Raw genomic sequence first — 115,343 nt, 5'->3', positions numbered from 1 at the left:
CGGAAGCATTGCTACAACATCTTTTCCTTCCAATAAGTCCGTAATAACTCCTTTTTGCCCCGGACGAAATTCAGAATATCCAAACCACTTATATAAATATTCCTCAAGCTTCATTTATACCCTCCATCCGTGCCAATACAAGACGTACTTCAAAATAAGAGATTTCCTCTCCAACCGCTTGCTTCAACACACGCAATTTACGTGTTTGTAATGCTTCAATTACTTTTGTTACTTTTTCCATTTTTTCTTTTTCCATAAACATTTCAATAGAAAATTCTTTTTCTCGTAAAGCAATTTCTACAAAATGGTCTTCTATCGTGGCAACCTTCAAATTCCGAATTGTTGCTATTTCTTCTAAAGAGCGTCCTTGTCTCCAAAGATTATATGTTTTTTTTGTTGATAAACTAAATAAATCAGCTTTCTCATTTGGATAAGATATAATTTCAGCTAATAATGGAAACTCATTTTCTTTATTGCGAACTTCTTGAATAAGGAAATGAATTGTACCCCAAAATAAAAAATACACTCGAAATATATCTTGTTTCGTAATTTCCGCTAATTGTTGTAAAGTACACCCAATACGTTTATACCCAGTTAACCGATATATTACGATTGTCGCCTCTACTGGATTATTTTTTTGTAAAAGAGTATGCATTTCCTTCCATAATCTTTTAGCCAATTCACTTCTCATATACGGTATTCCAGTGAGAAAACGTTTCACCCACATCATTATTTCTGTATCCTGTTGAATTGGAATAAATTTCGTATTCGCCTGTTGTAAATTCGAAATGGTTTGAACGATCAATGATAATCTCTTCCAAAATGTTTCACCTATTTCACCATAGTGTAAACCATTTAAATATGTCGGAAAGGCAAAGTCACCTTCCCATTTGTTTAATTGCACGTTACCAGCAGTCGTTAACACATATGTATTATCATGTATACCTTGAACTAAATCCGTTTGTAACAACTTTGCAACTTCTTGATCATAATCAGCTCTATTTAATGACTTATAAATCCCAAACAAAAAAGAAATTTGAAACATATTCCCATCTTGTAATGTTTGCGACGATCTCTTTCCTTTTAATAAATAATAAATCGAAGAAACGGTTCTTTCACCATTCAATTGTTTTAAACAATATAATAAAGTATATTGTAGCTGCATTACCGCTTCCACCTCTCAGTCTAACTTCATTCCTTTTTCAATACGATTGCACATTAACTGCTATTCATTTAACTTATCATATTCACACTACATGCTTGTATATATTCTATTGTATCAAACGAAATAACATTTAAGTATTTTGAAAATCTTATGAAATAATTCAAAAATAAGTTGACACTCTAATTGATAAGCATTATCATTATAATTTTATGTTGAAAAGTTTTTAAAACCGTTTTACAATAAGATTATAATTTTTTGGCGAACTTTTCACATACATATTATCAGGAGGGAAAAAATATGGCAAAATATACAATCGTTGACAAAGATACTTGTATTGCATGCGGTGCTTGTGGTGCTGCTGCACCAGACATTTATGACTATGATGATGAAGGCATTGCATTTGTAACATTAGACGATAACCAAGGTATCGTTGAAATTCCAGATGTATTAATTGAAGATATGATGGATGCATTCGAAGGTTGTCCAACTGACTCAATTAAAGTTGCTGACGAATCATTTGATGGCGACTCTTTAAAATTCGAATAGTCTTTTATTAACTTCAAAAAATCCCCCTCATACTTATGAGGGGGATTTTTTGCACTCTTTTTCATTCTCACTAACAAAAAAACCATTAGCAGTTACGCTGCCAATGGTTTAATATTTTTAAGCATTTTTCATTTTTGCAAATACCCATACTTTCAAGCGTGAAAATAGTGCTACAAATACAATTGTTACAACAATTCCTTTAATTACATTAAACGGTAATATCGCCGTTACAATAGTTTGTCGCATAATATCACTAGACATAGCTGGTGAATTTAAAAACCAAGTGTACGCTGGTAAAATAATAAAGTAGTTTAACACACTCATAATAACTGTCATAGTAATTGTACCTAGCATTAATCCTGTCGTTAAACTTTTTACTGTGCGATACTTTCGGAATAAGAATGCTGCTGGACCAATAAATAAACATCCCGCTATAAAGTTTGCTACTTCTCCTACTGGTACTCCCGTTAAACTTCCTTGAATTCCGTAATGCAAAATATTTTTTATCGCTTCTACAATTACACCTGCAATTGGACTAAAAATTATCGCCGCAATTAAAGCTGGCACATCACTAAAATCAATTTTTAAAAATGGCGGAAGCCCTGGGAATGGAAAATCCAACATCATTAGTAAATACGCAATACTACTTAGCATCGCTACACTCACCATCTGCACTACACTGTTTTTTTGTTTCATCTTTCTCTCTCCTTTTCCATCGATCTTCTCATGGAAAGTGGAAAGGTTCTGCTATGCCTATTTTTTCATAGAACGAAAAAACCCTTTGTGATTTACACAAAGGGAGAATTTTAAGGCACATCAAACAGACGTTCAAATACTTATCTTTTTTGAACGCTTGAACCTCCATCTTCTCCCATCCAGACTGTACTGTCGGCTTTGGAATCACACCAAATCCTGCCTTAACGGCTCGCGGGCTTAGAACGAAATTATTAAATGTTCATCACCGCCGGTCGGGATTTTCACCCTGCCCCGAAGATAGACCGATATTCTATTTTCCACTTCATTATACAACAACATGATCGTATTGTGAACAAAAAAAGTGTAACTTACTAAAAATAAGTTATTGATTTTATATAATTAAAGAAACAATCACTATATTTTACAATACAACCCATATTTTTTATAATTCGGTATTTCTCTTATGAATCCCCCTAGTCATATGTCGTCAAAAGTGATAAGATGTTGAATTGTTAAGATAAGAACATTTTCTGAGTTATGGAGGAAATGTCATGAAGAAAGATAAAAGACACTCTATTCGAGAAGCAATGAAAAAGAACTTAAGAAAAGAATACTTTTATTTGAAAAAAGAATTACTTTTCTACTGTCCAATTGATCTAGGCACATTCTCAAGAGAGACATACTACGCTACTTTTGACCAAGATGGCATAAGTATTTATCAGTATGATAAAAAAACAGAAAGTAAATTAAAATTGTGTGAGCGTCATCCATGGAAGAGTTGGAATAAGGTAAAAGTTGATCACTATTTAACAACTTCTCAATTTATTTTCCAAGGTGAGCGAAACTGGATTTTATCCCTTTTCCAAAAAGGAAAAGAAGCTCAAAAAATAATTGAAGAACATACATCTTTACAAACGGAAGTTGTTTCCCGTCCGTTTTCCAAGAAACTTCCTGGTTTCCGTTCTGATACTCCATTGAATAAATACATCGGTAGCATTTGTTACACTGCACTTATTGCATTTTTATTAAAATGGATGATTCCATTTCAAGCACCACAAATCGCCCTGTATTCTCTTTCAATTGGCTTTATGCTTCTTGGTTTACTTTGTCTTACAATTGGTCTAATCGAACCAACTATCGTACTATTTCGGACAAAAGAAAAAACAAGAACAAAAGTCTTTTACTTATATAGCTACTTAGCTATTACTGGATTTATATGTGTCTTTATTTTTTGGTAAAAGAAGCCGTCCCAAAAGATCTTTTGGGACGGTTTTTCGTTAGGAATAGGTTGCTCTTACTGTCGCATTTTATTGTTAGTCGACATTTCTTGTCGAAATGTCGATATAATAATAGCTATGTTCGATATAAATTTGCGTCGATATAATTTCATTTACTATCGCAATCTTAAATAAGAAAAAAATAAATTTATTCAAAAGTTATGCTTTTGAGACGTTGCCTTTACTTGACGTATAGTTGTTGGTTCGGATAGATTTGCTCTTGTCGCAATCCATTCCTCACTTTAATTTCCTCAACTGTCATACTAAATTTCCGGGCAATACCAACTAAAGTATCACCTTTTTGTACAATATATAGTGATGACGACACAACTTGATTTTTTTGTTCATTTAAAACAAGCAACGGATTCATCGCATTCCTTTTCTCCATCGTCCATCTCCCTTGATGCACTTCTAAATGTAAATGCGCTCCTCGCGATTCTCCTGTATTCCCTACCTCTCCAATTAGCTCTCCTTTTGAAATGTTATCACCTTGAACTACATATCTCTTATTTAAATGCGCATAAACAGCCTCATATTCTCCATGTTTAATAAACACAACATTTCCATAACTACTTGAAAAATAAGACTTTGTCACCTTACCATTTTGAATAGCTGCAACAGGCGTTCCAATAGGCGCAGCTATATCAATACCATAGTGTTTCCCATGTCTTGTCCCAAAATAATCACTTATCTGCCCATCAACAGGCCATATCCACTGATTCCCTTCAGCGTAAACATGTAATTGAGATAAAAATAATACACTCAATATCACCACGCCACATTTTAACGCTTTCATATACATCCTCCGTTTTCTAATAACCGTCATACCTTCTCTATTGTGGGATATTACAGAAAAAAGTATACAAAAAAAAGAAAGTGGATTACTCCACTTCCTTCTCTTCTTTATTACGAAAAACAAGTGCACTGCGGTTATACTCCACATCTTTCACTTGTAAACGCGCATTTATTACTCTAGCAAGCGCAAATAAATAATCAGATAACCTATTTATATACTTTAGAACAATTTCATTGGTTTCTCCTTCTTTTTGCAATGACACTATACAACGTTCTGCTCTTCTTATAACTGTACGTGCAATGTGTAGTGCAGCCGATATCTCGCTACCGCCTGGTAAAATAAAACGCTCTAAAGGCGGCGCTTCTTCTGTATACGAATCAATTCGTCTCTCTAAATACTCGACCATCTCTATCGTTACTTTATAAGGGATTTTCTTCTCTACTATTGCTAAATCCCCTCCACAATCAAATAGTTCATGTTGAATATTTTCAAGTTCGTTATAAATGTTACGAAAACATTCCTCTTGTAATTTAGACATGGCATATCCGATATGAGAATTCGCCTCATCAATTGTTCCATAAGCTTCTACACGTATATGATCTTTATCCACTCGGCCACCTATGACACTCGTTTCCCCTTTATCACCTGTTTTTGTATAAAGTTTCATTTCATTATGACACCTCTCTTTTTATTTTCATTCTGATTATTAAAGAAAAAAACTCTACCATTCTTTATTTAATTGCACTTACAAAAAAATAAAAAAACAGTAAAGCTTTTATTCATGATCAACTTTTAAAAAACATATATATCTAAATTATACGATTTGGTAAATATACAGAGAATGTAGTTCCTTCTCCAACGACACTTGATACAGAAATTTTCCCGTCATGACCTTGAACAATATTTTTAGCAATCGCAAGCCCGAGTCCTGTTCCAACTTTTTTCCCTCGCGTTCTTGCTTTATCAGCTTTATAGAATCGATCGAACAAGAACGGAATATCTTCTTCTGGAATACCAGCACCTGAATCTTGCACTTCGAAAGTAAGGCCACTATTTTTCGTATTAATTACAAGTGTAACATGTCCACCTGCATTTGTATGACGGATTGCATTATCAATTAAATTCGTCAGTACCTGTTCCATACGGTCTGCATCAAACGGATATTGTTCAATTGGACTTTGGAAATCCACTGTTAATTGGACTTCTTTATCCTTTGCAATCCCCTGGAATTTACGGCCAATTTTTTCGACAAATGGATGAATATCTACTTCACCTATATGTAACTCTACATGTCCACTTTCCATACGGGCTAAATCTAATAACTCATTTACAAGTTTACCTAAACGAACAGATTCATCATAAATAATTTGAACAAACTCATTAATTTCTTCTTTCGTTTGCACAATATCATCTAAAATTGCTTCACTATATCCTTGAAGCATTACCATCGGTGTACGAAGTTCATGTGATACATTCGCAATAAAGTCTTGACGCATTTTCTCAAGACGACGCTCCTCCGTCATATCTCGCAATACTGCTACAGCTCCACGAATTTTTGTTTGATTGTAAAGCGGTGTCATAAGAACTACGTAGTTACCTTTTTGCAAATTAATTTCAACAACTTGTTGTTGCTCACTTTCTACAACGAGATGGAATAGTTCAACAAGTTCAGAAGGCAGTTTTTTAATTAACTCTACTTCTTTTTCTTCTTGCCAAACTTGTAAGAAGTGTTCTGCCGGTGGGTTGATAACAACGACTTCACCTTCTTGATTTAACGTAACAACACCATCTGCCATACTACTCAAAATGCTAGCTAACTGCTCTTTTTCTTGCTGCAGGGCATTCATATTAAACTTCAACTGTTTCCCCATTTGATTTAAAGCAGTTGCAAGCTCACCAATTTCGTCCTGAGATACCATAGGGGCTTTCGTATCAAATTTCCCGCGCGCTACCTCAAATGCAACCTCACGCATTTTACGAAGCGGTGCCGTAATTCGAGTAGATAAGAAAAATGCAAAGAAAGTTGTTAAAATAATCGCAATCCCGGCTGATAAGAAAATAAAATCAGTCGTTCTCTCCATACCTTGTATTGGAACTTGCAATGATTCATATACAAACACTGCACTTTGATTTTTTGACTGTACTGGTTTCCCGACGATCATAATATCATTTTCAGTATTTTTATTCTTCCTACTATTAGAAGCTTTTCTAATATTATTCTTAATATCCTTTTTATCTGTAAAAACAGCTGCTAATTCTTTATCATTTTTCAAATCATCTATTGTAAGAGTAACTAATCCTTCTTGTTTCGGCGAAGAAGAAATTTCCTTACCGTCTTCTACAATGATAATCCTTGAAAGTGGATCAGAAAATTTGTAAGCAATATTCTCAATCGTTTTTACATCGGCACCTTCTTCAATTAATTCCGTGACACTTGTTGCAACTTTCTGAAGCCTAGCTTCACTCATATCAACATAATACGTTCTAAAAAACTGTGAAAGTAAAATAGCAACAAATCCAAGAACAAACGAAACGAGAAGTAATATGGTCATCCATAACTTCCCTACTACACTTCTCCAAAGCATCAGTCGTTCACAACCTCAAACTTGTAACCTACGCCCCAAACGGTAACAATCATTTTCGCTGCATCTGGTGATTGTTTACTTAACTTTTCACGTAAACGCTTTACATGCGTATCAACTGTACGTAAATCTCCGAAGAACTCATATTGCCATACTTCTTTTAACAATTGCTCACGGTCAAAAACTTTATCCGGGGATTTCGCTAAGAATAATAGTAATTCATATTCTTTCGGTGTTAAGTTTACTTCATTACCATCCGCTGTAACGCGGTGCGCATCATTATCAATTGTTAAATGAGGGAAAACAGTAACATCTTTCGTCGTTGTATCTTGTGTAAAGAATGTCGTTGGTACAGCGCGGCGTAATACTGCTTTCACACGAAGTACTACTTCACGCGGGCTAAACGGCTTTACAATATAATCATCAGTTCCAACTTCAAACCCTTGTACCCTATTTACTTCTTCACCTTTTGCTGTCAGCATAATAATTGGCGTCGCTTTCTTCTCACGAATCCCTTTACACACTTCGATACCATCTTTACCAGGCATCATAATATCCAGTAGGATTAAATCATAATCATTTTGTAACGCCATTTCTAAAGCTGTATCACCATTATCCGCTTCTTCAATTGTGTATTGCTCTCTTTCTAAATACATCTTTAATAAACGACGAATACGATCCTCATCGTCTACAATTAAAATTCTTGATTCATTTTCCATTTCTACCCGCTGCGTACTTTTACCACAACGGTTTACACCTACCCTTCTACAATATAATGTTGCACCTATCCTCGTTTAATTAAGCATTTTTTAACGTTCCACTTCCCATATTATGCTTCACAAGAATAATAAAGTTTGTTCATTTTTTTTCCAAAACTATGTATTTTTTTTGAACAGTATATTTGGTCCTCGACATCATTTTACAGAATCAACCGCTACTTTGTCATGTTTTTCTCAAAAAAGAAGAAAATTTGACAAAAATAAAATAGGAAAGTGACATACACTCTCCTATTTTATTTCTCTATGCATATGAATGTAAACCCGCGATAATTAAGTTTACTACAATAAAGTTAAACATAATGATTGCAAAACCAATCACTGCAAGCCAGGCGGATTTTTCTCCATGCCATCCTTTAGATAAACGTAAATGTAATACCGCAGCATAAAAGAGCCAAGTAATAAGCGCCCAAACTTCTTTTGGATCCCAACCCCAAAAGCGCGTCCAAGCGATTTGAGCCCAGATCATTGCAAAGATTAATGCTCCTAATGTAAACACCGGGAATCCTATCGCAATAGAACGATATCCGATTTCATCTAATAAATCACTATTCGTATTCTTTACTAACGGCTGAAGTGCCGCTGACACTCGCTTACGTAAAACAAGTCTTAATACAATATAAAGTAGCGTTCCGACTAACACTGACCAAATAACAGTATTTAATTTTTTCGCATTTACAATCGCTGGAACTTCAACTGTTGGCTCTAATTTATTTTCTGTCATTAACTTCCCTTCATGCGGTCCAACTAAAGCAGGGAGATTATACTTCATTTCAACTTGTTGCTCATTTTTATCAATCCATTGAAACTTCGCTTCGTATTTCATACTAGAAAATACCGTTGTTATTCCAATAAACCCAACTGTACAAACAAGTGTGAAAACTACTGTCTCTAACCAAAATGTACGCTTACTTCTTGTTGATTGATCTACATTTTTCAGTAAATACATTACGCCTGTAATAAAACTAATTGCTAATATTGCTTGTCCCGCTGCCGCTGTTGTTACATGAATATGTAGCCAATTACTCTTTAAAGATGGGATAAGCGGCGAAATTTCTCTCGGGAACATACTTGCATAAGCGATTAATAAAAGAGCTACCGGTAAAGCAAATAAACCAATAATACTTACACGATATACAAAGTACATAATGATAAAAGCTCCCACAAGCATCATGCCAAAAAATGTACCAAATTCAAAAAAGTTACTAACCGGTGCATGTCCTGATGCGATCCATCTTGTAACAAAATATACTATTTGTGCAATAAATCCTAAAATTGTTATAGTTATACCTATATTTGCCCACTTGTTACCTTTTTCTTTAATTGCTCCTCCAAAAAATAAAGTTGCAATTAAATATAAGATAAACGCCGCGAACAGAAAATTACTACTTATTTGTACCATATCGTTTCCCCACCTTAACTAATTTTTTTCATTCATTTTATCGTGTGGTTGTGGAATCGCTGTTCCTTCTAGTACTCTTTCAATATCTTTCTTTAAGCCGAACCAATTTTTATTCGTATGGCCTGCAACCCACCATTCATCATTAACACGTTGTATCCAAATACGGCGATGGTTCCAATACATACCTTGAATCACACCAACCATAAATATAAATCCTCCAATACCGAGAATCCAAAGCGTCAAATCTTTTCTTACCGTAAGAGCTGTTGCATTTTGCATTTCCACACCTGCAAATGACATTTTATATTTATTATTCCCGTCAGGCTCTATGTTTTGCTGAATACCGACGAAACTAACTTCACCATCTGGTGTTTCCGGGGTAAACATTTTAAAGACGAATGCAGGATTATTCGGTAATTTTGTTTTCGTATTCGGCCTTCCATTCTCATCAAAATAAAAATCTGGAAAATAGCTTAATAGTTCTAGAGAATACCCATTTCCTAAATCATATTTTTCTGTAGGATTCGCTAAATCTACTTTAATCGGTCCCAACTTTTGATTATTTTCTTTGTTTTGCAAATGGAAAGACATGCTTTTAAATTCACTTTCTTTGTAATCCACTTGATAAACAGCAAATTGATCAAATTTCAGTGGCTCATTCACTCGAATTTCAGCTTCTTTTACCTTTTCTAATTTTGGTTTTTGACCCGCTATATTTTCTCCTACCGCTTTATATAATACAGCATTTGTTTGGAAGTTTTTCGCAATCATTTTATCACCAACACGATCAATTGCTTCATCAAAAACTTCTTTATCCTTACTCTTATCATAAACTTCCTTGATAAACTTTTCGTTTTTCAAATAGTATTGACCATCTGTTCCTGGTATTTCTTTCGTTTCACCGTCACGTAACCAAAGTGCTTCATCTACATACATACTCGGTAAAAAACGTAGCATTGCACCGAATAGAAAGATAATAAGACCAATATGGTTTACATATGGACCCCAACGTGAAAAACGTCCCTTTTCCGCTAAAACGTTCCCATCTTCCACTTTCACATTATAATTACGTTTCTTTAAATTAATTTGAACTCGTTCTAAGTCACCTTCATGCGGCGTACCAGTCCCGTGCACTCTCTGTCTTTTCAAAAAACTTGGGTGTCTTTTCACTCCTTGTTTTTTTAAAGCTTTATAAAGAGGAATGACACGGTCTAAACTACATATAACAAGTGAAATACCAATGGAAGCAATTAAAATCATGTACCACCATGATCCATATAAATTATTAAATCCTAATTGATAGTATAATTGTCCTAAAAATCCATACTCGGTCTTATAATATTCAGCTGGTTCGATTCCTGGAGTTATGTACATTTCTTGGGGAAAGATAGTTCCTATTGCCGATGCAGCTAAAGTTATTACGATTAACCATACACCTACTTTTACAGAAGAGAAAAAACTCCAAATTTTATCGACTATCGTTTTTGTATGTGTGAGAGATCTCCGGGCACTCCCCTCATATCTCATATCCAATAATTTTATATTTTCATTACTTTCAAATGGTTTCCCACATGCTTCACAAAAAATGGTTCCTATCGGATTAACATGTCCACATTCACACTTAATTTCTTTCAAAGCTCTCACCGCCCTTTTATCTATATGTACTATTGTATATTCCAGCTTAGAGTTACCGCAATACTCAGAATTTTTAAAGCGAAGGCGCTATACGTAAGCACCTCTTATGTAAAGGCTTTATTAATTATGGAGTGATTTTCTTTAAGTACTCTTCCAATTGTTCCTTCGTTTGCTCACCTATAATTTGCTCTACTACTTTGCCTTCTTTATCAATTAAAAAGGTTGTTGGTAATGGTCCCACTCCATATGTACCTATGATCTTTTGCCCTTTATCAATTGCAACTGGGAATTTCAAATCATATTGTTTCACAAAGTTCTTCACTGCGATATCCGTTTCATCTGCATCTAAGGCAATAATTTCAACGCCTTTTTCTTTATATTTCGGATATAACTCATTCATATAAGGCATTTCTTTTTCACAAGGTTTACACCAAGTTCCCCAAAAATTTAAAAATACACCTTTTCCCTTTAAATCTTTTAATTCAATATTCTTTCCTTCTAAATCAGTTACAACAAAGTTAGGTGCTTCTTTTCCAATTTGCATTTTCTCTTTATCAGTAAAAAATCCTTGATATAGCGTAAACCCTACCGCACCGCTTAAAATGAGCAAAATGATAACACGAAATAATAAGCGATTTTTTTTCATGTTGTCTCCCCTCTCTTCGACGAGTGATAAATATATGTATTTTTTAATAAATCACCAGCGGAGCATTCCACTGGTGAAAGTTTCACAATATAGATTAGCGAGGCTTTGTAGAAGCCAATGCACGTAATTGTTTCACCTCATGTGGTGTCAATTCTCTTGCATCGCCAGGACGCAAGCTACCCACTTCTAAAAAGGCATACCGTTCACGTTTTAATTTCATTACTTTACAATCTAACGCTTCAAACATGCGGCGTACTTGACGGTTACGTCCTTCATGAATCGTTAATTGTACAATTGCCATCTCTTTACGCTTGTCCCAAGAAATAATTTTCGCTTGTGCTGGTGCTGTTTTCCCATCTTCTAATGCAACACCTCGTTCTAACATGCGAATTTTCTCACCTGTTAATGGCCCTTTAATTTTCGCAACATACGTTTTTTCAACTTTATATCTCGGATGCATTAATACATTTGCAAATTCACCATCATTTGTCATCAATAATACGCCAGACGTATCATAATCTAAGCGTCCGATTGGGAATAAACGTTGTCTAATTTCAGGGAAAAAGTCTGTTACAACATTTCTTCCTTTATCATCTGATACACTTGAAATTACACCAGTTGGTTTATATAGTAAAAAATAAACAGGTTCTTCTTTTTCAAGAGGGATGTTATTTACTTCCACTTTATCTTGAGGAGTTACTTTTGTTCCTAACTCCTTCACTATTTTCCCATTAACTTTCACTTTCCCTTGCTGAATTAATTCCTCAGCCTTTCTTCTCGATGCAATACCTGCTTGCGCAATCACTTTTTGTAATCGTTCCATTTCTTTTTTTCACCTCAAATTTATCTTACCTTACATTAGAAAGACTTGGCAACCGCCTAAGCTTTATGCCATTTACTTCGCCTATCTTTAACAACATAGCAATGATGATAAACGTCTAAAGGCATATCACGTTTTCACCCTTTATTATTGTTTACACTTTTTCATGTTGTCCACGATAAAAGTTCATCATTTTGTCAAAAACACCGCATAAAAAAACCACTATTAAACTACACGTTAATAGTGGTCGTATACGTATTATAAGCTAAATAGCGCAAAAAATGAATAGCATTACCGAAACAATAGGGAAACAAACACAATTGAACAAATAATTCCGATTAAATCTGCAAAAAGTCCTACCTTTAATGCATCTCCCATTTTTCTAATACCGACAGCTCCAAAGTATACTGTTAATATATAAAAAGTCGTATCTGTGCTACCTTGCATCGTTGAAGCTAACCTACCAATAAACGAGTCTGGCCCATATGTAGCGATTAAGTCGGTCGTAATACTTAAACCAGCAGATCCCGAAATCGGACGTATAAGTGCAAGTGGAACGATTTCGGCTGGTACATGAATAAAGTCTAACATCGGCTTCATTACCGATATCATCGCATCTAAAGCACCTGATGCCCGGAAAATAGAAATAGATACAAGCATTCCAACCATAAACGGCAAAATGGAAACCGCAATTTGAATCCCTTCTTTTCCGCCCTCAACGAACGATTCGTACGTTGGAACTTTCTTTATCGTGCCATACAAAAGGATAAAACCAATTACACAAGGAATTACCCATAATGAAATTGTATTTACAATACTCATTTTTTCCGCCCCTTTCTACTCCTTCTCCGGTAAAAATAGCGGTCAATCCAAATCGCTCCAATCATCGATAACACTTGTGCTATAAATGTTACGCCAACGATTTCAGTAGGGTTTGCTGATTCATAAGTCATTCGAATCGAAATGACAGTAGTCGGAATTAATGTAATCGCTGAAGTATTTAATGCTAGAAACGTCACCATAGAACGACTTGCTGAATCCTTTCCACCATTTAACTCTTTCAATTGTTCCATTGCTTTAATACCTAAAGGTGTTGCTGCATTACCTAACCCAAAAAAGTTCGCCATCATATTTGATAAAATGAATCCCATTGACGGGTGATCCTTCGGTATTTCTGGAAATAATCTTTTTACTATCGGCATAAAAAGTGATACTAACTTCTTTAACAATCCAGCTTCCTCAGCAATTTTCATTAAACCGAGCCAAAATACTAAAACACTAATAAGTCCAATACAAATCGTTACGGCATCTTTTGACCCTTCAAACACTGCTTTGGTCACTTCTTCCATCGTTCCATTTATCATGGCATACACAATCCCTATAACTGCCATCGCTGCCCATACGAGATTAACCATCTATCCCAACACCTATCATGTAAGAGAATATTTCTTTTACGTTATTCCAATACATTCCCGTTGTAGCTACTAACTTTCGTTTACTGTAAAACAAATTTCGTTCTCCAACTTTCTCGTTCCCTACATAAATTTCTGTCTTCCCAATCTTTACTCCATCCGTAAGTTTTGCACTTTTATCGAGCTCAACTTTCAATAACACGCTCTTTCTTTCCTCTTCAGTTAAAGGTACAGAAAAACTATTTTTCGTATAAACATGATTGGCATATTTCTTTTCATTTATTTCAGCGAGTGCGCCTTGTCCTAAAACTTTCGCTTGCTTATAGCGTTCAAAGCCTTTATCAAACAAATTCATATGATCATCCCAGTCACTAGAAGCACTCAAAGTTACGACAATTAAATCTAGTCCATCTTTTGAAGCTGTTGTGACAAGCGTCCGTCCTGCTTTCTTCGTAAAACCTGTCTTTCCCCCTGTTGCAAATTCATAATAAGATGTCACAAGCTTATGTTTATTTTTCCACGGATAATCCCAAGAATCTGATTTATACGTTTTTGTTCCAAAAATTTTCTTAAAGGTCTCGTTCCCCATTGCATATTTCGTTAATAATGCCATGTCATAAGCCGACGAATAATGCGATCCATCCCCATCCAAGCCATGCGGGTTTGAGAAATGCGTATCTTTCATTCCGATTTCTTTCGCCTTTTCATTCATTAAATATACAAATCCTTCTATACTCCCTCCCACATTTTCAGCAATTACTTGTGCTGCATCATTACCAGATCTAAGCATTAATCCGTAAACTAAATCTTCTAACTTAACTTTTTGTCCAGGTTTTAAATAAATTGCCGATCCTTCTACTCGTACCGCTTCATTACTAACCGATACTAATTCTTTCATTTTTCCTGATTCAGCAGCTAACAATGCTGTCATAATTTTTGTTATACTAGCAATTTTTTGTGGCTCATGTTCTAATTTCCCATATAGCACACGACCGGATTGTTGTTCCATTAAGACTGCGTTACGAGCACTGACACCACCGTTCATTTTTGCATATGCAGGAATTGGCATAACGCTTGCGTACATTATAATTAGCGTAATTATTATACAAATTCGTCTCATATTTCCCCCCCACGTCCTTTTGGCACTTTTTGTACAAGTGTATGCTTGGCCTTTTAAAATATGAACGAAATCTTCCTTCCACCTCCACTAAAAAAGACGCATGAGATATGCGTCTAATACGGTGTCCATTCAATTTGCTTCGCACTTTCAAATCTCTTTTCTACATCTGGCCAATTTACAACATTCCACCAATTTTTAATATATTCATCTTTTCGATTTTGATATTGTAAATAATACGCATGTTCCCATACATCCAGTACAAGGAGTGGTATCGTATCCCACTGTGTAAACAATTGATGAAGCGTGCTTTGCAAAATTTCTAACCTTCCTGAACGGGGTACCCATACAAGAATTGCCCATCCTGAACCTTCCACTTTAGAAGCGGCTTCCGTGAAATGCTTTTGAAAACGTAAAAAACTTCCGAAATCTTGCTCAATTTGTTGTGAAAAAGCCCCTCTCGGACTTCCACCACCATCTTTTTTCATGTTATTCCAAAATATCGTGTGTAAGTAATGACCTGATCCATGAAAAGCCGCTTCTCTTTCCCAATGCTTAATTAAATCAAATTGATTTGTTTTTCTCGCTTCTTCCATCATCTTCTCTGCTTTATTTAATCCTTCCACGTAACTACGATGGTGTTTATCATGGTGTAACATCATAATTTCTCGTGAAATGTACGGTTCTAGCGCATTATATGGATAAGGTAATGGCGGAAGGGTATGCCCTCCAATCGGAACAGCTCGTTCGCTATCCCCTCTTTCACATAGTTCATATTCCTCTCCTTCTTGCATAAATACTTCCTGTAAATGGTGTTGAATATGTTCTACATCCTCACTTATTTCATACATAAACTCGGCATCTGTGTCGTATTCATGCTCTTTCATACGCTCTAATAACGTTTGAATTTTATAAGCAAGCATATGGACATCATACACTTCCATTGCACGGCTATCTAATACTTGAAGAACACTTTCACACCAGCTTTCTACTTCATGAAAGTAATCTGTAAATACACCTTGCTGACTCATGTCACACCTCCTTATTGCTATCCACTTAAATATATTCAATGAAAATCCCTTATATAACTGTACAAAAGGAAAAGAAGCTAAGTGTCCTTAGCTTCTTTTCCTTAATTAATATTTGTGCAACATTTTTGTTTGGTAATCTGTCTCATAATATTCTAGTTCTTCACGCATCAATTGAAATTTCCCTTCTAAATCCTTCATCATTCGTTCTATAGACCCAGGGGGGGTTTGCTGAAAAACAATAGAATTTTTCCCTGTATAAGCAGAACGACTATTTTCATACCAATGATCATTCTTTGGCGAAAAAAACTCTGCAATTACTTGATGGTAAATCTTATATAAAACTGTTTCAGCTGCGGTCTTTCGAAATGGTTGGCTATTCAACAAAACAAAACATGCATCAAGTCCTTCTTCACAAAAAACAAGAAGTCTTCTTATTGATGCTAATATACCTTTATAATATTGCTCGTTTCCTGTTGGTGTCTCCTCCAATAAAGAAGGTAACGTATGATAATTTACATAATTAGTTATCAAGGAAATTACATCTTCTAAAAATATAGAAACTTGTTCTGTTTGATTTTCAACCATCAAATTAGACATGGCTTCTCTCTCCTTTGCCGTTTTACGCTATTTCTACTCTTTTATTTTTATGTAATTCAGCTAATATTTCTTGTACTTTCACCACTGTTCCCTCATCAAAGTATCGTTGAAAGTCTGTTACTTCATTGAGATACAAGCGCTTCTGCGCGCGTAGCTCTTTATCTTTCACTAAACAAGCGATCGCTACAATATCTCGTAAATATACGTCTTGTTCTTCTACTTTATAAACTGGATTTCCTTCAAAAGGGGTAATTTCTTGTAAAATTTCTTCAAAATATCTAACATATAAGACAGAAAAGGTTTTTTCTTGATTATTTAATATATATGTCACTTCAGATCTATTAAAAAAATCTTCTGATGTATTCGGTTTTGCTTTTTCTAACTCATATCCTGCATAACCTATTATAATCATCTACTTCCCCTCTCTTCCTTCTTTCACCTTATCTTAACTCAATTTTCTAATAAACGAAATATTCTTTTAAATATAACCTATATAAAAAATAGCTTCCCTATACAGGAATTTAACTTTTTATTTTTCTTGAAGTTTGTCATAATAATATTATTGTCTCAGTTTTCTTACACAAGGAGAGTTGTATTTATGTCGTTTTCATGGAAACGTTTCTTACAAATCGGGAAAATAATCTTCCCATTTGTTGTCTTAACAATTGTTTTCTTTCAAGCTAAAAAAGAATTAGCAGGCATTTCTTTTTTAGAAGCAATTGAAACAATTAAAAACATTCCAACTGGTGGGGTATTTTTAGCGATTACACTCGGTGCATTTGCCGTTTCAACAATGTTCTTTTATGACTTTGTTATGCTTCGTTACTTAAAAGCAGATATACCTGTACAAAAGATCTTCCGCATCTCATGGATTGCCAACACTTTAAATGGATTTATCGGTTTTGGTGGTCTTGTTGGTGCCGGTGTACGTACAATGCTATATCGTCCGCATATAAAAGATAATGGAAAACTTATTAAAAGTATTGCTTGGATGACAACCGCTTTTATTAACGGATTAGCCATTCTGTCATTCCTCGGCCTTATTGGAATATTAGACACTAGTTTTATTCTGCACGAAAAACCGTGGTTATGGCCTGTTCTTATCTTCTTTGCTCTTTTCGTTCCTATATATATTGGGTTTTCTAAAATTAAAAATAGAAAAACAAAACAGCTAGACGGACAAGAGGAAGAAGAAGAGAAAAATCCAACTGTTTTATATTCATTAGTTTCATTAGTCGAGTGGGTATCTGCCGGTATCGTTATGTACGTCATTTTAATATTGTTTGGAATTGATATCGAATTTCAAAAGTTTTTAGGTGTTTACGTAATTGCTGCTTTAGCTGGTGTCGTAAGTCTTGTTCCTGGTGGCCTTGGTTCATTTGACCTTGTTTTCTTAACTGGACTAGGACAATACGGCGTTGATACAGGCGTATTACTACCTGCTATGTTATTATACCGACTTGTCTATTACATCTTACCATTCTGCCTAGGTCTCATTTTTGCAGCCTTTGAAATGACAGGAGCTGCCATAAAAAAAATTGAAGATAAACCATTTATTGCACCTGCGTTAGAAACAACTGGTGTAATTTGGACTTTACAACGTGATTTTTTAGGGAAATTAGGTTCATGGGCATCCGCCGCTTTAACAGTATTCGCTGGCTTAATGGTTATTCTATCAACAATTTTACCGACTAGTATAAATCGAGCTCACGCCTTACATATTTTAGCTCCAAAGCACCTTATTCAATTTTCTTTTAGCTTATCATTAACATTCGGTATTCTCCTCCTGATTCTTTCGCGAGGCATATATTATGGAACAAAGCGTTCTTACTATATGACGATTGTTTCTTTAATTGGAGCAGCAATCTTTAATACCCTAAAAGGAATTGATATTGAAGAAACCTTTATTTTATTAATCGTACTTGCTGTGCTGTATATGCTTCGTAAAAGATTTGCACGCGAAAAAATGGAAGTCTCTCTTTCTGATATCGTAAAAGTATTTATCTTCTTATTACTTACGTTATATTTATATAAAAACTTAGGTATTTTATTTGCGGGTGCAAAAGAAGCGTTCCAACCTGATTTTGTCGTTCGAAATATTACACAAGTTAAACGAAGTGCATTAGCAGCAGCCTTTTTCGTTCCTACTTTTTTACTTATCGGCTCACTAATTGCCAATCGTTACCGTAGTCAATTTCCCGGGCAACCAGCTAATGATAAAAGGTTAGAAAACTTCTTAGATGAACATGGCGGGAATGTACTTAGTCATTTAGGTTTTTTAGGAGATAAACAGTTCTTCTTCAGTAGTGACGGAAAAGCACTTCTTCTCTTTTCAATTACTGGAAAACGTCTTGTTGTACTAGGTGATCCAATTGGTGATCCATCCTCCTACCGCACTGTATTGCAAGAATTTTTGACTGAAGCTGATCGATTTGGCTATATTTGCGTATTCTATCAAATTGAAAGCAAATGGATGAGCTTATACCACGATTTTGGCTACAACTTCTTTAAACTTGGTGAAGAGGCTGTCGTTGATTTAAATACGTTTACAATAACAGGAAAGAAACGTGCTGGTATGCGAGCCACTTTCAACCGTTTTGAACGAGAAGGTTATACATTCTCTATTCATGAGCCACCATTCTCAGACGAATTATACGAGGAATTAAAGAAAGTGTCTGATGCTTGGCTCGGCGGAAAAAAAGAGAAAGGATTTTCACTTGGGTACTTCGATCGTGAGTATATTAGTCGTGCCCCTATCGCTACATTATCTGATGCAGAAGGAAAAATCATTGCATTCACAACCTTTATGCCAGTATATCAAAGTGGCATATTATCTGTTGATTTAATGCGTTATTATCCAGATGCCCCTAGCGGAATTATGGATGCAATTTTTATCCACTTATTCCACTGGGCAAAAGAAAATGAATACCATTCCTTTAATATTGGTATGGCACCACTCTCAAATGTCGGTTTATCAACGCAATCGTTTTGGTCTGAACGAGTTGCTGCTGCAATATTTAATAACGTTCGTTACACATATAGCTTCAGCGGTTTACGACATTTCAAAGAAAAATATAAACCTGCATGGAGTGGAAAATATTTAGCATTTCGAAAGAATCATTCTTTACCAATTACAATGCTCTCTGTAACAAAATTAATAGGAAAACGAAAAAACAGCTAAGTACTTAGCTGTTTTTTCGTTTTTGCACTTGTATACTAAACTCCTTTTCATACTTCTTACCATTTATATAGAAATCCCCCCATATTTTATATGTTCCTTCTTCTGGAAATGTAATACGATATTGTAATTGCTCATCCGTATCAACAGGAATGGCATATAAAAAATGTCCCCTCGTTTCATCAACGATATATAGCGCGTTGACTTCGCCTCTCCCTGAATTTAATTTCAGCTTTTCTCCCTTTTTCGCTTGAAACTGAAATGTTAATGTCGTTGCCTCATTCGGATGTAATGCCCCAAATAAAAGAGACACTTGATGCTCTCCTATATTTTTTGTAAGTACAGTATCGACAGGTAGTTTCTTTTTATTCTTGTCCTTGTTTGTCTCCTTTTTTTCTTCACCAAAATCTTTCTTAGCAAATGATTCCACGGACTTGTTTTCATTTTCATACAAAAATATCGTGTACCCTTCACCTTTTGCTACATCTGAAGATAGCTTATACGATCCATTTCCAGCAAATATAGGCTTCGTTTGTTGTATGTTTTTCAAATTCCCATCCACTATCACTGCTCGAATTTGATCGTTCACACCACGAACTTCATTATTCATTTTATTTAGCAATTGAAACGAAATATCGGCTTTTTCATTTTCCTTTTTATTTTTCACATCCCATTTCACTTCTTGAACATCTCCGGTCGTTTCTACAGTTTCTTGATATTTTTTTATGTAAAATCCTCCTGCCACAATAAGTATTAGTGCAATAAGCCCAATGACAAGATTTTTCAAAATATCACCTACCATTTTTATTTTCTTTATCCATGCAAAACCTCTTAAATATATATTCTAGATTATGATTTATGAAATCCTCCTCTTTTGCACATATTACAAATAAAAAAGATTTTAATTGAAAGGAGTCGTAGTGTATAATGCAAATGATATTGATTTCTATCAATACATTAATAAGGAGGATTTTTCATGAGTGTACATATTGAAGCAAAACAAGGCGAAATTGCTGAATCTATTCTATTACCTGGTGATCCATTACGTGCAAAATATATTGCTGAAACATTTTTAGAGGATGTTACTTGTTATAATAACGTGCGTGGCATGTTAGGTTTCACTGGAACTTACAAAGGAAAGCGTGTATCTGTTCAAGGTACAGGCATGGGTGTTCCTTCTATTTCTATTTATGTAAACGAATTAATTCAAAGCTACGGAGTGAAAAATTTAATTCGTGTTGGGACATGTGGTGCAATTCAAAAAGATGTTAAGGTACGTGACGTTATTATTGCGATGACGGCTTGTACAGATTCTAATATGAATCGCTTAACATTCCCGGGTTTTGATTTTGCTCCTGCTGCAAACTTTGATCTTTTAAAGAAAGCCTACGATGCTGGAACAGAAAAAGGATTACACGTTCGTGTTGGTAACGTATTAACAGCAGATGTATTTTATCGTGAGAGCATGGACATGGTTAAAAAACTTGGAGATTACGGTGTATTAGCAGTAGAGATGGAGACGACTGCTCTTTACACATTAGCAGCTAAATATGGTGTAAATGCATTATCTGTATTAACAGTAAGCGACCATATCTTCACTGGTGAAGAAACAACATCTGAAGAGCGCCAAACTACATTTAACGAAATGATTGAAATCGCTTTAGATGCAGCAATTCAGCAATAGTACACTAAAGAACTCGTCATACGTCTGGCGAGTTCTTTTTTATGCTAAAATACTTCTATAGTCACTGTACCGTCTCTTTATGTGACATTCTATAAAAAACTACTTTAGAGAGAGGCAGATTTATCCCCTCTACTTTTTTGTAACCTTTGTTATAATTAAGAAATCATTTATATTACAGTATTTTTCATACGAGGTGAAACAGTGAAGAACAGAAGCATCGTCTTTAAACTATTTTTATTAACATCAACTTTATTTACAATCATATTTCTCCTTTTTTTCCTTGGACAATCTCTATTTTTAGAGAAGTTTTATATTAATAAAAAAATAAAAACCGTTCAAACGGCTTTTGAAAAATTCGTAGATAATTATGAAAAAAGCGACAAAAGTTTTGAGGAAATCAGAAAGCTAAAACAAGAATTTCACGATAAAACGAATGCTGAAATGCAATTTTTAGATTCTAACGGCATTATTGAAAGTGAAAACAGTTTTTCCATTGATGTGATTAACCCTAACAATAATAAAACCTATTCCATCCCCCTTAACAATCTTTTAACACCAGAAGAATATAATAAATTCGCAAAATTAGGATTAAAAAAAGATGGAATAATTTATGTAGACGGACTACTCCAACCGAATAATATAATAACACCTCAAGAATTAATAACTAATAATACTAGATGGGAAAATGAACAATTCAATTCAGATTTTCAATCCATTAGTGGTAATCCATCTAAAAATAAACTTAAAAATCGATATAATAATACTGGTTCTCCAATCTATTTTACTGGGGTAATATCTAAATTACAGCTTCCTTCCAAAACTGAGGTTCGTCTTGCAAAGGATTTTGAAACATTACAAGCTGTTCAATATTTTGCAAGAACTATTAGACAAGGTACTTCTAATTCAAATCAATTAAACACGTATATTTTAGATAGTGGGGAAAATATAAAAAACAGTGTCTTTGTAAAGCCTATTATGGAAAACGGAGAAATTAAGGAGTACGCTTTTGCGATAGCATCTTTACAACCTGTTAATGAAGCGATGCTCGTTTTAAAAGATTATTATGTCTATGCCTTAATTATCGTGTTTCTCGTTATTATTTTGTTATCCTTCTACTACTCAAAAATCATTGTTAAACCATTAATTAAGATAAATCGTGTTACAAAAAAAATGGCCAACTTTGATTTTAGCGAGAAGTTACCTGTTACAGCAGACGATGAAATTGGCGGGTTATCAAGTGGTATTAATACACTCTCTGTAAATTTAAAAGATCGAATCGACCGATTAAATGTTGCCAATACAAAATTACAACAAGATATTGAACGCGAACGTCAATTGGAAAAAACGAGAAAAGAATTCATTTCTGGTGTATCTCATGAATTAAAAACACCACTTAGTGTTATTCGTAGCTTCGCTGAAGGTATTCAAGATGGCGTAAGTAAAGATACGACATATTATACAAATGTTATTTTGGAAGAGACAGATAATATGAACAGGCTCATTGTTGAAATGTTAGAATTAGCAAAACTAGAATCAGGTACGTACAAACTAGAAATGTCGACATTCTCAATCGGTGAATTAATTCAACAAGTCTATACAAAATTATTATTTAGCATGGAGGAAAAACATTTACAAGTGGACATCCATGCTGACTCTTCTCTATTTGTTAAAGCAAATCGTAGCCGTATTGAGCAAGTCGTTGTAAACTTACTTAGCAATGCAATTCGATATACTCCAGATGGTGAAAAAATACACGTCTCTGTTATAGAAACGGAAGATACAGTGAAAATCAAAATTGAAAACACAGGTAATCCTATTCCAGAAGAAAGCCTTGAAAAAATTTGGGATCGCTTCTACCGTTTAGACGCTTCTCGTAGCCGTCATACTGGAGGTACTGGCCTTGGGTTATCCATTGTGAAAAACATTTTAGATCTCCATCACGCTGAATACGGCGTGTATAATACCACTAATAGCGTTGTATTTTATTTTAATTTACAAAAAGTAAAAGAAGTCAAATAATTTGTCTTAATTTCACTAGGAGTTCACATGAAATTCACACTCTCCCTTTATAGTAAGAAACAAGTTAATCCTTTCCTTTACACATATAAAAGAGGAGAGTGCGTGAAATGAAACAAGCAGGACAACCTATTCAAAATGAAAAACAATTAGAAACTATCAAAAATATACTTTTACAATCTTCGAAACGTGATGGCTTATTATTCGTATTAGCTGTAAATTCTGGCTTAAAAGTAAGTGAAATCTTACAATTAAAAGTTAGTGATGTAATCGATGAAGACGAAAATGTTCGCCATTCCATTTTATTTTACAATGAGAAAGTAAAGAAACATAAATGGTTTGCTGTAAATGAAGACTTACAGCACGCAATCGAAGACTACATGAAAGAACGTAAAACTTGGAAACGTAATGAACCATTATTAAAGTCTCAAAAAGGAACAAAGTCTATTACGAGACAACATGCATGGTACATTTTAAACAAAGCTGCAAAAGAAGTTGGATTAGAAGGGATTAGCTCACATACACTTCGAAAAACTTGGGGCTATTGTGCATACAAATCAGGTGTTGATATTGCATTTTTACAACACTTCTTTGATCACAGTACTCCATCCAAAACTTTAAAGTATATCGGTATTGCTTAATAACTCTTATACATAAAAAGGTTACCATTTGTAAATTTGGTAACCTTTTTTATGTTTCATATTCTCTTTTCTTGTCTCTCCTATACTGTAGTGGTACTCTAATAGTAAGGGGGAGAAATTATGAACACATTAACAATTGAATTACCGAAAGAAACGGCTGAAAAACTTGATTTATTAAAGAAATCTTATGAAAAGAAAACAGGTGCTACAATTTCTGAAAGCACTCTCGTTCAAACACTTATCTCAAAGGAATTTATCCAAGCGATAACTCCTTTTGATTTACAACAAATCATCAATGGAAAAGAACAGCAGTAATTGCTGTTCTTTTTTTATTACTATTTAAAATATAAAGTGAAACTTTAATCAGTGGGGGTTTTGTTCATCCCCCACTGATTATTAGCCTTCACCAATCGGGCGTTTACGGGCAGCAGGGCTCCCACCTAACTTCTTTGCTCCAGCCGAATTTTGAGGTAGGAGTTTTACTGCCGCAAATAGCGGGATAAAAAGTTTTTTACTTATTTTCCGAAAAACCATTGACAATGATAATGATAACCATTATCATTTATTATGAAGCCAACAAGTGATGAATCAACCAAACGCTCAGTAACATTGTTACCCCTCTTTTTCATATAGAAAGGCACTGTACATTCCCCCTGTTTGTACAGTGCCTTTCTTGTTTATCATCATTCAAACAAATTTAATTGCTCAGGCTTCGGCTCACCATATGTAATGTTCATCATTTTCATAAGCTGTTTCGCATTATCCGCTGCATCTCCGCCCGAATTATTATTAAACAATACAAATATATCCTTCGTCTTCTTTTTCAATCGCTCTAATCGTTCTACCCATTCCGCCAATTCTTTACTATTATAACGATACAAACAGCGAACCGCTCTCCAATTTTCTCCTTTATCCAGCCAACCATGAACATTTCGGCCATGAAAACGTATTAACGCCATGTCCGAGTTTGTTGCCTCTAATATAAGCGGTACTGATCCTATTCCAGCCTGAGGCTCATCGCAAATTGTATGAATCCAGTTTTCTTTTTCTAAAAACTGTAACGTCTTATCTCTCATTTCTGGATAAAACCATGTTTGATTTCGAAATTCTATTGCACATGGTAAATCTTCCATTTTTTCTTTCGTGTATCGAAGTAAATCTACATTTTTCACTTTACAATCAAACCATGGTGGATATTGAAATAAAATCATTTTTAATTTATTTGCTTCTATTAAAGGAAGAATGGATTGTTTATACACATCAAACATCTCATCGAACGTAGAAAAAGGGATTTCCCCTTTCATATGTCCTGTCATTCCTTGATAGGCTTTTACTATAAAAGAAAAATCTTTCGGCGTTTCCATCGCCCATTTTGTATAATTCCGCGCAGGTTGTATCGCATAAAATGAACTATCTACTTCCACAATGGGAAAATGTTCACTATAAGTTCGCAATTTATTTCTATTTTCATAGGGATTTATATATAAAGAATCATGATCTCCCCACCCTGTCACTCCAATGAAAAGCAAATATATCCCTCCCTTTTTAACTTCACCTTCTATCCATTCTACTCACTTCCCAGACATTTCAGCTAATCAATTTCATTAAGTAGCCCCTTCTTTAAGAGTATCCGTATAAAAATATGATATACTAAATGGAAGAATTTTTAAATTGAGGGGTTATTTATTTATGCTTCCAAACGATGATATTGTATCTCATGAAAAACGAATAGAAGAACTAGAAAATAAAGTGCGGTTATATGAAGAGCTTGTGAATCAATTACCACATCATTTCACATACAAGAATCCACATATTGGTTTACAAATAAAGAAAACGAGAACGACTCATTCCATTCAAAACATACAAAAAGAGAATAAAAAGGCTGATTTTCAACTTACTTGCGATTCATTATTTTTATTTGAACAACTTGAAACATACTTTGTTCATATTTTTGATGCTTTTTCACATCATGTCACCTTTGTTGATAGTAAAGGAAATATAACTTTATGTAATCAAGCTGCAGCAGATGATTTTGGTGTAGTACGAAATGATATAATTGGAAAGCCAATTCAACAATTACTAAACTTGCCAGAAGAACAAATTAAAGCGATTGAAACATTAAGAACAGGAACAGAAATATATAATGAAGAAGTGTTAGACAAAAACTATGGTATTTTAAACAATCGAATTATTCGGGATTATAACGGAGAGATTTTTAGAGTTATTAGTGTCTTCCATTATTTAAACACAGAACGTGATGCAGAAAAATTTTCATTAGCAGGACGAATCGCAGCTGGGATTGCTCATGAAGTACGAAATCCCCTTACAACGGTACGTGGATACTTGCAATTTCTACAAGATAACGTTTCTCCATCCAATAAAGAATTGTTTAAAAGTCTACTCATTCCTGAACTAGATCGTGCAAATAGTATTATCACAAAATTTTTAGCCATTTCAAAAACGCGTGAATTTACTAGAGAACCTTTTCCCATCAATACGTTTTTACGCGAATATATTCAACAACTACTTGCTAGTGAAGTTTTTTTACACAACATTTCTATTGACTATGAATTTTCTACGGAATTAGATGGTGTACTTGTCAATATCGATCGTCATGAACTTGTGCAAGTTTTTTTAAATTTATTTCAAAATGCTATCGATGCTCGAGGCGAAAGACCTCTTTCCATTCAAATCTCTAGTTATCGCCTAGATAACTTTGTTCGGATTACTTTCACAGATAACGGAACTGGGGTTCCTCCAGCTATTCAAGAATATATCTTTGATCCATTCTTCTCAACAAAAGATTCAGGAACAGGACTGGGCTTGTCAGTAACGAAGAAAATTATTCAAAATCATAACGGTACATTAAAAATGTCTAGTAATCAAAACGGTACAACTTTCACTATTTCTATTCCAATTTTACCTAAAGCGAACTATGAACGAATTAATCATTAGGTCCGGCTGGTGCTGCTGGTGCCCAAGGTGCTCAAGGCGCTCAAGGTCCGGCTGGTGCTACTGGCGCTACTGGACCGTCGGGCACACCACTCCCTGTAACTATAGCAGCAATAGGAAATTCTAATCCACAAACTATATCACCTGGAACGAATATCCAATTCAATCAAGTTTTCGAACTAAATAATCTCATTTTTAATGACACTTCAGATACTTTAACTATTTTAGAAACAGGAGTATACGATATTAGTTTCTCAGCATCTACAACCTTCCCGGGTTCTTCACCATTTGGATTCGGTATTTCATTCAACGGTCAACCACCTACTCGTAATTTTTCAACTAACGTTATCGGTAGTGCGGTTTCTTTCTCCACAATTGTTACTTTAACAGCTGGTACAACAATCTCTGTACAACCTACAGTAAATACTATTTCCATCCCTAACACTGGTGACACAACAGCTACACTATCAGTCTTCCGAATTTACTAATTTTAGTTTTCATTTTATTTTTGAACGACCAAGAATGTTTGATTTATAGTAATTTGTATTATTTTGATTGTATGTTAAAACTTTCTTTTAATAAAAAGGAGCACTTATTTTGGAGGATAAGTGCTCCTTCTTTACGTTTCTTTACTTCAAATTTACTCTAGCTTAATCCTCTTTTTGTATGATGAATAGTGAAGACAAAGACATGAAAGAGGGATGACAATGCGAATTATATCACTGACACGTTTTTGGTTTGTTCTTATGGTATGCATAATTTTATGTATAGGGTTTCTTTTAACTCTAAACTATTCAAATGTTTCAAAAGCAGAAAGAAAAACAATTCCATACGAACTTCTGTATACAAAACAAAACAACATCCCGTATTCCTCTTCCACACAAAATGAAAAAAAAGTTATAAAAGGAATGCTTATTACAGAAGCTTCTAGTTATGAAAACCTACTTCAAATCGCTGAAACGATTAAAGATCAATATAAAAATAAAGACGTTGATGAAATAACACTCTCTATCCATAATGAAAATACTGGAAATTTCGAAGAGGAATTGCCATATGAACCTATTAGTAAAGGAATAATAACCGTCACGTATGATTCTCAATCCTTCGGTAGGACCAATGTTACGCTAAATAAACTGAAGCTTTAATCCGTGGCGCTTTTCCCATCCCCACGGATTATTAAGTTAAACCCATCAAATTTTTATAGGCAGCTCGATTCTCACCTAACTTCTTTTCTGTTGCCACATTTTGAACCGAGATAAAACCGCTCATTTCTCATAAAAAAGAGGCGAACTCGTTATTCGCCTCTTTTTTTACCAAAATGGAATCCACTCTTTCACTTTATCTATCCATTCATTTTGCTGTTCTTTTCTTTGTTGTTCCTCTTCTTTTCGTTTTTTCTCTTCTTCTTTCCTTCGTTTTTCTTCCTCAATCGTTTTTAATTGTTTTGTATAATCCGCCTCAGGTATTAGCGATAACTGAAATGCCTTTTGAGTTGGATTTCCATTCGCTTTCTTCATAATATCCCGGAACATTGTCGTTGTAATTTGGCTGCCTCCTGGCACATAATGCTCACTATCCGTTTTATCATACCCTACCCAAATCGCACCTACTAAATCCGGTGTGTATCCAACAAACCACGAATCCTTCGCACCAGTGCTTGGTCCATTTACAAGCTGGGTAGTCCCTGTCTTGCCTGCGGTATCGATATTATTAACTTTCGCTTTTTCACCTGTTCCCCTTTCAATAACACCTTTTAATAAGTATGTCATCTTTTGGGCAACTTTCTCGTTCGTCACACGAGTTTCTTTCTTATACCATTTTCCAATTGTTTTCCCTTCAGCATTTTGGATTTCTCTAATGGCATGGGCTTCTACTTGGACACCATCATTTGCAAGTGCGCTATACGCTTGAGCCATTACAAATGGTGAAGTCCCTACATGCATACCTCCTAAAGCAATCGGATACGTATGGTCTTCAGGCTCTAATGGAATACCAAACCGCTCTAAAGATTTCAATCCTTTATCTAATCCAATTTTCTCTAATAGCCAAACTGCTGAAACATTATATGACTTTGCCACCGCTTCATACATCGTCACATTACCATGGAACGTATGATCACTATTTTGTGGTGCATATTCTTTAATATTAAACGGTTCATCTTTTAAGACATCGTATACTTCATATCCTTGTTCTAACGCTGGTACATACACTGCAAGAGGCTTTAACGTTGAACCTGGCTGTCTTTTTAATTGTGTTGCATGATTAAACTGTAAAAATTGATAAGGACCTCTGCCTCCAACTAAAGCCGGAACACCGCCAGTTTTTGGATTCATAAGGACCACTCCAGTTTGCATAAGCTGATCTGAGCCACTATCTTTAAAATAACTATCATTATTCACAACATCTTCAACCGCTTGTTGTTTTTTCGAGTCAAGTTCCGTATAAATACGATAGCCACCTGCTAAAATTTCATTTTGTGTTAATTCATACTTGTCCATCGCTTCTCTAACAATATAATCTACGTATTGAGAATATTTTCCCTTATATTTATCGTCAACACCACGTCGTAATACAAGACCTGATTCTTTCTCCTGATTATATTGTTCTTCAGAAATATATCCTTGCTCCTTCATTAAACCTAATACGACATTACGTCTTTCAATTGATTTATTAAAGTTTTTATACGGCGAATACGCAGATGGCGCTTTAATTAATCCTGCAATCGTTGCAGCTTCTGAAATCGTTAAGTCTTTTACTTCTTTATCAAAATAAGATTTAGCTGCTCTTTTTATCCCCCAAGCACCTTCACCAAAATAAATTTGATTCATATACATTTCAACAATTTCATCTTTCGTATAAGTACGTTCTATTTTTTTCGTTAGAAAGTATTCCTTTATTTTACGCGAGAATGTACGGTCTTGCGTTAAAAATACATTTTTCGCAAGTTGTTGTGTAATTGTACTACCACCTGCCACAACTTCACCGGCTGTAATGTTCTTAAATACAGCACTTATAATTCCACTATAGTAAATACCATGATGACTAAAAAATTCCTTATCTTCTACTGCAACAATTGCTTGAACCATAATATCAGGAATATCTTTCCTTTTGACCCCTTCTGTTTTAGAAGAAGCTAATTTAGTCGCAACTTCATTATTTGCATCATAAATTAAAGTCGGTTGTGGAACAGCTTGTTTTAATTCAGATATATCTTGAATGGAAATTATTATATTTACAACAATAAATAGAGTAGCAAGTAAACTTCCCAATACAATTAATGAATTGCGTAGTTTCTTCCTCTTATTGAACCACTCAAGCGTTTTTTTAAAGTGAGTGTTCTTCAATTTCATTGGTTCACTTCCTTCATTTGTTTACACTCTTTTTTTAAAAGGAAGAATATACCTCCTTTTAAATTTATTATAATAACGTAGTCGTTCCTATAGTGTAAAGCTTTTCTTTCACATTCATACTTTTTGCAAGAAAAGGACATTCTACAAGTAAGATATTCATTGTTGAGTATTAATATTATTAATACAACAATGAGAGTTTTGTTAAGTTTTTGTAAACTTTTCGATAAAATGTTTTAAAAAACGACAGTTTTTTGTTAGAATTGATTAGCCAATATATTTTACATATATTACTTTTGTGGGGGTAACAATAATGGTCTTTAAATCAAAAAAAGATAAATTTTCTGAAATGCTTATGAACGTTTCCGAAAATTTAAAAGAAGGCGCGCAGTTTTTCGTGGAGTATAAAATTAAAAATGCTAGCGATTTAAAAGAGTTTTCTATGCGCATGAAAGAGTATGAGTCAAAAGGTGACTCATTCATTCACGAAATCATTATGGAGCTAAACAAAGCGTTTATTACTCCTATTGAACGTGAAGACATCCTACAACTTGCAATGAGTATGGATGATGTATTAGACGGATTAGATCACAGTGCTGGTCTATTCGAAATGTATTCTATTACAGAAGCTGATGAATACATGATTAAATTCGTTGAAGCAATTAATCAATGTGCGATTGAGATTGCAAATTCTGTTGAACTACTTTCTAAAAAGAAATTAGTCGATATTCGTACAAATGCGATCAAGATTAAGGATTACGAGTCACAATGTGATGATATTCGCCGTCATGCGATTAAGCACTTATTCTCTCGTGAGAAAGATCCGATTAAGATTATTCAATTTAAAGAGATTTACGAAGAGCTTGAAGAAGTAGCTGATAGCTGTCAAAGCGTTGCAAACGTATTAGAAACAATCATTATGAAGAACGCGTAAGGAGTTTGATCATGGATACACTCTTGATACTGACCGTTTTAGTAGTCATTTGCGCTTTAGCTTTTGACTTTATCAATGGATTTCACGATACAGCAAACGCTATTGCAACGGCTGTTTCAACGAAAGCTCTAAAGCCTAGACATGCAATTGTTATGGCAGCTATTATGAACTTTTTAGGTGCGATGACATTTACAGGTGTAGCAAAAACGATTACAAAAGATATTGTTGACCCGTTTGCTTTGCAAAATGGTTCTCTTGTAATTTTAGCTGCTTTGCTTGCGGCAATAGTCTGGAATTTGATCACTTGGTACTATGGCATTCCAAGTAGTTCTTCGCATGCAATCATTGGCGCAATCGCTGGTGCAGCAATTGCTGCTGCTGGTATTAGCTCATTAAACTATAAAGGGTTTATAAAAATTCTTGAAGCTTTAATCATTTCACCGATCATCGCTTTTGTTATTGGTTACATCGTATATAGTATTTTTAAAGTGGTATTTAAAAACTTTAACTTAACGAAAACGAACAAGAACTTCCGTATATTCCAGATTTTCACCGCTGCATTGCAAGCTTATACGCACGGTACGAATGATGCACAAAAAGCAATGGGAATCATTACGATGGCTCTTATGGCCAATAACTATCATACTTCTGGCGATATCCCTTTCTGGGTACAATTATCTTGTGCAATCGCAATGGGTCTTGGTACTTCTGTCGGTGGTTGGAAAATTATTAAAACTGTCGGTGGACAAATTATGAAAATTCGTCCTGTAAATGGTGTAGCTGCCGATTTATCATCATCACTTGTTATTTTCGGCGCAACATTTATTCACTTACCGGTTAGTACGACGCACGTTATCTCTTCTTCTATTTTAGGAGTTGGTGCTTCACATCGCGTGAAAGGTGTAAAATGGGGAACTGCAAAACGCATGTTAATTACATGGGTTATTACACTTCCTATTTCAGCTTCTTTAGCTGCATTATTTTACTACTTATTACACTTAATCTTTTAATCAAAAGTCGTCTTCCTTATTTTTCTAGGAAGACGACTTTTTTGTGAACAAGCCTATTTCTTATTAAAAAGCGTGTATAATGATTGATGGATAAGTTATATAGAGGAGTTGGCAATTTTGGAATACATCATGTTACTTTTCATCGGATTAATCGCCGGGACAGTCGGGAGCCTAGTCGGACTTGGAGGCGGAATTATTATCGTTCCGTTATTAATTGGATTACACAGTTTATCACCACAACTCGCAGTAGGAACTTCTATGGTAACAGTCGTTTTTACAGGGCTGGCTTCTACCCTTACTTATATGAAACATAAACGGGTAGATTATAAAAGTGGACTTATTTTATTTATCGGGAGTGGCCCTGGTGGTATTATCGGATCATGGGCAAACAAATTTTTAAACCAAGATACATTTTCTTTATACTTTGGGATTTTTCTTATATTCGTCTCTATTCTTCTTATACTACGAGACAAATTGAAACCTCTTTCCCTATCAAATATGACTGTAATTAAGCGATCTTTTACAGATAACGAAGGAAATACTGTAGACTATCAATTCCCACCATTTCTCGCTATCTTTATTGCCTTTATAGTTGGATTTATATCCGGATTATTTGGAATCGGTGGTGGTGCCTTACTTGTGCCAGCGATGATGCTCCTTTTTGCGTTCCCAGCACACATTGCTGTAGCAACTTCAATGTTTATCGTATTTCTCTCAGCAATTGTAAGTTCTTTAACTCACATCTCTCTAGGAAATGTCAGCTGGGCTTATGCATTAATTCTTATTCCTGGTGCATGGATTGGCGGAAAAATCGGGGCTTATATTAACACAAAATTAAGCGGTAATGCAATAATTAATTTATTACGTATCACATTAATTATTCTTGGAACTAGATTAATCATTACTTCATTTTTATAACGCGTTCTTTCTAGAATGCGTTTTTTCTTATACACATGAATATAAAAAGGCTCCTAGGAGAACAAATAAAACTAAACAAACACTTAATAGCATAAAATTTGAAATATGTAATTTCTTCAAGTTGACCACTCCTATAGCTATGACTGTTATCTTTATGATAGCGAAAAAACAGTTATCTTACAGTTACAAAGCGCTAACAATGCAAAATCATTTATTACAAATTTTATCCTTATATTTCATTTCTTTGTATAATCTATCGATTCAATAAAAAAAGATGTCATATTGACATCTTTTTAGTGAAGAAGTGACCATCCCATAAAGTCTTCATGTACTTGGCACGCCCTCTTATCGTTTCGATCATATAATTCAGCATAACTATCTGTTTCTTCATCATAAGCCATCGTATAAATAATTTGGCCGTCTATTTCAACGGATAAAACGACTCCACCTTTCATCTCTTCTACATGAATGATAGCATTCGCCGGAATTCTCATATCCGTCATCTTCATCGCATCTAACAATATACTAAACCCCCTACAGCGTATTCATTGCTAGTACTATTACACACTAAATAGTATACTACTGTAATAGCATACATTTCGTCAATGAAATTGCTGTTTAAAAAGCATATTGTCTTTATACATATACGCTAAAATATAAGAAATAGAAATGTTTTAATGGGGGGCTAACATTGATTCTACATAAGGGAGATGTATTATTCCGTCAAGGTGAGGACGGTCCATTATATTTTATAAAAACAGGTTTATTAAAAGTGATTCGGTTAGAAGAAGACGGAACACCATTTTTATTTAATATTATCGTTCCTGGTGAAACGATACCTCACCATTCTTTAATTTCACCGAAGGAATATCACGGTACAGCTATCGCTTTAATGAAAACAGAAGTCGAGCCTATAATTAGCAATGAATGGTACGACAAACTTCAGGCAAATCCTGCATCATATGAAAATATCGCTATACAATTACAATCGAAGTTAAGAATGATGCAACAGCGTATCGATCAATTGACAACTGTCTCTCCTAAAGAGCGCCTTCATCGTTTACAAGAGTGGTTCACCTTTTATTTAGGTGACATCCCTATTTATGAAATATTAACACAAACTGAAATTGGTCAGCTCATAGGTGTACGCCGCGAAACAGTAAATCGCTTACTTAGAGAACAAGCAAAAAACGAGGTAAAATAATACCTCGTTTTTCGCTTGGCAACGTTAACCTATTGTAAGCTTGCTGCGGGACCGAAAAATTCATAATGAATGTTCTCTTGTTTAACACCCAAATCAATTAATGCAGCATTTATATGTTTCATAAATGGTACTGGACCGCAGAAATAAAATTCTGCATCAGTCGTTGGAATAATAGTTTGTAACCATTCACGTTCAATGAATCCTTCTTGATCAAAATTCTTCATTTCCACATCTTGCTCTGTCGGTGAAGAATAGCAAGTATATGCTTTAACTTGTTCATACTCTTTTTCTACTGTCTCAACATGCTCTTTCATCGCATGTGTATTACTATTTATCGCCGCATGAACAAAGCATACATTACGCTTTGATTCTTGTTCAATTAACGTATTTAACATACTCATCATCGGTGTAATACCTACTCCACCGCTAATTAGTACAACAGGTAATGTTGACTCCATATTTAATACGAAATCTCCCGCTGGTGCACTTACTGGTAAGACATCCCCTTCCCCTACATGATCATGTAAGTAATTAGATACTTTACCATCTGGTGTATCTACACCTTTTTCTTTCTTTACACTAATACGATAATATTCTTTTCCTGGAGCATCAGACAAGCTATATTGACGATTATGTGTATATGTCTCACCTTTAATATTTATTTGAATCGTTACATATTGTCCTGGGATGAATGAAGAAACTTTCCCGCCATCTTCAGGTTTTAAATAAAATGATGTAATAACGTCGCTTTCCTTCACTTTTTTAACAATCACAAAGTTGCGGAAATCTTTCCATCCACCTTCTTTATGTGCAGCTTCTTCATACATACCCGCTTCAATGCTAATGAATGCATCAGCAATGACGCCATACGCTTCTCCCCATGCATTTAAAACTTCATCAGGTGCGCCTGCGACCTCTTTAATCGCTCGTAGTAAGCATGTACCTACTATTGGATAATGCTCTGCTTTAATACCTAAACTTCTATGCTTATGACCGATTTGTTTTACAACTGGAATAATAGCTTCTAAATTATCAATGTACATTGCAGCTGCATAAACAGCATTTGCTAATGCTTGTTGTTGTCTTCCTTTTTTCTGGTTCGTATGGTTGAAAATATTCAATAACTCCGGATGTTCCGAAAATAAAATTTGATAAAATCTCGTTGTAATCTCAACGCCTTTTTCTTGTAATAACGGTACTGTTGACTTTACGATTTCAATTGTTTTTGCACTTAACATTGTATCCCACTCCTCTATTTCCTTAACTGTTTTTAGTTTAACTGAATTGTATAATTCATATTGTGATTTTAATCACTATTAACATGGTGTTTTTGTGAAAAATATATGAACAATGCACATATTAAGTAAATTTTAATTAGCCCCCATTAATTGTGCTCAAAAAAAAAAGCTAACTAGAATTCTAGCTAGCCTACTACTTTGTTTGTATTGCTTGTTCAATTACTCTTATATTCTGCCCATCTCCAAACTCTGTATACCCCCATATATTCGTTTCACCTTTATGTTTATTCACAAGTATATCCAAGTCATGATATACGCGATGAGCATAGATTACATACTCAATATTCTGAAGCTCCACACCTTTTTTTACAATTTCATAACTTCTATTCACATCGCGTTTTATTTTTTCATTTTTTATTTCTTTATGTATATTTTTTAAAGAGGCTTCTTGCTCTTGAAACCATCGTTTAAAATGTTTCCAATCCCCATCTGTATATTTCTCTGCCTTGCCATAATTCAAGAAATTATTATAACTTTCATGTGTCGTACGAACAAAATCGAGTGTCTTCTTCTTCTCTTGCACCTCTTCTATTTGTGCTACTGTATTTACTCCAGCAGACTTATTCGCATAATATAATAGTACTTTCATAAGACTATAGCTCGCTATTGCCATCACAGTAATAGTTACCAATACACTTAACAATTTCTTCATATACAGAACCCCTTTTCTACTATGAATATTACAATGTACTGTTACACTTGTAACATTCTCTCGTAGAAATGTAATTCCTGTTTAAATCCTCCTTTTCATTTCGACACTATTTTTCTACAAACTTCTCCTTGGTAAATGCTCTTGTAAAACAACATAACCTTCATAAGCTGTATAACCGAGTATAGCCATTAATCCGATATAACAAGCAAATACTGTCCATTTCGTTTTCGTATCGACTTTATAATAATTTTCTTGTTGTTCCTTTTCTGTTTCCCATTCATTTAATTTTCTTTCTGACATTTCAAATGCTTCTCTTATATGAATTGTATGCATTTCTTTTTCATCTTCATATGGGACATAATCAAGTGGCTCAAATTTTGGTAAAAGGTACTCTAGCACTTCAATCTTTTGAAGTTCTCCTGTTTTTAATTCTTTTTCACGTTCTCTTTGTCTTAATACATTCATTTCATGGTGAATCATATAAATCGTTCGATGCACCGCACCAGTTTCTTTTAATTCCTCTTCAAGCCTAGCAACATATCCTGTCATTCCATCGATTTTATATCCTAATTCCTTAATCGGCTCATCTCTCTTTATTACTCTATATAGTTCCATACAGCCGATAATAAAAATAAACCCTCCTAAAATACTCTTGAAGTAAATAGAATAGCCGAGTAGTAAAACTAGCCCTGCTCCCCAAATTTTCGTGCTTACAACTGAAATTATTCGTCCACCATCTAATGGAGAAACTGGAATTAAATTAAAGAAATTAATCATACTTCCAAGTAAAATAATAAGCGCCCAAAACGGCTCTTTCGTGATTATATACAGTGGGATCGCAGGTAAAAATGAAAGCAATCCGAAAAGAGGTCCCATATATGCAATGTAAGCTTCATCTTTTGCATTTTTCGGCATCTCTTTCATCCCAATAAGAGCTCCCATAAATGGTATGAAGATTGCTGGCGATGTTGGTATCCCTTTCTTTCTCGCTGCCCATAAATGCCCCATCTCATGTACAAACAATAAATATACGAGTGCTACCCCAAACTTCCAACCATATATGACTGCGTATGCACCAAGCGATAAAAACATACTAAATACTGTTGAAAATTTTGCTAACTTAAAAATTGCAAATACCCATTTTAACTTAGATAGTAAAAATAACCCTATTGCAACTATAACTCCCCATAATCCTTTTTTATTATTTTTCATATTCCTCTCCTTTATCTCGCTTTATTGAGCCATATACACTCATCAAAACTTATTCTTTTTCTCTATTATGACATATTTTTTTCTATTGTTAGAAATAATGTTTATTCCATCCATTTTTAGCCAAAAATAAAAATAAAAGGAGGTAAATACAAATGAAATTACAATCTCTTATGATAGGCGCTCTATCGTTTTTAGCTTCAACTCTTATTTTTTATACCGTCAGCTACGTATTATTATTAGATTGGTTGCCAAATCACTTATTTATAGCCCTTATTATTCTTTCTGCTCTTATGATTTCCTTTCTAATTACACGAAAATCAATGAATGAGCCATCTGCAAAAGCAAAATAATAGAGGGGATCTTTCCCCTCTATTATCATTTCCTAGGAAAGGCCATATAGACTTTATGATTCTTACTGCCCGCTATTTACGGGCAGTAAGAATCCCACCTCAAAATTCGGCTGGAGCAAAGAATTTAGGTAGGATTCGTGCTAATAATCAGCGGGGGATGCCCCCACTGATTAAAATTTCACTTTATCTTTGTAAATTCATTTTTTCACCATACTCTTTAACAATTTGAATAATGTTTTGAAATGCTCCTACTTTTTCTTTCTTACTATTTAATATTTGTAAATCGTGATTATCATAATAGGTTTCTAGTGATTTTAATTGTGATTCTGAAGCATCTTTTATCGGAACAGTAACATTCAACTCATACTGTTTATACCCTTCCTTTACTTTTTCAGCTGAAATTATTTCACTCTCTTTTGCGCCAATTAATTTTTGGACCTTTTCCGGGAAAATTAATTGCAAATAATATTCTTGTTCCTTTGCTAACTTATTATATAGTGATTGTGAAATCGTATAACGTACTGTATAATTCATTTTTTGATCACCAGCTTTAATATGAAACGCAGTAATCTGCATGTCTTTTTTTGTTACTTCCGTTAAATTACCTACCTGCATCTCATCTTCTTTTTGTTCTGGAATCTTTGGAAAGATAGCCAAAAGCTTTTCCGTATCTTTTTCGTTAAGCATATACATATCTTTCTTATATTGAATCCATCCTCGGCGATCTTCTCCTCTTAACCATGCATAATATGTTTCTTTTTTTCCATCACTACTAATTTGTATTTCATATTCCGGTTCACCAAAACTACCCGTTACTTCTTGTTTTTCCGCTTTGTTTATAATATCCACCACCAACTCCGCATCCATTTTCTTTAAATTTTTTTCTTCTTTACCTTTTTGCATAACAGTTACTTGTAATGGTTCTCTCATTTCATTCACTGTCTCCTCTACTTGTTCCGGTTCTTTCTTTTGCTCGGATTGACCACACGACGCGAGTAAAATAACACATAAAAACATTAAATATTTCCCTTTCAAATCGATTCTCCTTTTCCAATAAGAAATTCTTATAACCCTCATGCATAAAACAAAAACGTTACATTATATAGAATGAGCTATACTATAAACTGAAGGGAGGATTTTACAATGTCCATTAATTTTCATGATGCAAATAATAAGTATACGTATGCAAATCGTAACGCACATATTTCATGGCAGGAAACAATAAACAATATTGTAGATGTGCAAAATAAACAAGTAATTGATATAGGTTGTGGTGGCGGCATTTACACGAAAGAACTTGCTCTTATGGGAGCCAAAAGTGTTGTTGGGCTTGATTTTTCAAAAGAAATATTACAAGCTGCAAAAGAAAATTGTAATGCCTTCCCAAACATTTCATTCATTCACGGTGATGCACATAATATCTCATTCCCTAATGAAACATTCGACCTTGTCATTTCTCGTGCAGTCATTCATCATTTGCATGATATTCCCACATTTATACGAGAGGCTTCTCGTATATTAAAAAAAGACGGTCTACTTATTTTACAAGACCGGACCATTGAAGATTGTATAATCCCAGGAAGTCCTGAACACCTTCGTGGATATTTTTTCTCGGTCTTTCCAAAACTCATTGAAACAGAAGCGCAAAGAAGACCAAAAACCACTACTATACAGCAAATATTACAAACATATCCTCTTCAAGCGCTCCCCATTCAAACACAATGGGAAGTACGAAAAGTACATGATTCTGTAGAGGCTTTGCTACAAGATTTATCTCCTCGAACAGGCCGATCCATTCTATATGAACTAACAGATAATGAACTTTCTCAGCTTCTACATCATATCCAAACGGCATTACAAAACGTCTCTCCTATCATCGAAAGAGATCGTTGGACAATTTGGAGCGCGAAAAAATTGTAAGGAAGGAAGCCTCACAAAATAATGTGAGGCTTCCTTCTTTCATAATCTAATTTTGCAACACTCTTGATATCCTCCACTCCTGGCCTGTGCACTTCCACACTTCGGACATACTAAATATCTAGACTGATTTGTCAACAAACTACCTTTTTGAAAGAGTAAAACTTCTGCTTGTTTAAACGAACGCGAATAATATAACCACATAAAACCAATTATAGCAATAATGCCAAATAATACTCCCATCGCAAGCATTTCAGTCACCTCTTTTGGTTTGTTCTTTCCAGCAAGTGGATTGTTGTATTATTCTCTGCAAATTCAAACAATTCCTTCCTTACTCTTATAAATATCGATTTTCTCCATAAACTTTACAATTCTCTATAATGTTTTACAGCATTTTTACAAATAGTATTAACCCCTATATTCTCAGCTATATTTCTACAGGAAAGTGTATTTCTCAAAAAATATGTTGACTTTCTAAAAAAAACATGTAAAAATGTTGTCAGAATACTTGAATAAAAATTCATTGACGAGAACGAGTATGTTATAGAGCTGTTCCCCAGAGAGTTGGTATTTTGCTGAAAGCCAACGCTCAGTTCGTAACCGAAAATCATCTCCGAGAAGTAGAACCGAATGCTAAAGTAAGTTCTTACCGGTCGTCCCCCGTTACAAGGAACACGTATCATGTTGTACGTTGTAAAGCCGTATACATATAGATATATTTCTACATGTATAAATTAGGGTGGTATCGCGGGTAAATATAACTCGTCCCTTTCTTAAGGGGCGAGTTTTTTGTGTTCTTACAATGAATTTACAAAAAAGGAGAAAAAAAAACAATGAACACTGTATCAAAAAAACATGTTTTTTTCACAGGTCTTATGCTGTTTTCTTTATTTTTTGGAGCAGGAAATTTAATTTTCCCTCCAATGCTTGGACAAAATGCTGGTGAAAACTTTTGGCCAGCAATGATTGGTTTTTTACTAACAGGAGTCGGCTTACCACTACTTACTGTTATCGCTATTTCTCTATCAGGAAATGGAATGCAACAACTTGCAAGTCATGTTCACCCATTATTCGGAATATTCTTTACGGTAGTTGTATACATTGCAATCGGTCCATCTATGGGCATCCCACGTGTTGCTAATGTCGCTTATGAAATGGGAATTAGTTCTTTCTTACCAGAAACTATTCGCTCTAGCAGCCTAACGCTATTTTTATACACAGTCATCTTCTTTGCTATCGTATTTTGGCTTAGTTTAAATCCTTCTAAACTCGTCGATCGTATCGGAAGCGTATTAACACCTATTTTATTACTCTCTATTTTCTTATTATTCTTTAAGAGTGTATTTTTACCACTTGGGCAATCAGGACCAGCAATGCAAGAGTATCAAACTTCTCCAGTTTTCAAAGGTTTTATGGAAGGATACTTAACGATGGATACCATTTCAGCGCTTGCATTTGGAATTATCGTTGTAAATGCAATTCGCTCAAAAGGTGTGAATGACCGCAAATCAATTGCCATCGCAACAGCAAAAGCAGGACTTATTGCCGCTACTGGTCTCGTACTTGTATATGGTGCACTTGGCTGGCTCGGTACAACTAGTGTCTCTCTCGGATACGCAACAAACGGCGGACAGCTACTTACCGTTATCGTACAACAATTACTCGGTCCATATGGTCTAATTCTATTATCTCTTATCGTTACACTCGCTTGCTTAACAACATGTATTGGACTTGTATCTGCATGCAGTCAATACTTCTCAACATTATTAACGAAATTTTCATACACAACGTTAGCAAGTGTCATTTGCACATTAGGATTATTAGTTGCCAACTTAGGTTTAACAAAAATTATCGCAATCTCTGTTCCTATTTTACTTGTTGTATATCCAATTGCGATTGTACTCGTATTACTATCATTACTTCATAAATATTTCGGTGGATATCGTTCTGTTTATGTAGGTGCGTTAATTGGATCTGCAGTTGTGAGCGTATTTGATGGATTAAAACAAGGGAATATTCCTGTTTCATCTATCACATCTTATTTCGAGTTTATTCCATTATATAATGAAGGAATTGGCTGGTTAGTACCAGCATTAGTTGGGGCTATTATCGGTTTTGCTATCGCAAAATTAAGTGGCGCCAAAGCAGTACCATTAACGGATCATTCACCTGAATCGAAAGTATCATAAAAAAACTCCCATTTCGGGAGTTTTTTACATTTGATAAGAAGTATGATTAAAGCTACTTACTTTATAAGCCTTCGTATAGTAATCAATATTCGTATCCACTGTTTCTACTTTTACAACATCATAGCAATCTTCTTGCTTCACTAGAAATAAATAATATTCTTCTGTCGCCTCAATAATTGCAATACGATCTGTTTCAATATCATATTGTTCACAAAGTGCTTGCAACGCATTCACATAGTTACCTAATTTTTTCGTTTCATCCATTCCAAATATCGTTTGAACTAACATACACTCTCTCCCCTTTGTATGTACTGTTAACACCTTAATGATAACGCTTACATAAATAACCTGTCAATAAAAAGCTTTGACCATATATAGTCAAAGCTTCCTTCTTATTTCGTCAATTGGTGTCTAAACGCATAAATAACCGCCTGTGTCCGGTCACTTACATTTAGCTTATTTAATATATTACTCACATGTGTCTTTACTGTTTTAAGGGCAATAAACAACTCATCTGCAATCTCTTGATTACTTTTCCCCTCTGCAATTAATAACAAAATTTCAGACTCTCTTTCTGTTAACTCCTCATGCAAAGGTTGTTCTTTCTTCTGACGCATACGAGACATCATTTTGCCAGTAACTTTCGGCTCTAATACCGTTTCCCCATCATAAGTAGCTCTTACAGCATCTGCAATATCACTCGCTCTTGATGTTTTTAATAAATAACTTGTCGCCCCCGCCTCAATAACAGGATATAACTTTTCATCATCTAAAAAGCTCGTGACAACTACAATTTTCGCTTCTGGCCATTCTTGAATAATAGCACGTGTCGCTTCAACCCCATCCATCTCATCCATAACAAGGTCCATTAAAATAATATCCGGTCTTAATTGCAAAGCTAACTCTGAACCTTTTCTTCCATTTTCAGCTTCTCCAACTACTTCAATATCTGGCTGCGTTGATAAATATGCTGATACACCCATTCGAACCATTTCATGATCATCAACTAGTAATACTTTTATCATGATTCTCCCCCTCTCTCAATCATAATAGGTACTTTCACTTCTATTTGCGTACCTTTATTCGGAAAACTAAGAACTTTTAATGTACCACCAATTTCATGAACTCGCTCTTGCATTGACCTTAAACCGTATGAACCAGCCTTATTAACACCAACTTTAAACCCAACACCGTCATCAATAATTTTCAAAATCGCATATTGATCAATTTTCCGAAGGCGTACTTCGGTTTTCTTTGCCTTCGCATGCCGTAAAGTATTAGACAGCGCCTCTTGTACAATACGGAATAAATGATCCTCTACACCTTTTTTTAATTGAATCGGTTCAATTAACCATTCAATTTTCATATGTTGCTTTCTAGACAGTTCTGTTAATAATTCTTCTATACCCTCTGTTAGTTTCTTACCTTCTAACTGCACTGGGCGTAAATGAAGGAGCAAAGCTCTCATTTCTGATTGTGCATTTACAACCATATTCTCAACAAGCTGCAACTGTTTTTTCGTCGTGTCTGGAATTTCAGCTGCTTGCTCATTAATGGCTGACATCATCATCGACATTGCAAAAAGCTGCTGACTTACAGAATCGTGTAGCTCTCTCGCTAATCGATGCCTTTCTTGAGAAATCGCTTCTTGTCTCATCTCTTCATTCCAATGGGCTCGTTCATTCGTTACTTTTTGAAATAGCCCAGCTTGCTCCTCTAAGCGACGAGCAAGACCAATTACTTTTCGTTCCACTTCATGAAATTCATCGTCCGCAGTAAATGAAACATCACTCGGAAAATTCCCTCGCTCTACTTCAAATAGAAAAGTATTTAATCCTTGTATACGCTGTTCTATATAATAACCGATTGCATATCCTACAATTCCTCCGATAAGAAGACTCGTACTCATAATAAACAAGCCAATTGGAACAGAAGCAATGGATTCTTTCCAGAGTAAATCATAAACTTGTTGCTCGCTTTTCCATACATATACAATTGTACAAATAAGTGCGATACTCACAGAGGACAACATAGAATAACGAATATACATCCACGAAATATTCCTTTGTTTTTTCATTATACTTTCCTCACTTCCGTATCGCCTACGACAAGCGAAGAAATAATTTTAATACGACGAGGGGCTTCTTTATACTGTTCTGTTCTAAACGTAACATTACGGTTAAATCCAGTTTCTTCGTGTCCTGGCAGGAGCACTCGCCCAACAATAACAGAATGATTTAAAGACAATTCAATATCATATGGTACATATAAGCGAATATTACCAATGACGCCCCGAATCACAATAACCGTTTCTCCCTCTGGAATCATAGCAGTTGTTAAATCAATCTCGACGTCACAAGCACCATATTGGACGTTAATATCCTCTATTTCATAAATATGATCCATCATTCGTACATTACCTACAAACATATTTTTTATATACGGTTCTGTACGATATATTTGTTTTTCTTCATTTATATATCCCTTTTCTTTAATTTCAACTTTCATTGCTTTTTGCCGATGTCCTTGTTGAATAAGTTGATAACCAATTAAAGCTAAACAAGCAAACACAACAAGTACGAATGCCGCTGATGAAAATAAGAAGAATAAGAAGACAATACCACCGACAAATAAAAATACATTCCCTCTTACATAACGGTTCTTCTTTCGATAATGTCTTCCAAACATAATCATAATAAATGCAAATATTAGACCACCTGGTTCAAAATGTCCAAGTATCATATCAAGAAAAAGACCGAATCCAAATATGATGAGGAGCATCCCCATAAATTGTGTTTTTGAAAATTGCTTCTTCATTTCAGCTCCCCCCTCCTTGTCACATATACATAGAAGAAAAGGCATTGCTTTCCAACACCTTTTCTCCTATCACTATATCATAAGCCTGTTTTATTATATACTACAATTATTTTGTTACTTCTTTCGTTAACGATACTTCATTTTTCTCTTTCATTTCACTCTCTAGTTTTGCAATTTTCATATCAAATGTATCACGCTCATGCTCTTCATTTATACGAAGCTCTATGTCACGAATGTGATCTTCAATTTCTTCGAATCGTAAGAACGGATTATTTTCATCCATTTTATGCATAGCAGTATTCATACGGCGGTTTGCATGCGCCATATTTTCACGTGCCATTAATTCCATACGCTTTGCGTTCATTTCTTTTAATTTATTTTTCATTTCTGAAAGACGACGCTCTAACTCATCAATTTGCTCTACAACACCAGCATACATTTCTTCTAAGCGAGTTACTTGCCCTTCATAATACGCTACTTCTTCTAATGCACGTTCATGCAATTGCAATTCGCCTGCTTCTTGTGCGATGATAGCTTGCTTTGATCTTTTATTAACGAAATAACGTGCTTGCTCAAGCTCACGAGCGAAGTTAGATTTTAATGTTTTATGACGCTGAATTAACTTCTCAATTTTTGTTATTTCACGCTCACTATCTCGTAAATATTGGTTTAACATAGCAATTGGATTTTTTCTTTCTTTCTCATCTAACACATTATGAAAATCAGCTAAAATTGCATCGCGTACACGTCCGAATAAAGATTGTTTCATTATAATCTTCCTCTCTTCTACTTTATAATTTGATTTATTTTATATTAGTTTTTCATTAACTTGTTCCACTCATCTTCAAAGTTGCTATATGGTTTAGCACTTTCTGGAGCAGAATCAACAACTACATTTTTTCCTTTTTGCCACTCACGGTATCCGTAGTATAAAACTACTAATGCTGCGATACCGATTAATGCTGGGGAATGAGAAAGTGCAATGGACAAACCGATTAAACCAACAATACCCCAAGCTAACTTTCCAAAGAATGATTTAGCTCGCACAAATGATTTATAGCTCCAGTACACAACTCCTGCTCCAATGGCGAATCCTACAATACCAGCAAGACTACCAAGAGCAATTAAAGCCAAAATACCGGCTGCGATAAACGCTAGAAATTGTTTCATCTTGTGCTTGCCTCCCTTCGATTTGATACTCTTATCTTAACTATTTTTTCATTTTTTCATAACGAGCTTAAGAACTGTTTTCGACTCAGACTTAAGACCGAGTTAAATTCAGCCTTTTGCAAAAATATGCGGTAGGATAGGATGATTCACTCTTTTATCGCACATAAAAAGCCGTACAGAGAACATTCTCTGTACGGCTTTCGTTACTATTCATAAACTTCATTTTAAATTATGCTGTTTTGTGATACTCTTTCTTTCCCGCTACTTTAGAAAACCTCGGGAAACCAATTAATATAGAAATGATTCCACATACTCCAACTAAGATTGGATAAAACGCATATGGTAACAATTCAATTGGAGATAACGCCGCAAATCCTGCTGCCGTTAACATTTGCGCACCATACGGAATTAATCCTTGCACACAGCATGAGAAAAGATCTAATACACTCGCTGATTTACGAGGGTCAATTTCATATTGATCTGCAATGTTTTTCGCAAGCGGACCTGTAAAGATAATAGAAATCGTATTATTCGCTGTACACATATTCGTCATACTCACTAAGCCAGCAATACCGAACTCTGCTCCTTTTTTTGAACGAATGTTACGCGTTAAAAGATTCATTAAATATTGAATGCCACCATTATATTGAATCAGTTCGACCATACCACCAATTAAAATGGCAAGTAACACTAACTCCATCATACCGCCCATTCCAGTCGTTACACTTTTAAAGAAACTCTCTAACGTATAACTTCCATCTATAAGACCGATAACACCAGATAGTACAGTTCCACCGGTTAATACAATAAGTACATTCCAGCCAAGTAGCGCTGTAACAAGTACACCTGCATATGGTAAAATCTTCACCCAATCAAATGTATGAGCTTTAATTTCTGTATCATTACCTAAAGTAATCATTACTAATAGTACAATTGTAATGACTGCAGCTGGCAATACAATTAAAAAATTCGTTTTAAACTTATCTTTCATTTCTGTTCCTTGCGAACGAACAGCAGCAATTGTCGTATCAGAAATAAATGATAAATTATCACCAAACATCGCTCCACCCACAACAGTAGCCATCGTAAGCGCAATTGAGATATCAGTTTGCCCACTAATACCTACAGCAATCGGTGCTAATGCAGCAATTGTTCCCATTGAAGTTCCCATCGCTAATGAAATAAATGCCCCTATAACAAAAATTCCAGCAACGATAAATCCTTGGGGTAAAATAGATAACGCTAAGTTAACAGTGGAATCAACTCCGCCCATTCCTTTTGCTGTTTCAGAAAACGCCCCTGCAAGTACAAAAATCAGAACCATGATCATAATATCAGGGTTTCCTGCACCTTTAGCAAATCGTTCTACTTTCACATTAAAGCTTTCCTTACGATTCATCACTAAAGCAATTCCTACAGCAATCATAATCGCTACGAGTATCGGCAATTTATAGAAATCACCTGTAATAATCCCAGAACCAATAAATAGCGCCAAAAATATTCCAAGTGGTAATAAAGCTAAACCATTTCCTCTCGTTTCTTTCAAAGTATCATCTCTCCCTAGTTTTCAACCTTTTCTAATTAACAACAAAAGACCTCTTCCGACGAGAAGAGGTCTTATACATCTATAAGAAACACTCTTCTCATTTTTCAAGCACACGCTTGCTGGATTTGGCACAGCACTCTGAAATCGAGTCCGCTGCCGAGGCATCGTAGGGCCAGTCCCTCCGCCTCTCTTTATAAGAAGGTTTCATATTTATTTTTAAATAATAATTTCTTTCCTAACTTTACTCGCTTACAAAACAAAAGTCAATTATTTTTTGTATAGTTTTTTTTGGTAATTATGCAAAAATATGAATACACCAATCATTTTAACTTTTCGATTTCTTTATCCAATATTGAGATCCAATAAAATTTTCTATTTTTTATCTTCGCGATAATCCATTTTGTTGTATTCCATGCTAACTCATATTCTTCTTTTGTAACATCACCAATTTTATAGGCATCCTCTAACTCGTCTTCATCCAGTACATAGATCTCACCGTTCGGTAACAATACTACATCTAAATATAAATCATCAAAATAAGGTAAACCACGCTCGTCTATTTTATATTCTTTCGTCACGTCGATATAATATTGCAGTAATTGTTTTTGATTGTCTAACATAGCTGTAATTGCAAAGTTTTCCCCGTTTATAAAATATTGCATCCATGTATACCCATCACCTGCAATGCAAAGCTGCTTACCATTGTATTCTTTATAACTAGGTTCTCTCACTTTTTTTATGTCCAGTATTCCTAACATTCCATCCTCTACTTGCTTAACCCTATAATCCTTCTCTATTAGTCGCTTCCACGAAGAACCGTCACCATATTTACGTTTCATTACGTCCGCTCCTCTTCTATATATAGAAAAGCCCCCACATATTATGTGAGAGCTTGTTCATATTATAATTAAGCTGCTTGACCCTTTTCAGATATCTCTTTTAAATAGGCTTGTCCTTTTTCAGCGTCATATTGACCTTCCCACTTAGACATAACTACAGCCGCTAAAGAGTTACCTACAACGTTAACTGCTGTACGAGCCATATCAAGAATACGGTCAATACCTGCAATAAACGCTAAACCTTCAGCTGGAATACCTACTGTACCAAGTGTTGCTAATAATACAACGAATGATACGCCCGGTACACCCGCGATACCTTTTGATGTAACCATTAATACAAGTAATAACGTAATTTGTTGTGTAATGGATAATTCAATACCGTACATTTGCGCTAAGAAAATTGCCGCAATTGCTTGATATAAAGTTGATCCATCTAAGTTAAATGAATAACCTGTTGGAATAACGAAAGATGTAATTGCTTTCGGACAACCGAATTTCTCCATTTTCTCCATAATTTTCGGTAAAACCGTTTCTGAACTTGCTGTAGAATACGCTAAGATCAGCTCGTCTTTTAAAATCTTAAAGAATTGGAAAATGTTTATTCCAAATATTTTCGCTGTAAGTCCTAATACAACTACAACGAAGAAGATCATTGCTCCGTATACTACAATGAGTAATTTCCCTAATGGAATTAATGAAGCTAATCCGAATGTAGAAACTGTAACACCAATTAATGCGAATACACCAAATGGTGCAAACTTCATAACTTGGTTCGTTACATAAAACATTGCATCTGCTACACCTTGGAAAAATTGTAGAACTGGTTTACCACGCTCACCAATTGCTGCTACACCTAAACCAAATAATACTGAGAAGAAGATAATAGCAAGCATATCACCTTCAGCTAATGATTTCATAATGTTCGTCGGAACAATATTTACAAACGTATCCGCGAACGAATGACTTTGTACTTGCTCTGTCGTATGTGTATATTTAGAAATATCTGTTTTTGTTAACTTATCCATATCAACGCCTTTTCCAGGTTGGAAAATGTTTGCTATTAATAAACCAACAACAATTGCAAGTGTTGTAATAATTTCAAAGTAAATAATTGTTTTTCCGCCTAGTCGACCTAACTTTTTAATATCGCCAACACCAGCAACCCCAACAACAATACTCGCTACAACAATCGGTACAACAATCATCTTAATTAATCGGATGAAGATATCACCAATTGGTTGTAAGTACTTCACCACTTCCGGATTGCCAAAGAAAATCGCCCCAACTGTAATACCAAGCGCAAGTCCTATTAAAATTTGCCATGCAAGTCCTATTCTTTTCATACTTGTGGTAACCCCCTCTTCGATGTGTCACTCTATCTCTCATTCTATCTCTATAAAACATGAAATTAAGAGTATTACATATTATTCGACAATTCACTACATTTTGTCCCTGTTAAAAATCATAAATCAAAATTTAAAATCTGACAACAAAATAAGTTTGCACGAATGCAAATAATTTTCTTGACAAAAACAAACTCCATGTCAGAAAACCTCACATGAAATCGATTCCTTACTAGTGATTGATAGGTTTTTAAAATACTGTTTCATTATGGAAAACTCCATCATTTCCCATGTTTTTTAAAAAAAATATAGAAATTGATATCTTTTTCTATACATTCAAGAATTTTAAATTTATGACAAACACTACGAAAAGATACTAAATTCCGACAAAACTTAGCAAAATTATAAAATTTTCTTTACATTATGATTACAACGATAGACACTCTTCTTCTTATGATATATAACATTCATAGGGAAAGGAGCAAGACAACCATGAAAAAGAAATTTGCAGCATTTAGTGTTTTAGCAGCTGGAACGATTTTCGTTTCCCCGTTACTTTCACCCGTATACGCTGAAACGAATGAGAATAAATTATCTAATATTCAATCCGAATTAGAAGGCAAACAAAATGACTTACAAAATAAATCAGCTGAGAAAGAACAAATAGAAAAAGAAATCCAGGAATTACAAAAGAAAATCGACGAATTAACTACTTCTATTAATAAAAACGAAGCTGAATTAAACGATACAAAAAAAGAAATTAGCAACACACAGCAAGTTATTACTGAAAAAAAGAAACATATAGAGCAATTACAAACGAACATAGATACACGGCAGGAAGTTATTAAACAACGACTACAATCTATGCAAGAAAAGCCTCGTACGAGTATCATTACAGAAGTAATAACAAGTTCTGCAAATATTGCCGATCTTGTTGATAATATGTATTCTGTAAGTTTAATTTTAAATAACGATACAGATATTGTAAAAAAGCAAACAAGTGATCAGAATGCTGTGACGACAGAAAAAGAAGCTGTTGAGAAAAAAGAGCAACAATTGAAAGAATCCGAGCAAAAATTAGTACAAAAACAACAAGAGTTACAAAGTAATCAACAACAGCAACAAACTCTTATTAAAGATCTACATACGAAAGTATCAAAAGTAGATTCCGAGATTGAAGGATTAGAAGAGTCACAAGGTATTTTAGAAAACCAGCGTCAAGCTGTTCAAAAAGCAATTGAAGAAGAAAAACGTGCGGAAGAAGCTCGGAAAGCTGAAGAGGCACGCAAGGCTGAGGAAGCAAAAAAACAAGCCGCCGCTTCTGCTAAAGAAAGCACACAATCCGCACCAACACCGCAAGATACGAACAAAGGTGGATTTATTAAGCCCGCCGCTGGCTCAAAAACTTCTGGATTCGGCGCACGTTCTTTAGATAACCATAAAGGAATCGATATCGCAGCTTCGGGAACAGTTCCAATTATTGCCGCTGCAGATGGCGTTGTTATCCGTTCAGAATTATCCTCTAGTTACGGAAACGTTGTTTACTTATCTCACCGTGTTAACGGAAAAACATATACGACAGTGTATGCACATATGAATAGCCGCTCTGTATCCAATGGACAAACTGTGAAACAAGGCGATCAACTTGGCTTTATGGGAAATACCGGTCAATCTTACGGACAACATTTACACTTCGAACTTCATATTGGGGAATGGAATGTTGGTAAGACAAACGCAGTTGATCCGTCTCCTTATATCGGATTATAAAAAACTCGGTGCATACCGAGTTTTTTTTACTACTTCACACTTTTTAGGCGTTTTACATAAACTACAACTAAATGCCTATATTTTGCGGGGTGATAAATATGAATACACAATTACAAGAAGAAATAGAAGAAGCTAGAGAAACATACATTGGCCGGCTATTTACATTCGGCGGCTCAGCGTTATTTTTAATTGGATCATTTATCGCAGTTGTCACAGCTTATAAAGCATATAATCGCTTATTAAATACTTCTACAACACAATAAAAAGACGGAGAATCCACATCTCCGTCTTTTTATTATGCAAACATTTTAAATACACCTATCGCATTTAAAAATACGATAATTACAGTTACCGGAATAACATAACGAAGCAAGAAGAACCAAATATTAAACAATGTTTTCCCTTTCGTTTCCGTAACTTCTAATTCTTTCATTAATAGCTCTTTACTCATTTTATTTGGTACAAATAACGAAATGGCTAGTACTCCGAGTGGCAGTAATACATTACTTACCGAAAAATCGACGAAATCAAAGAATGTCTTACCAAATATTTTCACATCACTCATAATTCCAAACGATAACGCTGATGGGATTCCAACTGCAAAAATAAGAATACCAATTAATAACGAAGCTGACGGACGCTTCTTCTCATTATCTTTCGCAACAGATGCTACTACAATTTCAAGCATTGAAATCGCAGATGTTAAAGTCGCAAAGAAGAATAAAACTAAAAACATAATGAAGAAAAATTGTCCAAATGGAATTTTCGCAAAGACAGCAGGAAGAACGATAAACAGTAGCCCTGGTCCTTCTGTCGGTTTAACTCCTAATGCGAAAATCGCCGGAAAAATCGCTAATCCTGCAAGTACTGTAACAAATACAGTTAAACTTACAATAGATGTTGCTGATTTAGCTAAATGCTCTTCTTTCTTTAAATACGAACTATACGTTACCATTACCGAGGCACCTACCGTTAGTGAGAAGAAAGATTGTCCCATCGCATATAAAATCGTATCTGCTGTAAGCTTTGAAAAATCTGGTTTTAAGAAGAACTCTACCCCAGCCATAGCACCATCAAGTGTTAACGCACGAATAATGATAGCAATAAATAAAATGAATAATAGCGGCATCATGTACTTACTCGCCTTTTCTATGCCTTTTTCCACACCTTTACTAACAACAAAAATGGTACAAAGCATAAAAATGAATTGCGCCCCAATCGCACTTACTGGATTTGCAATTGTTTCAGCAAACAATTGCCCATAATCGACTACTCCGTTCCAGAAACTACCTGTGACACTATAGTATAAATAAAGTAAAATCCATCCACCTACAACACTATAAAAAGATAGTACGCTAAAACAAGTAACAACCCCCATACGACCAATCCAAGGATATAACTTGCTATTTGGTACTAATACTTTATAAGCTGTAACTGCCTCTTTTTGAGTACTACGGCCAATAACAAATTCAGCTACAAGAAGAGGCATACCAATAAATAAAGTTAATAGTAAGAATACAAGGAAGAACGCGCCTCCCCCTCCATTACCTGCAACATATGGAAACTTCCATATTGCCCCAAGACCTACTGCGGCTCCCGCTGCTGCGAGTACAAAGCCTATTTTCGACGTCCATTGCTGTGTTTCTTTCATTATAATTTCTCCTTTTCTGAATATTTAAACTTTTACCAATTATACACTTTCATTTCATACTCGCACACCTCCTTTAGAAAATAAAAAAGTCCCCTACACGCAAATATGCATGTAGAGGACGATATATGTAATATAAATACCGTGGTACCACCTCAATTGGATTGATAAATCCCACTTGTTCAAGTACAGGAAAATTCCGATACTCTATCCTTTTAACGGCGGAACCCGGGTTGCCTACTGCAATGTTCAGCATACCTCTCGCAAGCCCATTCTGTATATTTTATCGTACCGGGCTCACACCTTACCCCAGCTCTCTGAACGCATCAAATATACGTACTCTTCTTGCTCATCGATTTCATCTATTGAAGTTACTTGTGATTATAAATTATATTCTTATAGTTGTAAAGCACAATTTATTCATTATCCTATATGAACCTTTCTCTCTAATTCTTGTAAAAACAATTCTCTTTTTTCTCCATTTAGAACATATACTGACTTTAATACTTCTTGTAATAGTATATTTCTCTGCCGCTTATCTACTTGTAATTCTTTCACTTTTATTCTTACTTCATATAAAAAATTAAGATACGCTTCATATGTCTCATCATATTTATTTGCGATATCGTCACGAATTTTTTTCGCCAATTTCGGGCTTGCTCCTCCTGTAGAAACAGCTACATTAAGCAAACCACGATGAAACGCCGCCGGAAAATGAACATTTCCACTTTCCGGATTCGTAATAACATTTACCAATTGATTTACCGAGACATCTTCAGCAATTTGTTCATTTAGTACCGAATCACTAGTCGCTGCAACTACTAAAAAAGCATCTTTAATATCACTTTTCTCATACTCTCTTTGATACCAACGAATTTGCTTTTCTTCTACAAGTTTCACTAAATTTGCATCTAATTCTGTACTTACCACAACTATATCCGCACCTTGTTTTAGTAAAGGAATAATTTTAAACCCCGCTACTTTCCCTCCACCAATGACAACAACACGTTTCTTATCAACTCGCACTGTAAGTGGATACATATTGATCTCCCTTCAATATTTCCTCTGTTTTCTGAATTAACATCTCTCGAAACGCTACATTCTTTCCTAAATAGGGACTTATTTTTATCTCTTCCGACTCATATTGACGCACTTCTTTCTCAACATGTTTCATGAGTAAGCCTGTAAATAATAAGTAAGGTAACACAACAATGTTCCGTTCTTTTTGTTCTACAATTTCTTTCAACCTCTCATCAAACTTCGGCTCCGCGGCTGCTAAATAACAAACTTCCACCTCTTTAATGTTCTCTTCTTTTTGAAATAAAGAAGAAATCCACTTTATGTCTTGTAAAGTTTCCGGATCACTACTCCCTCTTGCAACGAGCAAAAGTGTTACTTCTTCTTTATAGTCTTTAATACCACTTCCGTTATATACCGCTTTTACAAGCACTTCTGATACACCAAATGGATTACCATACACTATTTTGATATCCGGATATTCCTCGTTTAACTTTCGTAATTCAAACGGAATATCTTTCTTTACATGTCCTGCCGCTAATAAAAAAACAGGAATAGCGACAATCTCTGTAGCACCACGCTTCACACATGTACGAAATCCTTCTTCAATAGAAGGATTCGCTAGCTCTAAAAAACAAATTTCTTGAATATTTGCCTCTACACGGTTCATACATGACGTAATAAATGCAACCGCTTCTTCTTTTGCTGCTTTCAAACGGCTTCCATGACATATATATATAACAGCCTTCATTTTACAATACTCCGCTTACTTGATATGCATTTTCCGTTTGTTTTTCAAACCAATGTATCTTTTCTCTAAAACGGACAACTTCTCCAATAACAATCATACTTGGATTTTGAATTCGTTCTTTTTTGGCAACATCTACAATTGTTCCTAACGTCGCTGTAACAGTACGCTGCATAGATGTCGTTCCCCACTCAATGATAGCGGCAGGTGTACTTTGATCTTTTCCATGTTTTATTAGTTGTTCACATATGTAAGGTAAATTACTAACCCCCATATAGACCGCTAATGTATCTACACCTTTCACTAAACTTTCCCACTTCACTTCCTCTTCAGCCCCTTCTTTCCGGTGCCCTGTCACAACAGCAAAACTTGCACTTGCATCGCGATGCGTTACTGGAATTCCAGCATAAGCAGGAGCAGCTATACCAGCTGAAATACCAGGAATAATTTCAAATGGGATACTTTGCTTCGCTAACGCTTCAGCTTCTTCTCCACCTCTTCCAAATACAAATGGATCTCCGCCCTTAAGTCTCGTTACAACTTTTCCTTTTTTCGCATATTTAATAAGAAATGTGTTAATTGTCTCTTGCTTCATCGTGTGATAATTTGGGAGTTTCCCGCAATAAATTAAATCCGCTTCAGGCTTTGCATGAGAAAGCAATTCTTTATTTACGAGACGGTCGTACAATATAACATCAGCCTTCTCGATGCATCTCAACCCTTTAACAGTAATTAAATCCGGATCACCAGGACCCGCCCCGACGATATAAACCTTCCCCATAATCTCTCCTCATTTCTACTATAAAATGAAACTTCCACTCTTAATCACGAATGGAAGTTACTATTATTTCGTATTACATGTTCTCTACTCATGAATAACAAATGCCGCCCCTTTTCGAATCTTCTTTTTTTCAAACAAAGAAATCTCTTTCACTTCTGGTAACGGTAAAAAATGTTTTTCAAGCTCAATTTCCGCAAGCTTAAATGCCTGTTCTTCACTCTGAGCAACGACAACAATTGGAACAATACTATTTACTAATACAGCTTCAAATCGATATAAGTCCATATTGCCCCCTCCTAAGATGCTATTACTTCTTCTAATACACGATTTAGTACAATTTGTAATTCTTCCACTCCAACACGTCCTACGAAATCATAAAACGTTTCGGCTAGTAATTTATTCTTTTGGAAATAACTTAAAAAGGACACGAGAACATCCGGCAAATCTTCTCCATCTATTTTCCCTTTTAACTTTTCGTTATATGCTCCTCCGTCTAATAGTGTTCCGCCCACATATATTTCAAACGCCTCAACGATTCCCTTTTCCTTCGTTTTCAGTTTTATCCCTTGCAAACCAATATCAGCAATTTGACGTTGACCACATGAGTTCGGGCATCCTACCATATGAATTCGAACTGGAACATCGAGTGCAATTTGTGTATCTAAGTACTCTGCGATTTTGCGTAATCTTTCTTTCGTTTCTACTAACGCAAGATTGCAATACTCAATGCCAGTACATGAAACCGCATGACCGATAAACGATTTCGGATTTGCTGAAATTGCTTCAAACAACGGTTCACTTAATAATCCTGCAACATTTTCTGGCGGAACATTCGGAATAATGAAGTTTTGAGAGTTACAAGTTCGAATTTGCCCGTTTCCATATTTCTTTGCAATTCTTGCAATCTCAAACATTTCCTCTGCGTGTAAACGCCCTACTGGTACATTAAAGCCGACATACTTTAATCCTGCTTGTTTTTGATCTTGAACGCCATAAAAGTATCCTGCATTCCAGCCTTTGAGAGCACTTTCCCCTTTACTTTGCAATGGGCCTGTGTATTCTACTAGTTTCTCTTTAAATTTCTCAGCGCCCCAGTCAGCGACAAGAAATTTCAAACGTGCTAAGTGGCGTTTTTCACGATATCCAAAATCACGGAATATAGTAGCAATTGCAATCGACACTGCCTTCACTTCTTCTGGTAAAACGAATACATCTAATTCTTCCGCTAAGTACGGACGAGCTGATAATCCTCCGCCTATTTTTATATGAAACCCAACCTTTTCCTCACCATTTATTTCTTTCGTAGCAGGTGTAAACGCCACACAGTTAATCTCTGCATTTGCTGAATTATAAATGTTAGAACTAATAGACATTTTGAATTTACGTGGTAGATTAGAAAACTCTTCATTATGTTGGAAGTAATCGTATATTTCTTTAACAATCGATGTTGTATCAAATAGTTCATTCGCATCAATTCCAGCAAGTGGATTTCCTGTGATATTACGCGTAATATCACCGCATGCCCCCGCTGAAGATAAACCAACTCTAACTAACCTCTTAAAAATATCCGGAATTTGCCCAATTTCTAACCAATGAAACTGAATCGCCTGTCTTGTCGTAATATCTAACACATCACGCCCATAATCTTCAGCAATGGAAGCCAGCACCTCTGCCTGCGCATTTGTAATAATTCCAGAAGGAATGTTGACACGCATCATAAAATAGCCCGCTTCTTTTGGCCTTTGCAAATACAATCCTGCCCATTTAAAAGCGTCCCACTCTTCTTTCGGAATAGATTCAAATCCATTCTCCGCATAGTAAGGAATATCATTAAAGATTTCTAATCCATCTTTTTCTAATTTCTTTTTCTCGGACGGATTCAATTTTTCATTATTAGCCCACACTTTTTCATAACTCATCTTTTATCCCCCTATATAAAACTACGCTCTTGTAAGTATTTCACGATTTGTTCTGCACATTCTTCAATAGAATACTTGTGCGTTTCTACAATTAATTCTGCTTGTTTTGGTTCCTCATACGGTGAATCAACACCAGTAAACTCTTTAATATCACCTTGTCTCGCTTTTTTGTATAACCCTTTTGGATCACGTTTTTCACACTCTTCAATTGGACATTTTACAAACACTTCTATAAACTCATCTGCCGCTAATAAATCCCTAACTTGTTTTCGATCTACTTGAAATGGTGAAATGAACGCTGTAAGAACAACAGTACCTTGATCTACAAATAGCTTCGCCACTTCGCCAATACGTCTTATATTTTCCATACGATCACTTTCAGAAAAACCTAAGTCTTTATTTAAACCGTGCCGAATATTATCCCCATCTAGCACATAATTTCCTATATTCTTTTCAAATAGTTTACGAGCAACCGCATTCGCTACTGTAGATTTACCCGAAGCTGATAAACCAGTAAACCAAACTACAAAACTGTGATGCCCATTCTTCACTCTTCTCTCATCTTTTGAAACAGAAGCTGTATGCCAAGTAATATTCGTATCCATCTTATTCTCTCCCTATTCTGTTACTACTTCTTTTTTCAAACCTTTAATTAGCACTTCCACTACTTCTTTACGACTAAATGTACTTGGCGGAATCTCACCATTCCTTAACATTTCTCGTACTTTCGTACCCGATAAGATGACACGGTCTTCTTTTCCATGCGGACATGTTTTCGTTGAAGCCATTGCTTCACATTTCGTGCAGTAAAAACTATGTTCAAAAAATAACGGCGTAATCCCTAACTCTTCTACTGTAAAATTCGTAAAGATTTCCTGCGCTTCATATGTTCCGTAATAGTCCCCTACCCCAGCATGATCACGCCCTACAATAAAGTGGGTACAACCAAAGTTCTTTCTTACTAGTGCATGAAATATCGCTTCCCTTGGTCCTGCATAACGCATTGCTGCAGGAAATACACCTAAAAAGACACGATCTTTCGGATAATAGTTTTGAAGTAATACTTCATAGCTTTCCATCCTTACATCAGCAGGAATATCATCTGACTTCGTTTCCCCAACGAGCGGATTTAAAAAGAGACCATCTACAATTTCAAGGGCAGATTTTTGAATATACTCATGGGCACGATGTACTGGGTTTCTCGTTTGAAATCCAACTACTGTTTTCCAACCGCGTTTTTTAAATTCTTCTCTCGTTTCAATTGGATCTAAATGATAAGAAGGAAATGGATTATTCCCAAAACGTTTTGTAAGAATAATAGCTCCTCCAACGTAAACGTTTGGTCGTTCATATAATTTCTTTACTCCTGGATGAGCTTCATCCGTCGTTTTATATACAAGTAACGCTTCTTTTTCTTTATCAGGTACAAAAATATCTTCTATTTGAATAACACCATATACATTTCCATCGTTAACAAGTTTTACTTCCTCTCCAGCTTTCAGTCCCTCTGCTACTTCCTCTGTTACCGGCAATGTAATTGGTATACTCCATACGCTACCATTTGCTAAACGAAGCGTTTCTACTACTGAATCATAATCTCTCTTCCCTAAAAATCCTGTAAGAGGGCTATATCCTCCTGTCGCCAAAAGTTCTAAATCACTAAGTGCAATTTTGTCTATCTCGATTTCCTTTACAATGTTCGATATTTCATATGTTTCATCAATGCGGTTTACTAATTCATTTGTTGTACTCATCTTCTTATATCCCTTCTTAGCTTTATTTCAAAATCTATCTCATTGAAAGTGAAGGCCACATTCCGTCTTCATTTTCCCAGCCCATCTTCCATCTCTTGAGTTGCCACCATCACCTACAGGTAATGTACATTTCTCACACCCAATACTCGGATAGCCAACATCATGCAATGGGTTATACGGCAAACTATGTTTATATACATATCGCCAAACTTCTTTCCAAGTCCAATGAATGAGTGGACAAACTTTAATAGATTGAAAACGACGATCTTGATTTATAAACTGTGTATGCTTACGCGTTTCTGATTGTTCCCTTCTTAAGCCTGATATCCACGCTTTTTCCGCTGCTAATGATTTTTCTAACGGTAAAATTTTTCTAATACTACAGCAAAGATTCGGATTACTTTCCCATAACTTCTCTCCATGAAGCTTCGCTTGTTCATCGAGTGTAAGTTCTGGCTGTTTTTCTATAATATTTAATGAAGGAAATTTCTCGCGTACCTTCTTAATTAATTCGTATGTTTCTTGAAAATGAACATTTGTATCCAAAAATACAACTTTAGCAGATGGATTTACTTGGTTTATAAGATGCAATAAAACCATTCCCTCCACCCCAAAGCTACATGCATATACAATTTCATCTTTATATTCGTTATAAGCCCAACTTAATACTGATAGCGCGCCTTTCGTTTCATCTTCTTCAGAAAATGAAACACTATTTTCTTTCCACGTTTCGTACGTCAACATGTTTTTTCCCCCTGTAAAAGCAAAAAGACGGCTTTAACCTATTAAAAATAGATTAAAACCGCCTCTAGTTTTTCTAGTCAGCGCTTTTTACTTTAAACGAACCTTTTCACTTTTTTCTAATTGAATCACTTTTCCATCTTGCACAACAATTGTAATGGAACCATATTTCATATCAGCAAGCATCGCTTGAATTTTCTCAGATACTTCATCAAAATGCTCCCGTACGCTCACGCAAACAGCCCCCCTTTTTATTCATAAAAAAAATCTTTCCCATTTCGAAAAGACTGTTCGGTAATATATTTTACCTTATCTTTCAAAATGGATTCCATTTTGCTGGATTTAGCACCTTGCTTTCTATAAGCAGGTTGCCGAGCTTCGTAGGGCCAGTTCCCTCAGCTTCTCTTGATAAGCTTTGTATTTGTATTTTATCACAATTCTGATTTTTTTCAATCCTAGTTTTCCGATATATTTAATTATTTTTATTTTTTTAAAAGGAGCTGCCTTTACTAGACAACTCCTTCTTTCTCATTCACACCAGCTCTTTAATACGTATGCGATCGTTCCCAATGATATTTTCATATGTTTCACGTTCTACGACAATTTGTGACGTCCCGCCTTTTGCAAAGACGACAGCTGGTCTACGAATACGATTATAATTATTCGCCATCGAGTACCCATATGCCCCCGTGCAAGAAATTGCTAGTAAATCAGAAGAAGCAACTTGCGGTAAGTTAATATCCCAAATCAGCATATCTCCACTTTCACAGCATTTCCCAGCAATCGAAACGAGTTCCTCATTCTCATCATTCCCTCGATTCGCCAACATCGCCTCATAACGGGCTCCGTATAGCGCTGGTCTTAAATTATCTGTCATTCCACCATCGACTGAAACATATTTCCGAATGCCAGGAATCTCTTTCACCGCTCCGACTGTATAAAGTGTTGTTCCAGCATCACCTACAATACTACGACCTGGTTCAATCCATATTTCTGGAAGCGGATATTCACATAATGTAAATTGTTCTCTTATCGTACTTGTTACAGCGTGCACATACGTTTCAAGTGTTAACGGTGTATCTGAATCCGTATAACGTATACCGAAACCTCCGCCCACATTTAATACTTTCATCACATAATGTGTTCGCTCTCTCACTTCTTCTAAAAATTGGCGGAGTACTTCAATTGCTCGAACAAATCCAGCCGTTTCAAATATTTGTGATCCGATGTGCGAGTGAATTCCTAGCACATTATAATTTGATTTTTGCAAGGCAAGCTCAATTGCTTGCATCGCTTGACCATTTGAAACACCAAATCCAAATTTCGAATCCTCTTGACCTGTTGTTATATATTCGTGTGTATGTGCCTCTACTCCAGGCGTTACACGGATTAATATGTTCACAAATTTCCCATGTTGCATTGCTAAATCATGTAAAATTTCTAATTCTAAGAAATTATCTACTACAAAACAACCGATATTCGCCTGAAGAGCCATAATCATTTCTTCTTCTGTTTTATTATTTCCGTGAAAATGAATACGCGATGCCGGAAAACCAGCTTGGAGCGCAGTATATAATTCTCCTCCAGAAACAACATCTAAAGACATATTCTCTTCACGAGCTACTCGGCACATCTCCATGCACAAGAACGCCTTGCTTGCATATGCTACTTGATAAGAGAAACCACTTTCTTTAAAAGCACGATGAAACGCGCGGCACTTTCCTCGAATAGACTCTTCATCGTATACATAAAGTGGTGTTCCGTATTGTTTTGCTAGCTGCGTCGTATCGCACCCACCAATTTCTAAGTGTCCTTGCCCATTGATTCGGCTTGTGCCGTGTAAATACATTTGAATTCCTCCCTTATTTCCTCTAAAACTCATAACCCCAATCTTCTATTCATTGCAGCACGCTTTTAGATAGACAAAAAACGCGCGGAACAATGTTCACACGCGTTTCTTATTAGGAAAAATATATATTGAAAAAATAAACGAGTTGTTATCTCCTCAAAATAAGAAACCGCATCAACATCTCCAAATAGCTCTTCATAAAATAAATCTTATGACAGTACTACATTTATTCAATGCAGTCCCAATATATGAATAAGATGGTTATTCTTATATTTCGGCAATAGTCCCTTTCAACCTATGATCACAGATTCCATTAAATCTCCCATAGCTTACTCTTTCCTATCGCGGCCTCTACCTTTGAGAGTAGATGAGGTAAGTCTATTTAATTTTCAAACATCTAATTGTTGCTATTAACAATACCAAAGGACCATTTTATTTGTCAAACAATTTTTTATATTGTTTTTTTACAGTTTAATTTCGTATCATTTGGTAAGCGCTTTACTGAAACCTTTGTCACTTCCCATTCGCCCTCTTCGTTATTAAATGTAATCGTTACCTTCTCAAATGGTGGAACAATTTTCCCACCAACCTGTTCATACTTCGTTACTTCAATACTCGCTTGAAATAAATATGTACCACTATACACTTTTTTTAAACTAATAATTTTAGGACATTGATAAGGCTTCAAGCTCCCATATTGTTTTTCAATTGACTTATTTATTTTTGGAAATAAAACAGAATAAAGGGCATCTTCCATAAGGGGTGCATCATATTGTGCTACCGACACACTCGGTGAAGCAAAAAGTATAACACTACTGCATACTATAAAATATAATAATTTTCGCATTATAACCTCCGTTTTATTACTCGATTCTTTTTGCGCACGATAATTATCATACATAGAAACTCCGTTTTATTGTCTCCCACTGCCCTTTTTCTACTCAATTATTATAAAAAAGCCCACAACTCTCTTTTATTTTCGTATAATGATACTCATAGTATAATAAACATAATAACAAAGGACTGTTCGTATATATAAAATGAGGCGCTAATCAAACCGGCTCACAAGAACCGTCATGCTTTTAGGAGAGGAGTATATTATGCTACAAAATCTGTTTCCAAAACTGCGATTTGCACTAGTTGCAGTCGTTTTATTATGGATAAAAACATATATTGTGTACAAGCTAGCATTTGATATTAGAATTGATAACTTCTTTGAAGAGTTTATGCTTTTTATTAACCCACTAGCTTCGTTACTTTTATTTTTTGGTTTCGCTTTACTTGCATCTAAGTACCGAAACCGAATTATTATTGTAATTAGTTTTATACTGTCATTTATTTTATTTGGAAATGCAATGTTTTACGGATTCTATAACGATTTTGTTACTTTCCCTGTTTTATTCCAAACAAATAATATGGCTGACTTAGGGACGAGTATAAAAGAACTCTTTACGTATAAAACATTACTTTTATTTGCAGACGCAATTATTTTAATGTTTATTTCGCGTAAATTTCCATCATTTGGTGATAAAACACCCCTTTCTCGCTCTGAGAAGCGAACTTTCTTTAGCGGTGTAACAGTATTATTAGCACTACAAATTGTTGTTTCAGTTATATATAAACCACAAATGTTCTCACGCTCGTTTGATCGTCAAACTGTCGTGAAAAATTTAGGGTTATACACATATCATCTATTTGATATTACACTTCAATCTAAGTCTTCAGCTGAGCGTGTATTTGCAAGTGGAGACGGGTTCTCTGAAATTAAAAACTATACAGACTCAAAAGATAAACAAGTTGATAAAAACTTATTTGGAGCTGCAAAGGGTAAAAATGTAATTTTAATTTCAATGGAATCTACACAAAGTTTTGTTATTAATAAAAAAATAAATGGAAAAGAGATTACTCCATTTTTAAATGAGTTTATTAAAGATAGTTTTTATTTCGATAACTTCTATCATCAAACGGGACAAGGTAAAACTTCTGATGCTGAATTTATCGTTGAAAATTCCCTTTATCCGTTAGACCGTGGTTCTGTATTCTTTACTCATGCAACAAATGAATACACTGCCACACCAGAACAATTAAAGAAATACGGATATTCTTCTGCTGTCTTCCATTCAAACGATAAAACGTTTTGGAATCGTGACGTAATGTATCCTGCGCTTGGATATGATCGTTACTTTAATTTAAATGATTACGTAGGAACGGAACAAATGTCTGTCGGTTGGGGATTAAAAGATAAAGAGTTCTTTGAGCAATCTATTCCAAAGTTAAAATCTTTACCACAACCGTTCTATACAAAATTTATTACGTTAACAAACCATTTTCCATTTCTTCTAAATCCAGAAGATCAATATGTTGATGAATTTAATTCCGAAAGTGGTGTTTTAAATCGCTACTTCCCAACCGTTCGTTACACGGATGAAGCTCTTAAATTATTTATTAAACAATTGAAAGACGAAGGACTATATGATAATTCCGTTATTGTCATTTATGGTGATCATTACGGCATTTCTGAAAACCATAATGCAGCTATGGCTCAGTTCCTTGGGAAAGACGCTATTACACCGTTTGATTCTATGCAATTACAACGCGTCCCTCTCATTATTCATGTGCCTGGCCAAGAAGGAAAAGTCATCTCTAAAGTATCTGGTCAAATTGATATTAAACCAACGTTACTTCATTTACTTGGTATTAAAACAAATCAATCCGTAGAATTTGGAACAGACTTATTTACGAAAGAAAAAGACCCTCTTATGGTAATGCGGGACGGCAGTTTTGTTTCGGAAGATTATGTTTATACAAAAAATATGTGCTATAAAAGAAGCACAGGTGAAGAAGCTGATTTAACACTATGTCAGCCTTATATTGAAAAAGCAAAAACAGAATTAAAATTATCCGACAAACTCATTTATGGAGATTTATTAAGATTTGATCCTAACAATCGATATAAAACCGGAACGATAACAACGAAATTTGAATAGTGTGGGAAGCAACTTCACAAAAGTTGCTTCCTTTTTTTACTTATTTTTCAAATTTCTCTTCTATACAATCTTTCACAAATTGGGAATTTTTTTCGTATGAGAAAGAAATTTATGGTATGATAAAATAAGTAAACTTTCATACACTAATTAAGAATTTATAACAGAAAGCAAGGGATCAGATTTTGTATAGAGCAGCTATTCCAAACTTATTTACGCTCGGGAATTTATATAGCGGATTTTTGTCAATCGGCTATGCATCTTTAGGATATTATAAATCAGCTGCTATTTTAGTACTGATCGGGATGATGTTAGATAGTCTTGATGGTCGTGTCGCTCGTTTATTACGCGTTGATTCACAAATGGGAAAAGAGCTTGATTCACTCGCGGATGTTGTAACATTTGGCGCAGCACCTGCTGTTTTAATGTATTACACATCTTTTTCCAACTACGGAATCATTGGACTATACATAGCGGGATTATTCCCTCTGTTCGGAGCATATCGCTTAGCACGATTTAATGTAACACCATCTTCTACTTCTATGAAATATTTCACTGGAGTTCCGATTACCGCAGCAGGAGGGCTTGTTGCTTTCTTAACATTATTTTCACATACCATTCCAAAAATCGTTCTCATTACCGTATTTGTAACGTTCGCATTTTTAATGGTGAGCCGTGTTCGTATCCCAAGTTTAAAAGATGTACCAATTCCACGATATAGCATAATTATTACACTATTTTTAGTTGGAATTATTATCACAATGTACCAAACAAGTTTTGGCAACATTTCTGTTTTCTTATTCATTGCTATTCCACTATACATTTTGTATATGTTATCTCAATTTATTAGACAAAGACCTTCTAAAAAAGCGAATAAAGAAAAATAAAAAAACCTTCCGTATTTCGGAAGGTTTCTTTTTTATTTTGTAACTAATACTTTTTGATTTACAGGTGTTACAGGTTCTTCACCATTTAATACAGCTAAAATATTTCTTACTGCCATTTCAGCCATTGCATCACGTGTTTCGAATGTTGCATTTCCTACGTGAGGAGCAAGCACCACATTCTTTAATCCTTTTAGCTCTTCTGTAATTTTCGGTTCAAATTCAAACACGTCAAGAGCTGCACCTTCAATTTCATTTGTTTTTAGTGCATGAGCAAGTGCAAATTCATGCATAATTGGTCCACGTGAAGCATTTACAATATATGCTGTTTTCTTCATCATTTTAAACTGTTCTTCATCAATCATATGATGTAATTTCGGATTATAAGCACAGTTAATTGTAATAAAGTCCGCTGTTTGTAATAATTCTTCCAACGTTACGTATGTCGCTTCCAGTTCACTTTCAGCTTCAGGCTTTCGATTTGGTCCTGTATATAAAACATTCATTCCAAATGCTCTCGCACGCTTTGCAACTGCCTTCCCAATTTCTCCGAGGCCAATGATTCCAATTGTCTTACCGTGCACTTCACGACCCAAGAAAAATAATGGTGCCCAGCCGTTAAATCCAGTTGTACGACATAAGGTATCCCCTTCAGGAATTCTACGTGCCGCTGCTAAAAGCAGTGCAAACGTTAATTCTGCTGTTGCCTCTGTAGATACTTTCGGCGTATTTGTAACAGCAATACCCTTTTCTCCAGCATATGTGTAATCAATATTATCGTAACCAGCACCATAATTTGCGATAATTTTCAAGTTTGGTGCTGCGTCAATAACCTCTTTCGATACCTTCGTAGAAAGTAAGCTTAAAAGTGCATCTTTATCTTTTACACGTTCTGCTAACTCTTCTACACTAATTAATTCTTCTTTATTGTACATTTCTACATCATGATTTTTCAATAATTCTAATCCGATTTCTGGAATTTTCCCTGCTACTAATATTTTCGCCACTACTAACACCTCTTCTATACAAAATATGATATCTCTTATATTTCATTGTAAGAAATCTACATATAAAAACCAAGGAATTTGATTATAGTTTTGAAAATCGACACTTTTCCATAAAAAAAGAGGAGATGCAACTCTCCCCTCTTTTTACGCTTTTTCTTGCGATTCTTTCCCAAGCTTCGCATCGATTGTTCCTTCTGCAACTGTATCGCTAATTTGTTCCTCAATAACTGAATTAGCAGTATTATTTGTTTCAGAAGTATAGGCTTGACCTGCCGCTTGTACATTTTGTTTATTTTGTTGTTTCGCCATTTTTTATCCTCCTTTTCATTCTTTCTTATTTTGAACAAAAAGGGTGATTTTCATCAAAAAATCGTGTTTCATTTTGAAATTATTCCTTCTTCTTCAAGCAATCTCATCGTTCTTACTCGTTTCGTAAATGTAGCTATGTGAGAAATATCATGATTGCGTAATGTCTTTATATTCTCTTCCACATACTTTCCTAAATCATTCGGATAATGGGCATCTGAGGATAGAGTAATCGGAATTCCATGCTTAGCTAATACTTGTAAATAAAGCGGACTTGGGCACATTTCGCGCACAGGATATCGATAGTACAATCCCGCATTTATTTCTGTTGCTGTATTTGTTTCCACTAACGCACGAGCAATTTCCTTATAATAAGAAAGCTGTTCATTCTCATCCAATCGATAATTAAATACTTTTATGTTATCGAGGTGAGCTATAATATCAAAAAGCTCGGAACGAACAGCACTTTCAACTGTAGCGAAAAACGTGTGATATAAAGTATGTAACTCATGCGTACCAAAATACTCTTTCGTATCTGGATTATCAAATCCCCATCCATCTATAAAATGGACCGAACCGATTACATAATCAAAGTCTCCTAATGCTAGTAAACCTTTTAACTCTTGTTCACCCCCGATAAAATAATCCGCTTCAATTCCAAGTTTGAGCGTTATCCCTCGTTTACTCCATCGCTCTTTTGCCTCTTCAATCGCCTTTGTAAAATCATAAATAGACGTTACTCTTACTTGATCTAACCATTCTTTTTGCAGGCGACCAAGCTTAGAATCACTAATATCTACATACTTTTCATAATATCCTTTCGCTTCATGAAAACGATATAAATGATCGACAATACCAACTTCTTTTATACCTTTTCGCACAGCTTCTTCTAAATATAAATCAATCCATTTCGCTGTAAATGGACCTTCCTTCACACGTCTTTGCAGGCGTTCTTGTGTTTTCATAAGCCATTCCATAGAATGTTTTTCTTCTTTAAGCGGTTCAAAATATTGTAGCGCATCATTTATTTTAGCTAGCCACCCTATTGAATATGGCCCTTCTTCTAAATGAATGTGATAGTCCACTTTCATCCATATTCCCCCTTATAATGTATCTATTTCTCTTCTGTCCCCTACTCGCGAAAGCTTTCCATTTCTTTCTTTCACTTCTTGCATGACATCTTCTAATGGAATATTTTTTTCGGCTAATAGAACAAAACAGTGATAGAACACATCAACCATTTCTTTTACTATTTCTTCTTTATCATTATTTTTAGACGCAATAATTACTTCGGTGCACTCCTCACCAATTTTCTTTAAAATTTTATCTTCACCTTTTGCAAATAAATAATTCGTATATGATTCAGAGAGTGGATTTTTCTTTCGTTCTTCAATTGTTTCAAATAATAACTTAAGGATATCTTCCATATATATCCCCCTATATAATTTTGTAGTGAAAACACGTTTTTTCTCCCGTATGGCAAGCAGGCCCTACTTGCTTTACGACAACAACGATTGCATCTTGATCACAGTCTAAATAAAGTGATTGCACATATTGGATATTTCCCGATGTACCTCCTTTATTCCATAACGATTGTCTCGAACGGGAATAAAACCATGTTCTTTTCGTTTCCAGCGTCTTGTCATACGCTTCTTCATTCATATAAGCTAACATTAAAACTTCTTTCGTATCTTCCTCGATAACAACAGCTGGTATCAATCCTTTTGCAAAATTAGGTTTCATAACCGCACCTCAACGTTTGCTTCTCTTAATTTTCTCTTTACATCTTGTACAGTCGCTTCACCATAATGAAAGATTGATGCCGCTAATGCTGCATCAACTGTTGTCTTTTGAAATACTTCTATAATGTGATCCACATGACCACATCCACCTGATGCGATTACTGGAACAGAAACGCTGTTTGAAATTGCTTCAGTTAAACGAAGATCATATCCGTTTTTCGTTCCATCTGCATCCATACTCGTCAACAAAATTTCTCCTGCTCCGAGCTGGGCAACGCGTCTCGCCCATTCGATTGCATCCATTCCCGTATTAAGTCTTCCGCCATTTACGTATACATTCCATTTATCTTCTGCTACTTTTCTAGCATCGATTGCTACGACAATACATTGTGAGCCAAAATGTTCCGCACCTTCCTGGATTAACTTCGGATTTCTCACTGCCGCTGAGTTTATTGAAACTTTATCTGCTCCAGCTCTTAGTAAATTGTACATATCTTTAACACTTGAAATCCCCCCGCCAACTGTAAGAGGAATAAACACCTTTGAGGCTGTTTGTTCTACAACATCTATAATCGTTTTTCGCCCTTCATGCGTCGCAGTAATGTCTAAAAATACGATTTCATCTGCTCCCGCATCATTATATAATGCGGCTATTTCAACAGGATTACCGACGTCTTGTAACCCTATAAAATTCACACCCTTTACTACCCGCCCTTCTTTCACATCTAGACATGGAATAATTCGTTTTGCTAACATAGTTTTGTTACCTGTAACACTTTTTCTAAATCAATCGTTTTCTCGTAAAGTGCCTTCCCAATAATGACGCCATATATGTTCATATCATTTAATCTTTTCACATCTTGAATAGATGCGACACCTCCAGATGCAATCACACGAATACCCACGCTTTTTTGCAGTAACTCTAATTGCTCAAAATTTGGTCCTGCAAGTGTCCCATCTTTTGAAATGTCCGTAAACACAATCGTTTGAACACCTACACTTTCCATTTGCTTAGCTAAATCGATGTACGAAATTTCAGACACATCTAACCAGCCCCTCGTTGCTACGAAACCATTTTTCGCATCAATTCCAACTATGATTTGCTCCTTATATAGACGAACCGCTTCTTCTAAAAATGATTTATCGTAAAGGGCAGCCGTTCCTAATATCACTTTTTCTACACCTACTGACAACAACTTCTCCACTGCCGCGAGTGACCGAACTCCTCCTCCAATTTGCACTGGAATACGTACCGCCTTGCATATTTTTTCAATGACAGGTAAATTTACTGACTCCCCAACAATTGCTCCATCTAAATCAACAACGTGTAGTATTTTCGCTCCAAGTTTTTCAAATATGATTGCTTGTGCGACTGGATCTTCATTCATCACCGTTTCTTTACTAAACTCTCCTTGATAAAGCCTGACGCATCGTCCTTCTTTTACATCGATAGCTGGGAAGATTTCCATGCTTCTACCACCCCTTTGAAATTTTTTAACATTCGCATCCCAATTTCCCCACTTTTTTCAGGATGAAACTGTGCGCCAAATATATTTTCTTTTGCTACAAAACCAGGTACTTTCACTCCATATTCACTTGCCCCATACACAATTTCATTCGGACAATCTGCATAATAAGAGTGGACATAATATACGAAAGAACCGTCCTCTACTCCATTCCAAAGCGATATTTCTCCTTCTTTTTTTAATTCATTCCACCCCATATGTGGAATTTTATAAGGAACTTTTAACTTTCGAATAACACCTGGCAATAAATTTAATCCGTTACAATTTTGTAGTTCCTCACTTTTCTCAAATAAAAGCTGCATTCCTAAGCAAATACCCAGAAGCGGTTTTCCTAAGCTCCCAACTTCTTTTAGCACACATACTAAATCTTTTTCTTCTAAAACGCCCATCGCTTTCGGAAATGTGCCTACTCCTGGTAAAATAACTCCATCACTTCTCAATATTTCTTTTTTATCATCCGTTATGATGTACTCTGTTCCAATATATTTTAATGCTTGTTCCACACTACGAATATTTCCCATTCCATAATCTATAATTGCAATCAATTACAACATCCCTTTCGTTGAATTTACACCATTAATATTGGCATTTTTATCGACTGCCTCTCTAAGCGCTCGACCGAACGCTTTAAATAAAGCTTCAATTTTGTGATGTGTATTGCTTCCGTATAAAATGCGAGCATGTAACGTAATATTTGCAGCATGAGCAACTGCTCTAAAAAATTCTTCCGTTAATTCTGTGTCAAAATCCCCTAGCTTCGGATTTGTTAATTCACCTTGAAATACAATATATGAGCGCCCGCTTATATCAATCGCGACAAATCCTAAAGATTCATCCATCGGTACATACGCTGAGCCGTAACGGTTAATCCCCTCTTTATTTTGCAATGATTCTTTCAAGCAAGTTCCGAGTACAATTCCAACATCTTCAACCGTATGATGAGCATCAACGAATACATCACCTTCAGCTTCAATTTGCAAACCAAATCTTCCGTGTCTAGCAAATAAAGTTAGCATATGATCAAAAAATCCAACTCCCGTTTGCACAGAAACATTCGTACTTTCATCAAGTTGCAAACTTAATTTAATTTTTGTTTCCGTCGTCTCACGTACTTGACTAGACTCGCGCATTATTCTTCCTCCTTAAACCTAATTTGGATTGCTCTTGCGTGTGCATGTAAACCTTCTTTATTTGCAAGTTCTACAATATGATGCTGTACACTTCTTAACGCTTCTTCCGTATACGAAACGAAGCTTGATTTTTTTACGAAATCATCGACGGATAACGGAGAAAAAAATCTTGCCGTTCCACTTGTCGGTAATACGTGATTCGGCCCCGCCAAATAATCTCCGAGCGGTTCAGGTGCATATGGGCCAAGAAAAATTGATCCAGCATGCTTTACATAAGCTAGAGCATTCATTGGCTCTTTTATGTGTAACTCTAAATGTTCTGGAGCGATTTCATTTGATAATTGAAACGCCTCTTCTAAAGAAGGGACAATAAAAATTGCTCCATTTCTTTTTATGGATTCACGAGCGATTTCACTTCTAGGCAACGTCTCTAGCTGCCTTTCTATTTCTCTTTCTACTTCTTTAGCAAGCTTTATATTTGTTGTAATACAAATAGCTGTTGCCCTCTCGTCATGTTCTGCCTGTGATAATAAATCAGCAGCAATATATTCGGCATTTCCTGTTTCATCTGCGATAACTACAATTTCTGATGGTCCAGCAATCATATCGATATTGACTATCCCATATACTTCTCGCTTCGCTAGCGCGACATATAAATTCCCTGGTCCAACTATTTTATCTACTTTAGGAATCGATTCCGTTCCATATGCTAGAGCAGCAATTACTTGAGCACCACCGGCCATATATATTTCATCTACACCTGCAAGACTTGCAGCAGCTAAAATATGCGGATCAATTCCTCCTTGCTTCGGCGGTGTTACCATTACAATTTTTTTCACTCCTGCGAGTTTTGCTGGCAATACATTCATTAATACTGATGAAGGATACGAAGCAGTCCCGCCCGGCACATATACACCTACATTTTCTAACGGACGAATAAGCTGCCCTCTAATTACCCCTTCACTCACGCAATCAAACATAGATTGTCTTTTTTGCTTTTCGTGATACGAGATAATATTTTTCTTCGCCTCTTTTAACGCTTCTAAAAAAGCTTGTTCTACAAACTTACTTGCTTGTTTTATTTCTTCCTCATTTACACGAAAATCTTTTGTCTCTACACCATCAAACTTTTTTGTATAGAACGATAAAGCCTCATCTTTACTCTCCCTTACGTTTTGAACAATTTCACTTACACTTCTTTGAACAGTTTCTTCTATTATATTAGCGCTTTCTCGTAGCGATTTTATTTTCGATAAAGCCTCTTGGAAATCTTCAAAAACTATCTCCATTTAAAATCCCCCTATTTCCCTGACAAAATTTCTTGTTCCATCATATTTATAATACAGAATATTTCGTCTTTTTTAGTTTTCAATGCAGCCTTATTCACAATCATTCGAGCTGATATAGAGCACATTTCCTCAAATACAATTAACCCGTTTTCTTGTAATGTTTTTCCTGTTTCAACAATATCAACAATGGCATCTGCCAAACCTAGAAGTGGAGCAATCTCTACAGATCCTTCTATTTTAATAATTTCTACATCCTCCCCTTTATCATGAAAATATGTAGAAGTAATGTGCGGATATTTCGTAGCAATTCGTTTTTTCCGATAACTCTTCGGATTATACGTAGGAATAGAAGCGACACAAAATTTACACACGCCCACTCCTAAATCGACCATCTCATATATATCTTTCTCAAATTCCATTAATATATCTTTTCCAACGACTCCAATATCAGCTACGCCATGTTCTACATAAGTAGCAACATCTACCGCTTTCACTAAAATAAATGAAATGTTTGTGCTTTTACTTTTAAACACAAGTTTTCTTCCTTTATCTTTGAGCTCCGAACAATCAATTCCAATTTTTTCAAACAGTGGAATAACATGCTTTTCTAATCTTCCTTTCGTTAACGCAATTTGAATGTTACGCATGAAGCCTCCCCTTCTTTCTGGATGATCCATTTCTCTCTCCATACATATTCCACTAGTGACTCACTCTTCGCCTCAACGACTGTCATTATTTTATTCTTGTTTGCAAATTGAAAAGTATCGTTTAAATTAGAGAATAAAGATAACTGGGCATTCTTCCCGTCCTTTTGCAGTAAATTTCGTAACCTTTCCGCTTCTGCTAATCTATTTAACTCATAATGAATCATAATATCTATTCTCTTTCGTTTATATGGTTCTTGCTGCTCTTGAAGTGCCTTAACTATTTGATTTACTTGCACCGCGAGCCCAACCGCTGGCATCATCTCTCCAAAATTTCCAATTAACTCATCATATCTTCCGCCACTAACAATCTCTTCTCCAATTTCATATATATACCCTTTGAAAATAACACCCGTATAATAATCCAAATGTTGAACCATACCTAAATCAATTGATATGTAAGAGCCATATCCTAACTGTTCAATTGTTTCATATATTTCTTTCACTCTCGCAATGGCCATTTTCATTTCATTACTTGAGGCGAGTTTTTCTGCTTCCTCAACAACATCTAAACTCCCGAATAACCTTGGTAGTTTCTCAAGTAACCTTACTGTTTCATCACACCGATTTAATTTCTTTTCTTCTATAAAGTGTGAGAGTCCGGCATAATTTTTACTTTCAATATACGTTCTAAGTAACTTCTCTTCTTCATCATTAATGGGGAGCTTTTTTACGATACATTTATATAACTGCACTTGCCCAATCTCAATTGTGAAAGATTGCACCTTTAATTTTTGAAGTGCTTGAATTACGCTTATCACACATTCAATTTCAGCCCTTACATTTTCAATCCCGATAATTTCAATACCACTTTGTACTATTTCATTATATTTCCCAGTAAGGGACTCATTCGCCCGAAATACATTCCCGCTATAAGTTACTTTAAGAGGAATATCCCCTCTCTGTGTTCCAATTACTCTTGCTAAAGGAATTGTCATATCTGGGCGTAAAACGATAATCCGTCCTTTTTCATCGAAAAATTTATACATCTTTTCTTCATCTATCGGCCTGTTTTGAAATGCAAAAACATCATAAAATTCAATTGTAGGTGTCCTTATTTCTTCATAACCTCTCTCTAAAAAGGTCCGTCTTAATTTTTGTTCCACTTCTTCAATTAACGTACATTCTTCGAATAAGTAATCTCTCGTTCCATTCGGATTTGCCCGTTTCCACTTTGTCATCTGAATTCACACACCCTTCCCTCTTTAATTTATGCCCATTCCATCCACCCAAACCGAAAATAAAAAGAGCCTTGTAGACAAAATACCTACAAGGCTCTTTAGTAGAGTGTAGGTACAACGGGAATAACCCTTGTGCCTACACGTTTTCACGTTAGGTTCAAGGGTTTCATGTATGATGATGTAATTTTGTAAGCATTTTAATAGATTGCACGATATTCATAATACTTACTCCCTTTCTCCTCTGATTTTTTACATATTATATAACAGTTAATTCTGAATGTAAATACATTTCGAATATTCTACTTTTAGTTAGTGTGAAGCTACTTTTCTTTCATACTCTTCAATTTCTTGTTCATATTGCATTGTAATGCTGATTTCATCTAGACCATTTAATAATTTTTCTTTCCACATTTTCTCGATTGTAAAATGAAACCTGTGCGTATTCGTAATAATTACTTCATTCTCTAAATCAACTTCCATTTGATCTCTCGCATTCGTTTTGGCAAGTTGTTCACGCATCTCTTTATCCATTACAATCGGTAACATACCATTCTTCATACAATTCATATAAAAAATATCTGCAAATCCTCCGGCGATAATAACGCGGAAGCCATAATCCGCAAGCGCCCACGGAGCATGTTCTCTTGAAGAACCACATCCAAAATTATCACCTGTAATTAATATACTTGCTCCTTTTCGTTCTTGTGCATTAAGGGGGAAATTAGGATTTTCATGGCGCTCATTATCGTAACGCCACTCATCAAATAAATATTTTCCAAATCCCGTCCTTTCAATTCTCTTCAAATATTGCTTCGGAATAATTTGATCTGTATCAATGTTATCATTCATAAGTACTGCGGCAGTACCTTTATGAATATGAAATGGTTCCATCGTAACTCTCCTTTCTAATATCAACAAAATGACCATATAACGCAGCTGCTGCAGCCATAGCTGGACTTACTAAATGTGTTCGTGCTCCTTTCCCTTGCCTTCCTTCAAAATTACGATTTGAAGTAGAAGCACAATGTTCTCCTTCAGGTACTTGATCTGGATTCATCCCAAGACACATTGAACATCCAGGCTCTCTCCATTCAAATCCCGCTTCTTCAAATATGCGATGTAAGCCTTTTTGCATCGCCCGCTCTCTCACACTTTTTGATCCTGGTACAACGAGTGCTCGCACACCTTCTTTTACCTTTTTCCCTTTCACAACAGATGCAGCAATTTCTAAGTCAGATAAACGTGAATTTGTACAAGAACCAATGAAGACATGCTTAACAGGAATTTCAAACGTACTTTGCCCAGGGCTCAATCCCATATATGAAAATGCTCTTTCATCATTTTCGTTATGCTTCTCTGGTAATTTTTCATCAATAGGAACACCCATACTAGGATTTGTTCCCCAAGTGACATACGGTGCTAAATCCGTAACATCTACCGAAATATGTAAATCATAAATTGCATCTGAATCTGTATAAAGCTCCGACCATTTTCCCGTAAACGTTTCATAGTCTTTCGGTGCATATTCACGCCCTTTTACATAAGAAAATGTTTTCTCATCTGGTGCAATGATGCCAGCTTTCGCTCCCCCTTCAATTGCCATATTGCAAAGTGTCATTCTCTCTTCCATACCCATATCACGAATCGTCTCTCCGTAGAATTCCATTACATGCCCCGTTCCAACCGCTACACCGTACTTTGAGAGAAGATGCAAAATAATATCCTTTGCATAAACGCCTTTCGGTAACTTTCCTTTTAATTCAATCCCCATCGCTTTCGGTTTTCGTTGCCACAACGTTTGAGTTGCTAATACATGTTCTACTTCACTCGTACCAATACCAAACGCTAAAGCACCGAAAGCACCGTGGGTTGCTGTATGGCTATCACCGCATACAATCGTTTTCCCCGGTTGTGTGAGCCCAAGTTCTGGTCCTATAACGTGAACGATTCCTTGCTCTTCATCACCAATATCGGCTAATCGCACCTTAAATTGTTTACAATTGTCACGAAGTGTATCCAATTGCTGCTTCGCAATGCGATCGGTAATATTCCAAACATCTTTCGTTGGAATATTATGATCCATCGTTGCAAACGTTAATTCCGGTCTCCGAACAGTTCGATTTGCAAGCCGCAAGCCTTCAAAGGCTTGCGGTGACGTTACTTCATGAACGAGATGAAGATCGATATATAATAAATCCAATCCATTTTCATTCGTTACAACTACATGTCTTTCCCAAAGCTTATCTAGTAACCTTTTCCCCATTATCTTCCTCTCCCTACTAGTGCCTGCTCTTCCATTTCTTGAATAACTGCCCTCGTAAATGAAGTTGTCGTCTCATTCCCCCCAATATCAGCTGTACATTTCCCAGATTGAAGAACTGCAGAAATTGCCTCTTCAATCGCATACCCTTCTCTTGTTAATCCAAATGATTGCCCAAGCATCATCGCTACTGAACGCATCATCGCAATTGGATTCGCTTTATTTTTACCTGCAATATCTGGCGCTGATCCGTGAATAGGCTCATATAAAGACGGCCCGTTTTCCGCATGGCTCGCTGATGGAAGCATTCCTAATGAACCTGCTAATACAGAAGCCTCGTCGCTCAAAATATCACCAAATAAATTTTCTGTTACGATAACGTCAAATCTCCTTGGGTTTCGAATTAACTCCATAGCAGCTGCATCTACTAAAATGTGCTCTAATTCAACATTAGGATAACGAAGAGCTACTTCTTCCGTAACAGCTCTCCACAATTTACTAGATTCTAAAACATTCGCTTTATCAATAGAGGTTACTTTTTTCTCTCTCTTACTCGCTAATTGAAAAGCATACGACACGATACGTTCAATTTCATGACGATGGTACGTAAGTGTATCGGTTGCCGATTCTTCCGTTCTTTCTTTCGGATAAGAGAAATAAATACCGCCTGTTAGTTCACGAACGACAACGAAGTCAATTTCATCTGCGTTTTTTAATGGCGATAAATGTGCAGTTGCGCTTTCTACTGTTACAGGACGAACGTTCGCAAATACACCAAGTCCTTTTCTTAAAGCTAATAATCCTTTCTCTGGCCTTTCTTTCGCATCATCCCACCGCGGTCCACCAACCGCTCCAAGTAAAACCGCATCACTCGCTAAACAAGCGGCAAGTGTTCGCTGTGGTAATGGTTGCCCATTTAAATCGATAGCCGCTCCGCCAAAGTACTCATCTTGTAAATGAAAGTGATGTCCATATAGCCTCTCTACCATATGCAATACTTCCTTCGCGCTTTCCATAATTTCCGGACCAACACCATCACCCGCTAAACAAACGATACGTTTTTCCAATTAAAACACCCCTTTTTATCTGAATTTTCAGAAATATATTTTGATAAGTAAGGGACGATCCCCTCACTTATCAAACAGTTACTTCACAAGAGTAATAAAAGATTTTAATTTTCCGGCCGCATGAACATACGCTCTCGCCGATGCTTCTAATACGTCTTGCGCAACACCAAAACCTGATACTTGATGAGTTCCTTCTTTTAATTCAACATGAACATGTGCAAGTGCATCTTGACCTTGCGTTATAGATTGTATGCGATAATCCGCTAAGTCACATTCTAATCCTAAAATTCTTTGAATTGCATTATAGATCGCTTCAATACTTCCAGAACCAGTTGCTGCATCTTCGTACATATTTCCTTCCTCATCTTTTAGTACAACCGTTGCACACTGTGTACTATTTGATACGAAATGTACTTGCAATTGAGTAATGCTATATTGCTGGGCCGCAAATGCTGCTTCACCAAGCATAAGCGCACGTAAATCTTCTTCTGTAATTTCTTTTTTACGATCAGCCAAGTTTTTAAATGCTTCAAACACCACATCTCGTTCTTCTTTTGTAAACTCATAACCAAGTTCTTTCATTTTTTCAGTAAACGCATGGCGCCCGGAATGCTTTCCTAATACAAATAAATTTTGTGACTCTCCAATCAGTGATGGTTCAATAATTTCATACGTCGTTACTTCTTTTAATACACCGTCTTGATGAATACCTGATTCGTGAGCAAAAGCATTTGCTCCAACAATCGCCTTATTTTTCGGTACAACCATACCCGTTAACCGACTTACTAACGTACTCGTCGCTTTAATTTCTTTTAATGTCATAGAGGATTCTGCTTCATAGAAATCTTTTCTAATATGGAGAGCAACCGCGACTTCTTCTAGCGCCGCATTCCCCGCTCTTTCTCCAATTCCATTAATCGTTCCTTCTACTTGTAACGCTCCGCCTTCAACCGCAGCTAACGAATTCGCTACTGCCATCCCAAGATCATCGTGACAATGACAAGAGAAAATTGCTTTTTCATACGACGGAACGGATTCTTGTAAGTATTTAAAAAGAGAATAATATTCTTCTGGATTCGTATATCCAACTGTATCAGGAATATTGATTACATTCGCTCCTGCGCGAATCGCGACTTCTACTGCTTCCGCTAAAAATGCTCTCGATGTTCTTGTTGCATCTTCTGCTGAAAATTGAACTGTTGGAAATAGTGATTTCCCAAGCGTAACCGAGCGATGTATGCTATCTAATACATCTTCTTTTGACATACAAAGCTTATATTTCATATGAATGTCACTCGTAGCTAAAAATACGTGTAAACGAGGAGAGACAGCGCCTTTCACAGCTTCATAGGCTCTTCGAATATCACTTTCTTTCGCTCTAGCTAAACTCATAACCGTAGCATTTTGAATGGTATTTGCGATACGTTTTACCGATTGAAAATCACCTTCAGAAGCTGCTGCGAATCCAGCTTCCATTACATTAATACCAAGTCTCTCTAGTTGCCTCGCAATCTGTAATTTCTCTTGTTCATTTAAATTAACTCCTGGTGATTGTTCGCCATCACGAAGCGTCGTATCCATGAACAAAATTTGCTTCATATTATTTAATCCCTACCTTTACTCGGGGCTGTACGAAAGGCATCATTTCACGTAATTTACGTCCAACTACTTCGATTTCATGTTCATTTTCTTTTTCATTTGTCGCCTGGAAATTTGGTCTTCCTGCTTTATGCTCTGCAATCCAGCCTCTTGCAAATGTACCATCTTGAATTTCTGCTAGTACTGCACCCATCGCTTTCTTCGTATCTTCAGTAACAACGCGTGGCCCTGATACGAAGTCCCCCCACTGCGCTGTATCTGAAACTGAATATCTCATATTTTCAATTCCACCTTCATACATAAGGTCAACAATTAGTTTCAGTTCATGTAAACATTCAAAATATGCAAGTTCAGGTTGATAACCAGCTTCAACTAACGTTTCAAACCCAGCTTTTACTAGTGCAGTTACTCCGCCGCAAAGTACAGCTTGCTCTCCAAATAAATCTGTTTCTGTTTCTTCTTTAAACGTTGTTTCTAATACACCTGCTCTCGTCGCCCCAATTCCATCTGCATATGAAAGTGCCTTTTCAGTCGCAACTCCTGTTGCATCTTGATATACTGCAAATAATGCAGGAACAGCTCCCCCTTCCGCAAACGTACGACGTACTAGATGTCCTGGACCTTTCGGTGCTACTAGAAATACATCTACATTAGCTGGCGGTTTTACTTGATCAAAGTGAACATTAAATCCATGCGCGAAAACGAGAGAATTACCGCCTTGTAAGTTTGGTGCAATTTCAGCTTCATATACTTCCGGCTGTAATTCATCAGGTAGTAGAATCATTACTACATCTGCTTTTTCTGCTGCTTCCGCTACTGTATATACAGAAAAACCGTCTTCTTTCGCCTTATCCCATGACTTCCCTTTCCTCAGTCCTACTACCACATCAAATCCGTTATCACGTAAGTTTTGCGCATGCGCATGGCCTTGCGATCCATATCCGATGATTGCTACTTTCTTTTCCTTTAATACATTTACCGTTACGTCTTTTTCATAATAAACTTTCGCCATTTTCATTTCCCCCTATTTTTTAAATAATTATTGAATTAACATAACTTGTTTATCTTGTTTTTTCATACTACGTGTAAATGCTGTTACACCTGTTCTAGCAATTTCTTTCAAACCATATGGACGAAGTAATTCAATTAACGCTTCTACTTTCTCCTGGGTACCTGTTACTTGCACCACTATGGAATCCTTCCCAACGTCTATTACAGCGGCTCGGAACGGTTCAATTAAACTATATAATTCTGCTCTTGCTACAGACGTTGCTACTTTAATAAGTGCAAGTTCTCTAGCGATCATCGCTTCTTCTGTAATATCTGATACTTTCAGTACATCGATTTGCTTATGAAGTTGTTTAATTAACTGCTCAACTTGCTGTTCATTTTCAACGTGTACAACAATCGTCATTCTCGAAATATCCGATGATTCCGTATGACCTACTGAAATACTTTCAATATTAAAATGTCTACGTGTCATAACACCTGTAATTCGATTTAACACACCGCTTTGATTTCGAACTGTCGCTGTTACAATTCTCTTCACCTTTTCTCCACTCCCTCCATTTGATGAACGCCTTTTCCTGGGGCAACCATCGGCATTACCTTTTCGGATTGAAGTACGCGGCAATCAATTACAACAGGCTCTCTTAACTCAATTGCATACTGTAATTGTTGCTTTGCAAGAAGTGGGTCTTCAATACGAACACCTTTTATGCCATAAGCATTGGCAAGCGCAACAAAATCTGGTTGGCATGAAAGTAAGGAGTGCGAATATCGCCCATTATAAAATTCCTCTTGCCATTGTCTTACCATTCCTAAAGCTTCATTATTTAAAATAAACACTTTAACTGGTAAAGAATGCTCTTTTAATACACTTAGTTCTTGCAAGGTCATTTGAAATCCCGCATCACCGACAATCGCAATAACTAATTCTTCTGGCCTTGCAATTTGTGCACCAATTGCTGCTGGAAATCCGAAGCCCATTGTTCCTAAGCCTCCAGAAGTTACCCATTTATCTGGATTTTTCAGCGGATAATATTGAGCTGCCCACATTTGATGTTGCCCAACATCTGTCGTTACAATCGCTTCCCCTTTCGTAATTTCGTATAGCATATCAATTGCATATTGAGGCTTAATACATTCCGAATGCTCTTTGTAAGAAAGAGGGTATTTTTCTTTTCTACTATTCAATAATGAGAGCCAATCATTGTGATTTACTTCCCCTTCCTTAAAGTTGAGTAGAGCTTCTAATGCTTGCTTCGCACTCGCAACAATTGGAATTTCAGTCGGCACATTTTTTCCGATTTCCGCTGGATCAATATCTATATGTGCGACAATCGCTTCTTTAGCAAAATAAGCTAAATTTCCAGTAAGACGATCGTCAAATCTTGCTCCTATATTTATAAGTAGATCACATTCATATAACGCCATATTAGCCGTGTAAGAACCGTGCATTCCTCCCATCCCAAGAAATAATTTATCATCTGGCGGAAAACCACCAAGACCAAGTAATGTATGAACAACAGGAATTTCATATTTACGAGCAAAGCTTGTTAATTCTTTCGATGCCTTTGCATGCAATACACCTGCTCCAGCTAAAATTAACGGTTTTTTTGAAGTCGCAATCGCTTGTAATAATTTGTTTATTTGTAGTAGATTCGGTTCGTAATTAGGCTGGTATCCTGGTAAATCCATTTGAACATCACTACATCGCTCACCTTTCTCTACTACCATATCTTTCGGAAGGTCAATTACGACTGGGCCTGGTCTTCCTGTTCTAGCGATATGAAATGCTTCTTTAATAATTCGGGGTAAATCCGATGCTTTTCGTACTTGATAATTATGTTTTGTCACCGGCATCGTAAGCCCCATAATATCAGCTTCTTGGAAAGCATCACTCCCGATTAACGTTGTTGCTACTTGCCCTGTAAATACAACAAGTGGCAATGAATCAATCATCGCGTCAGCTAGACCAGTAATAACATTTGTAGCACCCGGTCCACTTGTTGCAATTACCACTCCTGGATTTCCTGTAATTCTTGCATATCCTTCAGCAGCATGAATTGCACCTTGCTCATGCCTCGTTAAAATATGCGGAATTTCACAATCATAAAGCGCATCATATAGAGGTAAAACCGCACCACCTGGATAACCAAAAATCACCTCTACTCCTTCCTTTTCTAGCGCTTCTAACAATAGCTGTGCACCAGTTGCCAGTTTCTCTTCCGTTTTTGAAGACATTTTTCTTATAAGCCCCCTTTTTTAAAACATTTATAAAATAAAAAAATCCTACGTCCACACTCCAGCTATGTGCTGAAGGGACGAAAGATTTCGCGGTACCACCCTTCTTTGCAAGATTACTCTTGCCTCAGTGACTCGGGATATGAGTCTAGCTAATAACGGAGCTACCGTCTAAGCCTAAACAAACGTTTCAGCTTAGCACTCAAGGGTGATGTTCGTCGACGTGAACCATCGGTTTCCAGCAACCACCGACTCTCTGTGAGGCTTCACATTCAACTACTCCTCCCTATCAACGCTTTATCATGTCATAAGAGCTATTATCCAACTTTATTTTCTTCGTAAATTTTCTCTCCATCTTCTACAACTAATTTACGAAATTCTTCTAATAAACGATTCGTATGTGGCCCTGTTCTACCTAAACCAATCGTTCTTCCATCTACTGTCGTAACAGCAATTACTTCAGCAGCTGTTCCTGTTAAAAACACTTCATCAGCTACATATACATCATGCCTTGTAAATAATTCTTCTCTTACGTCATATCCAAGTTTTTCGCCGATTTCTAAAATCGCGTTTCGTGTAATACCTTCTAACGCTCCAGCAGAACTTGGTGGTGTAATTAATTTATTTCCCTTCACAATAAATACATTATCTCCAGAGCCTTCAGCTACATATCCTTGGTCATTTAACATAAGTGCTTCTTGTACTCCAGCTAATTTCGCCTCAATGCGAACTAAAATATTATTTAAGTAATTTAAAGATTTTACTTGAGGCGATAAAACATCCGGGCGATTGCGACGCGTTGCAACTGTTATAATCGGAATCCCTTTTTCATAATATTCTTGTGGAAATAAAGATAATTGCTCTGCAATTACTACTACATTTGGTTTCGTACAAGAATCGGGATCTAATCCCAAGTTCCCAGGTCCTCTTGATACAACGAGGCGGATATATCCATTAGATAGTTTGTTTTGTCGAATCGTTTCAACAACGATTTTCGTTGCTTCTTCTAACGTATATGGAATTTCTAACATGATGGATTTCGCTGATTCATATAACCGGACAAGATGCTCTCTCAAACGGAAAACATTACCGCTATATACCCTAATTCCTTCGAACACTCCATCGCCATATAAATAGCCATGATCATATACTGAAACCTTTGCTTCGTCTTTTGGAACAAATTCTCCATTTAAGAAAATCCACTGCTCGTTCACTTGAAAGCGCCCCCTATGTTCTATGAGTTTTTTATTGTTTCCTAGTCTACTCTCCTTTTCAAATAAATCAAGTGAATTTTTAGAAAATTTTTAATTTTTAATCGTACGTACATCTTTGTTTATATTGATTTAATAACATTGTTAACGTTTACAAAAAGTCAAAAAAATTTTTTCGTCAAATTCTACTAAAAAAATATTTGTTTAAAAGAAGGGTTTTCGCCAATTGATACGAATCTATTGTATTCAATAAACGGACGTCCGATTTTATAAATCCGGGAATATACAACGACTTTTGGTGAAAAAGGGGGAAAATAACAAAAATAACGCTGTCTAAAAATAACATTCATATTTTTCATTTAGTAATCATAATCCTATTTTTAAAAAACAATTTGTCAAATTGAAGGAGGAAATAACAATGGCGTGTGTACAAATTAAAGGAACGAGACAAGAGGTAGTAGAAATGCTACAACTATTTGATCTAATGGATACGAAAGGATTTTGTAAATTCGATAATTACGTTGAAGTAGAACCAAATAGTAGGAAACATAACAACTACACAGCTTCAATCGATATTCAGTCTAATAACAGTTCATCACAAGATACATTAAATGATCAATTCGTTAGTCAAATGCTTACTGGTGTATATAACGACTAAACAAATATTCTCTTCCTACCATCTTTTCATAAATATATGCTATGGACTTGAGCATACTAGCAACTAGATGGTAGGAGGTGAAAATTATGGCTAGAATTGGTGTTGAGAACTCTTTAACAGATGTTCAACAAGCTCTTCAGCAACAAGGACATGAAGTCGTTTCACTTAACTCTGAAAATGATGCACATGGGTGTGATTGTTGCGTTGTAACCGGGCAAGATTCTAATATGATGGGCATTGCAGATACATCGATAAAAGGATCTGTAATTAAAGCACATGGTTTAACAACAGATGAAATTTGTCAGCAAGTTGAAAACCGCACTTAATCATTTTTATCACATTATTTGTGAGCTAACATGTAAAGGGAATGGAATGGTCCCACTGATTATAGTTTCAATTTATTTATAGAAAAAGGGCTCCTTTTCAAAAGGAGCCCTCTTTTTTATATTCACCTAACGGGAAAGTAACATATACTGGATGAAAGCCCTACCTCTCTCTCATCATTACGGTTCCACTGACCGCTCCTTGATTCACTAGTATACATATAAAGCTTACATATACAATTTATAGGGTTTGTTCACAAAAGTTGTTGGTAAGACTACCCGATCTTTCGCAAACTTTTCGTATTATATTCATAAGATTTATTTACTTTACACTAGCTTTAACCGAGACACGAATTAAAATTTTAACACCAATACAATAACTTGTCAACATTTTTTACAAATTAAAAACAGACATTAACGGTTTGTCTGTTTTAGAATGGAGCTTTTTCTTTTATTACATATACAACAAAACCGCTTACTAACATACATAAGCCAACTACTAAGTTTTTGATATTAATCATAAATTCCTCTCCCTTATTCCACACATCATATATATTTACAGTTCAATTATTCCGATCGTCCTAAAGCGCACTTTTTCTAATATATCATAATTCCTAAAAAATGCAAGTTCACTTTTGGCGACCATTCACAAATTTATCCACAGTGCTTGGCACAGTATTTAACGCTTTTTCAATTAAATGTGTACTACTATTGAGATGCAACACTTGCACACCGTTAGAACCAACTACTAAAAAAGCAACTGGGCTAATAGAAACCCCAGCCCCGCTTCCGCCTCCGAATGGATGACTTTGCTTGTTCTCTTTATGCTGCCCTTGTCCGCCGTTATGTTTTTCGGAAATAAAATCACCTTTAAAGTCACTTCCACCAGCTCCAAAACCAAAAGCCACTTGAGATACTGTTAATACTACATTTCCGTCAGCTGTTGAAACCGGACTTCCAACAATCGTATTTACATCTACCATCTCTTTTAAATTTGTCATTGCTGTTTTCATTAAATTTTCAATTGGATGTTCCATTATGTACTACACCCTTTCCTCATTATTCTTTTTTATACTTTCCAAAATAGAGGAAGTCATACTAAGTTTTCCTATTTTGAAAAAACATTTTCCACTTTCCAATTGGATATTACTCCCTGTACATGCTCGGATAAAAAGGAAAAAGAGATACATACTACTATTGAACCTTGTTATGAAAGGAGTCCTTACTTTGACTGAGAAATTTGATGAATATAAAAAAAGAGATCGAATAGATAGTGATTATAAAGAAGAATACGCAGCTGAAGTTGCACCACAGCGTATCGATTATGATGATAAAGATAACGATGATGTAAGATCGTCTGCAGCTGGATCGACTGCTGGTTTCATTGCTCTTGCCTTAGCAATATTATCATTATTCACATTCCCAACACTATTTGGTCTTGTGTCTGTTCTACTTGGTATTTACGCTTATAATCGCGGGGCTACTGTAACTGGCGGTACCGCTGCCATTGTGGGTGGTATCGCTGCACTCATTGCGATTTTATTCCGAGTGGCGCTTATTGGTTTATTGTTCTCTCTTTTTTAAAAAGAAAAAGGTATCTCGCTTTATGCGGGATACCTTATCCTGTAAATACATCTTCTGATGGATATTTAATTTTTTGTTTTGCTGGTCGTGCCAAAGAGAACACAAGTGTTAACGGTCCGATTAATCCACAAAACATAACAAACATAATAATACATTTTCCAAACGCCGATAGCTTCGCAGTAATCCCCATTGTTAACCCTACTGTACCAAACGCTGAAATTGTCTCAAATAATAACTGAATAAAACTGAAGTCTTCTGTAAGCATTAATACAAATACCGCTGTAAAAATAAGTATTTGACTAGCAACGACAATTGCTAACGCTCTCGTTACTGTCGACATTTTAATCGTACGCTGAAACAAAACAAAATCCTCTTTCTTTCTAAAGAAAGAAAGAACTGATGTAATTAAAATAACGAATGTCGTTAACTTAATTCCACCGCCTGTCGATACACTTCCCGCACCAATAAACATTAATACCATCGTAAATAGTATCGATGACTCTTCCATCCCCCCATAATCTACCGTGTTAAAACCGGCTGTACGAGGTGTAATTCCTTGGAAGAACGAAGCCCATAACTTTTCATTTAAAGATAAGTGCCCCAAAGTCTTCACATTATTATATTCCAATACAAAAATCACAAGCATCGCAATAACATTAAGTGCTATCGTTCCAACAATCATGATTTTGGAGTGCAGTGATAATTTTCGGAAACTACGGCTATACCATATATCAATTAATACCGTAAACCCTAACCCTCCTATTACAATTAAAGAACAAATCCCAATATTAATAATAGGATCTCCTACGTATCTTGTTAAATTATCTGGCCAAAGCGCAAAGCCGGCATTATTATATGACGCAATAACGTGAAAAATACTATAGTATAAACCTTTTCCAAAACCAAACTCTGGAATAAAGCGAATCGATAAAAAGATAACTCCAATTAGCTCAATACAAATAGAAAAAATAAAAACACGTTTTACTAATTTCACAAGACCACCAATATTTGTTTGATTAAATGCTTCTCCAATTAATAATCGGTGGCGTAAACCAATTTTTTTCCCTAATACCCAAACAATTAAAATGGCTATCGTCATAAGACCGAGACCACCCGTTTGAATTAAAAACATAATAACAATTTCACCAAACATCGTAAACGTACTCGCAGTATCTACAACACCTAAACCGGTTACAGTCGCTGCCGACGTAGCTGTAAAGAAAGCATCTATCCAACTAATATGTACTTTCGTTGCAAACGGTAACTTTAATAACAATCCTCCGACCACAATTAAACAAAAAAAGCCTAATGCTAAAATTTGTGGTGGATTCAATCGTATAAAACGATTATACAACCCTTGTTTTTTTGCTACTTCCATATCACTAACTCCCTTTATCAAGTGAAGCTTTTATCCCCTCATAAATAAAGACTCTTTAAGAGCCTACAAATAGCGGGATAAACCTTATATTCTCATAATATAGTTGAGCATAATCCTTTTTTTCATAGATTTCAACTTTTATTTATATTCAGACTCCTATCGTTTTACAAAAGAATATTTTCTATTATATCTCCACTTATACTATAACTCTTACAACAACTATTTTATCCCTTTTCAAATTCCCATATCTTTCACTCCAAGTTCACACGAGGGTCACATCTACCTTTTATAGTATATGTATCGGAGCTGTTCCTCCCTAATTTATAAGACATTCCCCAGTGTCTTGAACAGCTTTCCATCCCTAATTAAATTGACATAAATTGTCCCCTTCCTTGACCATCCTATATGTGATGGTCTTATTTTTTTATTCTTTCTATCTTTTATTTGAAACTCCCTCTCTCTTTCACTCCATGTTCACACGAGGATCACATCCACCTTTTATAGTATATGTATCGAAGCTGTTCCTCCCTAATTTATAAGACATTCCCCAGTGTCTTTGAATAGCTTCCATCCCTAATTAAATTGACATAAATTGTCCCCTTCCCTTGACCATCATATATGTGATGGTCTTATTTTTTTATTCTTTCTATCTTTTATTTGAAACTCCCTCTCTCTTTCACTCCATGTTCACACGAGGATCACATCTACCTTTTATAGTATACGTATCGGAGCTGTTCCTCCCTAATTTATAAGACATTCCCCAGTGTCTTGAACAGCTTTCCATCCCTAATTAAATTGACATAAATTGTCCCCTTCCTTTGACCATCCTATATGTGATGGTCTTATTTTTTTATTCTCTCTTTCTTCTTACTTAAAACTCCCTCTCTCTTTCACTCTATGTTCACATCTATCTTTTATAGTATATGTATCGAAGCTGTTCTTCCCTAATTTATAAGACATTCCCCAGTGTCTTTGAATAGCTTCCATCCCTAATTAAATTGATATAAATTGTCCCCTTCCCTAGGCCATCATGTGATGGTCTATTTTTTTTCCAAATACATAAATGTATTCTTTCCACATATTTCAGCAAAACTGGACTATATACATTGAAACAGACAGTTTTATACTAAATATTCAGAAAATATTGTCAAAATAGGTATTTTTTCGGTATAATTAATTTAGAAAGCAATTTTACAAAAACAAAAGGGGGGTTTTTATCGAAACAAACAAAGGCAATCTTAATTGCATTATTTCTCGGTCTAGTTGTCGGACTCACTTTAAATTTAGCTGCTCCATCTATTTTTGAGCCATTGAATCAATATGCGTTCAATCCACTTGGTCAACTGTTTATTCGCCTTATTAAAATGCTAGTTGTTCCTGTTGTGTTCATTTCTATCGTACTTGGGGCTGCTGGTCTTGGAGATCCGAAACAACTTGGAAGAATTGGTTTAAAATCAATTTCATTCTTTCTCGTAACAACAGCTGTCGCTATCTCTATTGCAGTTACATTTGCACTTATCATAAAACCAGGAGCTGGCGGTAACTTTAAAACAGACGGGCTTAAGTATGAAGGTGCAAAAACTGAAACATCTTTCGTTGATACATTGCTGAATATTGTGCCAGATAATCCAGCAAAAGCGATGGCTGATGGGAACATGCTACAAATTATTGCCTTTGCCGCATTGATCGGACTCGGTTTAGCTGTTTTAGGAAAACGAGTTCAAGGTGTCCATTCATTACTTGAACAGGGCAACGAATTAATGATGTATCTTGTTAATCTCGTCATGAAATTAGCTCCAATCGGAACATTCGGGTTGCTCGCTTCGTCCGTTGGTAAAATGGGTCTTGCAGGCGTCGCTGCGATGTTCAAGTATATGATTGTCGTTATGTTGGTACTCATTATTCACGGTGTCTTCGTATACGGCGGCTTATTAAAGGTACTAGCCAAAGAAAGTATTATTCGTTTCTTTAAACATTTCGGTCCGGTAATGGCAATTGGGTTTAGTACATCTAGCTCTAATGCGTCCCTTCCATTTGCCATGAAAACCGCCCAAGAAAAACTTGGAGTTCCAAAAGCGATAAGCTCTTTTGTACAACCACTAGGTGCAACGATTAATATGGATGGTACTGCTATTATGCAAGGGGTAGCAACTGTATTTATCGCTCAAGTATACGGCGTTGAACTTACATTACCACAATTAGCTATGGTCGTATTAACTGCTGTACTAGCTAGTATCGGTACTGCAGGTGTACCAGGTGTTGGACTAGTAATGCTTACGATGGTTTTAAATCAAGTAAATCTACCAGTAGAAGGCATTGCTTTAATTATCGGTATTGACCGCATTCTAGATATGTCTAGAACTGCTGTAAATATTTCCGGTGATGCAATTTGTGCAATGATTGTTGCAAAATCAGAAGAAAAATATAATACGGATCAATCTGCAGCATCTTAAATCAAAAAAGGAGTGAATCATTTCACTCCTTTTTTGATTTACTTCCTTTTTTCGAACGATATTCTTTTCCTTTATTATCATTTCCCGTTTCAAATTCAGTACTAAACTCCTGCTGGAATTGCCCTGATTTTGGTGAACCTTGATTTCCACTTCCTTGACTACCATTACGATTCGTCATATTTCTCCCTCCTTCCTTTATTAGTAGTATGGCGCTCTATCTTTTTTCATACACATTTTATTTTTTATCATCTATTACACACAGAAGAAGACCTTCCATATATGAGGAAGGTCTTCTTTTTAATTAGGTAAGCGTTTTCTTATTTGTAATTATTTAAATAAGTTTTTTAGAAATAGATATCATTATATCCATTTCATCTTCTGAAAGTGCGGAAAATCTTTCTTGTAAATATTTCTTTTTCTCACCTTCCATTTTCGCAACTAACTCTTTCCCTTGTTCTGTAATCTCTAAATATACAACTCGGCGATCTGATGTAGAACGTGAACGAGTTACAAAGCCTTTATTAATTAATTTTTCTGTAACAGCTGTAATATGACTATTCGACACATTTAACTCATTAGCTACACGTGAGACCATTTCTTTATTCGTACGGTTCAATATTCTAAGGACAATGAACTCATTCCACGGTATGTAACCACCAAATATTTTTCCAATATCATTACGCAACGTGCGAAACATTGCAAAAACATTTGTCGATAGTTCTTCCATTAATTGTTCTCGATTTTGAGACAACTTTGACAGCCCCTTTTATTTAATTTAGTTAAATAAAAACCTTATTAATAATTTTACACGAAATCTTACTTTTTGTCACCTTATTTCCCCATAATTCGTAGTTTTTTAATAGATATTTCATGGTACAATGAAATTGATTTTCCAGAAAAAGGAGTTAGGGCAATGAGTGAAGAAGACAAACTTTCTAATCTCAGTCTAAAAGATAAGACTATTATTATTAGTGTTGTTATTCTTATTCTCATTATATTCTTTGCATTTATATTTTTTGTATATGTAGGAATCTTTCATATTACAGGTATAGAATATTCATCAAGAACAGCTCTACTACTCTTTTTTTTACTCATTCTTTTATTAGACGGTATTACATATTTTATATTCATTTTCTTTAAAGTGCTCCTACATCCAATGATGACAAGTATGCCCAATCGGCTCTCAATTGCTCTGCTCTCTATAATTGAAATTACGTTAGATCGGTTTGTCATACATACCGCCGATGACTGGATAGAGAGTGTACAAATGCCCAACATAGCTGAATTATGTGTCACACTATTCCTTTACACACTAAATAAATTATTTAGTGATAAGAAAGAGTAAGAATACAAGCTTTTCTATATAAAAATTGGTACAATAAAAATAAATCATACTAAAGAGGTGTTACTTATGAACTTACTACAATGGGCTGATAAAGGCATGTCCTTTGATACATATGTGAATGAAATGGAAGTAAACCAATACGAGCTACTACACATTTACAATAACTTTTTAATTCCAAATGAATTACTTCCAGTTTTAGAAGAACGTCAAAATGATGGCTGGCGCGTTATCGTATTAACAGCTGACTGGTGCGGCGACGCTCTTTTATGTGTACCTGTTATGAAACGAATTTCTGAAGTTGCAAATATTGATATGCGTTTATTAATTCGCGATGAAAACTTAGAGTTAATGGATCAATACTTAACAAACGGAACAGCACGTGCGATTCCAATCTTTATTTTCATTGATAAAGACGGAAATGAACAAGCCGTCTTTGGACCACGCGCTCCAAAAGTACAAGAATTAGTAACTTCAATGCGCGCTACATTACCTGAAAAAGAAGATCCAACATTCGAAGAGAAACAAAAAGAAATGTATGCTAATTTCCGTGCTACATTAGCTGATGATACTTCTCTTTGGGAACATGTAATGGAAAGCATGATTGAGAAAGTAGTAAAATAAAAAACCTGCCGATTTCGGCAGGTTTTTTATTTTACTAAATTATAATCCTTTTTTCTGAGAATATACAGCATCTACGCACGCTGCTAAACGTTCCATTTCACCCATGTATATTCCACGTGTCATCCACCCAGTCAACTTGTACATAATCTTATATAAAAAATTCTTCGGTTCAAATTCTACGATTAAAGTAAGCGATGTACCTTCTTCATCCTCTTCTAACATATAAGTTGCAGCTGTATAACCTTGCTTCATCTCACATCCAACTGAAACGATATACGGTTCATCATACTCTAAAATTTCCGCCTCAAATTCATATATTTTCTTCCCCATCTTTTGCACAGATATATATTTGTCACCTTCACGAGGGTTTTCAACATCTATATTTGAAGGATACCTATTTTCTACCATAAAGGTACTCCATTCTAGTATTTTCTCGTCATTGTGTACATAATCAAATACAACATCAATTGGTGCTGGAATTACTATTTCTATTGCAAAACTCACTAAATTGCTCCTCTCAAATACCCTATCGATTTCCTTAAAATTATTATAACGAAATCATTATGGCATATTTCACATGGTGAAATACAAGTAATTGAAGGTAAAAGTTTCATTTTTCTCTCTCTATAAAAAAATACCCTACAGTGTAGACTTTTTTTCAAGTGTCTATTCTATAGGGTATTGCTGATATTTTATACTTACATAATGAAGAAATAGAATACCGCAGCTAAAATGAAACGATAGTAAGCGAACGGTGTTAGTTTTACACGAGCTAATAATTTTAAGAATGAAACGATTGCAAGCAACGCAACAACGAATGCTGTAATAAATCCAGTTGCAAATAACGGTATATCAGCCGCGCTTAATATATCCCAGCTTTTAATTAAATCTAAGGCACTTGCAGCTACCATCATTGGCACCGCTAGAATAAATGTATATTCCGCTGCCGCTGTATGCGAAACACGTGCTAATAAACCACCACTTATTGTTGATCCAGAACGAGAAAATCCTGGCCAAAGTGCTAAACATTGGAACATTCCGATTGTAAATGCTTGCTTATATGTGATTTCATCTAACGTTCTTGCTGTACTTGGTTTTGAAAACTTCTCAGCAACAATCATTAAAATACCACCAGCTACTAAGCTAATAACAACCGGTCCTGGACCGAATAAAACTTCTTTAATTGCGCTATGGAATAGTACGCCGAGTATGCCGGCAGGAATCATCCCGATAATAATATGTAATAAATTTAAAGATGGTCCATCAGTTACTTTCCCTATTCCAACTAATGACCATAAACGTTTCCAAAATATAACAACAACTGCTAAAATCGATCCCAACTGAATAACAACTTCGAAAACTTTCGCTCTATCGTCTTCAAATCCAATTAAGTGTCCTGTTAAAATCATATGTCCTGTTGATGATACTGGTAAAAACTCTGTTAAACCTTCAACAGCACCCATGATTAATCCAATTAACCAATCAGCCACAAGTAGTGCCTCCTTAATAACGAATATGTAATTTTTTCACACCTTATCATAATACCTTATCCCTTTTCAAAGTGCATCCTTTTTTTATTGATTTCATTTGTTGTATACGCTTATTTCTTTTCTATTTTTTGATTAAATTGTATGATAATAAGAGTTTGTTTTTTACGTTGAAAGGGGATTTTATGAAAGAAACTAATTCATTCTCACAAAAGTTAAAGCAATTTTTATTACTCTTTTTCCCGATTTTTGTAACGCAAATGTCATTATTTGCGATGAGCTTTTTTGATACGACAATGTCAGGACATGCGAGTCCTATTGATTTAGCGGGTGTTGCTATCGGAACAAGTATATGGCTTCCCGTTAGTACCGGCTTAACAGGAATTTTAATGGCTACTACTCCTATTGTTGCACAGCTCGTTGGATCAAAGAAAAAGGAGGACGTTCCCCACATTGTCATACAAGCAGTATATTTAGCAATTTGTGCTAGTTTCGTTGTTATCCTTATCGGATTCTTCGCTGTTTCACCTATTTTAAATGGCATGCAATTAGAAGAACCCGTGGAACGTATTGCAGCACAATTTTTAATTATTATCGCGATTGGAATTATCCCTTTATTTACTTACACCGTTTTACGTGGATTTATTGATGCATTAGGGAAAACTCGAACAACGATGATTATTACATTACTATCATTACCAATTAATGTAGTATTAAATTACTTATTAATTTTTGGTCACTTTGGCTTTCCAAAACTCGGTGGTGTTGGTGCGGCAATCGCTTCTGCAGCAACCTATTGGTGTATTTTAATTATTACGGTTATTATTATTCGTACGAAAGAGCCTTTCGCTTCTTTCAATATCTTTAAACAGTTATACCGCCCTTCCTTTACAATCTGGAAGGAATTCCTGAAACTTGGCGTCCCTATCGGATTTGCTATCTTTTTTGAGACGAGTATTTTCGCTGCGGTAACACTTATGATGAGTAATTTTAGTACGACAACAATAGCAGCACATCAAGCAGCTATGAACTTTGCTTCCTTGTTATATATGACTCCTTTAAGTTTAGCAATGGCAATGACGATAGCCGTTGGATTTGAAGTTGGAGCAAAACGATACAATAATGCGAAACAATATGGATTTATCGGAATTGGGTTAGCCCTTGCTTTCGCTCTTTTATATTCAATCCTTCTTTATTTCTTTGATGATGAAATTGCTTCTATTTATACGACAAATGCAAATGTCCATCATTTAGCTAAAGAATTTCTTATATTCGCGATTTTATTTCAAATTTCAGATGCGATTGCAACTCCAGTACAAGGAGCACTTCGTGGTTATAAAGACGTAAATGTTGCCTTAATTATGACATTAATAGCTTATTGGGTAATAGGTCTACCTCTTGGCTACATGTTAGCAACTTATACTGACTGGGCAGCAAAAGGTTATTGGATCGGTCTTATTATCGGTCTAGCATTTGGAGCAATCTTCCTGCTTATCCGTCTCTTTCAAGTACAAAGAAAATATACAACGCAAAGCAGCCGCTAATGATATAGCGGCTGTTTTCTTCATGCATATTTTTTCTTGTAACGTGTAACATAATGAAAAAGAAAGGTGGATACATATGGACGAAAAACAAAAGAAACAATCATTCGATGAAGAATTCGCCCCTGAAATTTCACCTGGATATCGGCAAGATGTACATAAGCCACCTAAATATAAAAATACTTCTTTTTTAATGGGCATTACCATTTTCGCAGCTGTATTACTCGTGCTCATCATTTTCGTCTATTTTTAAAGAAGGGTGGTCTATTATATGAAGAAACAAGATTCAAATCGTTCAAAAAGAACTGTGAAAACGGAAAAAGGATATGCAGGAGATTCTGTTCATACACTGAAACAAGTTGAGCAAGGAAATTTATACATTGCTCAAAAAGAACTTGGTCAACAAAATGAAAATCTTTAAAGTCCCTCTGCTTCTAGAGGGTTTTTTATTGTACATATTGTTTTTGTTCTAACACCATGAATAAATTATTAACCTTTACAATTTTCATGTCATAATTTAATTTCATTTCACTTCTCTTGCCATTTTCAATACCAGTAACGTACGCTACAGCATGATAGCGAAAACTCTCATCTGTCTCTTCACGTATCTCTTCGTTTGTAAATTTATACTCTAAATCCCGAAAACAGTTTGGGTAATAATTTTCTATTAACTGTTCATACCCTCTATTTACAAATATTTCTTCACCTTTTCGTTTCACATCTTCTTTATTATTAAACTCAAACACTGATAGTTGCGCTGTCACAAAGTGTTCTCCTATCATTTTCATTTCTTTATCAGTTAAAGTTTCTATACTTTTGTTCTTTAATTCCTTATTTAACTCGTAGCGATCTATCGGTTTAAAGGTGGCCAAAACAATCCAAAAGCGATACATAGAGAAATGATTAATATTCTTTTCTTCGTAATGCACCCCACCCTCCTCCATAATGATAGTTATATTTTAACATGTAGAAAGAAAATTCTGATATCATAAAGTGGAATAACCTACCTTTAACTTAGAAACGAGGAACAATTATGGACTCTTACAAACAATATATAAAAGAAGCTCTGCCCGGTCTTTCTATACATTCATATAAACAAAATGAAGAAGGATGGGATAATATAACGGTTATTATAAATGACGAACTACTATTTCGTTTCCCGCGAAAACTTGAATATGCAAACCGAATTCCGTTAGAAAAAGAACTGTGCACAATTCTTTCTCATTTATTACAAGAAATCGAGATTCCTAAGTATCATTTATTGTATAAGAATAATTGTAATACCGTTCCATTTTGTAGCTATTATCCTCTCATTCATGGTGAACCGTTAACAACTGAACTAGTTGCAAAGCTAGAGAAAAAAGAATTGAAAGCAATCATTACACAATTAGCCACTTTCCTTGCGGCTTTACATAGTATTCCTTTAAAACGTACTGAAACGCTAGGGTTCCCTATCGAAAAAACACTTACCTACTGGAAAGAACTACAAACAAAATTAAATCAATATTTTACTAACAGTCTTACTTCATTACAGAAATCAGCCTTAAATCGTTTATTCGAAAATTTTTTTATCTGTATAGCTAAATCTACCTTTCAAAATACAATCATCCATGCTGACTTTACACATCATCACATTTTATTTAACAACTTGAACAAAACCATTTCAGGTGTTATCGATTTTGGAGATGCTCAAATTGGCGATCCCGCTTTTGATTTTGCTGGGCTATATTATGATTTCGGTCGTGAGTTTACTACATCTGTATATGAACAATACAGTGCACTTATTTCTCACCGCGATCCATTACTCATTCACCGCATCACTACCTTTTATCAATACAGCCCTTTACTACATAACCTTATTTATAACATTGAAACAAACAACGAAATAATATTAAAGAAGAATGAAGAACAGCTTAAAGCAATACTACAGGGACGAGATTAAACTCTCTCCCTATACTCTCTCTCCTCATACATCATTAACTTTTTATCCATTTCAACAATAACTTTATACAATTGAAATGCCTGTAAAATTTGCAGTTGAATTCCAAAAGGAGCATTCTGTTCTTTTAACCATTGAAATACTGCCGTTTCATCTTTCATTGATTATTCCTCCCTTTATTAATCTGCTACAAATATACGGTAAATGATGAAAAGCTTTTCATGTCAATAACAAAAAAGAATGCAAATTTGCATCCTTTAATGTACTATATTTTTCTTCTGCTTCGCTTCTTTCTTTACTTCTTCCCTTTGGCATTCACTACGAAACGCACAACTCATACACTCAGAACGAAAATGACGCTCTGTATAGTGCTCAGGTTGTTGCAACATTTCTTTCATTCTAAATAAATCATCCATTCCAGTTATAATATCTTCCTGCTTTGGAATGTACTCATACTTAGTTCCTTCTATTAAATTAATAACTTCAATTTTCCCTGGAAGAATACCGAAAGCTTTATAACTGAATACTGTCATTAGCTTCTGACAAAGAGCAAGCATTTCCTCATCCGCATCGACAACATACTTTTTAATTACAAACGATTCAGCACTCCACTCACCAACTTCAAATGTCAATGACATGTGGACACCTAACTCTTCCATATATGTTTGAAACTTCTCATATAAAAATAACGGCGGTGCCTGACTATCATCCCTTTCAACAAACTGTAATAAGTGATCAGTTAGCTTTGCTAAAACAATATAGTACTCCGCCTTTGAAGCAAACATATTAATCCTTACTTTTTTCCAATACTTTTCTATTAATATTAAAAGTACAATTTTCGTTTGTTGGCCCGCAGGTAGCGTGTAATATTCATTAATAATTTGATTCACAATCATTTGTGCTATTTGTTGCCATTCAAATGAAGAAGGTTCTCTTCTTTTTATATGACGGAAATAAAATTTATGCGGACAACGCATAAAATCATACAAATGGTAATCTGTCATCGTTTTGATTGAGATTTTCTCATGCAATTGCTCTTCATCTCCCTTCTGCCATTAAGAAAGGTGTTTTACGAATTCAGCTCCAAACTGTAAACATTTTTCTACATCTTCATCTTCTGGCGTTAATTCTACTTTCAATCCTTCTAACACAACTGCTGCCCCGCGCTCCTGCAGCTTTTCTATTAAAATATCAACCGCTACCCCGTATTTCGGATAAGCCGAATCACAAGAACCGAATGCAGCTGCTTTTTTACCAGTTAAGTTAATAGAATCCATTGCATCATAAAAATCTAAAAAATCATCAGGAAGATCACCATCTCCCCAAGTATAAGCACCTAAAATAATCCCGTCATATTGCTCTAATATAGAAGCTTCTGGTGTATCCATAATATCAATTACTTCAATCTCATTTTCTGTTTCACGAATCGCACCCGCAATATGGTCAGCCATTTCCTCTGTATTTCCACTCATACTTGCAAAAATCATTACTAACTTACTCAACTGAACCTCTCCTTTTACCTTGTATCTCTTTTTCTGTTTGAAGTGTACTCTTCTCATCTACATATTCAGAACGAATTACATTTCGTTGCCATTCAATATGCTTATCAACATCTTTATTTTTTAATCCCCTTCGTAAAAGGTGAAATGTTTTTCTCATTAAGGTTCCTCATCTGTTTCATTGATAATAATTATCAATTTCAATTATACCATTAGATTAATTGAAATTGATTATCAAAGTCAATAACTATTTTTTAAAAAATAGTTAAAATGTACAAGCTTGTCCGTTAGCTATTCATATACTATAAATGAGCATAGTTCTTTCTCAGCCCTCTCTGACGGAAGAAATAAAAGCAACTGCAATAGAGTGCAGTTGCCTTTTTTTATGCTTTATCAGTTTCTAGTAGTCTTATAGTTGTCTCTAAAAATAGTTCCACTCCATTAATTAAAGCCGATTCATCCACATCAAATTTCGGATGATGATGTGGATAACAAGTATCAATATTTTTATTCCCTGTTCCTAATTTAATGAAACAACCAGGTGCTTTTCTTAAATACGCTGAAAAATCTTCTCCTCCCATAGAAGGTTCAAGATGCACAATACGCTGATTTCCGAACAATTTTATCGCACTTTTTTCTACTATTTTCGTAATGTACTCATTATTAACAACTGGATCATATCCGTAACGATACGTATATGTATAATCTCCCCCATGTGCTTCTGTAATTCCTTTTACAATTTGCTCAATTTTCTCTTTTGCTTCCTCTCTTAATGTTTGATTAAAAGATCGAACAGTTCCCATTAAAGCTGCTGCACTAGGAATGATATTATCGGCCATCCCCCCATGAAATTGTGTAACTGACACTACTCTATGCATAAAAGCACTTGTATTTCTTGATACGATATGTTGTAAATTTGTAATAATTTGTGCTCCGATAGCAATAGGATCTATCGTTTCTTCTGGTCGTGCCGCGTGACCACCCTTTCCTAAAATTTCAATTGTAAATACGTCTGGTGCTGCCATCATAGGGCCATATACAATTCCTATCTTTCCACTTTCTAATCCAGACATAACGTGCAAACCTACTACATAATCGACGCCGTCCATAACACCGGTCTCCACCATTTCTTGTCCACCACCGGGATACACTTCCTCTGCGTGCTGAAAGAACAGACGGATTTCGCCTGCAAAATCTTCCTTCATATTTGCTATCGTCTCTGCTGCACTTAATAAAATAGCTGCGTGAGCATCATGCCCGCATGCATGCATTATTCCTTTATGCACAGACGTATAAGGTTTCCTTGTTTCCTCTTGGATTGGTAAAGCATCTATATCAGCTCGAATCGCAACTACTTTCCCTTGTTGCCTTCCTCTTTTAATTGCTAGCACACTGTACTGCGTTGGTCTTGTTACTTCAAAAGAAGAAAATGAGCATAATGTTTCATATATAAATTGCGAAGTTTCTTTTTCATGAAACGATAATTCCGGATACTTATGGAAATGCCGTCTCCATTTAATGATATTTTCCTCTGAAATAAAACTCCTCCACTCTCTTTTCATAATAATTACCTCCTTTTAAAAGGCTCTATACCTTAAAAATGTACTAAGTACCCAGTGATTATTAACCCACTCCAATTCAGGAATAACAAAACAAATATTATATTTTCCCGCCTTCTCACAATCCACTTTTATACATTCACACAATCCACTTCCTATTTACATGTCAAACCCATTACAAATTCATGCTGAATGTAATATAATTGCTAAGTTAGGGATTTTCTTTTTTAGTATTTAGTGCTAATATCAGAAAAGAGCCTTTTGACTTATTTTTACCTAAAATGTGGGATTTTGTTTTTTTCACAATAATGTAGGACATGATACCTACAAAGAGCTATTATTTCATTAAGCGAGGGAAAGACATGGAAAGATTAAAAGAGATATGGTCTCAACCACTCACACAATGGGTTGCAAAGACGGTTTATTACCTTGCAATTTTATTTGCATTGCTTTGGTTGTATGGATTCCATGATACAAACACAAGTACATTTATTTACAACGAATTTTAGGGTGGGAACGTTATGAAGTTATTAGAACAAATTGAAAAGTGGGCTGTAGAAACGCCTGATCAAAACGCTTTTGTTTGGCGAGATGCGAAAATTACGTACAAACAATTAAAGGAAGATTCTGATGCGTTAGCACATTGGATTTCTTCTGAGTATCCAGATGATCGTTCACCAATTATGGTTTATGGCCATATGCAACCTGAAATGATTATTAACTTTTTAGGTTGTGTAAAAGCTGGACATGCTTACATTCCTGTAGATTTATCTATCCCAGCTGATCGCGTACAACGTATCGCTGAAAATTCTGGTGCGAAATTACTTTTATCAGGAACTGAAGTAACTGTAACTGATTTACCAGTTCGTATCGTAAGTGAAGACAACTTAAAAGATATTTTCTTTACTCATAAAGGGAACATTCCAAATCCTGAACATGCGGTAAAAGGTGATGAGAACTTCTACATTATTTACACATCAGGAAGTACAGGTAATCCGAAAGGGGTTCAGATTACTTATAACTGTCTTGTTAGCTTTACAAAATGGGCTGTAGAAGATTTCAACTTACAAACAGGGCAAGTATTCTTAAACCAAGCACCTTTCTCATTCGATTTATCTGTAATGGATATTTACCCATCATTAGTAACGGGTGGCACACTATGGGCAATCGATAAAGACATGATTGCACGTCCAAAAGACTTGTTTGCTTCTTTAGAGCAATCGGATATACAAGTATGGACTTCGACACCATCTTTCGCAGAAATGTGTTTAATGGAAGCCTCTTTCTCTGAAAGTATGCTACCAAACATGAAAACATTCTTATTCTGCGGTGAAGTGTTGCCAAATGAAGTAGCTAGAAAATTAATTGAGCGTTTCCCGAAAGCAGCAATTATGAATACGTACGGTCCAACAGAAGCTACTGTTGCTGTAACAGGCATTCACGTTACAGAAGAAGTGCTTGATCAATACAAATCACTTCCAGTTGGCTACTGTAAATCAGACTGCCGCCTTCTTATTATGAAAGAAGATGGTACAATTGCACCTGACGGTGAAAAAGGTGAAATCGTAATTGTCGGTCCAAGCGTAAGCGTTGGCTATTTAGGAAGCCCTGAATTAACAGAAAAAGTATTTACCATGATTGATGGTGAGCGTGCCTATAAAACAGGTGATGCTGGCTATGTAGAAAATGGTCTTCTATTCTATAATGGTCGTCTTGATTTCCAAATTAAGCTTCATGGTTATCGAATGGAATTAGAAGAAATCGAACATCATCTTCGCGCGTGTTCTTACGTAGAAGGTGCAGTTGTTGTTCCAATTAAAAAAGGTGAAAAATATGATTACTTATTAGCGGTTGTTGTTCCTGGAGAGCATTCGTTTGAAAAAGAATTCAAATTAACATCTGCAATCAAAAAAGAACTCAATGAGCGATTACCAAATTACATGATTCCACGTAAATTCATGTATCAATCTTCTATTCCAATGACACCAAATGGAAAGGTAGATCGCAAAAAATTATTGAGTGAGGTTACAGCATGACCGCATATGGATCATTTTATTTTTTCGCTATAGTAGGCATTTTATTAATACCTACTATCATAGCTGGATTAAAAGGTAAAATGTTGCGTAAATATAATGCCGTTTTAACATTAGTAATGCTCGTTATTATCTTCTCTGATAAACCGAAGCAAGCAATCATGTTAGCCGCATTTATTATTTGGCAATATGCCCTTATTAAAGGCTATTTAATTTTAAGAAAACAAAATAATAGTACATTCACGTTTTGTATAGCTGTTATTTTATCGATTTTACCGCTTATTTTGGCAAAAATCGCACCGTTTGTACCTGAATTGCATTTTATTGTTTTCGCAGGTATGTCTTACGTAACATTTAGAGCTGTACAGATGGTCTTTGAAGTTCGTGATAATTTAATTAAAGAACTTTCCTTCTTTAATTTCTGGGAATTCGTTTTATTCTTCCCTGCGATTTCAAGTGGACCTATCGATCGTTACCGTAGATTCCAAAAAGATATTCAAAAGCCGCCTAGTGCTGAGGAATATCAAAAGTTACTATATACAGGGATTAACCGTATTTTCCAAGGTTTTCTGTATAAATTTATAATCGCGCACTTGATAACAACATATCTTGTAAAGGCAGTATTCGCCAATCAAGATACACTTTTATCTAATGTGATTTTTATGTACGCTACTAGCATGCAGTTATTCTTTGACTTTGCAGGTTATAGTGCATTCGTAATTGGTATCAGTTACATGATGGGAATTAAAACTCCAGAAAACTTTAATAAGCCATTCCTTAGTCGTAACATTAAAGACTTCTGGAACCGCTGGCATATGAGTTTATCATTCTGGTTCCGTGATTTTATTTACATGCGTTTCGTCTTTTTTGCAACGAAGAAAAAGTTAATTAAGAACCGTTACACAATTTCGTATATCGGTGCATTTTTAAACTTTTTCATTATGGGAATTTGGCACATCCAAGGAAGCGCTGTTGCGCAGTATGTTATTTATGGTCTATATCATGCCGCACTGTTTATTTTATTCGATATTTTCGAACGAAAAAACAAGAAGCATAAGTTTTGGCCAAACAATAAATTTACACACGTCCTTGCGATTGTAATTACGTTCCACGTTGTATGTTTCGGTTTCCTGATCTTCTCTGGACACCTTAACAGATACTTTTAATGCACCCTTCTTATACTATTAAGAAGTTGCACATATAATATATTTCGGATATAAAGGAGATTTTAAAAATGGCAGAATTCAAAGAGCAAGTATTAGATATTTTAGAAGAAGTATGTGAAAACGATATTGTGAAAGAAAACTTAGATGTTCAATTATTTGAAGAAGGTATTCTTGATTCTTTCGCTGTAGTATCTTTATTAGTAGAATTCCAAGAGCGTTTAGAGATTGAAGTTTCTATTTCTGATTTTGACCGCGATGAGTGGGCTACACCAAATATGGTTATTAAAAAGTTAGAAGAAATCCGATGAACAAAGTGAAATTTGGTCCGATGCTTTTAGCATTGGCCCTTTTTGCTGTATTCTTACTTATTCCTACGCGCTTCCTACTCCCACTTTTAAGTGATGAGAAAGTAGAACAAGCTGCGACTTCTTTAAAAGAAGAAAAGATTCAAAGTATGATTTTACAGCAAAAGATGTTAGCAGACCCGAAATATCTTCCGATGTACGGTTCATCGGAATTCGCACGTATGGATGCTTTCCATCCATCGAATTATTTCAAAGTAAAGCCTGAAGGATTCACACCATTCCTACTTGGGCGCGGTGGAACACAAGACCTTGTACATGTATTAAACTTCACATCTACAATGGATCAATTGAAAGATAAGAAAATGATATTCGTTCTTTCTCCGCAATGGTTTGTACCACAAGGTATTGATGAGACACACTTTGCACCTAACTTTTCAAAACAACAAGGATACCACTTCATTTTCAACGATGATTTAAAACCTGAAATGAAAAAACAAATTGCAAAACGCTTATTAAACTTTGAGATTGTTAAAAAAGAAACTTTATTAAAAATTTCGCTTGAAGGTATCGCCTACGATGATACAAAGTATAAAGTAAAAGCACTTGCTGCTAAACCTTTCGCTTATATTTATCGTAACATTCTAGATCGTAAAGATTTATTTACAGTTATGTTTAATATTAAGCCGCATAAAGAACAGCTTGATCCATCATTGAAACAAATGAACTGGGAAGAAGCTCGTAAGCATGCTGATCAAACAGGTGCAGTAGAATCAAGCTCTAACGAATATGGTATCGAAGATGATTACTTCAATAGCAAAATTAAGAAGAAATTAAAACAACGTGAAGGTTACTTAAAAAATGATGCTTATGACCAATCACCAGAATATGAAGATTTACAAATTGTACTTGATTTATTAAAACAATCTGGCGCAAAACCGCTCTTCATTTCTGTTCCTGTAAAAGGTCCTTGGTATGATTACGCTGGCTTCCCGAAAGAAAAACGCGAATTATACTACAATAAAGTTCATGAGCAAATTAAGCAAGCTGGCTATCCAATTGCTGATTTCTCAAATCATGAATATGATAAGTACTTCTTAAAAGATCATATGCACTTAGGTTGGAAAGGCTGGGTTTACATCGACGAAGCTATCCAACAATTTTATAAAGCAAACTAACGAAAAGACCGCTTGAATTATTCAAGTGGTCTTTTTTTATATACATCTTGTAATTGTTCAATTACGTTCTCTGCTTCTTTCATGACACGTTTCACTACGTGCTGAGCTGATTCCGTTCGTGCTAATGATGATGCTTGTCCCGCCCAAAGCGACATATACTCTGCCTTATTTTGCTTCGCTGCTTCTTGACGTATTTTTGAAGTTAATACGTTTTGCACTGGATACATCGGTAAATTCTCTTCTCTTCCTTCATGTTTCTCTATAAATTCATTACGAATACCCCGTGCATATTTCCCGGAAAACGCACGGGTTACCGTTGTACTCGTATCTGTACTATGTAAAATCGCCTCTTTATACACGTCATGCGTAATACTTTCTTCACTCGTTAAAAAGGCTGATCCCATTTGAACAGCTTCTGCCCCTAACGCAAATGCCGCAACAAGCCCTTGCCCATTCATTACACCACCTGCTGCAACAATCGGGATATGAGGTCCTTCCGCTACTAATTGCGGGATTAATGCAAATGTACCAATCATCGCATCTTGTTCTTTCCCAATAAACGTTCCTCTATGCCCTCCTGCCTCGCTACCTTGCCCGACAATAATATCTACCCCTAACTTAGCAAGTGCTTTCGCTTCCGCTACATGGGTAGCTGTTCCGATAACTTTTATCCCTTCCTTTTTCAAATCATCTATTTCTTCTTTTTCTAACGTTTGAAATGCAAAACTAACGACTGGTACCTTTTCCTCTAATAATACTTGTAATTGTTCTTTATAGCTTTTTGGAAGTTTTAAAGTCTTTTCTTCCTCTATACCTAATTCTCTATTCACTCCACTAAGTAATACTTTCGCCTCGTTTACCTTCTCTTCTTCTATCTGTATCTCTTTCGTTAAAAGTAAATTAACACCGAAAGGCTTATTTGTTAGTTCCCTTATTTTATAAATCGCTTCACGGATTTGTTCTGGGCTCATATACCCTGCTCCAAGCGTACCTAATCCTCCGCTATTACTCACAGCTGCAACAAGTTCTGACGTTGTAATCGCTCCTGCCATACCTGCTTGAATGATCGGATACTTAATTTGTAATATATCTATTACTCGACTTGTAAACATCATTTTCCCTCCTACTTTCCCTATACCTTCTTTATATGACATGCTTTCCCCTTCTTTTACAAGGATTGAACTTTCGCTCAAGCGAATATATTGAAAGAGAAGGAGGCTGAGAACAATGATTTATCCAAATGCTTTGCAAAAAGGTGATACAGTAATGATTATTGCACCGTCTGGCCCACCAACACTTGAGAATATATTAAAAGGTGTGAACGTATTACAAGAGATGGGATTATCCGTAATAATTGGAAAGAGTGTTTATGAAAAATATGGATATTTAGCTGGAAGTGATCAAGTTCGTCTTGATGATATACATGAAGCATTTACAAATACTGAGGTCAAAGCAGTCTTTTGTGCACGAGGTGGTTACGGCAGCGCTCGTCTCCTCCCTTACATTCAATATGAAATCATTCAACGGAATCCAAAGATTTTTTGGGGATATAGTGATATTACGGCTTTACATACTGCCTTTTCACGTTATGCGGAGCTGGTTACTTTTCATGGACCAATGATTGAAGAATTAGGAAAAGGTATAGATTCTCTCTCTTTATCTTCTTTCAATCAACTATTCCATCCGTATTCATCTATCTTATATGCATCAGAATGTATCGTACCTACCTCTCCATGTACAGTTACAGGCACATTAGTTGGAGGGAATTTAACTGTGTTAACAAGTATAACTGGCTCGCCCTATGAGATAAATACGTCAAATAAACTTTTATTGCTTGAAGATATTGGTGAAGAACCGTACCGCATTGACCGGATGTTAAATCAACTACTTTTATCTGGACAGTTTAATGAATGCAGCGGCGTTATTTTTACAAGTTGTCACGACTGCAACCCTTCTAAGCCATCTCAATCATTGCAAACAATATTATATGAATATTTCAAGCCATATAATATACCTGTGTTATTCGGTTTACCGATTGGACATATAAGTCCAAATATCGGTATTCCCCTCGGAGCTACAGCAACAATAAATACAACTAACAAAACTGTTTCTATTTCTTCTGGTATAGCCACTCCATGTTCAAATTAAAAAGGAAAAGCTGCTAAGCTTTTCCTTTTACTTATAATAATTAAAGATTCGTCCTGATGCTATCTCTGCAATTTCTTCTGGAATAAATGTTTTACTCATATCTGTTCCAACATTTAATACAGCTGTCGCATCTTTCTCGATGCTACCCAATAATTCTTTTCCACGTATCGTAATAAGGGGTGTACCTTCTGGCAACACATCTTTTACAAATTTCAATTGTGTAAAGAACGGAACGATCCATCTACCCTCTCCTTGGAAATGACGCAAACGAAGTGTTCCTTCCGTTGCCCCGTCTTCTGCTTCAAGTGAACCAGCAACATAAAACTCCGTTGATAAGAGCAATTCATAAAATTCCTTTTGCTTTTGTTTATCATCTCCTGCTAAAACGAGTACTTCTTCTATTTTCTTTACTGGAATTTGCTCCATATGATGCCACCCCTATTTTCAAAATGATTATACTTAGATTATACGAAATATTCTTATTTTTTTCTACATAATTCCACAATTATTTTCTTAAAATAATTTTAAAACACCTTCAGTCGTAACGATTTTGGCAAATTCATCATGTAAGTTTACAAGTGTCATATTGTGAATGTCCTCTGCACTATACTCTGTCCCGTCCAGACCTTTACGATTGAATGTAGCCGTCGCATCGCTCACTAAATACGTTGTAAGCCCTAAATTACCTGCCATCCGTGTTGTAGTCTCCACACAATGATTTGTTGTTAATCCTACAATCACTACCGTATTACAATTTTGTTCTCTTAATTGTTCTTCCAAATTTGTCCCAATGAACGCGCTATTAACGGATTTCTGGATAATTATTTCATCTGGCATTGGTTGCACTTCTTCTTTAAAGTTTACCGTTTCCGCATGTTGATAAAACATCGATTGAACATTTTCTTTATTTACATGTTGAATATGAAAAACTGGTAGTTTTCTTTTTCTCCATTCTTCTAACAAACTTTTCATATTTTCTTCCGCCAAAAGGTTATTCCTCACGCCCCAGTATGGTAAGTTGAATGCTTCCTGTACATCAATGATTATAAGTGCTGCTTGATTAAGCATAATATCCTCCTAATTAATTGGGCTGTAATTGAAACAGAAAACCAAGTTGCTGCGAAGCAGTAATAAAACAAATATAGGCACAAAGCTCTACAATTTCTTTTTCAGTCCAATATTGTTTTAATATATGAAACATATTATCATCTATCGCCTTTTGGTCATGAACAAATGCATGCGCAAAAGTAACGGCTACGCTAATTTCTTCTATTTTTTGTATATCATCCGGCTTTCCCTTTGCCATACAGTACGGACATTCATTCCCAAACGCTAATGTTCTTCTTACTTGCTCCTTTAACTCTACGGAAAGGGCCCCTGTACTATACAGTGTATTCTCTAACGTACTCCACGAATTTAATATATCTGGATTATGACCTAATAATTTTTGAAACTTTGTATCTCCTACATTTGATAATGTAATTCTCTCCATCATTTCCCCTCCTATTTCCTTCTTTTTTATTGTAAAATAAATAAAGTTCACTTTACATTTCATATGAATCTTAATTTTAAATTTTTCTTTACAAAAATTATCATTTTACTGGAGGTATATTTACAAATGCAATTAGACCGTGTTGATCGAAAAATTTTAAATGAATTATATAATGATAGCCGCCTTTCGATGCGTGAATTAGCAAAACGAGTAAACTTATCGGCTCCGTCTACTACAGAACGTGTACGTAAACTTGAAAGTGAGGGGATTATTCAAAAATACACAATCGATATCAATTATAAAAAAGCAGGACTTGTTTTAGATTGTATTTTAGAAATCACTTTAAAAAATGGTGATACAACACGTATGCAACAGTTTATTCAGTCTTATCCATCTGCAAGTTTTTGTTACCGAGTAACAGGAAGCTTATGCTACATTGTAAAAATCTCTGTTCCTTCACTCGTTGAACTTGAAGAATTTATCAATGATGTTTCTTCATATGCAACGACAGTTTCTCATATCGTATTATCAGAAGTAGCTCTTACTCCGGACATTGAACATATATTCCCAGAAGTTTAATTCATCTTTATTCACAAAAAGAGTAAAAACCCCTTACATTAAGAATAAAAATGATATATCATGTATTAAAATACATAAAGTTCGAGAAAGGGGCTTTACATTGAAAATCTGGTTTTATGAAAAAACGGCACAATTAGATGACTTGCTTGGTATTTGGGACAATGTTCCGACCATCCCTCGAATTGGTGAAAAAGTTGAACTTCTAAAAACCGTTCGGATCGTTACAGATATTAAATATGTAAAGAACGGTAATAATTTTCGTGTAGAGATTATTACAAATTAAAAAGTAGCTCTTTAGGAGCTACTTTTTAATTATCTATTATGCGCTTTCTTTATAACAATTTTATCTTCTTCTACAGAAACTGTTACATAATCATTTTCTTCTAACCGAAGCTTATTTACAGCTTCATCAGGTAGTTCTACAGCCATCAATCTATCTGTTACTATCACTTGGCTATATATTTCATTTTCTTCTGATGTATTCACTACTTTTTCTTCATTTATGAAACGAATCGGTGGCACACCAACTTCTTTTACTGTACGCCATTGGTTCCAAGTAAAAGGAATGAACCATAATAAACCGATAATCACAAGACCAATGCCGATCCATAAATTACTTTGTGCTTGTAATTCAGTAATCGAGATTGCGTCACTTCCATCTCCACCTACAAATTGCATACTCGTTGCAATCAAATTATTTAGAGCATGCACAGCAATATTCGTCCATATATTTTTTGTCTTTATGTATAGAAGGCACATAATAACACCGAACATGAAAGCACCGATAACATCAAAATGTCCTAGTCCAAAAATAAGAGAGGATATAATAACCGCTCGTTTAATCCCCCATTTGTAAGCCATTCGCTGTAAGAAAAACCCTCTAAAAATAACCTCTTCCATTATTGGGGCTAATACACATGCTGAAATGAAAGTAAATATCGTCATGTATATGTTACTCGTATTAATTACATTTCCATCTTCTAACATGGTAACTAAGAAATTAGGTAAAGTATGTGCTAAAATATAAAATTGAATTTGGGATATACCGACTGCAAAAATCATTCCCATGATCGTTGCTAATACAATTAACCCCCAATGTAAACGTCCAGGCTTATCAAAAAAACTTTTAAAAACAACATTATTTTTACTTGTTTTTAAATATAGCCACAATAGTGGAAATGCAAAAAATATTGATATTTGTGACAGCAACTCTATCGTATTGTCAGAAGCACCTGATAAATTTAATGGAATCATCGTCAGGAACATCCCTATAATCGTCCATCCAAAAAAACTACGTAGCCTTATACGTGAAAATGCATGTTGCATATTGAACACCTCCAGAGATGATATAAAGTGAAACTTTAATCAGTATTTTATGGGTAGCCCTTCTCCACAAATGGCCGGATAACTAAATTATAATATGAATATAGTTGAAAATCTTCCTATTTTTCTCACTTTATTCCGAATAATATACGTATTAAATTACATAATAACAATCCTATTTGATATACCATATCAATGTTCTTCAACTTAGTTACAATTATGTTCCTAAGTAAATATGTATCTGCCACACTTAAAAGCTACATAAATCAAAAAAGCTGGTTAATAAAAATCCCCGTTAACACGGGGATTTTTCTACTATAATACGTCACGTTTTTGGAATAATACACTTGATGCTACAAGTAATACAGCAAAATATGCAACTACAAGTAATAATGAAGTTGTAAACGTAAATTCTGTAAATGGTGGTTCCATTCCACCGCTTACTAATTTATTACTGTCGTAAACACTTAAATTCAAATGGAAAAACACCACAAATTTCGCTACACCTTTTGCAAACATCATAAGCACCATTGTAATTGCACTTTGTAAGAAGAATAAGAACAACGAAATAATTAATGGTAATACAGAATTTCTAAATACATTAGCTAAGCAAAATGAAAGAGTTGCAAAGAAGAACGGTGAAAGTACTTGATATAAAATGGACTTCATTACGATTCCTAACGTTACTCCTGTTTTACTACCATCCATTACAATCCCGCCAATAATCATTGCGATTAACGTGCTAGCAAATATGATAAATAATATAGTAAGTAACACTGTAATATATTTAGAGAACAAAACTGTAATTCGTTTTCTCGGACGGATTAATAGCTGCTTAATTGTACCTTTTTGGAACTCATCAGTAATTGTACGAGACGCAATCGTAATTCCAAAAATTGTTGCAAATAAGGTAATTAAACCAATCTCTGAACTTACAAAATCTAAATATGATCCTTTAAACTCATTTCCTCCTCCCCATTTCAGCATCGCTAAAACTCCCAAAATCTCCAATGCTGCAATTACACCTATTAAAATGTACATACCTTTTTTCGCATGTAACTTTAAAAATTCATTTTGAATTAATTTAAACATTACGCTTTCACTCCCCCTGTAATCGCTAAGAACTCATCCTCTAACGTTTTATTTTGAACAGTAACACCGTATACGAGTACATCAGCATTCACTAACTGTTTTACAATTTGCGGAATCTCTTCTTTCATTACAGATGCCACAGCTACATTTCCTTGTACTTTACCTTTAATAATTTCGTTCGCTTTTTGAACTTGATCTACTTCAAATGCAACTACAACTGTTTCATCATGCTTCGCTTGTTCATGTAAGTTATACTCTTGTACAAACTCACCTTGCTTTATAATAACTACGCGATCACACATCAATTCAATTTCACTTAATAAATGACTTGATACAATGACTGCAATATTTTCTTCTTTCGCTAATCGTTGTAAATAATCACGAATTTGGCGAATACCAGCTGGATCTAATCCATTTGTCGGTTCATCTAAAATTAAGATTTTCGGCTGATGAAGTAACGCCTGCGCAATTCCTAAACGCTGTTTCATACCAAGTGAGTATGTTTTCACCTTTTTATGAATCGCATGCTCTAATTCAACAAGCTTTACAATTTCAGCGATGCGCTCTTTACTAATTGGGGTAATCGCCATGTTCGCAAAATGCTTTAAATTTTGCATTCCAGTCATATAATCATATAGCTCGGGATTTTCTACAATCGCTCCAATTTGCTCTAGCGCCTTTTCACGCTCTGTGCGAATACTATGACCACAAATTGTAATATCGCCTTCTGTCATAGAAATAAGACCTGTCATCATACGAATTGTCGTCGTCTTACCGCTACCGTTCGGTCCAAGAAACCCGTACACTTCCCCTTCACGAACTTCAAATGATAAACCGCGGATAATTTCTGTTCTACCGATTTTTTTTCGGACATTTTCTAATTTCACTACTACATTTCCCAATGATGATTCCTCCTTTAAACTTCTAGTTTTTTGTCGATGATGCGCCCTGTAACTACTAATAATATAATTGTTAATAAACAGTTAAAACATAGATTTAAAACTGTAATATCTGTACCAGAATAAAATGATGTATTTAAAAAGCCGTTTTGATCTATAAATCCAATATTATTTATGGCAAACACATACTTTTCTATTTGCTGAAAGATATATGTTATTCCCCCATTAAATGCGATAAAAACAACGAATAAGATTACGCAAACAATCTTACTCATCGATGATTTCACATTGAATAGCTTCGTAATTACTATAATTAAATAAATAGAAACTAGCATATTAACAAAATCTAGTCCCCATAAGAAAATAGATAACATATGATGTAATATTCCATAATCATATAAACTGTGGATTGCTTGCTGAACACCTAAATCTGTTTTTCCATTGTAAATATTTAAAGAAAAATAGTATAGAAAAATGATTCCTATTCCTAGCAAAATCATAAAGAGTAGTACACAAAATAAAACATTTGCACATATATACTTTTGTGCTGAAATAGAAGTACAACGTAGCATAGAGTTTTTTAGCATTTTTCGAAAAGACGATATACCTGTTAGAAGAATTGCGAATCCATTTATACCTAGTACGATAAAAAATATAATAATGATTATATCTTGCCTACCTGAAATTCTAGCTCCTGAAACTCCTTTCATATTAAATAAAAGAATTAATGAAACTGTAATAAATCCGAAGTAAATAATGGCTATTTTTCTCTTATTACAATTATACAGATAAAGAAAAAGCTGACTCATTTCTCATAGGCCTCCTTAAACAGCTCATGTACTGCTTTCCCCTTTTGAAATCTTAGTTCTTCCACATTTTCATGCAATATTATTTCTCCATCTTTCAAAAAGATTACTTCATCAAATATATTTTCGATTTCTCTTATTAAATGAGTTGATATAAGCAGCGTACAATCTTCACGATAAAATTTAAGGATTAGCTCAAGTACATGCTCCCTAGAAACGAGATCAATCCCGCCAAGCGGTTCATCCAGTACGTATAACTTCGCTTTTCGAGAAAATGTTAAAATGATTTGCAGCTTCTCAATCATCCCTTTTGACAATGCTTTAATTTTTTCTTCTAACGGTATTTTAAATTCCGTAATCGTATCTACCGCTTTTTGAATATCGAAGTCTTTATAAAAATCTCGATAGAAAAATAAAGAATCTTTTACCGTCATCCAATCATCAAAGACTGGCTTATCAGACATAAATGAAACGATTTCTTTCGTCTCTAATCCTACCTTTTTACCATCTATTGTAATACTACCTTCAGAAGGGTGCTGCAAGCCTGCAATCATTTTCAATAACGTCGTTTTCCCGCTCCCGTTATCTCCAACAAGCCCAACGATTTTCCCTTCTGTAATCTCTATGTTTAACTCACGAATCACTGCTTTTAATCCGTACCGCTTCCATAGATTTTCTATTTTTAATAACTCTGTCATTCGCTCTCCTCCCTTTTCTCATGTAATGAAGAACGAAGGATTGTAAGAATTTCTTCTTCTGAAAAACCTAAATTGTCCATTCCATTTATGAAAGAATGAAGTAATTCTTTCGCCATATCTTTTCGCAGCTCCATAATTTTCTCCCCTTCATTCGTTACATATCGCCCCATTCCTCTACGTGTTACAACAACTCCATCCCGTTCTAGTTCTTGAAATGTGCGTTGAATCGTATTTGGATTTACTTGTAAATCACTCGCTAATTCACGTACGGAGGGAATTTTATCACCAGGCAATAAATGTCCTGTTACAATTTCCTTTTTTATGTATTCCATTACTTGAATGTAAATTGGTGTGTTTGGAGAAAACTCGATTTTCATTTCTCCCCTCCTGTCTTAGTGTGTTAGTTAAATAGTACACCAAGACGAATTATATGTAAATACTTACAACAAAAAATGTAATAAAAAGGCAGTGTAACTTTTCGTTACACTGCCTTCCTGTAATAACATACAGGTAAATCTATTCTAATTTTAGTTTCAATCGTTTGAATTCACATATAACCTTATACAAAATTTATTTTACTTTTACTTGATTTAGCACAGATTTAAACGTATTAATAACTGTATCTACTTCTTCATAACTAATTGTAAGGGATGGTTCAATACGAATTGTTTTTGAGTTAATTAATGTTCCCGCAACAAGAATTCCTTGATCAAACATCGCCTTTGACACTTCATAACCAATCTCGTCTTTATGGAATTCAATCCCAATCATTAAACCTTGACCACGAATTTCAAAGATTTTATCTTCGTGTCCTTCTGCAGCTTGTTTCAATCCATTTAAGAAATACTCCCCAACTTCCATAGCTCGTTCCGGTAATTTCTCTTCCAATAAAACATGGATTGTTGCAATTGCAGCAGCACATGCAAGTGGATTTCCTCCAAATGTTGTTGTGTGCATAAATGGATTTTCAAACCAACTTTTGAATACTGTTTCTTTCGCAACAATAGCTCCCGCTGGCATTACACCTCCACCAAACGCCTTCGCAAGACAAATAATATCCGGCACGACATCATATAATTCTGCAGCAAACATTTTTCCTGTACGTCCCATTCCAGTTTGTACTTCATCAAAGATAAGGAGTGATCCAAACTCATCACAAAGCTCT

The 115,343-nt window shown here is 35.4% G+C and carries 128 protein-coding genes, 2 pseudogenes, 4 riboswitches and 3 other annotated features (2 of these 137 cut by a window edge); of the genes and pseudogenes, 39 read left to right on the top strand and 91 right to left on the bottom strand.

Features of this window, described 5'->3' with window-relative positions:
• Together LCF45_RS07555 and LCF45_RS07550 are read right to left on the bottom strand one after the other, a co-directional pair.
• Positions 1-114, bottom strand: partial view of a RecQ family ATP-dependent DNA helicase gene (locus LCF45_RS07555; RefSeq protein WP_002086642.1) — the beginning only. It extends 1,416 nt beyond the left edge of the window; only the first 114 of its 1,530 coding nucleotides appear in the window; its start codon is at positions 112-114; its stop codon lies beyond the left edge, outside the window.
• Entirely contained in the window at positions 104-1,165 is a 1,062-nt protein-coding gene (locus LCF45_RS07550; RefSeq protein ID WP_002086645.1) for a YpbB family protein, read from the bottom strand. The genes LCF45_RS07555 and LCF45_RS07550 overlap by 11 nt, the downstream gene beginning before the upstream one ends.
• 297 nt (positions 1,166-1,462) lie before the next feature.
• Between LCF45_RS07550 and LCF45_RS07545 the strand changes: the two genes are divergently transcribed.
• A complete protein-coding gene (locus LCF45_RS07545) occupies positions 1,463-1,711 on the top strand; it encodes a ferredoxin (RefSeq protein WP_001151994.1) in 249 nt (82 codons plus the stop codon).
• A 117-nt stretch (positions 1,712-1,828) separates the two neighbouring features.
• Here LCF45_RS07545 and LCF45_RS07540 read toward each other — a convergent pair whose 3' ends face one another.
• Positions 1,829-2,407, bottom strand: a complete 579-nt coding sequence (locus LCF45_RS07540) for an ECF transporter S component (protein WP_002011769.1) — start codon at positions 2,405-2,407, stop codon at positions 1,829-1,831.
• A gap of 163 nt (positions 2,408-2,570) precedes the next feature.
• A riboswitch (FMN riboswitch) is annotated at positions 2,571-2,710 on the bottom strand.
• Between the two features lie 248 nt (positions 2,711-2,958).
• Between LCF45_RS07540 and LCF45_RS07535 the strand changes: the two genes are divergently transcribed.
• Positions 2,959-3,645: a hypothetical protein gene (locus LCF45_RS07535; protein WP_002011767.1), complete on the top strand. Its 687-nt coding sequence runs from the start codon at positions 2,959-2,961 to the stop codon at positions 3,643-3,645.
• Positions 3,646-3,865: 220 nt separating this feature from the next.
• Here LCF45_RS07535 and LCF45_RS07530 read toward each other — a convergent pair whose 3' ends face one another.
• The 14 genes from LCF45_RS07530 to LCF45_RS07465 all read right to left on the bottom strand — a co-directional run bounded on the left by LCF45_RS07530 (position 3,866) and on the right by LCF45_RS07465 (position 16,910).
• A complete protein-coding gene (locus LCF45_RS07530; RefSeq protein ID WP_002141020.1) occupies positions 3,866-4,480 on the bottom strand; it encodes a peptidoglycan DD-metalloendopeptidase family protein in 615 nt (204 codons plus the stop codon).
• Between the two features lie 85 nt (positions 4,481-4,565).
• Entirely contained in the window at positions 4,566-5,147 is a 582-nt protein-coding gene (locus tag LCF45_RS07525) for a cob(I)yrinic acid a,c-diamide adenosyltransferase (RefSeq protein WP_002086651.1), read from the bottom strand.
• 142 nt (positions 5,148-5,289) lie between these two features.
• Positions 5,290-7,065, bottom strand: a complete 1,776-nt coding sequence (gene resE / locus LCF45_RS07520) for a sensor histidine kinase ResE (RefSeq protein WP_088291306.1) — start codon at positions 7,063-7,065, stop codon at positions 5,290-5,292.
• Positions 7,065-7,781 (bottom strand): DNA-binding response regulator ResD, encoded by a 717-nt coding sequence (resD, locus tag LCF45_RS07515; RefSeq protein ID WP_002011758.1) that lies wholly within the window; start codon positions 7,779-7,781, stop codon positions 7,065-7,067. The genes resE and resD overlap by 1 nt, the downstream gene beginning before the upstream one ends.
• A gap of 301 nt (positions 7,782-8,082) precedes the next feature.
• A complete protein-coding gene (resC, locus tag LCF45_RS07510) occupies positions 8,083-9,240 on the bottom strand; it encodes a cytochrome c biogenesis protein ResC (RefSeq protein ID WP_002030737.1) in 1,158 nt (385 codons plus the stop codon).
• 18 nt (positions 9,241-9,258) lie between these two features.
• A complete protein-coding gene (gene resB, locus LCF45_RS07505) occupies positions 9,259-10,875 on the bottom strand; it encodes a cytochrome c biogenesis protein ResB (RefSeq protein ID WP_002086654.1) in 1,617 nt (538 codons plus the stop codon).
• Between the two features lie 124 nt (positions 10,876-10,999).
• A complete protein-coding gene (gene resA, locus LCF45_RS07500; RefSeq protein ID WP_002064495.1) occupies positions 11,000-11,521 on the bottom strand; it encodes a thiol-disulfide oxidoreductase ResA in 522 nt (173 codons plus the stop codon).
• A 94-nt stretch (positions 11,522-11,615) separates the two neighbouring features.
• The gene (gene rluB / locus LCF45_RS07495; protein ID WP_002030733.1) at positions 11,616-12,344 is read right to left on the bottom strand and encodes a 23S rRNA pseudouridine(2605) synthase RluB; all 729 of its coding nucleotides are present in this window, start codon (positions 12,342-12,344) and stop codon (positions 11,616-11,618) included.
• A 288-nt stretch (positions 12,345-12,632) separates the two neighbouring features.
• Positions 12,633-13,163, bottom strand: a complete 531-nt coding sequence (gene spmB / locus LCF45_RS07490) for a spore maturation protein SpmB (protein ID WP_002086660.1) — start codon at positions 13,161-13,163, stop codon at positions 12,633-12,635.
• Positions 13,160-13,756 (bottom strand): spore maturation protein SpmA, encoded by a 597-nt coding sequence (gene spmA, locus LCF45_RS07485; protein WP_002086662.1) that lies wholly within the window; start codon positions 13,754-13,756, stop codon positions 13,160-13,162. Before spmA ends, spmB begins: the two co-directional genes overlap by 4 nt.
• Positions 13,749-14,873 (bottom strand): D-alanyl-D-alanine carboxypeptidase family protein, encoded by a 1,125-nt coding sequence (locus LCF45_RS07480; RefSeq protein ID WP_002086664.1) that lies wholly within the window; start codon positions 14,871-14,873, stop codon positions 13,749-13,751. The genes spmA and LCF45_RS07480 overlap by 8 nt, the downstream gene beginning before the upstream one ends.
• Positions 14,874-14,986: 113 nt before the next feature.
• Positions 14,987-15,901, bottom strand: a complete 915-nt coding sequence (locus tag LCF45_RS07475; protein WP_016119903.1) for a superoxide dismutase — start codon at positions 15,899-15,901, stop codon at positions 14,987-14,989.
• 105 nt (positions 15,902-16,006) lie between these two features.
• A complete protein-coding gene (locus LCF45_RS07470; protein ID WP_002126375.1) occupies positions 16,007-16,498 on the bottom strand; it encodes a YpuI family protein in 492 nt (163 codons plus the stop codon).
• A 22-nt stretch (positions 16,499-16,520) separates the two neighbouring features.
• The gene (locus tag LCF45_RS07465; protein WP_002086670.1) at positions 16,521-16,910 is read right to left on the bottom strand and encodes a hypothetical protein; all 390 of its coding nucleotides are present in this window, start codon (positions 16,908-16,910) and stop codon (positions 16,521-16,523) included.
• A 186-nt stretch (positions 16,911-17,096) separates the two neighbouring features.
• Between LCF45_RS07465 and mprF the strand changes: the two genes are divergently transcribed.
• The gene (gene mprF, locus LCF45_RS07460; RefSeq protein WP_002168797.1) at positions 17,097-19,679 is read left to right on the top strand and encodes a bifunctional lysylphosphatidylglycerol flippase/synthetase MprF; all 2,583 of its coding nucleotides are present in this window, start codon (positions 17,097-17,099) and stop codon (positions 19,677-19,679) included.
• A 4-nt stretch (positions 19,680-19,683) separates the two neighbouring features.
• Here mprF and LCF45_RS07455 read toward each other — a convergent pair whose 3' ends face one another.
• Positions 19,684-20,478 carry a hypothetical protein gene (locus LCF45_RS07455; RefSeq protein WP_078206318.1) on the bottom strand — a complete coding sequence of 265 codons (795 nt, stop codon included), beginning with the start codon at positions 20,476-20,478 and terminating at the stop codon, positions 19,684-19,686.
• 174 nt (positions 20,479-20,652) lie between these two features.
• Between LCF45_RS07455 and deoD the strand changes: the two genes are divergently transcribed.
• The 4 genes from deoD (at position 20,653) to LCF45_RS07435 (ending at position 24,332) form a co-directional block, all read left to right on the top strand.
• Positions 20,653-21,360, top strand: coding sequence for a purine-nucleoside phosphorylase (gene deoD, locus LCF45_RS07450; protein ID WP_000110707.1), 708 nt, complete (start codon positions 20,653-20,655; stop codon positions 21,358-21,360).
• 201 nt (positions 21,361-21,561) lie between these two features.
• Entirely contained in the window at positions 21,562-23,379 is a 1,818-nt protein-coding gene (locus tag LCF45_RS07445) for a sensor histidine kinase (RefSeq protein ID WP_078206319.1), read from the top strand.
• Positions 23,380-23,486: 107 nt separating this feature from the next.
• The gene (locus LCF45_RS07440) at positions 23,487-24,017 is read left to right on the top strand and encodes a tyrosine-type recombinase/integrase (RefSeq protein WP_000806230.1); all 531 of its coding nucleotides are present in this window, start codon (positions 23,487-23,489) and stop codon (positions 24,015-24,017) included.
• A 120-nt stretch (positions 24,018-24,137) separates the two neighbouring features.
• Positions 24,138-24,332 carry a DUF3924 family protein gene (locus LCF45_RS07435; protein WP_002011737.1) on the top strand — a complete coding sequence of 65 codons (195 nt, stop codon included), beginning with the start codon at positions 24,138-24,140 and terminating at the stop codon, positions 24,330-24,332.
• A 368-nt stretch (positions 24,333-24,700) separates the two neighbouring features.
• Here the strand turns inward: LCF45_RS07435 and LCF45_RS07430 are convergent, their stop codons facing one another.
• The gene (locus tag LCF45_RS07430; protein ID WP_002086674.1) at positions 24,701-25,546 is read right to left on the bottom strand and encodes a DUF72 domain-containing protein; all 846 of its coding nucleotides are present in this window, start codon (positions 25,544-25,546) and stop codon (positions 24,701-24,703) included.
• A 160-nt stretch (positions 25,547-25,706) separates the two neighbouring features.
• Here LCF45_RS07430 and LCF45_RS07425 point away from each other — a divergent pair, with 160 nt between their 5' ends.
• From LCF45_RS07425 to LCF45_RS07415, 3 genes are all read left to right on the top strand, one after another.
• Entirely contained in the window at positions 25,707-26,972 is a 1,266-nt protein-coding gene (locus LCF45_RS07425) for an ATP-binding protein (protein WP_002126365.1), read from the top strand.
• A gap of 101 nt (positions 26,973-27,073) precedes the next feature.
• Positions 27,074-27,457, top strand: a complete 384-nt coding sequence (locus LCF45_RS07420; RefSeq protein WP_252188976.1) for a Gly-Xaa-Xaa repeat protein — start codon at positions 27,074-27,076, stop codon at positions 27,455-27,457.
• 219 nt (positions 27,458-27,676) lie between these two features.
• Positions 27,677-28,114, top strand: coding sequence for a hypothetical protein (locus LCF45_RS07415; RefSeq protein WP_078206320.1), 438 nt, complete (start codon positions 27,677-27,679; stop codon positions 28,112-28,114).
• A 165-nt stretch (positions 28,115-28,279) separates the two neighbouring features.
• Here LCF45_RS07415 and LCF45_RS07410 read toward each other — a convergent pair whose 3' ends face one another.
• Positions 28,280-30,319, bottom strand: a complete 2,040-nt coding sequence (locus LCF45_RS07410) for a transglycosylase domain-containing protein (protein ID WP_002126359.1) — start codon at positions 30,317-30,319, stop codon at positions 28,280-28,282.
• A 310-nt stretch (positions 30,320-30,629) separates the two neighbouring features.
• Here LCF45_RS07410 and LCF45_RS07405 point away from each other — a divergent pair, with 310 nt between their 5' ends.
• The 3 genes from LCF45_RS07405 (at position 30,630) to LCF45_RS07395 (ending at position 33,178) form a co-directional block, all read left to right on the top strand.
• Positions 30,630-31,250 (top strand): DUF47 domain-containing protein, encoded by a 621-nt coding sequence (locus LCF45_RS07405; protein WP_000231445.1) that lies wholly within the window; start codon positions 30,630-30,632, stop codon positions 31,248-31,250.
• A gap of 11 nt (positions 31,251-31,261) precedes the next feature.
• Positions 31,262-32,260, top strand: coding sequence for an inorganic phosphate transporter (locus LCF45_RS07400; RefSeq protein WP_002126356.1), 999 nt, complete (start codon positions 31,262-31,264; stop codon positions 32,258-32,260).
• Positions 32,261-32,377: 117 nt separating this feature from the next.
• Positions 32,378-33,178, top strand: coding sequence for a sulfite exporter TauE/SafE family protein (locus tag LCF45_RS07395; protein ID WP_002126353.1), 801 nt, complete (start codon positions 32,378-32,380; stop codon positions 33,176-33,178).
• A 293-nt stretch (positions 33,179-33,471) separates the two neighbouring features.
• On the opposite strand, the gene LCF45_RS07390 is transcribed toward LCF45_RS07395, so the two are convergent.
• Positions 33,472-33,699 carry a hypothetical protein gene (locus LCF45_RS07390; protein WP_000883004.1) on the bottom strand — a complete coding sequence of 76 codons (228 nt, stop codon included), beginning with the start codon at positions 33,697-33,699 and terminating at the stop codon, positions 33,472-33,474.
• 170 nt (positions 33,700-33,869) lie between these two features.
• On the opposite strand from LCF45_RS07390, the gene LCF45_RS07385 reads away from it, so the two are divergent.
• A complete protein-coding gene (locus LCF45_RS07385) occupies positions 33,870-34,382 on the top strand; it encodes a Crp/Fnr family transcriptional regulator (protein WP_002086692.1) in 513 nt (170 codons plus the stop codon).
• 29 nt (positions 34,383-34,411) lie between these two features.
• Here LCF45_RS07385 and hmpA read toward each other — a convergent pair whose 3' ends face one another.
• The 3 genes from hmpA to LCF45_RS07370 all read right to left on the bottom strand — a co-directional run bounded on the left by hmpA (position 34,412) and on the right by LCF45_RS07370 (position 37,544).
• The gene (gene hmpA, locus LCF45_RS07380; RefSeq protein ID WP_060750567.1) at positions 34,412-35,620 is read right to left on the bottom strand and encodes an NO-inducible flavohemoprotein; all 1,209 of its coding nucleotides are present in this window, start codon (positions 35,618-35,620) and stop codon (positions 34,412-34,414) included.
• Between the two features lie 193 nt (positions 35,621-35,813).
• On the bottom strand, positions 35,814-36,332 hold the full coding sequence (locus tag LCF45_RS07375; RefSeq protein WP_002186313.1) for a hypothetical protein: 519 nt from the start codon (positions 36,330-36,332) through the stop codon (positions 35,814-35,816).
• Positions 36,333-36,446: 114 nt separating this feature from the next.
• Positions 36,447-37,544 carry a site-2 protease family protein gene (locus LCF45_RS07370; RefSeq protein WP_002186315.1) on the bottom strand — a complete coding sequence of 366 codons (1,098 nt, stop codon included), beginning with the start codon at positions 37,542-37,544 and terminating at the stop codon, positions 36,447-36,449.
• 152 nt (positions 37,545-37,696) lie between these two features.
• Between LCF45_RS07370 and LCF45_RS07365 the strand changes: the two genes are divergently transcribed.
• Positions 37,697-37,894, top strand: coding sequence for a hypothetical protein (locus tag LCF45_RS07365; protein ID WP_000776287.1), 198 nt, complete (start codon positions 37,697-37,699; stop codon positions 37,892-37,894).
• A gap of 183 nt (positions 37,895-38,077) precedes the next feature.
• Here the strand turns inward: LCF45_RS07365 and LCF45_RS07360 are convergent, their stop codons facing one another.
• Positions 38,078-38,929 (bottom strand): YhfM domain-containing protein, encoded by an 852-nt coding sequence (locus LCF45_RS07360; protein ID WP_078206321.1) that lies wholly within the window; start codon positions 38,927-38,929, stop codon positions 38,078-38,080.
• 108 nt (positions 38,930-39,037) lie between these two features.
• On the opposite strand from LCF45_RS07360, the gene LCF45_RS07355 reads away from it, so the two are divergent.
• Complete coding sequence (locus LCF45_RS07355; protein WP_078206322.1) at positions 39,038-39,814, top strand: class I SAM-dependent methyltransferase; 777 nt, start codon at positions 39,038-39,040, stop codon at positions 39,812-39,814.
• A 39-nt stretch (positions 39,815-39,853) separates the two neighbouring features.
• On the opposite strand, the gene LCF45_RS07350 is transcribed toward LCF45_RS07355, so the two are convergent.
• The gene (locus tag LCF45_RS07350) at positions 39,854-40,063 is read right to left on the bottom strand and encodes a hypothetical protein (protein WP_000880630.1); all 210 of its coding nucleotides are present in this window, start codon (positions 40,061-40,063) and stop codon (positions 39,854-39,856) included.
• Positions 40,064-40,325: 262 nt separating this feature from the next.
• Positions 40,326-40,584 (top strand) — a binding site (T-box leader).
• 60 nt (positions 40,585-40,644) lie between these two features.
• On the opposite strand from LCF45_RS07350, the gene brnQ3 reads away from it, so the two are divergent.
• The gene (gene brnQ3 / locus LCF45_RS07345) at positions 40,645-42,000 is read left to right on the top strand and encodes a branched-chain amino acid transport system II carrier protein BrnQ3 (protein ID WP_263894723.1); all 1,356 of its coding nucleotides are present in this window, start codon (positions 40,645-40,647) and stop codon (positions 41,998-42,000) included.
• Positions 42,001-42,024: 24 nt separating this feature from the next.
• On the opposite strand, the pseudogene LCF45_RS07340 reads toward brnQ3, so the two are convergent.
• From LCF45_RS07340 to gltP, 9 genes and pseudogenes are all read right to left on the bottom strand, one after another.
• A pseudogene (locus LCF45_RS07340) lies at positions 42,025-42,382 on the bottom strand (DUF3992 domain-containing protein).
• 10 nt (positions 42,383-42,392) lie between these two features.
• A complete protein-coding gene (locus LCF45_RS07335) occupies positions 42,393-43,025 on the bottom strand; it encodes a response regulator (protein WP_000598709.1) in 633 nt (210 codons plus the stop codon).
• Complete coding sequence (locus LCF45_RS07330) at positions 43,022-44,077, bottom strand: sensor histidine kinase (RefSeq protein WP_002011673.1); 1,056 nt, start codon at positions 44,075-44,077, stop codon at positions 43,022-43,024. Before LCF45_RS07330 ends, LCF45_RS07335 begins: the two co-directional genes overlap by 4 nt.
• Positions 44,077-44,817, bottom strand: a complete 741-nt coding sequence (liaF, locus tag LCF45_RS07325; protein ID WP_002126337.1) for a cell wall-active antibiotics response protein LiaF — start codon at positions 44,815-44,817, stop codon at positions 44,077-44,079. Before liaF ends, LCF45_RS07330 begins: the two co-directional genes overlap by 1 nt.
• 106 nt (positions 44,818-44,923) lie before the next feature.
• Positions 44,924-45,586 (bottom strand): PspA/IM30 family protein, encoded by a 663-nt coding sequence (locus LCF45_RS07320; protein WP_002011675.1) that lies wholly within the window; start codon positions 45,584-45,586, stop codon positions 44,924-44,926.
• Positions 45,587-45,630: 44 nt separating this feature from the next.
• Positions 45,631-45,987: a lmo0954 family membrane protein gene (locus LCF45_RS07315; protein WP_078206325.1), complete on the bottom strand. Its 357-nt coding sequence runs from the start codon at positions 45,985-45,987 to the stop codon at positions 45,631-45,633.
• 229 nt (positions 45,988-46,216) lie between these two features.
• Complete coding sequence (locus LCF45_RS07310; protein ID WP_002168806.1) at positions 46,217-47,533, bottom strand: Na+/H+ antiporter NhaC family protein; 1,317 nt, start codon at positions 47,531-47,533, stop codon at positions 46,217-46,219.
• A gap of 94 nt (positions 47,534-47,627) precedes the next feature.
• A riboswitch (SAM riboswitch) is annotated at positions 47,628-47,733 on the bottom strand.
• Between the two features lie 120 nt (positions 47,734-47,853).
• Positions 47,854-48,372 carry a ribonuclease FAU-1 family protein gene (locus LCF45_RS07305; protein ID WP_215585880.1) on the bottom strand — a complete coding sequence of 173 codons (519 nt, stop codon included), beginning with the start codon at positions 48,370-48,372 and terminating at the stop codon, positions 47,854-47,856.
• A 68-nt stretch (positions 48,373-48,440) separates the two neighbouring features.
• Positions 48,441-49,715 (bottom strand): glutamate/aspartate:proton symporter GltP, encoded by a 1,275-nt coding sequence (gene gltP, locus LCF45_RS07300; protein WP_098167336.1) that lies wholly within the window; start codon positions 49,713-49,715, stop codon positions 48,441-48,443.
• Positions 49,716-50,207: 492 nt separating this feature from the next.
• Here gltP and LCF45_RS07295 point away from each other — a divergent pair, with 492 nt between their 5' ends.
• Positions 50,208-51,482 carry a murein hydrolase activator EnvC family protein gene (locus LCF45_RS07295; protein ID WP_002168808.1) on the top strand — a complete coding sequence of 425 codons (1,275 nt, stop codon included), beginning with the start codon at positions 50,208-50,210 and terminating at the stop codon, positions 51,480-51,482.
• 98 nt (positions 51,483-51,580) lie between these two features.
• Positions 51,581-51,745, top strand: coding sequence for a hypothetical protein (locus LCF45_RS07290; RefSeq protein WP_003188170.1), 165 nt, complete (start codon positions 51,581-51,583; stop codon positions 51,743-51,745).
• Positions 51,746-51,777: 32 nt separating this feature from the next.
• Here LCF45_RS07290 and LCF45_RS07285 read toward each other — a convergent pair whose 3' ends face one another.
• The 12 genes from LCF45_RS07285 to LCF45_RS07230 form a co-directional block, all read right to left on the bottom strand.
• The gene (locus tag LCF45_RS07285) at positions 51,778-53,133 is read right to left on the bottom strand and encodes a sodium-dependent transporter (protein WP_002186320.1); all 1,356 of its coding nucleotides are present in this window, start codon (positions 53,131-53,133) and stop codon (positions 51,778-51,780) included.
• Between the two features lie 111 nt (positions 53,134-53,244).
• Positions 53,245-53,492: a binding site (T-box leader), on the bottom strand.
• A gap of 61 nt (positions 53,493-53,553) precedes the next feature.
• Entirely contained in the window at positions 53,554-54,171 is a 618-nt protein-coding gene (locus LCF45_RS07280) for an NAD(P)-binding protein (RefSeq protein ID WP_002186321.1), read from the bottom strand.
• A complete protein-coding gene (locus tag LCF45_RS07275) occupies positions 54,146-54,898 on the bottom strand; it encodes a sirohydrochlorin chelatase (protein WP_002030685.1) in 753 nt (250 codons plus the stop codon). The genes LCF45_RS07280 and LCF45_RS07275 overlap by 26 nt, the downstream gene beginning before the upstream one ends.
• A 1-nt stretch (position 54,899) precedes the next feature.
• Positions 54,900-55,676, bottom strand: coding sequence for a uroporphyrinogen-III C-methyltransferase (gene cobA / locus LCF45_RS07270; protein WP_002126317.1), 777 nt, complete (start codon positions 55,674-55,676; stop codon positions 54,900-54,902).
• Between the two features lie 84 nt (positions 55,677-55,760).
• Positions 55,761-55,961, bottom strand: a complete 201-nt coding sequence (locus LCF45_RS07265; RefSeq protein WP_000366913.1) for a DUF3906 family protein — start codon at positions 55,959-55,961, stop codon at positions 55,761-55,763.
• An 11-nt stretch (positions 55,962-55,972) separates the two neighbouring features.
• Entirely contained in the window at positions 55,973-57,595 is a 1,623-nt protein-coding gene (locus tag LCF45_RS07260; protein WP_002126313.1) for a nitrite/sulfite reductase, read from the bottom strand.
• Positions 57,596-57,606: 11 nt separating this feature from the next.
• Positions 57,607-58,200: an adenylyl-sulfate kinase gene (cysC, locus tag LCF45_RS07255; RefSeq protein WP_002030679.1), complete on the bottom strand. Its 594-nt coding sequence runs from the start codon at positions 58,198-58,200 to the stop codon at positions 57,607-57,609.
• A 12-nt stretch (positions 58,201-58,212) separates the two neighbouring features.
• Positions 58,213-59,349: a sulfate adenylyltransferase gene (gene sat, locus LCF45_RS07250; protein WP_002126309.1), complete on the bottom strand. Its 1,137-nt coding sequence runs from the start codon at positions 59,347-59,349 to the stop codon at positions 58,213-58,215.
• A gap of 39 nt (positions 59,350-59,388) precedes the next feature.
• Positions 59,389-60,093 (bottom strand): phosphoadenylyl-sulfate reductase, encoded by a 705-nt coding sequence (locus tag LCF45_RS07245; RefSeq protein WP_002126308.1) that lies wholly within the window; start codon positions 60,091-60,093, stop codon positions 59,389-59,391.
• Positions 60,094-60,180: 87 nt separating this feature from the next.
• On the bottom strand, positions 60,181-60,324 hold the full coding sequence (locus LCF45_RS07240; protein WP_000116159.1) for a YezD family protein: 144 nt from the start codon (positions 60,322-60,324) through the stop codon (positions 60,181-60,183).
• A 72-nt stretch (positions 60,325-60,396) separates the two neighbouring features.
• Positions 60,397-60,505, bottom strand: a riboswitch (SAM riboswitch).
• A 117-nt stretch (positions 60,506-60,622) separates the two neighbouring features.
• Positions 60,623-61,939, bottom strand: coding sequence for a diaminopimelate decarboxylase (lysA, locus tag LCF45_RS07235; RefSeq protein WP_002126306.1), 1,317 nt, complete (start codon positions 61,937-61,939; stop codon positions 60,623-60,625).
• A gap of 180 nt (positions 61,940-62,119) precedes the next feature.
• Positions 62,120-62,301, bottom strand: a riboswitch (Lysine riboswitch).
• An 89-nt stretch (positions 62,302-62,390) separates the two neighbouring features.
• Positions 62,391-62,786, bottom strand: coding sequence for a DUF3888 domain-containing protein (locus tag LCF45_RS07230; protein WP_041868037.1), 396 nt, complete (start codon positions 62,784-62,786; stop codon positions 62,391-62,393).
• A 253-nt stretch (positions 62,787-63,039) separates the two neighbouring features.
• Between LCF45_RS07230 and LCF45_RS07225 the strand changes: the two genes are divergently transcribed.
• A complete protein-coding gene (locus LCF45_RS07225; protein WP_147740230.1) occupies positions 63,040-64,926 on the top strand; it encodes an LTA synthase family protein in 1,887 nt (628 codons plus the stop codon).
• Positions 64,927-65,108: 182 nt separating this feature from the next.
• A complete protein-coding gene (gene pssA, locus LCF45_RS07220; protein WP_002011698.1) occupies positions 65,109-65,810 on the top strand; it encodes a CDP-diacylglycerol--serine O-phosphatidyltransferase in 702 nt (233 codons plus the stop codon).
• A 32-nt stretch (positions 65,811-65,842) separates the two neighbouring features.
• On the opposite strand, the gene LCF45_RS07215 is transcribed toward pssA, so the two are convergent.
• The 20 genes from LCF45_RS07215 to ilvE form a co-directional block, all read right to left on the bottom strand.
• Positions 65,843-66,823 carry a 2-hydroxyacid dehydrogenase family protein gene (locus LCF45_RS07215; RefSeq protein WP_003188176.1) on the bottom strand — a complete coding sequence of 327 codons (981 nt, stop codon included), beginning with the start codon at positions 66,821-66,823 and terminating at the stop codon, positions 65,843-65,845.
• 135 nt (positions 66,824-66,958) lie between these two features.
• Positions 66,959-67,123 (bottom strand): YozQ family protein, encoded by a 165-nt coding sequence (locus LCF45_RS07210; RefSeq protein WP_002193236.1) that lies wholly within the window; start codon positions 67,121-67,123, stop codon positions 66,959-66,961.
• 68 nt (positions 67,124-67,191) lie between these two features.
• The gene (locus LCF45_RS07205) at positions 67,192-68,211 is read right to left on the bottom strand and encodes a histidinol phosphate phosphatase domain-containing protein (RefSeq protein WP_078203005.1); all 1,020 of its coding nucleotides are present in this window, start codon (positions 68,209-68,211) and stop codon (positions 67,192-67,194) included.
• A gap of 12 nt (positions 68,212-68,223) precedes the next feature.
• Complete coding sequence (gene hisE, locus LCF45_RS07200; protein ID WP_002168814.1) at positions 68,224-68,547, bottom strand: phosphoribosyl-ATP diphosphatase; 324 nt, start codon at positions 68,545-68,547, stop codon at positions 68,224-68,226.
• 10 nt (positions 68,548-68,557) lie between these two features.
• The gene (gene hisI, locus LCF45_RS07195; RefSeq protein ID WP_016092996.1) at positions 68,558-68,863 is read right to left on the bottom strand and encodes a phosphoribosyl-AMP cyclohydrolase; all 306 of its coding nucleotides are present in this window, start codon (positions 68,861-68,863) and stop codon (positions 68,558-68,560) included.
• Positions 68,860-69,618 (bottom strand): imidazole glycerol phosphate synthase subunit HisF, encoded by a 759-nt coding sequence (gene hisF / locus LCF45_RS07190; protein ID WP_078203004.1) that lies wholly within the window; start codon positions 69,616-69,618, stop codon positions 68,860-68,862. The genes hisI and hisF overlap by 4 nt, the downstream gene beginning before the upstream one ends.
• A complete protein-coding gene (gene hisA, locus LCF45_RS07185) occupies positions 69,612-70,331 on the bottom strand; it encodes a 1-(5-phosphoribosyl)-5-[(5-phosphoribosylamino)methylideneamino]imidazole-4-carboxamide isomerase (protein WP_002126291.1) in 720 nt (239 codons plus the stop codon). Before hisA ends, hisF begins: the two co-directional genes overlap by 7 nt.
• Entirely contained in the window at positions 70,304-70,933 is a 630-nt protein-coding gene (gene hisH, locus LCF45_RS07180) for an imidazole glycerol phosphate synthase subunit HisH (protein WP_078203003.1), read from the bottom strand. The genes hisA and hisH overlap by 28 nt, the downstream gene beginning before the upstream one ends.
• The gene (gene hisB, locus LCF45_RS07175) at positions 70,934-71,518 is read right to left on the bottom strand and encodes an imidazoleglycerol-phosphate dehydratase HisB (RefSeq protein WP_002030662.1); all 585 of its coding nucleotides are present in this window, start codon (positions 71,516-71,518) and stop codon (positions 70,934-70,936) included.
• A complete protein-coding gene (hisD, locus tag LCF45_RS07170; RefSeq protein ID WP_078203002.1) occupies positions 71,518-72,807 on the bottom strand; it encodes a histidinol dehydrogenase in 1,290 nt (429 codons plus the stop codon). The genes hisB and hisD overlap by 1 nt, the downstream gene beginning before the upstream one ends.
• Positions 72,808-72,818: 11 nt before the next feature.
• Positions 72,819-73,454, bottom strand: coding sequence for an ATP phosphoribosyltransferase (hisG, locus tag LCF45_RS07165; protein ID WP_033708138.1), 636 nt, complete (start codon positions 73,452-73,454; stop codon positions 72,819-72,821).
• A complete protein-coding gene (locus LCF45_RS07160) occupies positions 73,430-74,692 on the bottom strand; it encodes an ATP phosphoribosyltransferase regulatory subunit (protein ID WP_002064441.1) in 1,263 nt (420 codons plus the stop codon). The genes hisG and LCF45_RS07160 overlap by 25 nt, the downstream gene beginning before the upstream one ends.
• 309 nt (positions 74,693-75,001) lie before the next feature.
• On the bottom strand, positions 75,002-75,583 hold the full coding sequence (gene leuD / locus LCF45_RS07155) for a 3-isopropylmalate dehydratase small subunit (RefSeq protein WP_002126281.1): 582 nt from the start codon (positions 75,581-75,583) through the stop codon (positions 75,002-75,004).
• Positions 75,561-76,955, bottom strand: coding sequence for a 3-isopropylmalate dehydratase large subunit (gene leuC / locus LCF45_RS07150; protein ID WP_002011716.1), 1,395 nt, complete (start codon positions 76,953-76,955; stop codon positions 75,561-75,563). The genes leuD and leuC overlap by 23 nt, the downstream gene beginning before the upstream one ends.
• Complete coding sequence (gene leuB / locus LCF45_RS07145; RefSeq protein WP_002011718.1) at positions 76,955-78,019, bottom strand: 3-isopropylmalate dehydrogenase; 1,065 nt, start codon at positions 78,017-78,019, stop codon at positions 76,955-76,957. The genes leuC and leuB overlap by 1 nt, the downstream gene beginning before the upstream one ends.
• Positions 78,020-78,097: 78 nt before the next feature.
• The gene (leuA, locus tag LCF45_RS07140) at positions 78,098-79,618 is read right to left on the bottom strand and encodes a 2-isopropylmalate synthase (protein ID WP_002064438.1); all 1,521 of its coding nucleotides are present in this window, start codon (positions 79,616-79,618) and stop codon (positions 78,098-78,100) included.
• A gap of 1 nt (position 79,619) precedes the next feature.
• The gene (gene ilvC / locus LCF45_RS07135) at positions 79,620-80,630 is read right to left on the bottom strand and encodes a ketol-acid reductoisomerase (RefSeq protein ID WP_263894722.1); all 1,011 of its coding nucleotides are present in this window, start codon (positions 80,628-80,630) and stop codon (positions 79,620-79,622) included.
• A 27-nt stretch (positions 80,631-80,657) separates the two neighbouring features.
• Positions 80,658-81,167, bottom strand: coding sequence for an acetolactate synthase small subunit (ilvN, locus tag LCF45_RS07130; RefSeq protein WP_000822948.1), 510 nt, complete (start codon positions 81,165-81,167; stop codon positions 80,658-80,660).
• Complete coding sequence (gene ilvB, locus LCF45_RS07125) at positions 81,164-82,864, bottom strand: acetolactate synthase large subunit (protein WP_002086744.1); 1,701 nt, start codon at positions 82,862-82,864, stop codon at positions 81,164-81,166. Before ilvB ends, ilvN begins: the two co-directional genes overlap by 4 nt.
• A gap of 73 nt (positions 82,865-82,937) precedes the next feature.
• Positions 82,938-83,166 (bottom strand) — a binding site (T-box leader).
• Positions 83,167-83,181: 15 nt separating this feature from the next.
• A complete protein-coding gene (gene ilvE / locus LCF45_RS07120) occupies positions 83,182-84,078 on the bottom strand; it encodes a branched-chain-amino-acid transaminase (protein ID WP_002011723.1) in 897 nt (298 codons plus the stop codon).
• Between the two features lie 415 nt (positions 84,079-84,493).
• Between ilvE and LCF45_RS07115 the strand changes: the two genes are divergently transcribed.
• Together LCF45_RS07115 and LCF45_RS07110 are read left to right on the top strand one after the other, a co-directional pair.
• On the top strand, positions 84,494-84,733 hold the full coding sequence (locus LCF45_RS07115; protein ID WP_002126272.1) for a DUF3911 family protein: 240 nt from the start codon (positions 84,494-84,496) through the stop codon (positions 84,731-84,733).
• Between the two features lie 86 nt (positions 84,734-84,819).
• Positions 84,820-85,059, top strand: coding sequence for a YkuS family protein (locus LCF45_RS07110; RefSeq protein ID WP_002011725.1), 240 nt, complete (start codon positions 84,820-84,822; stop codon positions 85,057-85,059).
• 428 nt (positions 85,060-85,487) lie between these two features.
• On the opposite strand, the gene LCF45_RS07105 is transcribed toward LCF45_RS07110, so the two are convergent.
• Together LCF45_RS07105 and ytfJ are read right to left on the bottom strand one after the other, a co-directional pair.
• The gene (locus LCF45_RS07105; protein ID WP_000608225.1) at positions 85,488-85,577 is read right to left on the bottom strand and encodes a hypothetical protein; all 90 of its coding nucleotides are present in this window, start codon (positions 85,575-85,577) and stop codon (positions 85,488-85,490) included.
• 108 nt (positions 85,578-85,685) lie between these two features.
• Positions 85,686-86,093 (bottom strand): GerW family sporulation protein, encoded by a 408-nt coding sequence (gene ytfJ, locus LCF45_RS07100; protein ID WP_002030645.1) that lies wholly within the window; start codon positions 86,091-86,093, stop codon positions 85,686-85,688.
• 172 nt (positions 86,094-86,265) lie between these two features.
• Here ytfJ and LCF45_RS07095 point away from each other — a divergent pair, with 172 nt between their 5' ends.
• The gene (locus tag LCF45_RS07095) at positions 86,266-86,640 is read left to right on the top strand and encodes a hypothetical protein (RefSeq protein WP_002011728.1); all 375 of its coding nucleotides are present in this window, start codon (positions 86,266-86,268) and stop codon (positions 86,638-86,640) included.
• Positions 86,641-86,674: 34 nt separating this feature from the next.
• Here LCF45_RS07095 and LCF45_RS07090 read toward each other — a convergent pair whose 3' ends face one another.
• Positions 86,675-88,018: a TrkH family potassium uptake protein gene (locus tag LCF45_RS07090; protein ID WP_002126270.1), complete on the bottom strand. Its 1,344-nt coding sequence runs from the start codon at positions 88,016-88,018 to the stop codon at positions 86,675-86,677.
• Between the two features lie 1,172 nt (positions 88,019-89,190).
• Between LCF45_RS07090 and LCF45_RS07085 the strand changes: the two genes are divergently transcribed.
• Positions 89,191-90,471: a dicarboxylate/amino acid:cation symporter gene (locus LCF45_RS07085; RefSeq protein ID WP_050551289.1), complete on the top strand. Its 1,281-nt coding sequence runs from the start codon at positions 89,191-89,193 to the stop codon at positions 90,469-90,471.
• A 22-nt stretch (positions 90,472-90,493) separates the two neighbouring features.
• Here the strand turns inward: LCF45_RS07085 and LCF45_RS07080 are convergent, their stop codons facing one another.
• Together LCF45_RS07080 and LCF45_RS07075 are read right to left on the bottom strand one after the other, a co-directional pair.
• Positions 90,494-90,649: a hypothetical protein gene (locus tag LCF45_RS07080; RefSeq protein WP_002011733.1), complete on the bottom strand. Its 156-nt coding sequence runs from the start codon at positions 90,647-90,649 to the stop codon at positions 90,494-90,496.
• A 153-nt stretch (positions 90,650-90,802) separates the two neighbouring features.
• Positions 90,803-91,222: a MarR family winged helix-turn-helix transcriptional regulator gene (locus LCF45_RS07075; protein WP_002064429.1), complete on the bottom strand. Its 420-nt coding sequence runs from the start codon at positions 91,220-91,222 to the stop codon at positions 90,803-90,805.
• A 162-nt stretch (positions 91,223-91,384) separates the two neighbouring features.
• Here LCF45_RS07075 and LCF45_RS07070 point away from each other — a divergent pair, with 162 nt between their 5' ends.
• Positions 91,385-91,816 (top strand): regulatory YrvL family protein, encoded by a 432-nt coding sequence (locus LCF45_RS07070; protein ID WP_263894721.1) that lies wholly within the window; start codon positions 91,385-91,387, stop codon positions 91,814-91,816.
• A gap of 33 nt (positions 91,817-91,849) precedes the next feature.
• Positions 91,850-92,437: a thioredoxin family protein gene (locus LCF45_RS07065; RefSeq protein ID WP_078177946.1), complete on the top strand. Its 588-nt coding sequence runs from the start codon at positions 91,850-91,852 to the stop codon at positions 92,435-92,437.
• Between the two features lie 39 nt (positions 92,438-92,476).
• Here LCF45_RS07065 and LCF45_RS07060 read toward each other — a convergent pair whose 3' ends face one another.
• Together LCF45_RS07060 and uppP are read right to left on the bottom strand one after the other, a co-directional pair.
• Positions 92,477-92,941, bottom strand: a complete 465-nt coding sequence (locus LCF45_RS07060; protein WP_002126258.1) for an SRPBCC family protein — start codon at positions 92,939-92,941, stop codon at positions 92,477-92,479.
• A gap of 194 nt (positions 92,942-93,135) precedes the next feature.
• Positions 93,136-93,927, bottom strand: coding sequence for a bacitracin resistance undecaprenyl-diphosphatase (gene uppP, locus LCF45_RS07055; RefSeq protein WP_002126255.1), 792 nt, complete (start codon positions 93,925-93,927; stop codon positions 93,136-93,138).
• 182 nt (positions 93,928-94,109) lie between these two features.
• Here uppP and LCF45_RS07050 point away from each other — a divergent pair, with 182 nt between their 5' ends.
• The 3 genes from LCF45_RS07050 to LCF45_RS07040 all read left to right on the top strand — a co-directional run bounded on the left by LCF45_RS07050 (position 94,110) and on the right by LCF45_RS07040 (position 95,886).
• Positions 94,110-95,468, top strand: coding sequence for an MATE family efflux transporter (locus tag LCF45_RS07050; RefSeq protein WP_002126252.1), 1,359 nt, complete (start codon positions 94,110-94,112; stop codon positions 95,466-95,468).
• 76 nt (positions 95,469-95,544) lie between these two features.
• Positions 95,545-95,718, top strand: coding sequence for a hypothetical protein (locus LCF45_RS07045; RefSeq protein WP_000343684.1), 174 nt, complete (start codon positions 95,545-95,547; stop codon positions 95,716-95,718).
• A gap of 18 nt (positions 95,719-95,736) precedes the next feature.
• Complete coding sequence (locus LCF45_RS07040) at positions 95,737-95,886, top strand: hypothetical protein (protein WP_000743737.1); 150 nt, start codon at positions 95,737-95,739, stop codon at positions 95,884-95,886.
• A gap of 25 nt (positions 95,887-95,911) precedes the next feature.
• Here LCF45_RS07040 and LCF45_RS07035 read toward each other — a convergent pair.
• Positions 95,912-96,399: pseudogene (locus LCF45_RS07035) on the bottom strand (biotin transporter BioY).
• 99 nt (positions 96,400-96,498) lie between these two features.
• Here LCF45_RS07035 and LCF45_RS07030 point away from each other — a divergent pair.
• Positions 96,499-97,407 carry an aminoglycoside phosphotransferase family protein gene (locus tag LCF45_RS07030; RefSeq protein ID WP_002186336.1) on the top strand — a complete coding sequence of 303 codons (909 nt, stop codon included), beginning with the start codon at positions 96,499-96,501 and terminating at the stop codon, positions 97,405-97,407.
• On the opposite strand, the gene LCF45_RS07025 is transcribed toward LCF45_RS07030, so the two are convergent.
• The 5 genes from LCF45_RS07025 to LCF45_RS07005 form a co-directional block, all read right to left on the bottom strand.
• Entirely contained in the window at positions 97,404-97,565 is a 162-nt protein-coding gene (locus LCF45_RS07025) for a hypothetical protein (protein WP_215560999.1), read from the bottom strand. The two genes, LCF45_RS07030 and LCF45_RS07025, sit on opposite strands and share 4 nt — an antisense overlap.
• Positions 97,566-97,661: 96 nt before the next feature.
• Positions 97,662-98,435, bottom strand: coding sequence for a hypothetical protein (locus LCF45_RS07020; protein WP_002140953.1), 774 nt, complete (start codon positions 98,433-98,435; stop codon positions 97,662-97,664).
• A 24-nt stretch (positions 98,436-98,459) separates the two neighbouring features.
• Positions 98,460-98,906, bottom strand: a complete 447-nt coding sequence (locus LCF45_RS07015; protein WP_002086759.1) for a flavodoxin — start codon at positions 98,904-98,906, stop codon at positions 98,460-98,462.
• Entirely contained in the window at positions 98,899-99,063 is a 165-nt protein-coding gene (locus LCF45_RS07010; protein ID WP_002011628.1) for a hypothetical protein, read from the bottom strand. The genes LCF45_RS07015 and LCF45_RS07010 overlap by 8 nt, the downstream gene beginning before the upstream one ends.
• A 223-nt stretch (positions 99,064-99,286) precedes the next feature.
• A complete protein-coding gene (locus LCF45_RS07005) occupies positions 99,287-100,465 on the bottom strand; it encodes an amidohydrolase (protein WP_215560998.1) in 1,179 nt (392 codons plus the stop codon).
• 359 nt (positions 100,466-100,824) lie between these two features.
• On the opposite strand from LCF45_RS07005, the gene LCF45_RS07000 reads away from it, so the two are divergent.
• The 5 genes from LCF45_RS07000 (at position 100,825) to dltD (ending at position 105,141) form a co-directional block, all read left to right on the top strand.
• On the top strand, positions 100,825-100,971 hold the full coding sequence (locus tag LCF45_RS07000; protein WP_002011626.1) for a teichoic acid D-Ala incorporation-associated protein DltX: 147 nt from the start codon (positions 100,825-100,827) through the stop codon (positions 100,969-100,971).
• 12 nt (positions 100,972-100,983) lie between these two features.
• Positions 100,984-102,498, top strand: coding sequence for a D-alanine--poly(phosphoribitol) ligase subunit DltA (gene dltA / locus LCF45_RS06995; RefSeq protein WP_002126236.1), 1,515 nt, complete (start codon positions 100,984-100,986; stop codon positions 102,496-102,498).
• On the top strand, positions 102,495-103,661 hold the full coding sequence (gene dltB / locus LCF45_RS06990) for a D-alanyl-lipoteichoic acid biosynthesis protein DltB (RefSeq protein ID WP_002126234.1): 1,167 nt from the start codon (positions 102,495-102,497) through the stop codon (positions 103,659-103,661). The genes dltA and dltB overlap by 4 nt, the downstream gene beginning before the upstream one ends.
• Positions 103,662-103,729: 68 nt before the next feature.
• Positions 103,730-103,969: a D-alanine--poly(phosphoribitol) ligase subunit DltC gene (gene dltC / locus LCF45_RS06985; RefSeq protein ID WP_002011622.1), complete on the top strand. Its 240-nt coding sequence runs from the start codon at positions 103,730-103,732 to the stop codon at positions 103,967-103,969.
• Positions 103,966-105,141 (top strand): D-alanyl-lipoteichoic acid biosynthesis protein DltD, encoded by a 1,176-nt coding sequence (gene dltD / locus LCF45_RS06980; RefSeq protein WP_002126231.1) that lies wholly within the window; start codon positions 103,966-103,968, stop codon positions 105,139-105,141. The genes dltC and dltD overlap by 4 nt, the downstream gene beginning before the upstream one ends.
• Before the next feature lie 17 nt (positions 105,142-105,158).
• Here dltD and LCF45_RS06975 read toward each other — a convergent pair whose 3' ends face one another.
• Entirely contained in the window at positions 105,159-106,295 is a 1,137-nt protein-coding gene (locus tag LCF45_RS06975; RefSeq protein WP_263894720.1) for an NAD(P)H-dependent flavin oxidoreductase, read from the bottom strand.
• A 73-nt stretch (positions 106,296-106,368) separates the two neighbouring features.
• Here LCF45_RS06975 and LCF45_RS06970 point away from each other — a divergent pair, with 73 nt between their 5' ends.
• Positions 106,369-107,289: a S66 peptidase family protein gene (locus LCF45_RS06970; protein WP_263894719.1), complete on the top strand. Its 921-nt coding sequence runs from the start codon at positions 106,369-106,371 to the stop codon at positions 107,287-107,289.
• A 27-nt stretch (positions 107,290-107,316) separates the two neighbouring features.
• Here the strand turns inward: LCF45_RS06970 and LCF45_RS06965 are convergent, their stop codons facing one another.
• The 3 genes from LCF45_RS06965 to LCF45_RS06955 all read right to left on the bottom strand — a co-directional run bounded on the left by LCF45_RS06965 (position 107,317) and on the right by LCF45_RS06955 (position 108,784).
• A complete protein-coding gene (locus LCF45_RS06965; protein WP_002126226.1) occupies positions 107,317-107,715 on the bottom strand; it encodes an SseB family protein in 399 nt (132 codons plus the stop codon).
• Between the two features lie 87 nt (positions 107,716-107,802).
• Positions 107,803-108,357: a cysteine hydrolase family protein gene (locus tag LCF45_RS06960; RefSeq protein WP_002126225.1), complete on the bottom strand. Its 555-nt coding sequence runs from the start codon at positions 108,355-108,357 to the stop codon at positions 107,803-107,805.
• 13 nt (positions 108,358-108,370) lie between these two features.
• Entirely contained in the window at positions 108,371-108,784 is a 414-nt protein-coding gene (locus LCF45_RS06955) for a carboxymuconolactone decarboxylase family protein (protein WP_170935223.1), read from the bottom strand.
• A gap of 123 nt (positions 108,785-108,907) precedes the next feature.
• Between LCF45_RS06955 and LCF45_RS06950 the strand changes: the two genes are divergently transcribed.
• Complete coding sequence (locus LCF45_RS06950; protein WP_002030598.1) at positions 108,908-109,360, top strand: Lrp/AsnC family transcriptional regulator; 453 nt, start codon at positions 108,908-108,910, stop codon at positions 109,358-109,360.
• Between the two features lie 100 nt (positions 109,361-109,460).
• Complete coding sequence (locus tag LCF45_RS06945) at positions 109,461-109,643, top strand: DUF3913 family protein (protein WP_000707108.1); 183 nt, start codon at positions 109,461-109,463, stop codon at positions 109,641-109,643.
• A gap of 29 nt (positions 109,644-109,672) precedes the next feature.
• On the opposite strand, the gene LCF45_RS06940 is transcribed toward LCF45_RS06945, so the two are convergent.
• The 7 genes from LCF45_RS06940 to LCF45_RS06910 form a co-directional block, all read right to left on the bottom strand.
• Positions 109,673-110,686 (bottom strand): CPBP family intramembrane glutamic endopeptidase, encoded by a 1,014-nt coding sequence (locus LCF45_RS06940; protein ID WP_033730617.1) that lies wholly within the window; start codon positions 110,684-110,686, stop codon positions 109,673-109,675.
• A 312-nt stretch (positions 110,687-110,998) separates the two neighbouring features.
• Complete coding sequence (locus tag LCF45_RS06935; protein WP_002126217.1) at positions 110,999-111,775, bottom strand: ABC transporter permease; 777 nt, start codon at positions 111,773-111,775, stop codon at positions 110,999-111,001.
• Positions 111,775-112,677 (bottom strand): ABC transporter ATP-binding protein, encoded by a 903-nt coding sequence (locus LCF45_RS06930; protein ID WP_002030591.1) that lies wholly within the window; start codon positions 112,675-112,677, stop codon positions 111,775-111,777. The genes LCF45_RS06935 and LCF45_RS06930 overlap by 1 nt, the downstream gene beginning before the upstream one ends.
• A 14-nt stretch (positions 112,678-112,691) precedes the next feature.
• Positions 112,692-113,483, bottom strand: a complete 792-nt coding sequence (locus tag LCF45_RS06925; RefSeq protein ID WP_002126215.1) for a hypothetical protein — start codon at positions 113,481-113,483, stop codon at positions 112,692-112,694.
• Entirely contained in the window at positions 113,480-114,178 is a 699-nt protein-coding gene (locus tag LCF45_RS06920) for an ABC transporter ATP-binding protein (protein ID WP_002126214.1), read from the bottom strand. Before LCF45_RS06920 ends, LCF45_RS06925 begins: the two co-directional genes overlap by 4 nt.
• On the bottom strand, positions 114,175-114,555 hold the full coding sequence (locus tag LCF45_RS06915) for a GntR family transcriptional regulator (RefSeq protein ID WP_002126211.1): 381 nt from the start codon (positions 114,553-114,555) through the stop codon (positions 114,175-114,177). The genes LCF45_RS06920 and LCF45_RS06915 overlap by 4 nt, the downstream gene beginning before the upstream one ends.
• 193 nt (positions 114,556-114,748) lie before the next feature.
• Positions 114,749-115,343, bottom strand: partial view of a putrescine aminotransferase gene (locus LCF45_RS06910; RefSeq protein ID WP_002168835.1) — the 3' portion only. Its footprint extends 779 nt past the window's final position; 595 of the gene's 1,374 nt are visible here — the last part of the coding sequence; the start codon falls outside the window, past its right edge; it ends in the stop codon at positions 114,749-114,751.

It is taken from the genome of Bacillus sp. 41-22, assembly GCF_025809295.1.
Lineage (GTDB): Bacteria > Bacillota > Bacilli > Bacillales > Bacillaceae_G > Bacillus_A > Bacillus_A mycoides.
This window is presented reverse-complemented; position numbering and strand designations above follow the sequence as displayed.

Excerpts from the sequence above, each read along its gene's own strand:
- LCF45_RS07550 (WP_002086645.1), bottom strand. The coding sequence starts at position 1,165 with ATGCAGCTACAATATACTTTATTATATTGTTTAAAACAATTGAATGGT.
- LCF45_RS07545 (WP_001151994.1), top strand. The coding sequence starts at position 1,463 with ATGGCAAAATATACAATCGTTGACAAAGATACTTGTATTGCATGCGGT.
- LCF45_RS07540 (WP_002011769.1), bottom strand. The coding sequence starts at position 2,407 with ATGAAACAAAAAAACAGTGTAGTGCAGATGGTGAGTGTAGCGATGCTA.
- LCF45_RS07535 (WP_002011767.1), top strand. The coding sequence starts at position 2,959 with ATGAAGAAAGATAAAAGACACTCTATTCGAGAAGCAATGAAAAAGAAC.
- LCF45_RS07530 (WP_002141020.1), bottom strand. The coding sequence starts at position 4,480 with ATGAAAGCGTTAAAATGTGGCGTGGTGATATTGAGTGTATTATTTTTA.
- LCF45_RS07525 (WP_002086651.1), bottom strand. The coding sequence starts at position 5,147 with ATGAAACTTTATACAAAAACAGGTGATAAAGGGGAAACGAGTGTCATA.
- resE (WP_088291306.1), bottom strand. The coding sequence starts at position 7,065 with ATGCTTTGGAGAAGTGTAGTAGGGAAGTTATGGATGACCATATTACTT.
- resD (WP_002011758.1), bottom strand. The coding sequence starts at position 7,781 with ATGGAAAATGAATCAAGAATTTTAATTGTAGACGATGAGGATCGTATT.
- resC (WP_002030737.1), bottom strand. The coding sequence starts at position 9,240 with ATGGTACAAATAAGTAGTAATTTTCTGTTCGCGGCGTTTATCTTATAT.
- resA (WP_002064495.1), bottom strand. The coding sequence starts at position 11,521 with ATGAAAAAAAATCGCTTATTATTTCGTGTTATCATTTTGCTCATTTTA.
- rluB (WP_002030733.1), bottom strand. The coding sequence starts at position 12,344 with ATGGAACGATTACAAAAAGTGATTGCGCAAGCAGGTATTGCATCGAGA.
- spmB (WP_002086660.1), bottom strand. The coding sequence starts at position 13,163 with ATGAGTATTGTAAATACAATTTCATTATGGGTAATTCCTTGTGTAATT.
- spmA (WP_002086662.1), bottom strand. The coding sequence starts at position 13,756 with ATGGTTAATCTCGTATGGGCAGCGATGGCAGTTATAGGGATTGTGTAT.
- LCF45_RS07480 (WP_002086664.1), bottom strand. The coding sequence starts at position 14,873 with ATGAGACGAATTTGTATAATAATTACGCTAATTATAATGTACGCAAGC.
- LCF45_RS07475 (WP_016119903.1), bottom strand. The coding sequence starts at position 15,901 with ATGAGTCAGCAAGGTGTATTTACAGATTACTTTCATGAAGTAGAAAGC.
- LCF45_RS07470 (WP_002126375.1), bottom strand. The coding sequence starts at position 16,498 with ATGTCTAATTTGATGGTTGAAAATCAAACAGAACAAGTTTCTATATTT.
- LCF45_RS07465 (WP_002086670.1), bottom strand. The coding sequence starts at position 16,910 with ATGATTATAATAGGTTATGCAGGATATGAGTTAGAAAAAGCAAAACCG.
- mprF (WP_002168797.1), top strand. The coding sequence starts at position 17,097 with ATGTCGTTTTCATGGAAACGTTTCTTACAAATCGGGAAAATAATCTTC.
- LCF45_RS07455 (WP_078206318.1), bottom strand. The coding sequence starts at position 20,478 with ATGGTAGGTGATATTTTGAAAAATCTTGTCATTGGGCTTATTGCACTA.
- deoD (WP_000110707.1), top strand. The coding sequence starts at position 20,653 with ATGAGTGTACATATTGAAGCAAAACAAGGCGAAATTGCTGAATCTATT.
- LCF45_RS07440 (WP_000806230.1), top strand. The coding sequence starts at position 23,487 with ATGAAACAAGCAGGACAACCTATTCAAAATGAAAAACAATTAGAAACT.
- LCF45_RS07435 (WP_002011737.1), top strand. The coding sequence starts at position 24,138 with ATGAACACATTAACAATTGAATTACCGAAAGAAACGGCTGAAAAACTT.
- LCF45_RS07425 (WP_002126365.1), top strand. The coding sequence starts at position 25,707 with ATGCTTCCAAACGATGATATTGTATCTCATGAAAAACGAATAGAAGAA.
- LCF45_RS07415 (WP_078206320.1), top strand. The coding sequence starts at position 27,677 with ATGCGAATTATATCACTGACACGTTTTTGGTTTGTTCTTATGGTATGC.
- LCF45_RS07410 (WP_002126359.1), bottom strand. The coding sequence starts at position 30,319 with ATGAAATTGAAGAACACTCACTTTAAAAAAACGCTTGAGTGGTTCAAT.
- LCF45_RS07405 (WP_000231445.1), top strand. The coding sequence starts at position 30,630 with ATGGTCTTTAAATCAAAAAAAGATAAATTTTCTGAAATGCTTATGAAC.
- LCF45_RS07400 (WP_002126356.1), top strand. The coding sequence starts at position 31,262 with ATGGATACACTCTTGATACTGACCGTTTTAGTAGTCATTTGCGCTTTA.
- hmpA (WP_060750567.1), bottom strand. The coding sequence starts at position 35,620 with ATGTTAAGTGCAAAAACAATTGAAATCGTAAAGTCAACAGTACCGTTA.
- LCF45_RS07375 (WP_002186313.1), bottom strand. The coding sequence starts at position 36,332 with ATGAAGAAATTGTTAAGTGTATTGGTAACTATTACTGTGATGGCAATA.
- LCF45_RS07370 (WP_002186315.1), bottom strand. The coding sequence starts at position 37,544 with ATGAAAAATAATAAAAAAGGATTATGGGGAGTTATAGTTGCAATAGGG.
- LCF45_RS07365 (WP_000776287.1), top strand. The coding sequence starts at position 37,697 with ATGAAATTACAATCTCTTATGATAGGCGCTCTATCGTTTTTAGCTTCA.
- LCF45_RS07355 (WP_078206322.1), top strand. The coding sequence starts at position 39,038 with ATGTCCATTAATTTTCATGATGCAAATAATAAGTATACGTATGCAAAT.
- LCF45_RS07350 (WP_000880630.1), bottom strand. The coding sequence starts at position 40,063 with ATGCTTGCGATGGGAGTATTATTTGGCATTATTGCTATAATTGGTTTT.
- brnQ3 (WP_263894723.1), top strand. The coding sequence starts at position 40,645 with ATGAACACTGTATCAAAAAAACATGTTTTTTTCACAGGTCTTATGCTG.
- LCF45_RS07335 (WP_000598709.1), bottom strand. The coding sequence starts at position 43,025 with ATGATAAAAGTATTACTAGTTGATGATCATGAAATGGTTCGAATGGGT.
- LCF45_RS07330 (WP_002011673.1), bottom strand. The coding sequence starts at position 44,077 with ATGAAAAAACAAAGGAATATTTCGTGGATGTATATTCGTTATTCTATG.
- liaF (WP_002126337.1), bottom strand. The coding sequence starts at position 44,817 with ATGAAGAAGCAATTTTCAAAAACACAATTTATGGGGATGCTCCTCATC.
- LCF45_RS07320 (WP_002011675.1), bottom strand. The coding sequence starts at position 45,586 with ATGAAACAATCTTTATTCGGACGTGTACGCGATGCAATTTTAGCTGAT.
- LCF45_RS07315 (WP_078206325.1), bottom strand. The coding sequence starts at position 45,987 with ATGAAACAATTTCTAGCGTTTATCGCAGCCGGTATTTTGGCTTTAATT.
- LCF45_RS07305 (WP_215585880.1), bottom strand. The coding sequence starts at position 48,372 with ATGAAACGTAAATATGGTGACGGTTCTTCGTGGAAGCGACTAATAGAG.
- gltP (WP_098167336.1), bottom strand. The coding sequence starts at position 49,715 with ATGAAAAGAATAGGACTTGCATGGCAAATTTTAATAGGACTTGCGCTT.
- LCF45_RS07295 (WP_002168808.1), top strand. The coding sequence starts at position 50,208 with ATGAAAAAGAAATTTGCAGCATTTAGTGTTTTAGCAGCTGGAACGATT.
- LCF45_RS07290 (WP_003188170.1), top strand. The coding sequence starts at position 51,581 with ATGAATACACAATTACAAGAAGAAATAGAAGAAGCTAGAGAAACATAC.
- LCF45_RS07285 (WP_002186320.1), bottom strand. The coding sequence starts at position 53,133 with ATGAAAGAAACACAGCAATGGACGTCGAAAATAGGCTTTGTACTCGCA.
- LCF45_RS07280 (WP_002186321.1), bottom strand. The coding sequence starts at position 54,171 with ATGTATCCACTTACAGTGCGAGTTGATAAGAAACGTGTTGTTGTCATT.
- LCF45_RS07275 (WP_002030685.1), bottom strand. The coding sequence starts at position 54,898 with ATGAAGGCTGTTATATATATATGTCATGGAAGCCGTTTGAAAGCAGCA.
- cobA (WP_002126317.1), bottom strand. The coding sequence starts at position 55,676 with ATGGGGAAGGTTTATATCGTCGGGGCGGGTCCTGGTGATCCGGATTTA.
- LCF45_RS07265 (WP_000366913.1), bottom strand. The coding sequence starts at position 55,961 with ATGGACTTATATCGATTTGAAGCTGTATTAGTAAATAGTATTGTTCCA.
- LCF45_RS07260 (WP_002126313.1), bottom strand. The coding sequence starts at position 57,595 with ATGAGTTATGAAAAAGTGTGGGCTAATAATGAAAAATTGAATCCGTCC.
- cysC (WP_002030679.1), bottom strand. The coding sequence starts at position 58,200 with ATGGATACGAATATTACTTGGCATACAGCTTCTGTTTCAAAAGATGAG.
- sat (WP_002126309.1), bottom strand. The coding sequence starts at position 59,349 with ATGAGTACAACAAATGAATTAGTAAACCGCATTGATGAAACATATGAA.
- LCF45_RS07245 (WP_002126308.1), bottom strand. The coding sequence starts at position 60,093 with ATGTTGACGTACGAAACGTGGAAAGAAAATAGTGTTTCATTTTCTGAA.
- lysA (WP_002126306.1), bottom strand. The coding sequence starts at position 61,939 with ATGTATTTACACGGCACAAGCCGAATCAATGGGCAAGGACACTTAGAA.
- LCF45_RS07230 (WP_041868037.1), bottom strand. The coding sequence starts at position 62,786 with ATGCGAAAATTATTATATTTTATAGTATGCAGTAGTGTTATACTTTTT.
- LCF45_RS07225 (WP_147740230.1), top strand. The coding sequence starts at position 63,040 with ATGCTACAAAATCTGTTTCCAAAACTGCGATTTGCACTAGTTGCAGTC.
- LCF45_RS07210 (WP_002193236.1), bottom strand. The coding sequence starts at position 67,123 with ATGGCGAAACAACAAAATAAACAAAATGTACAAGCGGCAGGTCAAGCC.
- LCF45_RS07205 (WP_078203005.1), bottom strand. The coding sequence starts at position 68,211 with ATGAAAGTGGACTATCACATTCATTTAGAAGAAGGGCCATATTCAATA.
- hisE (WP_002168814.1), bottom strand. The coding sequence starts at position 68,547 with ATGGAAGATATCCTTAAGTTATTATTTGAAACAATTGAAGAACGAAAG.
- hisI (WP_016092996.1), bottom strand. The coding sequence starts at position 68,863 with ATGAAACCTAATTTTGCAAAAGGATTGATACCAGCTGTTGTTATCGAG.
- hisF (WP_078203004.1), bottom strand. The coding sequence starts at position 69,618 with ATGTTAGCAAAACGAATTATTCCATGTCTAGATGTGAAAGAAGGGCGG.
- hisA (WP_002126291.1), bottom strand. The coding sequence starts at position 70,331 with ATGGAAATCTTCCCAGCTATCGATGTAAAAGAAGGACGATGCGTCAGG.
- hisB (WP_002030662.1), bottom strand. The coding sequence starts at position 71,518 with ATGCGCGAGTCTAGTCAAGTACGTGAGACGACGGAAACAAAAATTAAA.
- hisD (WP_078203002.1), bottom strand. The coding sequence starts at position 72,807 with ATGGAGATAGTTTTTGAAGATTTCCAAGAGGCTTTATCGAAAATAAAA.
- hisG (WP_033708138.1), bottom strand. The coding sequence starts at position 73,454 with ATGCGTAACATTCAAATTGCGTTAACGAAAGGAAGATTAGAAAAGCAT.
- LCF45_RS07160 (WP_002064441.1), bottom strand. The coding sequence starts at position 74,692 with ATGACAAAGTGGAAACGGGCAAATCCGAATGGAACGAGAGATTACTTA.
- leuD (WP_002126281.1), bottom strand. The coding sequence starts at position 75,583 with ATGGAACCATTTCATATTCATAAAGGTACTGCCGCAGTACTTATGAAT.
- leuC (WP_002011716.1), bottom strand. The coding sequence starts at position 76,955 with ATGGGGAAAAGGTTACTAGATAAGCTTTGGGAAAGACATGTAGTTGTA.
- leuA (WP_002064438.1), bottom strand. The coding sequence starts at position 79,618 with ATGAAGCAAATTTTGTTCATGGATACGACGCTTCGTGATGGCGAACAA.
- ilvC (WP_263894722.1), bottom strand. The coding sequence starts at position 80,630 with ATGGCGAAAGTTTATTATGAAAAAGACGTAACGGTAAATGTATTAAAG.
- ilvB (WP_002086744.1), bottom strand. The coding sequence starts at position 82,864 with ATGTCTTCAAAAACGGAAGAGAAACTGGCAACTGGTGCACAGCTATTG.
- LCF45_RS07115 (WP_002126272.1), top strand. The coding sequence starts at position 84,494 with ATGGCGTGTGTACAAATTAAAGGAACGAGACAAGAGGTAGTAGAAATG.
- LCF45_RS07110 (WP_002011725.1), top strand. The coding sequence starts at position 84,820 with ATGGCTAGAATTGGTGTTGAGAACTCTTTAACAGATGTTCAACAAGCT.
- LCF45_RS07105 (WP_000608225.1), bottom strand. The coding sequence starts at position 85,577 with ATGATTAATATCAAAAACTTAGTAGTTGGCTTATGTATGTTAGTAAGC.
- ytfJ (WP_002030645.1), bottom strand. The coding sequence starts at position 86,093 with ATGGAACATCCAATTGAAAATTTAATGAAAACAGCAATGACAAATTTA.
- LCF45_RS07095 (WP_002011728.1), top strand. The coding sequence starts at position 86,266 with ATGAAAGGAGTCCTTACTTTGACTGAGAAATTTGATGAATATAAAAAA.
- LCF45_RS07090 (WP_002126270.1), bottom strand. The coding sequence starts at position 88,018 with ATGGAAGTAGCAAAAAAACAAGGGTTGTATAATCGTTTTATACGATTG.
- LCF45_RS07080 (WP_002011733.1), bottom strand. The coding sequence starts at position 90,649 with ATGACGAATCGTAATGGTAGTCAAGGAAGTGGAAATCAAGGTTCACCA.
- LCF45_RS07070 (WP_263894721.1), top strand. The coding sequence starts at position 91,385 with ATGAGTGAAGAAGACAAACTTTCTAATCTCAGTCTAAAAGATAAGACT.
- LCF45_RS07050 (WP_002126252.1), top strand. The coding sequence starts at position 94,110 with ATGAAAGAAACTAATTCATTCTCACAAAAGTTAAAGCAATTTTTATTA.
- LCF45_RS07045 (WP_000343684.1), top strand. The coding sequence starts at position 95,545 with ATGGACGAAAAACAAAAGAAACAATCATTCGATGAAGAATTCGCCCCT.
- LCF45_RS07040 (WP_000743737.1), top strand. The coding sequence starts at position 95,737 with ATGAAGAAACAAGATTCAAATCGTTCAAAAAGAACTGTGAAAACGGAA.
- LCF45_RS07030 (WP_002186336.1), top strand. The coding sequence starts at position 96,499 with ATGGACTCTTACAAACAATATATAAAAGAAGCTCTGCCCGGTCTTTCT.
- LCF45_RS07025 (WP_215560999.1), bottom strand. The coding sequence starts at position 97,565 with ATGAAAGATGAAACGGCAGTATTTCAATGGTTAAAAGAACAGAATGCT.
- LCF45_RS07010 (WP_002011628.1), bottom strand. The coding sequence starts at position 99,063 with ATGAGAAAAACATTTCACCTTTTACGAAGGGGATTAAAAAATAAAGAT.
- LCF45_RS07005 (WP_215560998.1), bottom strand. The coding sequence starts at position 100,465 with ATGAAAAGAGAGTGGAGGAGTTTTATTTCAGAGGAAAATATCATTAAA.
- LCF45_RS07000 (WP_002011626.1), top strand. The coding sequence starts at position 100,825 with ATGGAAAGATTAAAAGAGATATGGTCTCAACCACTCACACAATGGGTT.
- dltA (WP_002126236.1), top strand. The coding sequence starts at position 100,984 with ATGAAGTTATTAGAACAAATTGAAAAGTGGGCTGTAGAAACGCCTGAT.
- dltB (WP_002126234.1), top strand. The coding sequence starts at position 102,495 with ATGACCGCATATGGATCATTTTATTTTTTCGCTATAGTAGGCATTTTA.
- dltC (WP_002011622.1), top strand. The coding sequence starts at position 103,730 with ATGGCAGAATTCAAAGAGCAAGTATTAGATATTTTAGAAGAAGTATGT.
- dltD (WP_002126231.1), top strand. The coding sequence starts at position 103,966 with ATGAACAAAGTGAAATTTGGTCCGATGCTTTTAGCATTGGCCCTTTTT.
- LCF45_RS06975 (WP_263894720.1), bottom strand. The coding sequence starts at position 106,295 with ATGTCATATAAAGAAGGTATAGGGAAAGTAGGAGGGAAAATGATGTTT.
- LCF45_RS06970 (WP_263894719.1), top strand. The coding sequence starts at position 106,369 with ATGATTTATCCAAATGCTTTGCAAAAAGGTGATACAGTAATGATTATT.
- LCF45_RS06965 (WP_002126226.1), bottom strand. The coding sequence starts at position 107,715 with ATGGAGCAAATTCCAGTAAAGAAAATAGAAGAAGTACTCGTTTTAGCA.
- LCF45_RS06960 (WP_002126225.1), bottom strand. The coding sequence starts at position 108,357 with ATGCTTAATCAAGCAGCACTTATAATCATTGATGTACAGGAAGCATTC.
- LCF45_RS06955 (WP_170935223.1), bottom strand. The coding sequence starts at position 108,784 with ATGATGGAGAGAATTACATTATCAAATGTAGGAGATACAAAGTTTCAA.
- LCF45_RS06950 (WP_002030598.1), top strand. The coding sequence starts at position 108,908 with ATGCAATTAGACCGTGTTGATCGAAAAATTTTAAATGAATTATATAAT.
- LCF45_RS06940 (WP_033730617.1), bottom strand. The coding sequence starts at position 110,686 with ATGCAACATGCATTTTCACGTATAAGGCTACGTAGTTTTTTTGGATGG.
- LCF45_RS06935 (WP_002126217.1), bottom strand. The coding sequence starts at position 111,775 with ATGTTTAAATTAATTCAAAATGAATTTTTAAAGTTACATGCGAAAAAA.
- LCF45_RS06925 (WP_002126215.1), bottom strand. The coding sequence starts at position 113,483 with ATGAGTCAGCTTTTTCTTTATCTGTATAATTGTAATAAGAGAAAAATA.
- LCF45_RS06920 (WP_002126214.1), bottom strand. The coding sequence starts at position 114,178 with ATGACAGAGTTATTAAAAATAGAAAATCTATGGAAGCGGTACGGATTA.
- LCF45_RS06915 (WP_002126211.1), bottom strand. The coding sequence starts at position 114,555 with ATGAAAATCGAGTTTTCTCCAAACACACCAATTTACATTCAAGTAATG.